Origin of the sequence: Erythrobacter donghaensis, from assembly GCF_002155425.1 — a bacterium.
Lineage (GTDB): Bacteria > Pseudomonadota > Alphaproteobacteria > Sphingomonadales > Sphingomonadaceae > Erythrobacter > Erythrobacter donghaensis.
In genome coordinates, this window is record NZ_MUYG01000007.1 from 1 (window position 1) to 109,563 (window position 109,563).

107 protein-coding genes, 3 tRNA genes and 1 riboswitch (1 of these 111 only partly in view) are annotated in these 109,563 nt (G+C 66.2%); of the genes, 49 read left to right on the plus strand and 61 right to left on the minus strand.

What is annotated here, in order from left to right; all coding sequences use genetic code 11:
- Positions 1–75: 75 nt before the first annotated feature.
- Positions 76–1,452: an IS1182 family transposase gene (locus tag BZF59_RS02915; RefSeq protein ID WP_086606213.1), complete on the minus strand. Its 1,377-nt coding sequence runs from the start codon at positions 1,450–1,452 to the stop codon at positions 76–78.
- A 139-nt stretch (positions 1,453–1,591) separates the two neighbouring features.
- Positions 1,592–1,858 carry a GIY-YIG nuclease family protein gene (locus tag BZF59_RS02920; protein WP_281251633.1) on the minus strand — a complete coding sequence of 89 codons (267 nt, stop codon included), beginning with the start codon at positions 1,856–1,858 and terminating at the stop codon, positions 1,592–1,594.
- 346 nt (positions 1,859–2,204) lie between these two features.
- Between BZF59_RS02920 and BZF59_RS02925 the strand changes: the two genes are divergently transcribed.
- Entirely contained in the window at positions 2,205–2,579 is a 375-nt protein-coding gene (locus BZF59_RS02925; RefSeq protein WP_086606765.1) for a hypothetical protein, read from the plus strand.
- On the opposite strand, the gene purD is transcribed toward BZF59_RS02925, so the two are convergent.
- Complete coding sequence (gene purD / locus BZF59_RS02930) at positions 2,576–3,868, minus strand: phosphoribosylamine--glycine ligase (protein WP_086606766.1); 1,293 nt, start codon at positions 3,866–3,868, stop codon at positions 2,576–2,578. The genes BZF59_RS02925 and purD overlap by 4 nt on opposite strands.
- Between purD and xseA the strand changes: the two genes are divergently transcribed.
- From xseA to BZF59_RS02950, 4 genes are read left to right on the plus strand one after another with little or no spacing between them, the layout of a single operon-like run.
- Complete coding sequence (gene xseA / locus BZF59_RS02935; protein WP_086606767.1) at positions 3,867–5,345, plus strand: exodeoxyribonuclease VII large subunit; 1,479 nt, start codon at positions 3,867–3,869, stop codon at positions 5,343–5,345. The genes purD and xseA overlap by 2 nt on opposite strands.
- 24 nt (positions 5,346–5,369) lie before the next feature.
- Complete coding sequence (locus tag BZF59_RS02940) at positions 5,370–5,573, plus strand: DUF2093 domain-containing protein (protein ID WP_086606768.1); 204 nt, start codon at positions 5,370–5,372, stop codon at positions 5,571–5,573.
- Complete coding sequence (locus tag BZF59_RS02945) at positions 5,566–6,447, plus strand: M23 family metallopeptidase (RefSeq protein ID WP_245805994.1); 882 nt, start codon at positions 5,566–5,568, stop codon at positions 6,445–6,447. The genes BZF59_RS02940 and BZF59_RS02945 overlap by 8 nt, the downstream gene beginning before the upstream one ends.
- Before the next feature lie 37 nt (positions 6,448–6,484).
- The gene (locus BZF59_RS02950) at positions 6,485–7,396 is read left to right on the plus strand and encodes an esterase-like activity of phytase family protein (RefSeq protein WP_086606770.1); all 912 of its coding nucleotides are present in this window, start codon (positions 6,485–6,487) and stop codon (positions 7,394–7,396) included.
- An 85-nt stretch (positions 7,397–7,481) separates the two neighbouring features.
- On the opposite strand, the gene rpmB is transcribed toward BZF59_RS02950, so the two are convergent.
- Positions 7,482–7,769 carry a 50S ribosomal protein L28 gene (gene rpmB, locus BZF59_RS02955; RefSeq protein WP_086606771.1) on the minus strand — a complete coding sequence of 96 codons (288 nt, stop codon included), beginning with the start codon at positions 7,767–7,769 and terminating at the stop codon, positions 7,482–7,484.
- Positions 7,770–8,006: 237 nt separating this feature from the next.
- Between rpmB and BZF59_RS02960 the strand changes: the two genes are divergently transcribed.
- From BZF59_RS02960 to BZF59_RS02985, 6 genes are all read left to right on the plus strand, one after another.
- Positions 8,007–8,249: a hypothetical protein gene (locus BZF59_RS02960; RefSeq protein WP_086606772.1), complete on the plus strand. Its 243-nt coding sequence runs from the start codon at positions 8,007–8,009 to the stop codon at positions 8,247–8,249.
- A 24-nt stretch (positions 8,250–8,273) separates the two neighbouring features.
- A complete protein-coding gene (gene tadA / locus BZF59_RS02965) occupies positions 8,274–8,729 on the plus strand; it encodes a tRNA adenosine(34) deaminase TadA (protein WP_245805995.1) in 456 nt (151 codons plus the stop codon).
- Between the two features lie 186 nt (positions 8,730–8,915).
- Positions 8,916–9,935, plus strand: a complete 1,020-nt coding sequence (locus BZF59_RS02970) for a LacI family DNA-binding transcriptional regulator (protein ID WP_086606773.1) — start codon at positions 8,916–8,918, stop codon at positions 9,933–9,935.
- Positions 9,936–10,025: 90 nt separating this feature from the next.
- The gene (locus BZF59_RS02975; RefSeq protein WP_086606774.1) at positions 10,026–10,658 is read left to right on the plus strand and encodes an RpiB/LacA/LacB family sugar-phosphate isomerase; all 633 of its coding nucleotides are present in this window, start codon (positions 10,026–10,028) and stop codon (positions 10,656–10,658) included.
- 24 nt (positions 10,659–10,682) lie between these two features.
- Positions 10,683–11,438, plus strand: coding sequence for a 2-dehydro-3-deoxy-D-gluconate 5-dehydrogenase KduD (gene kduD, locus BZF59_RS02980; protein ID WP_086606775.1), 756 nt, complete (start codon positions 10,683–10,685; stop codon positions 11,436–11,438).
- A gap of 9 nt (positions 11,439–11,447) precedes the next feature.
- Positions 11,448–12,452, plus strand: a complete 1,005-nt coding sequence (locus tag BZF59_RS02985) for a sugar kinase (protein ID WP_086606776.1) — start codon at positions 11,448–11,450, stop codon at positions 12,450–12,452.
- A 6-nt stretch (positions 12,453–12,458) separates the two neighbouring features.
- On the opposite strand, the gene BZF59_RS02990 is transcribed toward BZF59_RS02985, so the two are convergent.
- The 15 genes from BZF59_RS02990 to BZF59_RS03060 form a co-directional block, all read right to left on the minus strand.
- The gene (locus tag BZF59_RS02990) at positions 12,459–12,872 is read right to left on the minus strand and encodes an SPFH domain-containing protein (protein WP_086606777.1); all 414 of its coding nucleotides are present in this window, start codon (positions 12,870–12,872) and stop codon (positions 12,459–12,461) included.
- 32 nt (positions 12,873–12,904) lie between these two features.
- Positions 12,905–13,615: a ribonuclease T2 family protein gene (locus BZF59_RS02995; protein ID WP_086606778.1), complete on the minus strand. Its 711-nt coding sequence runs from the start codon at positions 13,613–13,615 to the stop codon at positions 12,905–12,907.
- Complete coding sequence (locus tag BZF59_RS03000; protein WP_086606779.1) at positions 13,615–14,049, minus strand: hypothetical protein; 435 nt, start codon at positions 14,047–14,049, stop codon at positions 13,615–13,617. Before BZF59_RS03000 ends, BZF59_RS02995 begins: the two co-directional genes overlap by 1 nt.
- A gap of 131 nt (positions 14,050–14,180) precedes the next feature.
- Positions 14,181–14,627, minus strand: a complete 447-nt coding sequence (locus tag BZF59_RS03005) for a hypothetical protein (protein WP_086606780.1) — start codon at positions 14,625–14,627, stop codon at positions 14,181–14,183.
- Positions 14,624–15,496, minus strand: a complete 873-nt coding sequence (gene nadC, locus BZF59_RS03010; RefSeq protein ID WP_086606781.1) for a carboxylating nicotinate-nucleotide diphosphorylase — start codon at positions 15,494–15,496, stop codon at positions 14,624–14,626. The genes BZF59_RS03005 and nadC overlap by 4 nt, the downstream gene beginning before the upstream one ends.
- A gap of 192 nt (positions 15,497–15,688) precedes the next feature.
- Complete coding sequence (locus BZF59_RS03015; protein WP_086606782.1) at positions 15,689–16,495, minus strand: LytR/AlgR family response regulator transcription factor; 807 nt, start codon at positions 16,493–16,495, stop codon at positions 15,689–15,691.
- Positions 16,492–17,715 carry a sensor histidine kinase gene (locus BZF59_RS03020; RefSeq protein WP_086606783.1) on the minus strand — a complete coding sequence of 408 codons (1,224 nt, stop codon included), beginning with the start codon at positions 17,713–17,715 and terminating at the stop codon, positions 16,492–16,494. Before BZF59_RS03020 ends, BZF59_RS03015 begins: the two co-directional genes overlap by 4 nt.
- Before the next feature lie 86 nt (positions 17,716–17,801).
- Positions 17,802–18,794: a M48 family metalloprotease gene (locus BZF59_RS03025; RefSeq protein WP_245805996.1), complete on the minus strand. Its 993-nt coding sequence runs from the start codon at positions 18,792–18,794 to the stop codon at positions 17,802–17,804.
- Entirely contained in the window at positions 18,794–19,498 is a 705-nt protein-coding gene (locus BZF59_RS03030) for a DsbA family protein (protein ID WP_086606784.1), read from the minus strand. The genes BZF59_RS03025 and BZF59_RS03030 overlap by 1 nt, the downstream gene beginning before the upstream one ends.
- A 41-nt stretch (positions 19,499–19,539) precedes the next feature.
- Positions 19,540–20,907 (minus strand): M48 family metalloprotease, encoded by a 1,368-nt coding sequence (locus tag BZF59_RS03035; protein WP_086606785.1) that lies wholly within the window; start codon positions 20,905–20,907, stop codon positions 19,540–19,542.
- 85 nt (positions 20,908–20,992) lie between these two features.
- Positions 20,993–22,708, minus strand: coding sequence for a PAS domain-containing protein (locus BZF59_RS03040; RefSeq protein WP_086606786.1), 1,716 nt, complete (start codon positions 22,706–22,708; stop codon positions 20,993–20,995).
- Between the two features lie 136 nt (positions 22,709–22,844).
- Complete coding sequence (locus tag BZF59_RS03045; protein WP_086606787.1) at positions 22,845–23,282, minus strand: DUF2141 domain-containing protein; 438 nt, start codon at positions 23,280–23,282, stop codon at positions 22,845–22,847.
- Entirely contained in the window at positions 23,279–24,058 is a 780-nt protein-coding gene (locus BZF59_RS03050; RefSeq protein ID WP_086606788.1) for a sterol desaturase family protein, read from the minus strand. Before BZF59_RS03050 ends, BZF59_RS03045 begins: the two co-directional genes overlap by 4 nt.
- 57 nt (positions 24,059–24,115) lie before the next feature.
- Positions 24,116–24,610 (minus strand): MmcB family DNA repair protein, encoded by a 495-nt coding sequence (locus BZF59_RS03055; protein WP_086606789.1) that lies wholly within the window; start codon positions 24,608–24,610, stop codon positions 24,116–24,118.
- 31 nt (positions 24,611–24,641) lie between these two features.
- Entirely contained in the window at positions 24,642–25,028 is a 387-nt protein-coding gene (locus BZF59_RS03060; RefSeq protein ID WP_086606790.1) for a hypothetical protein, read from the minus strand.
- A 147-nt stretch (positions 25,029–25,175) separates the two neighbouring features.
- Here BZF59_RS03060 and BZF59_RS03065 point away from each other — a divergent pair.
- Positions 25,176–25,252: transfer RNA gene (locus BZF59_RS03065), tRNA-Arg, on the plus strand.
- An 81-nt stretch (positions 25,253–25,333) separates the two neighbouring features.
- The gene (locus BZF59_RS03070; protein ID WP_245805997.1) at positions 25,334–26,500 is read left to right on the plus strand and encodes a type I restriction-modification system subunit M; all 1,167 of its coding nucleotides are present in this window, start codon (positions 25,334–25,336) and stop codon (positions 26,498–26,500) included.
- A gap of 360 nt (positions 26,501–26,860) precedes the next feature.
- Positions 26,861–26,961: riboswitch (SAM-I-IV-variant riboswitch) on the minus strand.
- A 142-nt stretch (positions 26,962–27,103) separates the two neighbouring features.
- Here BZF59_RS03070 and BZF59_RS16170 read toward each other — a convergent pair.
- The 3 genes from BZF59_RS16170 to BZF59_RS03095 all read right to left on the minus strand — a co-directional run bounded on the left by BZF59_RS16170 (position 27,104) and on the right by BZF59_RS03095 (position 32,597).
- Positions 27,104–27,820, minus strand: a complete 717-nt coding sequence (locus BZF59_RS16170) for a hypothetical protein (protein WP_158094262.1) — start codon at positions 27,818–27,820, stop codon at positions 27,104–27,106.
- A gap of 1 nt (position 27,821) precedes the next feature.
- On the minus strand, positions 27,822–31,025 hold the full coding sequence (locus tag BZF59_RS15975; RefSeq protein WP_143738075.1) for an ATP-binding protein: 3,204 nt from the start codon (positions 31,023–31,025) through the stop codon (positions 27,822–27,824).
- A 363-nt stretch (positions 31,026–31,388) separates the two neighbouring features.
- A complete protein-coding gene (locus tag BZF59_RS03095) occupies positions 31,389–32,597 on the minus strand; it encodes a tyrosine-type recombinase/integrase (protein WP_245805998.1) in 1,209 nt (402 codons plus the stop codon).
- Between the two features lie 65 nt (positions 32,598–32,662).
- Here BZF59_RS03095 and BZF59_RS16175 point away from each other — a divergent pair.
- Positions 32,663–32,736 (plus strand) — tRNA-OTHER (locus BZF59_RS16175).
- Between the two features lie 209 nt (positions 32,737–32,945).
- Here the strand turns inward: BZF59_RS16175 and BZF59_RS03100 are convergent.
- From BZF59_RS03100 to BZF59_RS03120, 6 genes are all read right to left on the minus strand, one after another.
- A complete protein-coding gene (locus tag BZF59_RS03100; RefSeq protein WP_086606796.1) occupies positions 32,946–35,672 on the minus strand; it encodes a hypothetical protein in 2,727 nt (908 codons plus the stop codon).
- Between the two features lie 12 nt (positions 35,673–35,684).
- Positions 35,685–36,539: a fimbrial biogenesis chaperone gene (locus BZF59_RS03105; protein ID WP_158094263.1), complete on the minus strand. Its 855-nt coding sequence runs from the start codon at positions 36,537–36,539 to the stop codon at positions 35,685–35,687.
- Positions 36,540–36,606: 67 nt separating this feature from the next.
- A complete protein-coding gene (locus tag BZF59_RS15980; RefSeq protein WP_143738076.1) occupies positions 36,607–37,284 on the minus strand; it encodes a hypothetical protein in 678 nt (225 codons plus the stop codon).
- 61 nt (positions 37,285–37,345) lie between these two features.
- A complete protein-coding gene (locus BZF59_RS03110; protein WP_143738077.1) occupies positions 37,346–38,017 on the minus strand; it encodes a hypothetical protein in 672 nt (223 codons plus the stop codon).
- Positions 38,018–38,120: 103 nt separating this feature from the next.
- Positions 38,121–38,810 carry a hypothetical protein gene (locus tag BZF59_RS15985; protein WP_143738078.1) on the minus strand — a complete coding sequence of 230 codons (690 nt, stop codon included), beginning with the start codon at positions 38,808–38,810 and terminating at the stop codon, positions 38,121–38,123.
- A gap of 14 nt (positions 38,811–38,824) precedes the next feature.
- Positions 38,825–39,250 (minus strand): DUF4402 domain-containing protein, encoded by a 426-nt coding sequence (locus BZF59_RS03120; protein WP_158094264.1) that lies wholly within the window; start codon positions 39,248–39,250, stop codon positions 38,825–38,827.
- 341 nt (positions 39,251–39,591) lie between these two features.
- On the opposite strand from BZF59_RS03120, the gene BZF59_RS03125 reads away from it, so the two are divergent.
- Positions 39,592–40,137 (plus strand): ECF-type sigma factor, encoded by a 546-nt coding sequence (locus BZF59_RS03125; protein ID WP_158094265.1) that lies wholly within the window; start codon positions 39,592–39,594, stop codon positions 40,135–40,137.
- On the opposite strand, the gene BZF59_RS03130 is transcribed toward BZF59_RS03125, so the two are convergent.
- The 5 genes from BZF59_RS03130 to ald form a co-directional block, all read right to left on the minus strand.
- Entirely contained in the window at positions 40,132–42,441 is a 2,310-nt protein-coding gene (locus BZF59_RS03130; RefSeq protein WP_086606802.1) for a serine/threonine-protein kinase, read from the minus strand. The genes BZF59_RS03125 and BZF59_RS03130 overlap by 6 nt on opposite strands.
- 248 nt (positions 42,442–42,689) lie before the next feature.
- Positions 42,690–43,493: a lipid II flippase family protein gene (locus BZF59_RS03135; RefSeq protein WP_086606803.1), complete on the minus strand. Its 804-nt coding sequence runs from the start codon at positions 43,491–43,493 to the stop codon at positions 42,690–42,692.
- 27 nt (positions 43,494–43,520) lie between these two features.
- On the minus strand, positions 43,521–44,294 hold the full coding sequence (locus BZF59_RS03140) for a sulfite exporter TauE/SafE family protein (protein WP_086606804.1): 774 nt from the start codon (positions 44,292–44,294) through the stop codon (positions 43,521–43,523).
- A gap of 308 nt (positions 44,295–44,602) precedes the next feature.
- On the minus strand, positions 44,603–45,043 hold the full coding sequence (locus tag BZF59_RS03145) for an RrF2 family transcriptional regulator (RefSeq protein WP_086606805.1): 441 nt from the start codon (positions 45,041–45,043) through the stop codon (positions 44,603–44,605).
- A gap of 69 nt (positions 45,044–45,112) precedes the next feature.
- Complete coding sequence (gene ald / locus BZF59_RS03150; RefSeq protein WP_086606806.1) at positions 45,113–46,207, minus strand: alanine dehydrogenase; 1,095 nt, start codon at positions 46,205–46,207, stop codon at positions 45,113–45,115.
- A 136-nt stretch (positions 46,208–46,343) separates the two neighbouring features.
- Between ald and BZF59_RS03155 the strand changes: the two genes are divergently transcribed.
- The 3 genes from BZF59_RS03155 (at position 46,344) to BZF59_RS03165 (ending at position 48,945) form a co-directional block, all read left to right on the plus strand.
- Positions 46,344–46,784 carry an Lrp/AsnC family transcriptional regulator gene (locus BZF59_RS03155; protein WP_086606807.1) on the plus strand — a complete coding sequence of 147 codons (441 nt, stop codon included), beginning with the start codon at positions 46,344–46,346 and terminating at the stop codon, positions 46,782–46,784.
- Positions 46,785–46,985: 201 nt separating this feature from the next.
- Positions 46,986–48,020, plus strand: a complete 1,035-nt coding sequence (locus BZF59_RS03160) for a diacylglycerol/lipid kinase family protein (RefSeq protein ID WP_086606808.1) — start codon at positions 46,986–46,988, stop codon at positions 48,018–48,020.
- 10 nt (positions 48,021–48,030) lie between these two features.
- Positions 48,031–48,945: a hypothetical protein gene (locus BZF59_RS03165; RefSeq protein WP_086606809.1), complete on the plus strand. Its 915-nt coding sequence runs from the start codon at positions 48,031–48,033 to the stop codon at positions 48,943–48,945.
- 6 nt (positions 48,946–48,951) lie between these two features.
- Here BZF59_RS03165 and BZF59_RS03170 read toward each other — a convergent pair whose 3' ends face one another.
- Positions 48,952–49,488, minus strand: coding sequence for a DUF2141 domain-containing protein (locus BZF59_RS03170; RefSeq protein ID WP_245805999.1), 537 nt, complete (start codon positions 49,486–49,488; stop codon positions 48,952–48,954).
- Between the two features lie 219 nt (positions 49,489–49,707).
- Here BZF59_RS03170 and rpe point away from each other — a divergent pair, with 219 nt between their 5' ends.
- The 8 genes from rpe (at position 49,708) to BZF59_RS03210 (ending at position 58,415) form a co-directional block, all read left to right on the plus strand.
- Positions 49,708–50,370, plus strand: coding sequence for a ribulose-phosphate 3-epimerase (gene rpe, locus BZF59_RS03175; RefSeq protein ID WP_086606810.1), 663 nt, complete (start codon positions 49,708–49,710; stop codon positions 50,368–50,370).
- Positions 50,370–52,244: a heparinase II/III family protein gene (locus BZF59_RS03180; RefSeq protein WP_086606811.1), complete on the plus strand. Its 1,875-nt coding sequence runs from the start codon at positions 50,370–50,372 to the stop codon at positions 52,242–52,244. The genes rpe and BZF59_RS03180 overlap by 1 nt, the downstream gene beginning before the upstream one ends.
- Before the next feature lie 8 nt (positions 52,245–52,252).
- On the plus strand, positions 52,253–53,854 hold the full coding sequence (purH, locus tag BZF59_RS03185; protein ID WP_086606812.1) for a bifunctional phosphoribosylaminoimidazolecarboxamide formyltransferase/IMP cyclohydrolase: 1,602 nt from the start codon (positions 52,253–52,255) through the stop codon (positions 53,852–53,854).
- Between the two features lie 447 nt (positions 53,855–54,301).
- On the plus strand, positions 54,302–54,487 hold the full coding sequence (locus BZF59_RS03190; RefSeq protein WP_086606813.1) for a hypothetical protein: 186 nt from the start codon (positions 54,302–54,304) through the stop codon (positions 54,485–54,487).
- A gap of 13 nt (positions 54,488–54,500) precedes the next feature.
- Complete coding sequence (msrA, locus tag BZF59_RS03195; protein WP_086606814.1) at positions 54,501–55,181, plus strand: peptide-methionine (S)-S-oxide reductase MsrA; 681 nt, start codon at positions 54,501–54,503, stop codon at positions 55,179–55,181.
- Between the two features lie 56 nt (positions 55,182–55,237).
- Entirely contained in the window at positions 55,238–55,702 is a 465-nt protein-coding gene (locus BZF59_RS03200; RefSeq protein ID WP_086606815.1) for a Fur family transcriptional regulator, read from the plus strand.
- Positions 55,703–55,921: 219 nt separating this feature from the next.
- On the plus strand, positions 55,922–57,853 hold the full coding sequence (dxs, locus tag BZF59_RS03205; protein WP_086606816.1) for a 1-deoxy-D-xylulose-5-phosphate synthase: 1,932 nt from the start codon (positions 55,922–55,924) through the stop codon (positions 57,851–57,853).
- A gap of 4 nt (positions 57,854–57,857) precedes the next feature.
- Positions 57,858–58,415, plus strand: coding sequence for a hypothetical protein (locus BZF59_RS03210; protein WP_086606817.1), 558 nt, complete (start codon positions 57,858–57,860; stop codon positions 58,413–58,415).
- A gap of 9 nt (positions 58,416–58,424) precedes the next feature.
- Here the strand turns inward: BZF59_RS03210 and BZF59_RS03215 are convergent, their stop codons facing one another.
- The gene (locus tag BZF59_RS03215; RefSeq protein WP_086606818.1) at positions 58,425–59,408 is read right to left on the minus strand and encodes an MlaA family lipoprotein; all 984 of its coding nucleotides are present in this window, start codon (positions 59,406–59,408) and stop codon (positions 58,425–58,427) included.
- Positions 59,409–59,564: 156 nt separating this feature from the next.
- Between BZF59_RS03215 and BZF59_RS03220 the strand changes: the two genes are divergently transcribed.
- Together BZF59_RS03220 and BZF59_RS03225 are read left to right on the plus strand one after the other, a co-directional pair.
- The gene (locus BZF59_RS03220; protein ID WP_086606819.1) at positions 59,565–60,362 is read left to right on the plus strand and encodes a crotonase/enoyl-CoA hydratase family protein; all 798 of its coding nucleotides are present in this window, start codon (positions 59,565–59,567) and stop codon (positions 60,360–60,362) included.
- A gap of 4 nt (positions 60,363–60,366) precedes the next feature.
- Positions 60,367–61,161, plus strand: a complete 795-nt coding sequence (locus BZF59_RS03225) for an alpha/beta hydrolase (protein WP_086606820.1) — start codon at positions 60,367–60,369, stop codon at positions 61,159–61,161.
- Here the strand turns inward: BZF59_RS03225 and BZF59_RS03230 are convergent.
- Together BZF59_RS03230 and BZF59_RS03235 are read right to left on the minus strand one after the other, a co-directional pair.
- Positions 61,158–61,832, minus strand: a complete 675-nt coding sequence (locus tag BZF59_RS03230) for an NnrU family protein (protein WP_086606821.1) — start codon at positions 61,830–61,832, stop codon at positions 61,158–61,160. The two genes, BZF59_RS03225 and BZF59_RS03230, sit on opposite strands and share 4 nt — an antisense overlap.
- A 47-nt stretch (positions 61,833–61,879) precedes the next feature.
- Entirely contained in the window at positions 61,880–62,332 is a 453-nt protein-coding gene (locus tag BZF59_RS03235) for a PaaI family thioesterase (protein WP_086606822.1), read from the minus strand.
- 77 nt (positions 62,333–62,409) lie between these two features.
- Between BZF59_RS03235 and BZF59_RS03240 the strand changes: the two genes are divergently transcribed.
- Complete coding sequence (locus BZF59_RS03240) at positions 62,410–62,757, plus strand: winged helix-turn-helix transcriptional regulator (protein ID WP_086606823.1); 348 nt, start codon at positions 62,410–62,412, stop codon at positions 62,755–62,757.
- A gap of 3 nt (positions 62,758–62,760) precedes the next feature.
- Positions 62,761–63,210: a hypothetical protein gene (locus BZF59_RS03245; RefSeq protein ID WP_086606824.1), complete on the plus strand. Its 450-nt coding sequence runs from the start codon at positions 62,761–62,763 to the stop codon at positions 63,208–63,210.
- On the opposite strand, the gene BZF59_RS03250 is transcribed toward BZF59_RS03245, so the two are convergent.
- The 3 genes from BZF59_RS03250 to BZF59_RS03260 form a co-directional block, all read right to left on the minus strand.
- Positions 63,198–64,517, minus strand: a complete 1,320-nt coding sequence (locus BZF59_RS03250; protein WP_086606825.1) for an amidohydrolase family protein — start codon at positions 64,515–64,517, stop codon at positions 63,198–63,200. The genes BZF59_RS03245 and BZF59_RS03250 overlap by 13 nt on opposite strands.
- A complete protein-coding gene (locus BZF59_RS03255) occupies positions 64,514–65,956 on the minus strand; it encodes an amidohydrolase (RefSeq protein ID WP_086606826.1) in 1,443 nt (480 codons plus the stop codon). The genes BZF59_RS03250 and BZF59_RS03255 overlap by 4 nt, the downstream gene beginning before the upstream one ends.
- A 90-nt stretch (positions 65,957–66,046) precedes the next feature.
- On the minus strand, positions 66,047–67,729 hold the full coding sequence (locus BZF59_RS03260) for a peptide MFS transporter (protein WP_086607061.1): 1,683 nt from the start codon (positions 67,727–67,729) through the stop codon (positions 66,047–66,049).
- A 302-nt stretch (positions 67,730–68,031) separates the two neighbouring features.
- Here BZF59_RS03260 and BZF59_RS03265 point away from each other — a divergent pair, with 302 nt between their 5' ends.
- Positions 68,032–68,373: a GntR family transcriptional regulator gene (locus tag BZF59_RS03265; RefSeq protein WP_245806000.1), complete on the plus strand. Its 342-nt coding sequence runs from the start codon at positions 68,032–68,034 to the stop codon at positions 68,371–68,373.
- A gap of 215 nt (positions 68,374–68,588) precedes the next feature.
- Positions 68,589–68,867, plus strand: coding sequence for an integration host factor subunit beta (locus tag BZF59_RS03270; protein ID WP_017664490.1), 279 nt, complete (start codon positions 68,589–68,591; stop codon positions 68,865–68,867).
- Between the two features lie 252 nt (positions 68,868–69,119).
- Here the strand turns inward: BZF59_RS03270 and BZF59_RS03275 are convergent, their stop codons facing one another.
- On the minus strand, positions 69,120–70,760 hold the full coding sequence (locus BZF59_RS03275) for a cation:proton antiporter domain-containing protein (protein WP_086606828.1): 1,641 nt from the start codon (positions 70,758–70,760) through the stop codon (positions 69,120–69,122).
- A gap of 105 nt (positions 70,761–70,865) precedes the next feature.
- Between BZF59_RS03275 and BZF59_RS03280 the strand changes: the two genes are divergently transcribed.
- Both BZF59_RS03280 and BZF59_RS03285 read left to right on the plus strand, forming a co-directional pair.
- Positions 70,866–70,950, plus strand: a tRNA-Leu gene (locus BZF59_RS03280).
- Positions 70,951–71,144: 194 nt separating this feature from the next.
- On the plus strand, positions 71,145–71,822 hold the full coding sequence (locus BZF59_RS03285; RefSeq protein ID WP_086606829.1) for a PilZ domain-containing protein: 678 nt from the start codon (positions 71,145–71,147) through the stop codon (positions 71,820–71,822).
- A gap of 10 nt (positions 71,823–71,832) precedes the next feature.
- Here BZF59_RS03285 and msrB read toward each other — a convergent pair whose 3' ends face one another.
- The 4 genes from msrB to BZF59_RS03305 form a co-directional block, all read right to left on the minus strand.
- Positions 71,833–72,321: a peptide-methionine (R)-S-oxide reductase MsrB gene (msrB, locus tag BZF59_RS03290; RefSeq protein WP_086606830.1), complete on the minus strand. Its 489-nt coding sequence runs from the start codon at positions 72,319–72,321 to the stop codon at positions 71,833–71,835.
- A 68-nt stretch (positions 72,322–72,389) separates the two neighbouring features.
- A complete protein-coding gene (locus tag BZF59_RS03295; protein ID WP_086606831.1) occupies positions 72,390–73,730 on the minus strand; it encodes a cytochrome P450 in 1,341 nt (446 codons plus the stop codon).
- A 114-nt stretch (positions 73,731–73,844) separates the two neighbouring features.
- A complete protein-coding gene (locus tag BZF59_RS03300; protein ID WP_086606832.1) occupies positions 73,845–75,101 on the minus strand; it encodes an ABC transporter permease in 1,257 nt (418 codons plus the stop codon).
- Positions 75,098–76,108 carry an ABC transporter ATP-binding protein gene (locus tag BZF59_RS03305; RefSeq protein ID WP_086606833.1) on the minus strand — a complete coding sequence of 337 codons (1,011 nt, stop codon included), beginning with the start codon at positions 76,106–76,108 and terminating at the stop codon, positions 75,098–75,100. The genes BZF59_RS03300 and BZF59_RS03305 overlap by 4 nt, the downstream gene beginning before the upstream one ends.
- A gap of 46 nt (positions 76,109–76,154) precedes the next feature.
- On the opposite strand from BZF59_RS03305, the gene queG reads away from it, so the two are divergent.
- On the plus strand, positions 76,155–77,210 hold the full coding sequence (gene queG / locus BZF59_RS03310) for a tRNA epoxyqueuosine(34) reductase QueG (RefSeq protein ID WP_086606834.1): 1,056 nt from the start codon (positions 76,155–76,157) through the stop codon (positions 77,208–77,210).
- Here the strand turns inward: queG and BZF59_RS03315 are convergent.
- The 5 genes from BZF59_RS03315 to BZF59_RS03335 form a co-directional block, all read right to left on the minus strand.
- Complete coding sequence (locus BZF59_RS03315) at positions 77,194–78,438, minus strand: NAD(P)/FAD-dependent oxidoreductase (protein ID WP_086606835.1); 1,245 nt, start codon at positions 78,436–78,438, stop codon at positions 77,194–77,196. The genes queG and BZF59_RS03315 overlap by 17 nt on opposite strands.
- Before the next feature lie 102 nt (positions 78,439–78,540).
- Positions 78,541–83,226, minus strand: coding sequence for an NAD-glutamate dehydrogenase domain-containing protein (locus BZF59_RS03320; RefSeq protein WP_086606836.1), 4,686 nt, complete (start codon positions 83,224–83,226; stop codon positions 78,541–78,543).
- 125 nt (positions 83,227–83,351) lie between these two features.
- The gene (locus BZF59_RS03325; RefSeq protein ID WP_086606837.1) at positions 83,352–84,347 is read right to left on the minus strand and encodes an LLM class flavin-dependent oxidoreductase; all 996 of its coding nucleotides are present in this window, start codon (positions 84,345–84,347) and stop codon (positions 83,352–83,354) included.
- A complete protein-coding gene (locus BZF59_RS03330; RefSeq protein ID WP_245806001.1) occupies positions 84,344–85,231 on the minus strand; it encodes a tetratricopeptide repeat protein in 888 nt (295 codons plus the stop codon). Before BZF59_RS03330 ends, BZF59_RS03325 begins: the two co-directional genes overlap by 4 nt.
- 10 nt (positions 85,232–85,241) lie before the next feature.
- Positions 85,242–85,976: an alpha/beta hydrolase gene (locus BZF59_RS03335; protein ID WP_169712042.1), complete on the minus strand. Its 735-nt coding sequence runs from the start codon at positions 85,974–85,976 to the stop codon at positions 85,242–85,244.
- A 95-nt stretch (positions 85,977–86,071) separates the two neighbouring features.
- Here BZF59_RS03335 and BZF59_RS03340 point away from each other — a divergent pair, with 95 nt between their 5' ends.
- On the plus strand, positions 86,072–87,730 hold the full coding sequence (locus tag BZF59_RS03340) for an alkaline phosphatase D family protein (protein ID WP_086606839.1): 1,659 nt from the start codon (positions 86,072–86,074) through the stop codon (positions 87,728–87,730).
- Here the strand turns inward: BZF59_RS03340 and BZF59_RS03345 are convergent.
- From BZF59_RS03345 to BZF59_RS16180, 4 genes are read right to left on the minus strand one after another with little or no spacing between them, the layout of a single operon-like run.
- Complete coding sequence (locus BZF59_RS03345; RefSeq protein ID WP_086606840.1) at positions 87,727–88,590, minus strand: alpha/beta fold hydrolase; 864 nt, start codon at positions 88,588–88,590, stop codon at positions 87,727–87,729. The two genes, BZF59_RS03340 and BZF59_RS03345, sit on opposite strands and share 4 nt — an antisense overlap.
- Entirely contained in the window at positions 88,587–88,790 is a 204-nt protein-coding gene (locus BZF59_RS03350) for a helix-turn-helix transcriptional regulator (RefSeq protein WP_086606841.1), read from the minus strand. The genes BZF59_RS03345 and BZF59_RS03350 overlap by 4 nt, the downstream gene beginning before the upstream one ends.
- Positions 88,787–89,386 carry a hypothetical protein gene (locus BZF59_RS03355; protein ID WP_245806002.1) on the minus strand — a complete coding sequence of 200 codons (600 nt, stop codon included), beginning with the start codon at positions 89,384–89,386 and terminating at the stop codon, positions 88,787–88,789. Before BZF59_RS03355 ends, BZF59_RS03350 begins: the two co-directional genes overlap by 4 nt.
- Positions 89,383–89,559 (minus strand): hypothetical protein, encoded by a 177-nt coding sequence (locus BZF59_RS16180; RefSeq protein ID WP_158094267.1) that lies wholly within the window; start codon positions 89,557–89,559, stop codon positions 89,383–89,385. Before BZF59_RS16180 ends, BZF59_RS03355 begins: the two co-directional genes overlap by 4 nt.
- Positions 89,560–89,907: 348 nt before the next feature.
- Between BZF59_RS16180 and thrS the strand changes: the two genes are divergently transcribed.
- The 3 genes from thrS to BZF59_RS03370 are packed head-to-tail and all read left to right on the plus strand — an operon-like array spanning position 89,908 to position 93,079.
- Positions 89,908–91,911: a threonine--tRNA ligase gene (gene thrS, locus BZF59_RS03360; RefSeq protein WP_086606842.1), complete on the plus strand. Its 2,004-nt coding sequence runs from the start codon at positions 89,908–89,910 to the stop codon at positions 91,909–91,911.
- 3 nt (positions 91,912–91,914) lie between these two features.
- The gene (copM, locus tag BZF59_RS03365; protein WP_086606843.1) at positions 91,915–92,331 is read left to right on the plus strand and encodes a CopM family metallochaperone; all 417 of its coding nucleotides are present in this window, start codon (positions 91,915–91,917) and stop codon (positions 92,329–92,331) included.
- A gap of 4 nt (positions 92,332–92,335) precedes the next feature.
- Entirely contained in the window at positions 92,336–93,079 is a 744-nt protein-coding gene (locus BZF59_RS03370) for a sulfite exporter TauE/SafE family protein (protein ID WP_086606844.1), read from the plus strand.
- A gap of 12 nt (positions 93,080–93,091) precedes the next feature.
- Here the strand turns inward: BZF59_RS03370 and BZF59_RS03375 are convergent, their stop codons facing one another.
- The 3 genes from BZF59_RS03375 to BZF59_RS03380 form a co-directional block, all read right to left on the minus strand.
- Positions 93,092–93,868, minus strand: a complete 777-nt coding sequence (locus BZF59_RS03375) for a DUF1223 domain-containing protein (RefSeq protein ID WP_086606845.1) — start codon at positions 93,866–93,868, stop codon at positions 93,092–93,094.
- Positions 93,869–93,937: 69 nt separating this feature from the next.
- A complete protein-coding gene (locus BZF59_RS16470) occupies positions 93,938–94,072 on the minus strand; it encodes a hypothetical protein (RefSeq protein WP_281251630.1) in 135 nt (44 codons plus the stop codon).
- 35 nt (positions 94,073–94,107) lie between these two features.
- Positions 94,108–95,097, minus strand: coding sequence for an agmatine deiminase family protein (locus BZF59_RS03380; RefSeq protein WP_086607064.1), 990 nt, complete (start codon positions 95,095–95,097; stop codon positions 94,108–94,110).
- A 127-nt stretch (positions 95,098–95,224) separates the two neighbouring features.
- On the opposite strand from BZF59_RS03380, the gene glnE reads away from it, so the two are divergent.
- From glnE to BZF59_RS03420, 8 genes are all read left to right on the plus strand, one after another.
- Positions 95,225–97,987, plus strand: a complete 2,763-nt coding sequence (gene glnE / locus BZF59_RS03385; protein WP_086606846.1) for a bifunctional [glutamate--ammonia ligase]-adenylyl-L-tyrosine phosphorylase/[glutamate--ammonia-ligase] adenylyltransferase — start codon at positions 95,225–95,227, stop codon at positions 97,985–97,987.
- Positions 97,984–98,457, plus strand: a complete 474-nt coding sequence (locus BZF59_RS03390; protein WP_086606847.1) for a peroxiredoxin — start codon at positions 97,984–97,986, stop codon at positions 98,455–98,457. The genes glnE and BZF59_RS03390 overlap by 4 nt, the downstream gene beginning before the upstream one ends.
- A 6-nt stretch (positions 98,458–98,463) precedes the next feature.
- Entirely contained in the window at positions 98,464–99,255 is a 792-nt protein-coding gene (locus BZF59_RS03395) for a ferritin-like domain-containing protein (RefSeq protein ID WP_086606848.1), read from the plus strand.
- Positions 99,256–99,367: 112 nt separating this feature from the next.
- Complete coding sequence (locus BZF59_RS03400) at positions 99,368–100,105, plus strand: M23 family metallopeptidase (RefSeq protein ID WP_086606849.1); 738 nt, start codon at positions 99,368–99,370, stop codon at positions 100,103–100,105.
- A 279-nt stretch (positions 100,106–100,384) separates the two neighbouring features.
- On the plus strand, positions 100,385–101,926 hold the full coding sequence (locus BZF59_RS03405) for an acyl-CoA synthetase (protein ID WP_211277348.1): 1,542 nt from the start codon (positions 100,385–100,387) through the stop codon (positions 101,924–101,926).
- Positions 101,923–103,227 carry a cytochrome P450 gene (locus tag BZF59_RS03410; protein ID WP_245806003.1) on the plus strand — a complete coding sequence of 435 codons (1,305 nt, stop codon included), beginning with the start codon at positions 101,923–101,925 and terminating at the stop codon, positions 103,225–103,227. Before BZF59_RS03405 ends, BZF59_RS03410 begins: the two co-directional genes overlap by 4 nt.
- A gap of 116 nt (positions 103,228–103,343) precedes the next feature.
- Complete coding sequence (locus BZF59_RS03415) at positions 103,344–103,973, plus strand: OB-fold-containig protein (protein WP_086606851.1); 630 nt, start codon at positions 103,344–103,346, stop codon at positions 103,971–103,973.
- Between the two features lie 27 nt (positions 103,974–104,000).
- Positions 104,001–105,794: a flotillin family protein gene (locus BZF59_RS03420; RefSeq protein WP_086606852.1), complete on the plus strand. Its 1,794-nt coding sequence runs from the start codon at positions 104,001–104,003 to the stop codon at positions 105,792–105,794.
- 36 nt (positions 105,795–105,830) lie between these two features.
- On the opposite strand, the gene BZF59_RS03425 is transcribed toward BZF59_RS03420, so the two are convergent.
- Complete coding sequence (locus tag BZF59_RS03425; RefSeq protein ID WP_086606853.1) at positions 105,831–106,709, minus strand: UTP--glucose-1-phosphate uridylyltransferase; 879 nt, start codon at positions 106,707–106,709, stop codon at positions 105,831–105,833.
- Positions 106,710–106,848: 139 nt separating this feature from the next.
- On the opposite strand from BZF59_RS03425, the gene murA reads away from it, so the two are divergent.
- Together murA and BZF59_RS03435 are read left to right on the plus strand one after the other, a co-directional pair.
- Positions 106,849–108,129 (plus strand): UDP-N-acetylglucosamine 1-carboxyvinyltransferase, encoded by a 1,281-nt coding sequence (gene murA / locus BZF59_RS03430; protein WP_086606854.1) that lies wholly within the window; start codon positions 106,849–106,851, stop codon positions 108,127–108,129.
- 61 nt (positions 108,130–108,190) lie between these two features.
- Positions 108,191–108,427 carry a hypothetical protein gene (locus BZF59_RS03435; protein WP_086606855.1) on the plus strand — a complete coding sequence of 79 codons (237 nt, stop codon included), beginning with the start codon at positions 108,191–108,193 and terminating at the stop codon, positions 108,425–108,427.
- Here the strand turns inward: BZF59_RS03435 and BZF59_RS03440 are convergent.
- The 3 genes from BZF59_RS03440 to thiS all read right to left on the minus strand — a co-directional run.
- Positions 108,421–108,663: a ribbon-helix-helix domain-containing protein gene (locus tag BZF59_RS03440; RefSeq protein WP_086606856.1), complete on the minus strand. Its 243-nt coding sequence runs from the start codon at positions 108,661–108,663 to the stop codon at positions 108,421–108,423. The genes BZF59_RS03435 and BZF59_RS03440 overlap by 7 nt on opposite strands.
- Positions 108,664–108,675: 12 nt before the next feature.
- Positions 108,676–109,188 (minus strand): hypothetical protein, encoded by a 513-nt coding sequence (locus tag BZF59_RS03445; protein ID WP_086606857.1) that lies wholly within the window; start codon positions 109,186–109,188, stop codon positions 108,676–108,678.
- Positions 109,189–109,383: 195 nt separating this feature from the next.
- A protein-coding gene (gene thiS, locus BZF59_RS03450) for a sulfur carrier protein ThiS (protein WP_086606858.1) crosses the window boundary here: on the minus strand, positions 109,384–109,563 show its 3' end. It continues 795 nt past the right edge of the window; 180 of the gene's 975 nt are visible here — the last part of the coding sequence; its start codon lies off the right edge, out of view; the stop codon is at positions 109,384–109,386.

Sequence of the window (109,563 nt, forward strand, 5' to 3'; positions counted from 1 at the left end):
GATTGTGTTGAAAAACCCGGCGCTGAGATCGGCGCTGGCGCGAGCCTGAGCGGCGCTCTGAGGCTTCGCCCCCGCTTATGCGGGGGCTGTGGTGGCTGGCATGGGGATCAGCTTGGCCATTTTCCGGAGGTTTTGGGCGGTGGCTGCGAGGAGGAACTCGTCTCTTGCGCCGTTTGGACCTCGCAGGCGCAGGCGATCCATCCTGAGGATGCGCTTGAGGTGCGCGAACAGCATCTCGACCTTCTTGCGCTGGCGGCGCGAGACCAGATAGGCGTCGGTCGTGGCGATATCGCGGGCCAGATCACGGGCGCCCTCGTGGACTGAACGCAGGATCTTGCGCGCTGGTTGGGTCGGGCAACAGCGCGGCTTGAGAGCGCAGGCACTGCAGTCGAGCTTGCTGGCGCGGTAACGCAACATGCCGTTCTCATCGACGAACGGACGTTCCTCGCGATAGACCTTCTGCCTCTGGCGCAGCCGCTTGCCAGCAGGGCAGATATAGCTGTCATCCTCATGGTCGAAGGTGAAGGCCGAACGCTCGAAGGTATCATCGCGGCGGGCAGACTTGTCGAACACAGGGATGTGCGGCTCGATGCCGCGCTCCTCGACCAGCCAGGACAGGTTCCTTGCATCGCCATATCCGGTGTCGCCCACGAGCCGCTCGGGCCAGAGGCCGAAGCGCTCCTGCGTCCGGTCGATCATGCGGCGCTGGGCGGTCACCTCGGCCTGACGGATGGCGGTGGTCGCCTCGACATCGACGATCACTGCGTTCTGGAGATCAATGAGGTAGTTGGTGGCATAGGCGAAGAAGGCACGCTCGCGGCTTGCCGCTGTCCAGCGTGCGGCCGGATCGGCCACCGCCAACTGCTTGGGCGGCACCGGGGTTGCGCCCCCGAAGGCCGCATCGTCGAGCACAGCCAGATACTCGCGAACGGCATGGCTGGTGGCCGGGTCCGGCAAGCCATCGGCCTGATCGACGGCATGCTGGCGGTTCACATCGGCGCGCACGAGGCTGCCATCGACCGCGAACCCTTCACCGCCGACCAGTCCTTCGGCGATGCAGCGCGCCACGGTCGTCTCGAACAGCTGGCGCAGCAGATCACTGTCGCGGAAGCGACCGTGACGGTTCTTCGAGAAGGTCGAGTGGTCGGGCACATCGCCTTCCAGCCCCAGGCGGCAGAACCAGCGATAGGCGAGGTTGACATGCACCTCCTCGCACAGCCGCCGCTCGGACCGGATGCCCATGCAGTAGCCGATGATCAGCATCCGGATCATCAACTCGGGATCAACTGACGGTCGTCCGGTCGAGCTGTAGAAGGGACGCAGATGTTCGCGAATGCCCGACAGGTCGACGAACCGATCGATCGAGCGCAGCAAATGATCCTGCGGAACATGCCGCTCCAGGTTGAAGCTGTAGAACAGGGCCTCCTGCGCCACCGTCCGCTCACCCATCATCCGACCGTCTCCGCTTGTCTGCCAAGACATAGAATCAATACTTTAGCCCGATTGCAAGGAGGAGTTTTTCAACACAATCGGGTGGTTAGGCGACGCTTTGTCTCTTCGTCATCTCAGCGAAAGCTGGGATCGCTGTCGGTCAGTGGATCTGCTCGAAAAGGTCATCCCATTCAGGGTTGCCCGTTTCAATCTGCTCGATCTTCCACGGACGCTTCCATGCCTTCATCGCTTTTTCTCTGGCGATGGCGTCGGCGATCTCGGCGTGAGGCTCCGCATAGACGAGCCGGTCAAGGCCGTAACGACGACAGAAGGTGGAACCCTTGCCGTGCTTGTGTTGCATGATCCGTGCGGGCAGGTCGGCAGTGACGCCGATATACAGTACGCCGCCGCGCTTGCTGGTCATGATGTAGACCCAGCCGCCTGTTGCCGTGAGCTAGCATGAGAGCGAGAGCGATCCCAGCTTTCGCTGGGATGACGATCGTTCGTGCTCGCCAACGTCCGCAACGTGGTCGAAAGCCGAACGGCGGCTTTTTTCCGACAGCGCGGCAAAGCAGCCGTTTCGTTCACGCCTCCCGCGCCGCTTCGCGCCAGCCAATGTCGCGGCGGCGAAAGCCCGAGGGGAAGTCGATCGCGTCAAGCGCGGCATAAGCGCGCGCCTGCGTGAGGCGGTAGCCTGATCGCCCCGCGCGTTGAGCGGTCAGACTTTGCCCCCCGACATTTTTTCACTAAGCCGATCTCGAGGAGAATTCGCGATGAGCTTCCTGCGCCGACTGTTCGGAAGGGACGCGCCTGATGGCGCTGCTCCCGTCGCACCTTCCGAGATCTTCGAAGCGTCGATGAATTTCGATCTGGAGAACGTGCGCCCTTTCCTTGAACGGTTGCGCGACCGGCGCGGGATCGGGTTTGATGTGGACGCGCTTGTCCCGTTTACAAGCGGGACCGAAGTCAATGAAGAGCGGAGAATGGCCCAAACCGCCATTTTCAACGGCAGGGAGGTAAGCCTGCGATACGGCGTCTTCATGGACGATATCGACGCGCCCGATCTCTATTTCTTCGTTCCCAACAAGGCGCTCGTCGCCGCGATCAATGCCGAATGGGAAGACTTTACTGAAGAGCTCGGTATCTAGGCCGACGTGTCAGTCGCGCCTCCACGCTCCCGCGCCACCTCCCGCCAGCCGATGTCGCGGCGGCAGAAGCCGGATGCGAAGTCGATCGCGTCGACCGCGGCGTAGGCCTTGGCCTGCGCCTCGGTGACATTCGCGCCCGTCGCCGTGACGGCGAGCACGCGGCCGCCGTTCGCCACCAGCATGCCGTCTTTCAGCGCCGTCCCGGCGTGGAAGACCTTGGCGCCCTCCGACTCGACATTGTCCAAAGCAATCGCACCGCCCTTTTCGGGGGTGCCGGGATAGCCCTTCGCGGCCATCACCACGGTGAGCGCGGTTGCGTCACGCAGTGACACTTCGGTGCCCGCCAGTTCTCCCTTGGCACAGGCGAGCATCAGCGCGACCAGATCGCTCTGAAGGCGCATCATCAGCACCTGGCACTCCGGGTCGCCGAAGCGGGCGTTGTATTCGATCAGCTTGGGGCCGTCCGCCGTCAGCATCAGCCCGGCGAAGAGCACGCCCTGATAGGGATTGCCCTCTTCGCGCATCGTCCGCACCGTGGGCTCGATGATCTCGGCCATGACGCGGGCCTGCAATTCTGCCGTCAGCACCGGAGCGGGGGAGTATGCGCCCATGCCGCCGGTGTTGGGGCCGGTGTCGCCGTCGCCGACGCGCTTGTGGTCCTGCGCGCTGCCAAAGGGGACAATCGCGGTGCCGTCGGTGAGCGCGAAGAAGCTCGCTTCCTCGCCAGCCATGAACTCCTCGATCACCACCTGCGCGCCCGCGCCGCCAAAGGCCCCGCCGAACATGTCGGCGAGCGTTTCTTCGGCGTCCGCGAGAGTTTCAGCGATCACCACGCCCTTGCCCGCCGCGAGGCCATCGGCCTTGAGCACGTAGGGCGCGGCAAAGCGGGCGAGTGCGGCGCGGGCCTCTTCCAGCGACGACGTGCGCACGTAGCCTGCGGTCGGGATGCCGGCGCGGGCGCAGAGGTCCTTCGTAAAGCCCTTGGAGCCTTCGAGCTGCGCGGCGGCCTGCGAAGGACCGAACACCGGCACGCCCGCCGCCCGCAGCGAATCCGACAACCCATCCACCAGCGGTGCCTCGGGGCCGACGACGACGAGGCCGATTGCCTTGTCAGCGCAGAACGCAATCACCGCGCCGTGATCGGTCACGTCGAGCGCGACACACTCTGCCTCTTCCGCGATGCCGGGATTTCCGGGGGCGGCGTAGAGCTTAGTCAGGCTCGGGGATTGCGCCAGCGACCATGCCAGCGCATGTTCGCGGCCTCCCGAACCCAAAAGCAGGATATTCATGGCCCCTCCGCCGACGAGTGATGATGATGCCGGGCTGGTAGCGCGCGAAAGGCAGGGCGACAACGCCCAGCCGCTGACCATCAGCGAGATTTCCGCGTTGCTGAAGCGCACGGTCGAGGACCGCTTTGGCTATGTGCGCCTGCGCGGCGAGCTTTCGGGCGTGAAGCGCGCCGCATCGGGGCATTTCTACTGCGCCTTGAAGGACGAAGGCGCGGTGATCGACGGGGTGATGTGGAAGGGCAACGCCGCACGCCTCAATTTCCGCGCCGAGGATGGCCTCGAGGTGATCGCCACCGGCAAGCTCACCACCTATCCGGGGCGCTCCAAATACCAGATCGTGATCGACAGCCTCGAACTGGCGGGCGAGGGCGCGCTGCTGGCGCTGCTGGAGAAGACCCGCGCACGGTTGGCGGCGGAGGGCCTCTTCGCGGCGGAGCGCAAGCGCGCCTTGCCGTTCCTGCCGCAGGTGATCGGCGTGGTGACTTCGCCCACCGGGGCGGTGATCCGCGACATTCTCCACCGGCTGGCGGATCGCTTCCCGACGCACGTCATCGTCTGGCCTGTGCTGGTGCAGGGCAATGGCGCGGCGGAGCAGATCGCGGCGGCGGTGCGGGGGTTCTCGGGCCTCGCCGCTGACGGCCCCATCCCCCGCCCCGACCTCGTCATCGTCGCGCGCGGGGGCGGGTCGATCGAGGACCTGTGGAGCTTCAACGAGGAAGCGGTGGTGCGCGCCATCGCGGAATGCTCGATCCCGATCATCAGCGCGGTAGGGCACGAGACCGACACCACGCTCGCCGATTACGCTGCAGACCGTCGCGCGCCCACGCCCACCGCCGCTGCCGAGATGGCGGTGCCGGTGCGCGCCGATCTTGCCTTCACCCTCACCGATCTTGCCGCCCGCCAGCGCCGCGCGGTCTATCGCCCGCTCGAGCTGGGGCGCGAGCGGCTCGAAGCGCGCGCCCGGCTGCTGCCGCGCCCGGAAAACCTGCTGCAACCGCAGGCACAGCGGCTGGACGACCTCGCCGAGCGCCTGCGCCGTGCGCTGGGCGACCGTTCCGCCAAAGGGCGCGAGCGGCTGGCGGGGGTGGCGGCGCGCCTCTCCCCCAGCCTGCTGTCGCGCTCTGCCGCCGAGGCGCAGCGGCGGCTCGAGCGCGCGCGGCTGACCCCGGCGCTGGTCGAGCGGCCCCTGCGGCAAGGCGCCGACCGGCTCGCCGCGCTGACCCGCGTGATGAGCCAGCTGCACCCGGAAAAGCCGCTCGAACGCGGCTATGCCATTGTGCGCGGGGCTGCGGGACAGGCGCTGACCACCCGCGCCGAAGCCGCCAGCGAAGCACGGCTGCTGGTGCAATTCCGCGACGGCACGCTCGCCGCGGTTCCCGCCGATGGCGCACCGCCCCCGCCCCCAACTCCGCCTCCCGCCCCGGCGCGCAAACGCCCTGCGCCGCGCCCGGCGGCACAAGATGATTTGTTCGGTTAGCCACACGGTGCTATCACCCGCCCCATGCTGATGTCCTCCGCCGACAAGACCGCCAAGCTCTATTACGGCCCTTCAAGCTTCCGCATCCTGCGCCCGGGGAGCCACGTGCTCTGCGCTGTGACGGGCGCGCCGATCCCGCTCGCCGAATTGCGCTACTGGAGCGCCGAGCGGCAGGAGGCCTATGCCTCGTGCGAGATTGCCACGCGCCGCCTGCTCGGCCTTGACTAGGGCGGGCGGAATATCGGGCCTGCGCGCGATTGCGGCACTGGTGGCCGCCGCTGTGCTGGGGTGGGCTGCGGCCAGTCCTGCATCGCCCCCCGAAGACGGCGCCTTCCAAGGGCAGAACACGCGCTTCTCATGGTCCGGCGCATTGACGCAGGGCGGCTTCATCCGCGGCCTCGCGCCCGATGGGGCGGTGGCGGTGACGGTGGGCGACACGCCGGTCGACCTGGCCGAGGACGGCAGCTTCTTTGCCGCCTTTGACCGCGATGCGCCTGCCGCAGTGCCGATCAAAGCGCAGCTTGCCAGCGGGCAGCTGCATGGCGAAGCGCTCCCCATCGCCCCGCGCCAATGGCAGATCGAGCGGGTCGCCACGTCCAAGCGCAGCGGCGGCGGCTCGGACGAGGCCTACTGGAAAATCCGCGAGCCCGAATACAATGCCATCAACGCCGCCCGCGCACAGCGCACCGGGGCGAAGGGTTGGCGGCAGGATTTCATCTGGCCGGTGAGGGGGCGCATTTCCGGTCGCTTCGGGCGTCAGCGGATCTACAATGGCGAGCCAGCCGCCTACCATTCTGGAATCGACATCGCGCCGGGCAACGGCGTGCCCTTCGTCGCTCCGGCCGACGGGGTGGTGGTGCTCGCGCGCACCGGCTTTAGTCTCGAAGGCGGGCTCATCATCATCGACCACGGCAGCGGGCTCAACAGCGCCTTCCTCCACGCCTCGCGGATCGTGGTGCGCGAAGGCGAGCCGGTGACGCAGGGCCAGCATATCGGCAATGTCGGCGCGACCGGCCGCGCGACCGGGCCGCATCTGCACTGGAGCCTCAAATGGGGCGATGCGCGGCTCGATCCGCTGCTGTTCACCGGGCCGATGAACTGAGGTGGCAAGACCTCGCAGGCTCCTTGCGGCGCTGGCCGTGGCGCTGCTCTGCGCGCCGGGGACATGGGTGCGCACGCCGTTGCCGAACACCGCGCCGCGCGATGTCGCCGTCACCCGGTTGCAAGGCCCCGGCCTCACGGGAACACCCGGCTGGGACATTGCCGGGGTGTGGGAATATGATGCCGAAAGCCTGATGTTCGGCGGCTATTCGGCGCTGCTGGCGCTGTCCGGCGACCGGCTGCGCGCCTTCACCGACCGCGCTTTTCGCATGACACTGATCGCGCCCGATGAGGACGACCCGCAAGAGCGGATCGACCGCCAGCTGGTCGCGCGCGAGGATGCGAACCACCTGTGGGACATCGAATCCGCCACCCGCGATCCCGCAACCGGGCGCTACTGGTTGGGCTATGAGAACCGCCACACGATCCACCGCTTCACCCGCGAAGGCATCATCGACGGCAAGCGCGACCTCACCGGCGAGGTCGATTGGGGCGACAATGGCGGGGCGGAGGCGATGACACGGCTCGCCGACGGTCGCTTCGTGATCCTGCCCGAAGGCGGGCGCGAGGGCGTGATCTTCGCCTATGACCCGGTCGAGGGCGCGCCGATGCAGCGCTTCGCCTTTCGCAACCCCGCCCCCGGCTTTGCCGCCACAGACATGGCGCAGTTGCCCGATGGCCGGTTGCTGGTGCTGATGCGCGATGTGGTGTGGGCCTGGCCGGCCTTCACCAGCCTGATCGCGATCGGCCCGCCTCCGCAAGCCGGCGGCGTGTTCGCGCCCGAGAAGGTGCTGCAGCTCGATCCCGCGATCCCGCGCGAGAATTACGAAGGCCTCACCCTGCGCCCGCGCGCGGACGGGCGAATCGACGTGTGGCTGATATCGGACGACAACCTGTCGGTGATGCAGCGCACGCTGCTGGTGAAGCTGATCTTCGATCCCGCCGCCTGAACGGGCGCGCGCCACACAAACGAAAAGGCGCCCGGAATGCCGGACGCCCGATCGGTTCGCCAAGGCCCCGCGGGGCCCTGCGGAATTAGGCCGCAGCCTGAGCCTTCACCAGTTCACGCTTCACCTTCAGCGCATTGGTCGAAAGCTTCTCGTCGCTGGTCTTGAGCAGCCAGTTGTCGAGCCCGCCATTGTGCTCCACCGAGCGCAACCCGTGGGTCGACACGCGAAACTTGAAGCTGCGGTCGAGCTTTTCGCTCATCAGCGTGACGTTCTGCAGGTTGGGCAGGAACACGCGCTTGGTCTTGTTGTTGGCGTGGCTCACATTGTGGCCAACCTGGCGGCCCTTGCCGGTCAGTTCGCAGATGCGCGACATGGTGTGTCTCTTCTCGTAAAGTTCGGGTCTAATCCGGGAAAGCGGCGCGCATAACGGGCGAGGGCCGAATCGTCAACCCGCTTGCGCCGATAGCGCGCCCCCGATCGGTTCGCCCTGCAAAAGCCACGGCCTGGCGGCTTGCCGGATGGCGGAGGGAACTTCTCATGCCGCCGGTCGCCTCTCCCCCCAGATCGTGAGGGGGTTGGACCCTGCTTGCGTGCAAACAGGAGAACGAACATGAAGCGTATCATCGCCAGCACTCTCGCCGCAACCTTTGCGCTGGGCCTCGCCGCGTGCGATGTGGACCAGACCAAGGAAGGCGACATGCCCGAAGTGAATGTCGAAGGCGGCGAACTTCCCGAGTATGATGTCGAAACCGCCGATGTCGATGTCGGCACCAAGGAGACGACCGTTACGGTTCCCGATGTCGATGTCACCATGCCCGATGCTGAAGGCACGCCGGCGACCGGCGACGAATAAGCCTGCCTTTCAGGGGCGCGCCGCATGAGCGAGGCGGGATTCCGCAGCTTCATGGGGCGCGCCCTTGCGCTTGCCCGCACCGCAGCTGATGTCGGCGAAGTTCCGATCGGCGCAGTGGTCGTGAAGGATGGCGCCATCATCGCCGAGGCGCACAATGCGCCGCGCACCGATCACGACCCCACCGCCCATGCCGAAATCCTCGCGATTCGCCGCGCCGCGCAGGCGCTGGGCGATGAACGCCTGACAGGCTGCGAGCTGTGGGTGACGCTGGAGCCCTGCGCGATGTGTGCGGGCGCCATTGCCCATGCCCGGATTGCCCGGCTCTATTACGCGGCCAGCGATCCCAAGGGCGGCGCAGTCGAGCACGGCGCGCAGGTGTTCGACCAGCCGCAGACGCTCCATCGCCCCGAAATCTACTCCGGCATCGGCGAGGATGAGGCGGCAGAACTGCTGCGCGCCTTCTTCCGCGAGCGGCGCTGAGGCCGATTGCTCTCTCATTCCCGTGCCCGCGCGCGCCCCTTGCGATGGGGCTTGGCGAAGCGGGGCACCGGTGTCAAAAGCGACGCGCGCGACCCCGCACCCTCGCGGGCCCGCCGCGCATGATGCTTTTGCGGTTTTCATCCTTTCCGGACTCCGCAGCACAGGGGAAGGCCAACAGAACAACCCATGCCCAGTTCCGCAAAGACCCCGACGATCAACGATGTCGCCCGCCTCGCCGGGGTGTCGAAGAAGACTGTCAGCCGCGTCATCAACCGCTCCGCGCTGCTCAGCGACGAGACCCGCAGCCGGGTCGAAGCGGTGATTGCGGAGCTGGGCTATGTCCCCAATCCGCAGGCGCGCGCGCTGGCGCTGCGGCGCAATTTCCTGCTCGGGCTGATCCACGACAACCCCAATGCCCAGACCGTGCTGAACTTTCAGGAAGGCGTCATGGGCGCAATCCGCGACACCGAATTCGCGCTGGCGGTGCGCCCGGTCGATCGCCACTCACCGACGATGATGGACGACATCCGCCGCTTTCTCGAACAGCAGCGGCTCTACGGCGTGCTGATTCTCCCGCCGATCTCGGAGAATGATGCGCTCGCGCAGCTGTGCCGGGAGATGGGCTGCGGCTATGTCCGCATGGGCTCGGCGATGCTGGACGACGGCGATCACATGGTCGCCTCGAACGACCGCGAGATGGTGACGCAGGCGGTCGATCATCTGGTCGAACTCGGCCACCACCGGATCGCGCTGATCGAGGGGCCGACCGGCTTTCGTTCGGCGCTGGAGCGGCGCGAGGGGTTTCTGGCGGCGATGGCGGCGCATGGCCTGCCGGTGCCCGCAGCGGCGCGGGCGCAGGGCACCTACCGCTTCGAGTCCGGGCTGACTGCGGCGGGCACTCTGCTCGACGCCGCCGAGCGGCCCACCGCGATCTTCGCCAGCAATGACGAGATGGCCTCGGGCGCGTTCCACGCCGCGCGCCAGCGAGATTTGCGGGTGCCGGACGATCTTTCGATTATCGGTTTCGACGATTCGCCGATCGCCGCGCATATCTGGCCGCCGATGACCACGGTCGGCTGGCCGGTGCGCGAAATGGGCCGCGCCGCCGCCTTGAAGCTGATTGCGCCCGGCACCCCCGAGGCGCAGGAATCGCGCTTCCTCGCCCGGCTGGTGAAGCGCCAGTCGGTCGCCCCGCCCAAGGGTTGAAACGACAGCGGCCGAAAAGCAGGTTGAAAGCCGCCCCACTTTGGCGCTACACCCCTTCATGACACCGGTTTCCGCAAGCAGGACACAGACATGAAGATCGCGCTCATCACCGAAAACAGCCAGGCCGCCAAGAACCCGATCATCCATGAGGCGCTGACCGCCGTGGCCGAGCCGCTGGGGCATCAGGTGTTCAATTACGGCATGTATTCGGCGGAGGACGCCGCCTCGCTCACCTATGTGATGAATGGGCTGCTGACGGGCATTCTGCTCAACTCCAAGGCCGCCGATTTCGTGGTCACCGGCTGCGGCACCGGCATGGGCTCGATGCTCGCCTGCAACGCCATGCCGGGCGTGTTCTGCGGGCTGGTGATCGACCCGACCGACGCCTTCCTGTTCAGCCAGATCAACGCGGGCAACGCGATCTCGATGCCCTATGCCAAGGGCTTTGGCTGGGCGGCGGAACTGAACCTGCAGGATTGCTACGCCAAGCTGTTCGAAGGCGAGCCGGGCGCGGGCTATCCCAAGGAGCGCGCCGCGATCATGGCGGTCAACCGCGGCAAGCTGGCCGATCTCAAGGCTGCAAGCTGCCACGACATGCTGAGCGTGCTCAAGAACGTCGATCAGGACCTGCTGCGCGCGGCGATCGCAGGCGAGCGGTTCGCGGAATATTTCTATCCCAACTGCCAGGATGACGGCATCGCCGCCTACCTGAAGGCGCTGTAAGCCGCGGACGAGGGGGAGAGACACATGGCGATATCCTTCGACCTCACCGGCAAGCGCGCACTGGTGACCGGGGCCAATACCGGGATCGGGCAGGCGATTGCGGTCGCGCTGGCCGAGGCCGGGGCCGACGTGGCGCTCGCCGGACGCAGCGCGCCCGATGAAACGCTGGCGCTGATCGCACAGGCGGGGCGCAAGGCGGTGGATCTGCGCGCCGACCTGTCCTCGATCGCGCCGGTGGCGGGGCTGGTGGAGGAGGCGGTAGCAGCGCTGGGCGGGCTCGATATCCTCGTCAACAATGCCGGGATCATCCGCCGCAACGACCTTGCAGACTTCACCGAAGAAGACTGGGACGCGGTGGTCGACACCAACCTGAAAACGCTGTTCTTCCTCAGTCAGGCGGCGGCCAAGGTGATGATGGCGCAAGGCGCGGGCAAGATCATCAACATCGCCTCGCTGCTGAGCTTTCAGGGCGGGATCCGCGTGCCGAGCTATGCTGCCGCGAAGTCCGGTGTCGCCGGGCTGACCAAGGCGATGGCGAACGAACTCGCGCCCAAAGGCGTGCAGGTCAACGCCATCGCGCCGGGCTATATCGCCACCAACAACACCGCCGCCTTGCAGGCTGACGCAACGCGCAACCGCCAGATCCTCGAACGTATCCCGACCGGGCGCTGGGGTAGCCCCGAGGACATCGCCGGAGCAGCGGTGTTCCTCGCCAGCGGCGCGTCGGACTATGTCACCGGCCACATCCTCGCGGTCGACGGCGGCTGGCTGGCGCGGTAATCTCCTCCGATGACCGTCACCTGTTTCGGCGAAGTCCTGCTGCGCCTCTCGCCGCCGGGTCGGCAGCTGCTGGTGCAGGCGCAGAACCTCGACATGGTCGTCGGCGGGGCAGAGGCGAACGTCGCTTCGGCCTTGGCGAGCCTCGGGCACGCGGTGCGCTTTGCCGGGGTGTTGCCGGATAATCCCCTGGGCGAGCGGGCGCTTGCCGCGCTGCGCGGGGCGGGGGTAGGCGTGCAGCACATCGCCCGTGCGCGGGGGCGCATGGGGCTCTATTTCCTCGAAGCCGGAGCGGGCGCGCGCGCCTCGGCGATCACTTACGACCGCGCCGGAAGCGCCTTTGCGACCGCCACGCCCGAGGCGATCGACTTCGCGGGCGCGCTGGCGGGCGCACGGCTGCTTCATTGCGGCGGGATCACCCCCGCGCTCGGCCCGCAAGGCGTCGCGCTCGCACGGGCGGCGCAGGATGCGGCCAAGGCGGCGGGCATTCCAATCTGCTTCGACGGCAATTACCGCGCGCAGCTCTGGGCCGCATGGGACAGCGATCCGGCCGTGATCCTGCGCGATCTGGTGGCGGACGCGACGATCCTGATCGGCAACCACCGCGACATCTCGCTGCTGCTGGGCCGCGACTTCTCGGGCGAAGGCCCGGAGCGGCGGCGCGAGGCGGCGGAGGCGGCGTTCGAGGCCTTCCCAAACCTCGAACTGATCGCCTCGACCGCGCGGCATATCGTCACCAGCGACCACCACCGCATCGCCGCACGGGTCGACAGTCGCGGGGGGAACCATCAGACCGAGGACATCGACGTCACCGGCATCGTCGACCGCATCGGCACCGGCGACGCTTTCGCCGCTGGCGTGCTCGACGGCTGGCTGGCTAGCGCGGGGCTCGAGGTGATGGCGCAGCGCGGGCTGGCGCTCGCCGCCTTGAAGCACAGCATCGCAGGCGACATGTGCCCGGTCACCCGCGCAATGCTCGACAGCTTCAGCGCGGGCGCAGGCGACGTTCGCCGCTGAACGCGCCTATTCTCCGTCGCCGCGGCGCCCGGCTTCGAGGATCGGCAGCCCCGCCTCGGTCGGCACATAGATGATCTTGCCCTGCGACTGGCTGAGGTTCTCGATATAGAGATAGCGCAGATAGCCCTCGGGCCCGCCCAGCCCGTCAGCGACGATGCGGTTGGCCTCGGCGACACCCTTGGCGCGCTCGACCTCGGCCTGGGCGAGGAGCTTGGCGCTCTCCAGCTTGGCCTCGGCTTCCAGCGTGGCGATCTGGCGGTTCTGGCGCGCCTGCGCGAGTTCGGCCTCGCCCGCGGTCTCGGCGTTCCAGACCCGCACGGAGTTATAGGCAGCGCAGGAGCCCAGCCCTCCGCCGACCACCACGAGCAGCAGAAAAGCGATACCCAGCACCAGCGACCAGACGGAATTTGCGGCATTCATGAGCTTTGCGACTCCTTACTGAGGTAAACGAATTACAGGCCCCGCCAGATCCGTGCCGGGGCGGCATCCTTGGCGCCCCGGCGCGACGGCGCGCAGGCCGCCGGGCGGAAGCTCTTGGAATAGCACAGGCGGATTTCCTCCAGCCAGCCACGTTCATTGAGCTTCACGCCGATCGCATCCTCGCGCCAACCGGGGTTGGCATCGACAAGCGCGGCGCGGATTCGGCCTGCTGTCAGGCCATCTTCGCGGCTGATGCGGTCGTAATCGGGCAGGCGCAGGCCGCCATAGAGGATGCGGATCACATTCAGATATTGCGCGGGCCGCTGCACCATGCAGCTACCGTGCTTGGCCCATTGGCGAGCGACCAGCCGCTCGGAGGGGAGCAGGCACATCGCGCCGCGCACCTCGGCGGGGGTGAGCGCCGCCTTCGCCTCGCACCACTGCGGCCAGCTTCGCCCGCTCTCGGGCCACAGCCCGTGGACGACGAGCCCGAAGCGGCCGCTGCGCCCGCCGCACTGGAAGGCGTGAGAGCGATCCTCGGCGCGGGGCTTGCAGAACTCGGGGCTCCAACTGAGCGCCATGGTGTAGCCGGTGACCGGCAGGGTGCGGCGCGGCGCATCGGGGGAGACGGCCGGCACGCGCGACACCTGCGGCGCGCGGCACTGATAGGCCTGCGCGTGCAGCGCGCCAGGCGCGGCCAGAAGCAGCGCGGCACCCGCCAGATGAGCCCGGCCCGATCGCATCAGTCGAATGTCGAGGGGTCCATGCCGATTGGCCCGTGTTCGAACCAGGCATTCGCATCGGGCCGGAACAGGCACCACAATGCGGCCAACTGCATCACGGCGGTGACGACCGTGATCGCCGCCTGCACGAATGGCAGATCGATCAGCGCCAGCGGGACGCTGAGCAGGCCGATCAGGGTCAGCACGACCAGAATCCACTTCGCGACCGTGCTGGCGCGGCGAGAGACAAAAAACCACAGCAGCAAAGAGAATCCGAAACCGATCACGATGGAACTGATCAGGAAACCCGCGCCCGTCACGCCGAGTTCAGCCATCGCCGGGTCGGCTTCGATCTGAGCCATAGTGATGTTGTAGGACAAAGCGGTGTTCACGACGCCCAGCGCAAGCGAGCCGAGAAAAATCTGGTCAAATCTGACAATCGAGGCAGGCCGCATGGTGATCCCCTTCCGAACGCGCGCAGCGACAAGCTAACACGCCGGAAAGCCGAGTCTATTCGAAAATCGCCGGAACATCCTCACCCTCCGGCTGACGGGCGAAGCAGTGCGCAGCCTGCGCGGCGATGAGGCTATTCGAAGACCGCAGGATCATCCCTTTTCCTGACCTCGAACCAGCGATTGCTGGCCGGCGTGAACAATATCCCCACGGCAAGCAGACTCAACGCCAGCGACGCCAGCCACGCGGTGTCGATCGCTCCGCCAGCCGCGATCAGGCGGACACCCTCGGGGACGTTGAGCAGCTTGCCAAGCCCCAGAAAGGCAACCATCCAGCGAGCGAAACGCACAGCGGAAAGCCAGACCATCGCCACCGGGATCAGCGCGATCGAAAGGCGCGCGCTCAGTGTCACGATCACCGCATCACGCGACCAATCGAACCCGGGCGCATTGGCACGCAACATCTGCTGGAGCTCCGGGATATCTCCCAGACCGTCCAGAAACGCGATCACCGCAGACGCCAGAAACGCCGAGGCGAAAATGTTGATGCTGAGCGGCCGCGTACGCGAAAGCGCGATCATACCGGCTTGAAATCCAGCCCGATGTCCGCCGCGGGCGCGCTCTGGGTGAGGCGGCCGACCGAGATGTAATCGACCCCGCTCGACGCCTTGGCCGCAATGGTGTCGAGGTTCACGCCCCCGCTCGCCTCGGTCGGCACCCGGCCTGCTACCAGCGCGACCGCCTCGGCAAGGGTCGCGGGGTTCATGTTGTCGAGCAGCAGGTGATGCGCGCCTGCCGCCAGTGCCGGTTCGATCTGGTCGAGCCGATCGACCTCGCAGATGATCCGCGTCACCCCGGCATCGCGCGCGCGGGCGACCGCCTCGCCGACGCTCCCGGCGACCGCGACATGGTTGTCCTTGATCATCGCCGCGTCCCACAGCCCCATGCGGTGATTCTGCGCCCCGCCCATGCGGGTGGCGTATTTTTCGAGGAAGCGAAGGCCCGGGATGGTCTTACGGGTATCTAGCAGGGTGCAGGCCGGGTTGCCATCAGGCCCGCGCATCGCGGTGACATAGGCCTGCGTCATTGTCGCAATACCCGAGAGGTGCTGCACGATGTTCAGCGCGCTACGCTCGGCTGTGAGCAGCGCGCGGGCCTTGCCCTCGATCCGCATCAGGTCGGTGCCCGCAGGCACCTTGTCGCCATCGGCCGCGAGGGCTTCGATGGTGCAGTCGGGGTCGAGCGCGCGGAAGAACGCCTCGGCCAGCGGAAGCCCCGCGACGACGATCGCATCGCGGCTGTCCATGACGCCGGTGAAGCGCGCATCGGCGGGGATCACACTCTCCGAAGTGACATCGCGCCCGCCACCGGGGAGGCCCTCGCCAAGGTCTTCGGCCAGCGTTGAGCGGATGAAGGCGGCGAGGTCGAAGCCGGGGAGGGTGAGGGTCATGCTGGCACTCTAGCCGTTCGCCTCGAGCGAAGTCGAGAGGCCTTGGCACACGGTGTCTCGACTACGCTCGACACGAACGGTGATGGACGCATCGGAGCCAAAGGCTCCGCAAGGGCGACCGCCCGCCCGCAGCGGGCGCGGCTTTGCCGCGCGTCTAGCGAGGACGGGGGCGCGGAGGCGCCCCCGCACACATCAATGCACGAAGCGCGCCACCACGTCCCTGTAGCTGCGGCTCACCTTCACCTCGGCGCCCGAATCCAGCACCAGGAAGCATTCGCCGTTGGTATGCGGCTTCACCTGCCGCACCAGATCGAGGTTGACGATGGTGCTCCGGTGGACGCGCTGGAACTTGCGCGGGTCCAAGCGGCGCTCCAAGTCCTTCATCGTCTCGCGCAGCACCAGCGAATTGTCGCCGGTGGAGATGATCATGTAATCGCCCGCGGCTTCGATATGCTCGATCGTGTCGACCTCGACGCGGAAGATCTGGCCGCGGTCCTTGACGTTGATGAGCTTTTCGAACCGGTCGGCGCTGTCTGCGGTGGGTGCCGTGGTCTCGACGAAATCCGCCGCGCGTTCGGGGGCGATTTCGGCCAGCACGTCGAGCAGCTGCCCGGCATCCTCGGCCGACTTCTTCTCGGCAAGGCGCTGGCGCACGCGCTCGATCGTGTCGGCGAGCTTCTGTTCGTCGACCGGCTTCATCAGGTAGTTGACGGCATTGGCCTCGAAGGCGCGGATCGCGTGTTCTTCATAGGCGGTGACGAAGACGAACAGCGGCGGCTCGATCTCCATCACGCCCTTCACCACGGAAAAACCGTCGAAACCGGGCATCTGAATATCGAGGAACACCAGATCGGGCTTCTCGGTCTTGATCTTGCGGATCGCCTCGCGCCCGTTGGCGCAGGTATCGATGATCTCGACATCGTCGAAGGCTTGCAGCCGCAGTTGCAGGCCCTGAATGGCGAGCTTCTCGTCGTCGACAAGGATGGTTCTGATGGTCATGCGGGGGTTCCGATTGCTTTGGGGGGGGGATTGAGGGGGATGATGTTGTCGCCCCCGATCACACCGGCAGGGGAAGCCGGTGGGACGGGTTCGGCTGCATCGCCCCGGGTGAAGGGGATTTCGATCAGCACGGTGAAGCCGCCCCCAGCTTCCGAACGGGTTTCGAACAGGTGATTCTCGCCATAGGCCTGCGCCAGGCGGTTGCGGATATTGGCAAGCCCCACGCCGGTCGAGACCGGACGGCCCGGCACGGGTGGCTTGCGCAATTCGTCGGGATCGCGCGCGAGGAAGCGCTGCATGTCCTCCACGCCGGGCCCGGTATCCTCGACCGTCAACCGCAGGCGGTCCCCGATCACCCGCGCGGTGAGCGCGATGCGCGCGCCTTCTTCCTGAGGGCTGACGGCATATTTGATCGCGTTTTCGACCAGCGGTTGCAGCAGCATAGCGGGAAGCTGCGCGTCCATTGCTGCATCGTCGATCTCGAAATGGGTGCGCAGGCGCTCCTCGAACCGCATCCGTTCGATATCGAGATAGAGCTGCAGGGTCTCGATCTCCTGCGCGAGACTGACCTGGCTGCCGGGCTCGGCGATCAGGGTGTGTCGCAGGAAGCCCGAGAGGCGCGTGAGCATCGCATTGGCGGGCTCGGTCTGCTTGAGCAGGACCAGCGTGCTGATGGAATTGAGCGTGTTGAACAGGAAATGCGGGTTGAGCTGATAACGCAGCATCGCCAGCTGCGCGGCGGTGGCCTGCGCTTCCAGTCGCTCCAGCCGGTCGGCCTGTTCTTCCACGGTGAGGAAGAAGTTGATCGCGTAATAGAGCGCGCTCCACCCGCCCAGCAGCGTCATCGGCAGATAGAGCAGGCCGATCAGGCGCTGCACGAAGGTGTCGCGGCCTCCCCCGGTGTAGACCCCTTGCACCCAGGCATCGATCGAGGCGTGCAGCAGCACCGCCACGATCAGCACCACCGCCGTCAGCCCCCAGGTCACCAGCGGCTGCTGTCGGATCAGCTGGCGGTAGATCACCGAGAGGATCAGGCTGATCGAAAAGCCGGTGATGGTGGTCACGAGGATCAGCGCCAGCACGGCCAGTTCCTGCTTGTTCGCCAGCGCCGAGACCGCGCGCAGCAGGAATGCCGCACCCCAGCCCGCCAGCTGGAGGTTCCAGAACGCCCGGTTCTTGCTCGCAAAGAACGGCGCCGCCTGGATCTGGAGCACTGCCATAGGCCGAGCGGTCTAGCTCATTTCATCGCAGAGAGCACCGCAAATCGCGCGCGCCGCCTCTGGGGTGACACGGCTCGGCGCAGCGATCACCGGCTTGCGGCGCGGGCGGCGCCTTCGGCAGGATTGATTTCCCGGCGGAACTGCTTGGCCCAGTCGGCCTGCCCCTCGGCGGTCAGCCACGCTTTGACCGCCGGCAATTCGGCGGCCATCGCCTCGGCGCGCTCGTCCCAGCCTTCGTGAGTGCGGCGCAGCTTGAGCCCGGCATCATGCGCCGATCCCCAGCGGGTCATGAAGGTCACCGCCGCCGCCGGATCATAGCCCGCATTGGCGAGCAGCCAGGGCACCAGCCGGTCGGCCTCGCGCTCGATCCGGCGGACATTGCGCGCGCTGCGCCCGTTGCGGTCGAGCCAGGCGTCGTGGCCCAGCACGTTGTGCGCCAGCTCATGCGCGACCAGCGCGGCGAAGACCTCTTCCTCGGGATAGTCGAAGGCCGGAAAGCCCATGCCGATCACCACCCGCGACCCGTCGGCGACAGCCTTGCGGCCCTCGCCCATCAGTTCGAACCGGGTGGCGCAGACCGGCACCGGCTGCACCCGCGCCTCGGCCCCGCCCGCAAAACCGATGGTGATGCCGCCATGTTCGGTCAGCATCGCCTCGACATGGTCATGCGCCTTGACCAGCCGCTGCCAGTCCATCGCGCTGCCGGCGGGCCAAGCATTGGGATCAAAGCGTTCGAGCCGCACCACCTCGCGGTTGCGGGTGAACACCCCGGCGCGCGCGGCGGGCGAACCGCGCGCGGCGGTCTGCACCGCGAAATCGCGCTTCAGCCCCAGCGCCGCGCGGGCGATGGCGGGCGCGCCATAGCTCGCCATGTCCTGCAATTGCAGCCCGATGCTGGGCACCACGCGCGGGCAGTAGGGCGCATTGGCGGCGGCGAGCTGCCAGCCCACATCCTGCAAGCGCTGGTCAGCATCCTGATAGCGCCCGATCGCCGCGCGCTCGGCGGCATAGTCGATCGTCTGCGCCGCAGCGGGCGCGCCCATGAGCGCCAGCAATGCGGCCAGCGCCAGCCGGTGCATCAGCCCGCCTCTGACGCCTTGGCCAGCGCGGCCTTGAGCTTGTCGTAGCCGACCGCCCCGCCGAACGGCGTCTTGCCCGCGACCCAAGCCGGGGTGCCGTTGAAGCCCAGCGCGCGGGCAAAATCGAGGTTGCGGGCGATTTCGGTGGTGACCGCCTGAGACGCGGCATCCTTTTCGGCCTGCGTCATGTCGAGCCCGGCTGCCTTGGCCGCTGCCGTCACGTCGCCGCTGGCGAACATCGCGTCGTGAAACGCGCGGTACTTGCCCTGCATCGCCGCCGCCAGCGCCATGCGCGAGGACACGTCACTGCCTTCGAAGATCGGCCATTCGCGGATCACCACCTTCAGCTCGGGATCTTCGGCGATCAGCCGGTCCACGTCCTTCAGGCTCGCCTCGCAATAGGGGCAATTATAGTCGGTGAACTCCACAAGCACCTTGCTACCGTTCGGATTGCCGAGCACCGCGCCGGGGAAGGGATCGAACACCGCGCTGCCCATCTGTGCCAGTCGCTTGGCCGATTCCTGCGCTTCGTAGGCCTCGGCCATCTGCGGGAGCATGTCGGGATTGGCGAGCAGGAAGGCGCGGGTGCGGTTGTCTGCCAGCCCTGAATAGGACCACACTGCCGCGCCAAGAAAGCCGAACACCAGCGCGAGGAGCGCGGTCAGCAGCGTGGTGCCGAGGGTCGTGGTTTTATCGGATGGCATGCGGATGTTCCGTGAGTGATGGCAGAGCGCGCGCGCCCGTCCTAGCGCCGGTTGCGCGCCCGTTCCAGTTCGGCACGCGCTTCGAGCGCCACGTCCTGTGCGCGGATCCAGTCGGGCGAGCCATAAGGCAGATAGGCTTCTGCCGCCTGCGCATTGGCGAGCGCTTGCGGATATTGCCGGTTCATCACCTGCACCTCGGCGCTGGCCAGCCGCGCGCGCGGGATATCGCCGCGCGCTTCGTAGACCACGCCCAGCTGATACCACGCAAAGGGGTTGTAGCGATCGCGCTGCACCGAGGCGCGCAGCACCTGTTCGGCCTCGGCGAAATAGCTCTTGTCCTCGGTCGCGATCAGCGCGTGACCGAGCATCCCGGCAATCAGCGGGTGCGCGCGGGTGAGATCGGTGGCGCGGCGCAGCGGGGCCAGCGCTTCGAGCGGGCGACCGGATTCGAGCAGCACCTGCCCCTTCAGTTCGAGGAACCACGGATTCTCGGGCTCGGCAGCGAGCAGCGCGTCGGCCTCGGCCAAGGCAAGTTCGACCCGCGCGTCCTTGTGATAGGCATAGGCGCGGGCATAGCGCGCGGGGATGCTGGTGTCGGTGGGCGGATATGCGGCGAGTGTGCGGCGCGGCTCGGCGAGATAGCCGAACAGCTTGGCCTTGGCCCGCACGAAGCGCTCCTGCAGATCGGGATCGGGCGGGTTGTCCCACGCCGGGTCCCTATCGAGCAACCCGCGCAGCACCTGAATGCGGTCCCCGGTCAGCGGGTGGGTGCGGGCATAGGCGGCTTCGTCGGCCTGGCTGTAGCCAGCGCGGATCTCGTTACCGCGCAGCCGTTCGAAGAAGGCGATCATGCCCTTGCCGGTGATCCCCGCGCCCGAGAGGTAGCGCACGCCGGCCAGATCGGTTGCGGCTTCCTGATCGCGGTTGAAGCTGAGGAAGCTGCCCATCGCGGCCTGTTGCCCGGCAGCGATGATCCCCATCGCGCCCTCGCCCGCCCCGGCCAGCGCCGCGCCGACGCCGAGCAGCAGCGACAGGATGGAGATGCCGTTGGCGGCCTTGGACCGCTCGTTGAAGCGCACCACATGGCCTGCGGTGATGTGGCCAAGCTCGTGGGCGAGTACGCCCTGCACTTCGTTGGCGGTCTCGGCGGCGGAGAGCAGCCCGGTGTGGACATAGATCGCCTGCCCGCCCGCGACGAAGGCGTTGATCGAACCGTCGTTGATCAGCACCAGATCGACATTGCCGGGCTCAAGCTCGCTCGCCTCGATCAACGGGGCGGCGAGGTCCTTGAGCAGCTCCTCGGTCTCGGCATCGCGCAGGATCGATTGCGCCGCCGCCGGCCGGGCGGCGAGGAGCAGGCTCGCCAGCAGCGCGAGGCAGAAGGCGAAAAGGTTGAAGCGACCGCGCATGGCGGCACCCTACCGGAACTGCGCCTGAACGCAAAGTGAAGCGGGGCGGGTGGTCTGCTCGCGCGTCAGCCCGACAACAACGGCTTTAACCCACCAGCTTGCGTGCCGCGCGTTCGACCAACGCGATGTCTTCGGGGACTTCCGCGAGGATTTCCGCGCAGCCGATTTCGTCGCGGCGCACCAGCACCAGCGCGAATTCCGGCCCTGCGCCGTCGAGTTCCTCAAGCGTGATCGCCTCCAGCGCGCGCAGCTGCTGGGCCAGCGCTTCGCGCACGGCGGCGGCATCTTCCACTGGCTTGCCCTGCTCTTCGCGGCGCAGACGGCGTTCGGCCTTGACCACGGCCTTCACCCCGCCCTCGACCTCGGCGAGGAAGCCCGCAAGGCCCCCGCGCTTCATGCGCAGGCGGTGGGCGTGACTGAGCACGGCGGCATATTCAGTGAGGCGCGTCTTGTCGTAATCCGGCCCGAACACCAGCTTGACCACCGGAGTCATCGGCGCGCGTTCCTGCACGGTCAGCCCGGCATCGGCGATCAGTTCGGCGTAATCCTCGGGCGAGTCTTTCGCCGCGAGCGAGAAGTCATAGGCGTGGCTGACTGCGGCGTAGAGCGCGGCGCGGCTGCGATCTTCGGTGCTGTCGGCCGCACGGGCGAGCTCGCGCGCCGCGGCGAGGAAATCGTAAAGACCGGCATCGTCCGCCAGATCGGCGACAGCGAAAGCAGTGTCGTCCTGCGCGTCGTCGATCGGCTCTGCGGCGTCGGTGTCGGTTTGGACTTCCGCTTCAACCTCGACGTCCGCTTCGGCTTCAACTTCGACATCGGGCATGACCTCAGGCTCGGGCGCGGCTTCGGCGTCCTCGCCGGTCAGCGCCTGAAGGTCGTATCCGGCCAGATCGATCGCCTTCTTGAGCGGCGCCTCGATATAATCGGCAAGGCTGGCGAAGCTGTATCCGGCCAGGTCGCCCTCGCCTTCGTCCTCGTCATATTCCTCGTCGTCGTCGAGGTTGAACTGGCTGAAATCGGGCAGCAATCCGTCATCGTCGAGCGGAATCGCGTCGGCGTCGAAATCCTCGGCGTAACCCGTAACATCACTCTCCGGCACCGCCTCGTCATCTTCATGCGCGGGGGAATCGGCCCAGTCGGTGACCGGATCGGCGGTGCGGCGCACCGGCTCGTCCTCGAGCTCGAGCTCGGCGCCGAGTTCGAGCGCCTCGTCGATTTCGAGCAGCAGCTCGTCAGCGGTCAGCTGGTCGGCGACTTCCTTCCAGTTGATCACGCCGTAGATGAAGTCGATCGTCTCATCGTCGCTGGAATAGGGCAGCAGGATGCCGCGATAGAGGATCGCGACCCCGGCATGATTGACGAATTCCGCCTCGAACCCGATCGGCGCCTGATTGGCGAGGATCTGCATATAGTGATCGGTGATGCGGCTCAGCAGCGAACGCGGCGGCACGTCCGAAAGGCGCGAGATGCTGACTTCGGCAGAGCATTCGCGCGCCAGCTTTTCGCCGAGATAGCGCACGCCCGGATTTTCGATCCCGTAAGAGAAATCGAGCAGCACCGAATGCGGCCCGAAATCGGGGAGGTCCGCCGGTTCGAGATCCTCGATATTGGGGAACATGCGGTCGCCCAGCAGGCTCGCCCAGTGATTGTAGGCGCGCACCTGCATGCGCCGCTCGTCCTGCCCGATGGCAGAAGGCGGAAGATCGCGCACGGAACCCGCCGCCACGCTGTCGTCCTCGGATGCGTCCCAGACCCGGTCCGGTGTGGAATCGGAGTCAAAGGTGCCGCGCAGAGTGTCCATGGCTGTTATACGCCCCTTCGTGAACCTGTTTCGAGAGGTTCTGGCGTGGTGTGGTAAACATCACGTTAAAGGGGTGCTTGCGGGGGGTGTCGGTTGTGCTGGCCGCGCGAGCAGGCAGCCCGCCAGCGCGACCAACCTACAGGAAATACCGCATCTTGATGGTCAGGCGATTCATGCTGTCGCCGATCGCCATCACCGCATCCTTGAACTTGGGCGGTGCCATGTTGACCGGCGCGTCGCGCGAAAAGCCATAGCCTTCCTTGGGCATCATCCCCATCGCGCGGTCGGCCTTGCCGTTGTCGTTCTCGTCATGCAGCAGCGCGATCGCGTAATTGCCCGGCTTGACCCCGGTGAAGCGAATTTCGAGCTTCTGCGCGGCGGGCACCACCACGCGGTAGGCATTGGGGTCCTTGATGCATTTGGGGAAGATATCGGCCCGCGTCGTAATGCAGGCGCGCACCACGCCCTTGGTCGAGCGGATGTCGGTGACGGTGATCACCACGTCGCCCGCCTGCGCCGGGGCGGCTGCCAGCGCGGTGCCGGCTGCCGCCAGCGCAAGCGCCCCGGCCTTCATCCCGCCTGCGCTGCCGGAGCGCCGTGCCCGGCCTCGGCCACGATCCGCCGCGACAAGCCCTTGTCCGTCCCGCACAGCCGGTCCCACAGCCGGAAATAGAGCCCGAAATTGCATCTGTATTCCTCGTGATGACGTTCGTGATGACTGGCGGTTATCAGCCAGTTCCCCAACGGCGAGTGAACAAGCCAGCGCGGGAACATCTCCCACCCCATGTGATTGGTGACGCCCATGACCGTCGCCACAGTCAGCACCACGCCCAGCATGGCGAGGTGGATCGGCACCAGGAACACCAGCACCGGGATCACGATCGCGCCCGTCACCGCCTCTACCGGGTGAAAGCTCATCGCCGTCCACGCGGTCGGCGGGCGGCTGTCGTGGTGGACGGCGTGGGCGATCCGGAACCACTTGGGCCGGTGCATCCAGCGGTGGCTCCAGTAGAAACAGGTGTCCTGCACGAAAAGGTAGATCAGCACGCTGAGCGGGTGATACCACAGCGGCAGGGCGCTCCAGTCGGCGGTCATCTGCGTCCAGCCGTGGTGGTTCCAGCCCCACAGCACGATCCCCGCGGGCGCGCCGTAAATCCCGGCCGAGAGCAGCGACCAGCGCACCTCGCGCCGGATCTGCGCGGATTTGCCGTCGTAGAGCCCGGGGCGCAGCCGCGCGGTCAGCCAGGCGAACAGCCCGCTGGTGAGCGCATAGCGCAGCGCCACGATCAGCGTGACGGCAAGGCTCACGATCAGCAGTGCAAGCGGAACGGGGGTGTCGGCGGGCAGCATTACGGGGCAGCTATGCCGCAAATCGCCCCCGCGCGACAGGGCAAACTCGGCCCCCCGTTAGGCAAGCGAATCGAGCGCGGTGCATAGCGGATCGACCAGCGCCATGTGCCGCCGCAGCGCCGCTCTGGCGAGATGCTCGACCTGCGTCTTGCGCCGCGCGGCGGCCAGCGGATCGAGCGCGGCGGGGCGCAGGATCTCGGCATCGTAGCCATCGGCCACGATCACACCGCAGGTCTCGGGGCGATAGGCCTCGCTCTCCAGCGGCGCGCGGTCGAGCCCCGGCGGCAGGCCCCAGTAGAACCGGTCGCAATAATCGAGATAATCCGGCCACTTGGCATCGCCCAGCAGATCGGCCCGCGCGACCTTGATCTCGACAATCACGATCAGCCCCTTGGCATCGATCCCCATCAGATCGGCGCGGCGGCCGTTCTTCAGCGGGACTTCCGACAGGCACCAGATATCGTTGCGCGCAAACAGCCGCCCGATCCCGCGCGCGACATCGCTCGCAGTCAGAATTGGCGAATCAGGTGGGGCAAGCGGAGCGCCGGACATGGCGCAGCGTTGGAACGAAAGTGGAACGTCGTCAAGCCTGCGGGTCGAGCACGCTGATCATCGCCGCGCGCGCCGCATGATACTCGCGCCACAGCACCAGCGCAGGCGCCGCCGGGTCCTGCCCGCGCCGCACCAGCATGCCAAGCGCCCCCAGCCCGGTGTCAAGCATTGCCGCGCAATCGGCCACGGTCTGCTCGACCAGCGCGTGCTGCCACGGCGCCGCCCGCGCGATCACTGCGCCAAGCTCCCCGCCGATCTCGACCGGCTCGGGCGCGAGCCGTGCGAGCATCGCGACCGCCGCCGCCTGCCCATGCAAGCTCACCAGCGCCTCGGCCAAAGCCTCGGGCTGAGGCGCGGCGCCGGACGCGGGAGCGGCGGCGTTCTGCGGAAGAATCGTTTCGGGCGGAAGCGTGGCCATGGGCCGAGCCTAGGCGGGCATCCTTGCCGAGAGGTTAAACCCCGCCCCCCGCGCCCTGCGGCCCCGCCCGCACAATTGTGTGGCATCGCGCCCCACCTCTTGCTAAGCGCCGCGCCGCACGCAAGAATGCCGTCGCAAACGGTATCGGCACCCGTAGCTCAGCTGGATAGAGCGCTGCCCTCCGAAGGCAGAGGTCACAGGTTCGAATCCTGTCGGGTGCGCCATAATTTTAAATACTTAGATAATCTCTCGGTCTGCGGTACGGAACGCGTACGGAAAAGCGGGTGTGCGCTACGGCGCTTTCGATGTCGCGTTTAGTGATCTGTCGCGCTATCGTTCAGCCTGCGACTAAATCTTGCCAATCAAGGGGGTTATTTTTGGCGGTCGACCTGAACCAGCTTGTCCATCGATTGTTTCAAACAGCCGAGCAGCTCTGGACAAACACGACTCTCCGTCCTGATCAATACGCACAGCCGGTGTTGGCGTTGATTGCCCTGCGCCAAATGGAGAGCAGGTTCGATATCGTGAGCGAGGAACTTGCCAGAACCTTCACGGGCCGCCTCAAGCCTACTCCCGGCGACTATCAAGGCAGGGGCGCGATCTTCCTGCCCGATCATGCGCGGTTCTCTTATCTTCTCAGCCTGCCCGAAAATGAAAACCTGCCCGAAGCGATTAACGTCGCGATGACGGATATCGCCGAGCAAAACCCCGATCTCGCGGGTGTGCTACCACAAGGCTACGGCTCCCTCCCTGATAGCGTGCTGCGAGAGTTGCTCCGCCTCCTTGCCCCGCTGGAAATCGACGGCGATGCCTACGGCTTGATCTTCGAATACTTCATGGGCGAGTTCGCCGCCAACTACATGCAGAAGGGGGGCGAGTACTTCACCCCCGCCTCGATCGTGAAGCTGATCGTCGAGGTGATCCAGCCCTACCATGGCCGCATCCTCGATCCGGCCTGCGGGTCGGGCGGCATGTTCGTCCAGTCGGCGGACTTCGTGAAGCGCCAGGGGTCCAACCCCAGCCGCGAAATCTCGATCCACGGCATCGAGAAGATGGAGGACACACAGAAGCTCTGCCGCCTTAACCTCGCGGTGCATGGCGTGTCGGGCGACATCCGCGTGGCCAACGCCTACTACGAAGACCCGCACAAGCTGGTCGGCCAGTTCGACTTCGTCATGGCCAACCCGCCCTTCAACCAGTCCGAGGTCGATCGCTCGCGGCTTGTGAACGAGGCAGGCGTGGTCAGCCCGCGCTTCCCGCTCGGCATCCCCAGCACCAACAACGCCAACTACCTGTGGATCGGCATGTTAGCAGCGGCGCTCAACGAGAGCGGACGGGCGGGCTTCGTGATGGCCAACTCAGCGTCGGACGCGAGCGGATCAGAGCGCGAGATGCGCCGCAAACTGGTCGAAAGCGGAATGTCTCCACAGTGCGGGATCGGGCTGATCCGCGCTTCGCGGCAGCCCAATTGAAACAGATTTGGACGGGTTTGAATCGCCAGGGCCAACATCAAGATCAAGTTGCAATTGCGCTTCGGTGTCATCCAAGTCTTCCGGCTTGATCTTGAAGAAGCGCTGCGCCGAATAGAAATCCCTGCCAAAGTCCTTGAAGCCAAGCAGCGCGTGCCCACGGGATCTAGCGGCCCAAAACCGGTCGTAACAGCCGCGACCGTAAGCAGTTGGCCAGCCTTCGGGCCAAAGGCCACCATCTTGCCAGCCTCCCGACCTTCCCAATGGCCTTGCTTAATGCACAGGGCCATGTCGTTGATTTGCGGAGCATCAGACATCGTGTTTCTCCTTCGCGCACAGGAGAGAAGTGTTTCGATGTTGCTGGAAAGCCCGGTTCGTTGCCTTCAGCCACATCCCCTTACGGGAGCCACCTTGCCCGGACTGGCAGGTTGGCGAGGGCAGATCGCCCCCTCTTGATGCACGGAGAAAAAGGCCAAGCGGCAACCGCTATGTCAAACTGATTCAGGAAGATGGTGGTCACTCAGTTTGAAGATCATCGACATGGAAATCTACCATTGTGCCCGAAGCTCACTTTACAAAATTCGTCATTTAAACCCATGCTTTTAGTTATTCATCGATCGCGGGCAAAGCGAGAAGCCGTCGCAATGAGTGCAGCAGCCCTACAACTGCTCGGAGGTTATTTAGATCAGCATGCGCTTCGCAGAATTTCAGTAGGTTGTGCTTTCCGTCCCGTGTCAACTCCCGATGAATAGCATCTTCCCTAGTCTCGGTACGAATGACAGCAGTGGGGTAGTGTTCGACGAAGAGGTCGAAGAGCGCAGCCCCTACCAAATCCTCAAGCTCCCATGAAATCCCTTTGTATACTGAATTCTTCTCTTCAAAGCATCGCTGAACCGTGGATGGATCGAGGTTGCCAGGTAAAGGCATTACTGGCCTGAGACGAAAAAGGTCACGAAACTCGACGATGGACGCGTCCAGGCTCCGGGCACTGCTGACTGCCTGCCTTCCCGCCGCATCGTCATCAAATAGACCTATAAAGCGATAAACGGGTCTGCCAGCGGGGGAAAGACATGCTCCACCAAGGTTTCGAAGGGTCACTAACTCCCGAATTACACCCCTGGTGCCGCCTCTGTCTCGTTCACCAGCAGCGACTATAGCGATGTCGGATAGTATGTCTTTCCTTGTGGCTTGGCGAAACAATCCAGCCGCAAGCATGATCAATGCTACGTCTGATGTACCCTCCAATAGTACGGTACGCGGCTCAAGGTGCCAGCCTTTTGAAAGGCCATAGCGCCTTACGATGTCTTGTTCGGGTGGGATCATTTTACTGGTTCATGGACCCAACCGGTCGCAAGAATGGACCGTTATGACCGAAAGAAACATTTGCTCTAAAAACTTCATTCGCTCGGTGCTGCCTCACGCCAAACTCTTGAGGCCTGTATGGAACGGTGACATTGTCCAATTCGCGAACTTTCGCCATCGCTCGGTGATCGTGTGTATAAGCGGCAATGGCAGTCACGACGCGTGGCTTACCTTCCGTGTCCACCAGCCAGCGAAGATTTGTCGGAACTTGGGCGAAAATGTCGGTCTCGCTCCAGAGCTTCCGCAGTCCCCTAAACTGCTTGTCCGCCTCGATGGCACGCATATTCTGCATCAGGATCAGCGCATACTCTAGTCGCAACTGCGGCGTGAGCCTGAAGTCGGTTGCAACCAAAGCTTCAATTTTCGCAAGCAACTCGGGATAGTTGTGAGGATTGCGCGCTACTGCAACCTGATACCTCAGGCGAGCCACCTGAGGATTTCCATCTCCCAATGGGTTTTCCAACAAGCTACCGATCGAGTGCAATGCTTCTCTCGGCAAATCTTCAATCGCCGTGGGCGCAGCCCCTTCAGATACCTCCACTATCAACAGCCAAGACGCAACCAGTAGTTCCGTAGGTGTTTCGGGATGCTCACGCAGGCTAAACGCCTCATTGGAAGCCATGAGCATGTTGAGTGCGCGTTCCGCCAAATCGACAAGAGCAAATCTGCGCTCCCCGCTGCTGTCATGGCGTATTGCATCGTAGGCGATTTCGAGCGCCTCAACACAGAGCCGCGACCGATCCTCTCGCCTTTCTTCGGCTGCCGACAACAGGCTTTTTACATGGGTCTCTATCACATATGGATTTGAAGGATTTTCCTCGAACGCATGGCGAGTTGCGTTGGCGGCAAATTCGCGCAGCTCGGCCAGTTCATCGTCGCTGGCGCCTTGCTTGGCCCTTACACGAACGAGATCGAAATATGCGTTTGCGAGCGAATTATAAAGATTGATGTCGGCCTCTCGACCCTGAACTGCATTAATCGAACTAAGAGCATAATGAAGGTCTTCTAGAGCACGCCGTAATAGTATCTCTTGTTCATGAGGAGTGACTCCGTATTGCTCCTCGTCGAGCCATGCAACTCGCCGTCGTGAAATTGCGGTATGGTGTCGAAATACTCGACTGCCATTACGCAAAGCTATTGGCATTTTGTCGAGAGCATCCAGAACCTCGCGCCAGAGGTCGGACCAAGTTGAGCGACCGCGGTCGGGATCAATTTTGAAGACTGTCGTAGCGAAATCCTCGCCAAAGGCGAGAAGATCTCTTTCGCCGATCATCGGATTGGAACTGATTTCACTGAGCAGCAGGAAGCGTAGGTGAAGGGGCGAACGCGCGTGACCCAAGCCAAACTCAGTTCTCGCCTGGGGATCATAGAATACAGCATTGAGGAGCAACTGGCCTAAAATGTCATGCGCAAGAGCCCAGAACTTCCTCCCACGATCCGCCAGCCTCACCAGTCCGATCGGCGCAAGATTGGAACGACGGTCATCAAGAAGCAAGTGAACAGGCCATTCGCTCGCACCTTGGAGGATAAGTTCCTCCGGCATCGGTAGTCGCTCTGCACTAAGGGCTGCTATTTGAAGGATCGCTCGTCGAACCTCGGGGGTGTCGGCAGACTTCTTGAAGGCTCGGTAAACCCAATCCTGAATAGATTCAGTATAGTCAAACTGCGCCTGAAGCCAGAAAGACAGTGTAATCCAGAACGCGGCCATTTGTTCGAAGTATCGAACGGAATGCGCCTGCTGAAAATTAACCCACTGCCAATCTGGCTTTTCTTTATTGTAATGCCTCAAAAATCGATTGAGGTGTCGCCCGAGTTCGACCGTATCAGCTTGCTCAAGCATATGGCGAAGTTCAGCGAGTGCACAGAATTTGGACTCGTCAAAATAAGCGAGCTCTCGCTGCATGCCGGTAACTACAAGGACGCAAACGGGTCGTCCGGCCTGCTCGAATTCCTTGATAAATCTCCGAAGCTCGCTGTCTCGGGCCTCCCAATGTATGCGATCGTAGACTAGGAGCCAAGGCGTCTCGTACCTTCGATTATCCTCGCTTGGTGACTCGCCCTCCTGCCGAGCAGTTGCACTAAGTCGTGCCCGGTTGAGGAAGTTCTGAAGTTGTAACGCCTCCGGGACGAACGGCAGAGGCTTGGCAAAGAGGGTGGGGTAGCCTTCGCGGGCAGCCCTGAATGCCAGGCTCCGAGCGAGAGTGGTCCCTCCAGCTCCCGGCTCCGACATGATGTACGCAACCCTATTCTCAGGCGCCCCAACACCGTCCAGTTTCCGCAGGAGACTTCTCAGCTTCACCCAAGGGGTGTCGTTGTTGAACCAAGGGAGCTCTGCGGCGAACGGGCGCCAGTCATCGACCTCACCTCGGAAAAAGGCATTAAAGACTTCCTCAGGCAACGCGGTTTCGTCTACGAAAGATAAGTCACGCTCTAAAATAAGCGAATAGTCTTCTAATATCGGCTTGTCTGGATCATCGATCCCTTCAAGATTTTTTTCCTGAAGATCGCCTAATTCGTCACGCATACGGACGATTAAACGTTCGTCTTGTTGCGCGTCCCTGTAAGATTGAGCGGTCAGCAGAGCAAACTCTTCGGACTGCAGTGCAACGAGCGTTGCCGTTGGAGATCGCCCACTTTCCTCCAGCCAAGCAAGCACCCGTTTTGCCGCGCCTTGATCACCGTCGACAAAGATGAGGTTCGTCCGGAAACCGGCCGACCACAACTCCCTGAGTTCGACCGGGATGTCACCGCCGGAGCCAACTACGACAAGCTGCCTGACATTTGAGCGCCGGAGTTCTTCCTGCATCGTCATGCGGCGCAGGCGATTTTCGAAATCAGGCCGGGCCTCACCTCGGCCAGCCAACAAAAAGACCGGCATTGAGCGTTGCGGCAGGACTATTCGCGACGGGTCTCCGTCAATGACGTGGATAAACCCACGCTTAGCAACGAGTGGGCCTTGGCTTGGCGCTTCAAGTCGAGCGATTAACTCTGAGCGATTGATGTCCAGAAAGACGTGTCGCCACGGTAATTCGATCAACGATTCAAGTATATCATCGCCGATCTCAGAACAGTTACTTCCAATCCACAAGGACACTTCACGATCAGCAAGTCCCGTCAACATGCCCTTAGGCAAAATTGTCGTTTGCACGATGGAATTCAGTGCCAAATTTTTACCCCTCAATCGCTCTCTTACATCAGTGTGGCGGATGAAGCCGATTACGCCTCAATCTTTGCCGTGGCATCGATCGCCTTAACTCCTCAGAAGCGATGCCAGCAGTGATTCAGATTTGCAATCAAGATTGGGTACGCCAACTTATCAAAACCAACGTGACGGAAGTAACAGAGTATGGCCGCGCATCGATCACGACAGCCAATGCTCCATTAGAGATCCCAATGCTCTGACCGGACGGCGAAGCTGCAGAAGGTGCAGCAATGAGGTCAGCACAGCAAAATTTGCCGATGGAAGGGCTCCAAATTGATGATCTTCAAACTGAGTCACCTCCAGGAAGACAGAGCTTACTGGCCGAAGTCACAGAGCGAGCTGAGATAGCGCCGCTACGGCGGCTTCGCTTGCTAGGTGCCCATAGTGGCGCTCGATCATTTCTGCGCTTGTTCCTGAAATCTGCGCAATTGTGAGCAGCGGCAGGCCAGCCTGCACGAGATCGGTGATTGTGCTGTGTCGGAGGGTGTACGCGGTCACTCCCACGGGAAGGTCAGCCGCCTTCGCGGCAGCACCGATTGGCACTTTCCAGCTGTTCTTGTCCCACGGCTTGCCGTTGGTGCGCATGAAAAGCGCGGCGGCTGGCAGCTTGTTTTCTGACTGCGCGGAAAGAAGTGCGGCAGCCTTCTCAGGCACCTGAATACGGCGAAGCTTCCCGGTCTTGTCCTTGCCGATCGTAAGCTCCTTGGTGCGCGTGTCGAAGTCAGCCACGGTCAATGCCGCGATTGCGCCCGGCCTCAAGGGTAGCAGGCACAGGGCCTCAACAAACGGCGCAGCCTCAAGTTCGATCAGATCCAGCAAAGCCCTGCGCTGCGCACGATCGAGGTAGAGCGTCCGTTGGCGATCAGCATTCGGAATGGCGCGCAAGGCTTCCTGCCACGCGGCTTCGGTCTTCGGCGTGCCCGGTGCGATAACCTTGGTCAGTGCGGCCCGAAGCACAGCCATGTCGCGATTTATGGTTGCTGGCGCGCGCTCGCGGATGCGCTTCTCGCCCTTTTTGCGCCGACTGATCTGCGCAGGAGTAGCTTCAAGCCGTGCCCGCCAGTCGATCAAATGCCGCTTCCGCAACTTGTCCAGCCGGACCTTTGCCAGCTGGTCGCCATAGACGTAGCGCTTGAAGCGCCCCTCTGCATCTGGACTGGTTTCCGCATAGACCCGGCAGGCATCGCCGACCGTTTCGAGCTTGGCTTCTGCCACTCCGCCAGTCTCGACCTGCTCGGCGAAGACTTCAGCGTCCTTCTTAGCAGCGGTGAAGCGGTCTTTGCCCGATATGTCGCCGAAGTCCCCGAGCGCCTTGTGTCGATAGGAACCGCTGTCCTCGTCGTAGGCGCGTGCGACCCACGAACCGGCACCTCCGCGTGCAGAGGGGCGAAAGCCGACGAAGCATCCACCCCGTAGCCGGTTCCAGTATGGTTCGCGCCGGGGCTTGAGGCGTTCCCGCTCACCCACTTTGCTAAGGTCACACGCCATGCGCTTGCACTCCGATTTCAGTTTGTACGGAATAGGTACGTAATACATGGTCGAAAATGATCGGACAAGGGCGGACTCTTAGATATTGTTTTCCTGATATATAGGCGTTCGACGTTGTTCGAAGTTGTTCGTTTTACCTGCCCTCCGAAGGCAGAGGTCACAGGTTCGAATCCTGTCGGGTGCGCCAGATTTTCAAGCAATCAGCGTTTCTTTTCAGGGCTTGTCTCCGCTGCAGCCCGGGTGAGAGCCCTCGGCGCCGCACGGTCGAACCCGGAGCGACGTGGTTCCTCGATCCTGATCTAGGTGGCAGACCTGGCGACAGAGCCGACACTTGTGTCACCGGACTACGCCGGAGAGATTGAGCCCTTTGGCGATCCGGATCGTTCCCGCCTCCAACTATTCGATTACCAGCGACGCTTCACGCACTTCGCCCGCGGCAATCTCCATCACTGCCGCGCCCGATCCCGCTGAGACCTCATAGCAGCCCGGTGGCAATCCGAAGAAGAATGCCTTGCCGTCAAACGCCGTCCTCTCGCGCGTGACAGGCGCTTCGGTTCCGCATTTGCGCAGGATCGCGACCATGTTGTCAGCTGGCGAACCGTCGGATCGAAGCACCAAGACCGCGAGTTCCCCGCTTTCGATAACCGGGATATCAAGCTTTACAGGCGCGCCCGGCCGGGTTGTGAAGACATATCCTTCGTCCGCAAGGACGAGATAGGGGTCATCGACATTCTCAAGATCCGGCACCATGGCAAGCTGGCCATCCACGGGCAGATTCTCGACAAGAACTCTGCTTGCGTCGCGGGAAACGAGCCCTCGCGGCATCAGTTCAAAATTGACGTTCTCGACTTCAAGCTCGCCCTCGTCCCACACCCGGTTGCCATTCGTATCGGCGAAGGCGGATGCGACGACAGAGCCGCGATTGGAAAGCGCCTTGCGCCCAAATCGCAGACCCCCGGACAAGGGCGCGCGATCGACCGCAAAGGCAAAGGTCAGAAAACCCCTCCAGCCGCCGGCGCGATCATCATGCCGAAGGTCGGCCCCCACTCGCACGCCGTTCCAGTCGCGGCTTGCTCCAAGCCCCCATTGCCCTCCCCCATCGACCAGATCGCGTTCGCCAAACGCCGTCAGCTGCCAGTCGGCTACGCGATAAGTCACTTCACCCAAAGCGCGGCGCAGCCTCGGGCGCGGTTCCACTTCATAATCGAGACCAGCTCGCAAACGGAAGGGGCCGACGGAGCCGGCCGCCAGCAGCCCCCCCTCGAACTGCCCGGTGCCATTTCGGCCGCCTGCGGATCTTTCGAACAGCCGGTATGACATGCGATTGGAGAGGGAAATACCGGCGATTGCGGCGTGGACCCGCACACTTGCCTGACGGTCGGACTCGCCGGTAACGCGGGTGGAAGAAACCGCGTTCATTCCAACGCCAATCCCGCCAATCCGGCCATTGAGCGCCAGGCGGCTTTGTGACTTGATCCCGAGATTGCCGATGTCGTTGGGCGACCGGCTGAACCCTGACGAATAGCGTTCGTGGCTTGCTGACAGATCAAATGCTCCTAGTGAAAGCCCTCCAAATGCGCGGCCGGCAAGGGCATGACCGTTTTGCATGACGACATCCCCGCCGTAGATCGCACGCCCCGATTGCATGGTGATGCCTGCGCCGAGATTGAAGCTGTCCGGTCCGCCATTTTCCGGGCGACGATAGGCAGCCAGAGCGCTGATGCCGAGATTGCCGGAAATCCCGTAAGACGCGCGCGCCTCGGTGTAGAGGGCTTCGCCAAGTCCAACCCCGCGCCTGTCGGGAAGGCGTATCCCCTCAGGGGTCTGACGGTCCGCTGCCGTGTCGAAGAGACCGCTCGCCGTTCTCCCGTCCAGCAGGGTGCGCCCTTCGCGGAGCATCAGAAGGTTGTAACGCAATGCGCCGGGCTGAACGAGCGAGGAAACGACATCGGTTACGCGGTCGATCGTCTGCTGCTCTCCAGAGGGGCCATAAAGAACAATACGGAAGCGATTGATCCCGAAACGGGTGGGCGTTTCGGGAAAGAAATAACGACCGTCAGCGCCGATGGTCTGGAAATCGAGCAGTTCATCGTCACGATACAGTTCGGCCTGCCAGCCGGGGGGCGCGTCTCCGATCAATTGGGTTGTCGCAAACTCGCCAGCCTGATCAAGCGGTTCGCGTCCGATCCGGAAACCCACGCCAAACGCGCTTTGCTGCAAGAGCGGTGTGGCAGGGGCGGCGATGTCGCCCGCCTCGATCAGACTTGCCCGAAGCGGACCGAGTTGCCGGGCGAGCGGATCACGTCGTTCAAGCGTGAAGCGCGCCGTTGTCTCGCCATTTGTCCCGGCATTCAGCGCCAGAAGCCCGGTCGCCTTCAGGATATCACCCTGCGCCAGAAGCGATCCCTGAAGGGAGACGCCGCCCTGTCGGTTGTCCGCGGAAAGGGCAAGGTTGGTGGTGAGGTGCGGCCAGTCAATCCAGCGGTAGTTCTGCGCGAGTTCGACAAAGCCGGTCGTGTCGATGGCAGTCGCGCCTGATCCGGCCACGCGCTGTCCGGCGCGGCGCGCGGCTTCCTCCGAGGCGAGCAGATAGGGCGGCGCAAGGTTCAGGATCTGGCGCGAACCGTCCCACGTCGGAGACAGCCGAAACCAGTCGTGCAATGCCTTGGTCGAGATATGGGCTTCACCATCGACCAAGATCATCTCCCGGTCTGTCACCGCCCGCACAACGCCGCCGATGTCTGCTGTGCCAGCTGTCAGATCGATGTCGAAGCGCTGCGTTTCGCGCAGAAACCAGCCCGACATCCGGCCATCTTCATCGAGTTCCAGCGCGAAGCCGAGCACGTCCATCAGTGGAGCGAAGGGCACATAAACGGCTCCGTCGCCGGCGATGAACAGCAGCTCGTCAGAGGCAAGAACCTGCCGTTCACGAAGGCGGATTTCGGCAATGCGAAGGTTGAGCCCCTCCCCGGAGCCGATGTCATCGCTGTCGTCCGGCGCATGAACCGATGCGGACGCAGACTGGGGCAGGGCCTCGGCGGCAGGCGGGAATAGCGCCAGAAGCGCGGCCACGCACACCGGCGGGAAGCGCCAGCGCGCGGTTCGGTGCTCTTCCCCCATCATTGCCCACGCCGGTCAGGGCAGTGGATATTCTGCTAGCCTGTCTCCAATGCGGCCGCCGTCGGTTTCTTGATCGAAGACCAGCCGAACCGGCTTTGCGCCGGGCCGCAGGGCCAGGCTGACGGTGCGGGTGTTGGCAGGGGGCAGAACGGCGATGCCGCGCAGAATGCCGACTTCGCTGCCCTGCTCGTCCAGCGCGCGCAGGATGCCGTACTGGCTACGCTGTCCCGTCCGTTCGAGAACGACGATAAGCGCCTCGGGATTGTCCGTTGAGCGGGTCGCCGACCGGATCGACTGGCCCCCTTCGGGCGCGCCGGTGCGCAGCAGAACGGGGATGGAAATTCGCAGGTCGAGATTGGCAGAAACAGAAACCCTGCGCTCGCCGGTTGTCTCCGTCTCCCCCGGTTCTTCAACCTCTTCGGCATTCGCGACGAGCGGGATGGAGGAAAAGCGCAGATGGCTGCGCAGTTCGCCAGCGGGAAGATTGCGCGGAGCGCGGGCAATCACGCGCACCGATTGACGTTCGCCGGGTTGCAGGGTCACCTGTTGCGGCGAGAACCGCAGATAGGGCGCGGCGGACCAGCCGGCTTCCTCGCCCGCTTCGAGCAACCGGTAATTGCCCGCTTCATCAAGGCCCATCTCGATCAGATCGATACGATAGGTGACGGGTTCGCCGCCGGAATTGTAGAGCGTGACCGATTGCCCGCGTCCCCCCGAATCGAGGATGATGCGGGTAGGCGAAATCGCCATCCCGCCAAACGGGGAGGCCGCATCGGCCGGGACGGCATCGAAAGGCAGCGGGCCGTCTTCGGGGAGGTCCTGAGCCATGGCCATTGCAATCGGCACAGCCAGCGCGGCGAGGCCAAGCATCGCTTTATCGAGATAACTCATGGTGCGGTCTTTCTGAGCTGATCATCGCGCTCGGAAGCGGTCATGATCAGTAGGACACTGTCAGAGTGATGGTGGCGATGTTTGTTTGGAACCCAGCGGCAGCAACCTCTGTGACAGTCAATTTTCCTCCAATGGCGACATCGAAGGCACCCGATGTAGAACCAAAAGCTGACCCATCGGGACAAGTGACGACAATCGTGTCGCCGGTCGCCGAAAGCTGTATGACGCGGTTAGGGGCATTTCGCTGAGTGGCTGCTACGTCAACGCTTGCAGACCTTCCTATTGAAAGACCTCCGCTAATGACGTTCGTTTCAACGCTGTTGAGCACTGTCACTGCTACGGAGGGGCTACAAGTTACGGCGAACCGTGCTGGTTGAAATCGTCCCGACTGCTCGCAGTTCGAAGGTGTAGGCAGCACCGAAGAAACCAGATTGCCAGCTGAATTGACCTCTGACACGAATACCTGTGTGGCAATGATCGCCCTGATATCATACACACAAGCGTGCCCGACCTGAATCCCACTAGGGATGTTCACCCTTCCGAAGTCCAGCGCTTCTGTTCCCACAACAGCCAATGGCGGCCGCACTTCCTGAAGAACGGCGGTTACCGGCACTTGTGCACTTTCGCTGACCTGCGCCAAGGCGCCGGTGGCCCAAAACGAAATCACCGCAAAGCTAGCGATACTCAACCGCCGGATTGCAGTTAGTGTTGCCAAACGTTTCATGCTTCCCTCCAGGCAAGATCAGCCAGCCGCCCCGACGATTACAGGCCGGGGCGGCGAGCGATCAGTAGGTTGCGGTCAGCGTGATCGTGCCGGTGCTGGTCGCAGGACTTGCGGCGGTGGCGAGATCAAGAGCCAGCCGGGCGCCGACGAGAATGTCGAGTTCACCTGCCGTGGTGCCCGATGTGAAACCATCGGGGCAGGTCGCGACGATGGTGTTGGATACCGTGGAGTTGACGAAACCATTGTTGGTTGCGCCCTTGTGAAGGGCAGCGATTTTGATCCCGTTCGATTCCACAAGGAACCCGTTATTGAGACCGGTATCCTCGATCACCGCGGTGAATGTTGTCGGTGTCGCGGCGCTGCAACTGACCGCGAAGCGTGCCGGGTCGAAAGAACCGGATGCATCGCAATTCGACGGTGTCGGCAGAACAGAGTCAATTACATTGAAAGAGGTATCGGTTTCATAAACCACCCGCGTCGGACTTCCGTTTGCGGGGACATCATAGACACAGAAGCGCTGGCTGACGACGCCGTTGGGAATATTGAGGCTGCCGAACTCGAGGTCGCTGGTGCCGGTCACCGAAAGCGGGGGTGTGACTTCAAGAAGCTCGGCATTTGCATTGACGGTCGCGCTGTCGCTGACCTGCGCCACGGCGGGCGCAGCCGAGAATGCGAAGAATGCCGCGATGGCACCGAGTATTCCGCTGCGGGTCATGAATGGACGAAAGTTCATTTCACTGTGCTCCTGATTCTGGATCTACGATTGGTTGTGCGAACCCGTCGGTTTTGTGGGCAGAGGGGAGGGAGCTGCGCGCTGCGCAGGCATTGGGCTGTGCCTAGTAGCTGGCCGTAAGGGTGAGCGTCGAAAGGGTGAGATTGCCCTGTGCGATAGCCTCTACGCCGACCGTCAGCCGCCCACCCAACACGACATCGAATTCACCAGCCGTCTGGCCGGTCTCGTTGCCCTCCGGACAAGTCACGGCGAGGGTCTGATCGAATGCGCTTGCGAACCCGCTGCCAGTTTCACCGCGATTCAACGCGACAATATTCTCATCGTTCGACAGCGTGAAAACCACACCAGGCGTGAGGGACAAGGCGGTCTCGTCGAATTCATAAAGCAAAAATGTCGGGGTCGCCGGGTTACAGGAAACCTCAAAGCGTGCGGGCGAAAACGATCCGGAGTTATCGCAATTCGACGGAGTGGGAGGCAAGGAATCGATGACCTGACCATTGCTGATGTCGACTTCCTCAATTGTCATTGTGGCCGAGCCGTTTGCCGCGATATCGTATTGGCAACTACGCGCATCGCGGGATCGATTGGGAATTCTGACTGTTCCGAAATTCAGGGCATTGATGCCTGTCACTGTCAGCGGCAGCGCCGATTCTTCAAGTGTCGCTATCGCATCGACGCTGGCGTTGTCGCTGACTTGCGCCAAAACTGGTGATGCTGACACGGCTGTGATCAGCACAAATGCCAAGGCGGGCTTAAGCAGTGGGATTCCGCGAGCTTCTGCTATCGGTACCATTCGAACAAACTCCCTCAATTGTAGGCGATCTCCAGCCGGATCGATCCGACCGGGCCGGAAAACTGATGGGGGGCCTCGGGCCGCAGTTCGATGACGCCGCCTGCCTTGACGACACTCATTCCGTCGGCGTCGCAGGGGCGCACCTGATAGGCGCTGCCGGGGGCTGCTCCGTCGATCGCCATCGTTTCGGGAGCGGCATCGAAGGCCGCGCCCGCAGGCGCCGCGTCCGTGTAAATCAGCTGAAACTGCACCAGCGAATTTGCAGCACAGGTCAGCGCAAATTCTGCGGGCAAGGCGTCACCGCCCAAGAACTGGCACAGCCCGCCACTGGTCGAACGCTTGGAGTCCGGCCCGAGCACATAGAGACACGAACCGGTGACGGGGATCGCGAGCGTCCCGAAGTCGAGCGGCTGGGCAGCAGCGATCGACAGTGGTTGCATAAAAGTGGCACCGGCCCCGGTTTCGGCCTCCTCGGCCGAGCCGGAAGCCGCACAGGCAAAAGCGCCGGCCCCCAGACACACGGCAGCGATCGGCCGAGGCCAAGTCCGGGCCGGGCCGGGACTGCCGCCGCGCCGCCCGTGTTGCAGGCAGTGTCGCGGGCCGAAAGTGATATTTGATTCCCCCATACGCTACATCACGTAGTCCGGGCAGAAATCCGGCCAGAAAAATGGATCGGGCAAAGATTCCTGGTGCAACGCAGAGGTCGTCGCGCGGACCGAAGGTTTGCGTCACAACGCGCAAGGCATTGATTTGCGACCGGGGCAACCGCTATTCCGGCCCCATGGAGCAAGCGGAACCCGATCGCCCCGAAAACGACGAAGCGCGTGACGCGGTTCTGGCCGACAAGCTGGTTGTCGCCTTCCATGACGAACTGATTGAAATCGCTCGATCACGCCGGAGACGGCACGCCCCTCAGAACACGCTGGTCACTCTGGAAATCCTGCATGAAGCCTATCTCAAGCTGGACAACGGATATGAATTTTCCTCCACGCGCCACTTTCTCGCGGTCGCTTCGATGGCGATGCGTCAGGTCATCGTCGATCAGGCCCGCCAGCGACTAGCCGCGAAACGGCAGGTGCCCGATGAACTGCCCGAGGCCGACGACGGTGACCAGTCCGAGCGGATCGTGGAAATCTCCCTGCTCCTCGACAGGATGGCCGCCGTCAACAAGCGCTGGCGGCAAGTGGTCGATGCGCGTTACTTTGGCGGGATGACCGATCAGGAGGCCGCATTCCTGCTGGCGATTTCGGAACGAACCGTTCGGCGCGAATGGAATGATGCGCGTCGCTGGCTTGCAACCCAGCTCGGCATGGAAAACCTTTCATGATCCCAGAAGGCGCTGCGCCTCTGCGCCGATCCGGTCTCCCGCCGCGCCGCTTTCCTTCGCCAGCGCCGCAGCCTTGCGCAGCATCGCCTTCGCCTCTCGCGGCGTGTTCCGGGCGATAAGCACCTTGGCAAAGCTGAGGTGATACACCGCGCGCAGCAACGCCGGATCGCCCATCGTGCTCAGATAGCGATCCACAGCGCGCAGCTTTTCGCGAGGATCGGCCCCGTTTGATCGGGCCAGCGCCTCCGCCTGACCGAGCAGCACGGCGATGTGCAGGGGCGTGCCCTCCCCCGAATATTCGAGCGCCAGTTTCTCCGCATAGGCAAATTCTTCGAGCGCATCGTCGACCTTGCCTGTCGCAAGCAGCGCCTTGCCATAGTTCGAATGCAACGCGCCGGTTGCGGCAGAGGGGCCGAACAGACGATCCCGCAGTTCGACCGCGCGCGCATATTGCTCGGCGGCGCGGTCAGGCTTGTTCTGGAAGAGATAGACGCTGGCGATGTTGTTGAGGGTGTTTAGGGCATCGAAACCGCTCGAAAGGCCAATCTCGCGCCAGATTGCATCCGCTTTCTGGAAGGCAACCTCGGCTTCATCGAGCCGGTTCATGGCCGCAAGGCTTGTGCCGATGTTGTTGTAGAATGCCCCGGCACGCTGGTTCCGGTCGCCATATTGCCCGATATGTTCGGCCAGCGTCGACTGCAGCAACGCGAGCGCCGCGTCCGGATCTTCACCGCGCAACAATTGTGCTTCGAGCGATCGGCTGTCGAGCAGTCGTGTCGACCATCGCCCCGAATCCCTGCGCCAGAAACGCTGCGCCTCAAGCAGCAGTTCTTCCGCTTCCGCGAACTCGCCTTGCCGAACGAGCGACCGGGCTGCGTTGTACTGCGCCTGTGCGAGGATTTCGGGCTGAATTTCGCCAGAGCGCTCAATGACTTTTCCAAGAGTGACAAGCGCGCCCTTGTCGTCGGAAAGGTTGTATTGCAATTCGCCAAGAGCCTGAAGCAAAGCCGCGAATTCCGATGGCGAGCGATCGAAACGCTCACCCATGGTCTCTGCCGCCGCGGAAATGCCCGATACGGTTGCTCCCCCGCCGGCCTGCAACGTCAGGTCGGACAACAGGAAATAGGCGGACTCGCGGATGACGTCGCTGCGCTGCTCCTCGGCGAGCGCGAGATTCCTGGCATCGACCGCCTCGCGCATCTGCCAGATGCTCACGGACAAAGCGACGGTGAGGGCGATGAACGCGAGCAAGACCGCCGATGTGGCAAGCCAATGCCGCCTCAGGAACAGGCCGGAGCGATAGAGTGAGCCGGTCTCGCGCGCGGACACAGGTTGCTTCGTCTGCCAGTTGATCAGGTCCTCCGCCAGAGCATCGGCCGAAGCGTAGCGTTGCGATGGTTCCGCCTGTGTCGCCTTGCGCAGGATCGCGGTCAGGTCCTTGTCGCCAATTTCCTCCGCCCTGATCGTGACCGAACCACCGGCTTCACGCTCGGGCAGCTTGCCCGCAAGCAAGAGGTGGCCGAGTATCCCGACCTGAAAGATGTCCGTGGCCACTGTCAGCGATCCGCCATCGAGCTGTTCGGGTGCCGCTGTGGCAAGGGTCAGCGCCCGGATCGTGCCTTGCACGCCGTCGGAAGCATGGGACGGCATGAGCACGGCTATGCCGAAATCGATCAGCTTGAGTTGCCCCTCCGTATTGATGAGGACATTGGACGCCTTGATATCCAGATGCAGCACAAGCCGGCCATGGGCATGGGCCAAGGCGCTGCAAAGATCGACCAGCAGCGATGTCCGGGCCTGTCTGTCAGTCGCATTGGCCGTGCACCATTGGTCGATGGGCTGGCCTTCGACATAGTCGATCACCATGAATGCGCGACCATCTTCCGTATCCCCGCCATCGACGATCCGGGCTATGTGCGGATGCTCCAACTGGGCAAGACGTTGACGCTCCTCGGCAAAGTGCGTCCGCAATATCGGGTTGCGCGATGCAAGCAGTTTGAGTGCCGCGAGCTGCCGATAGGTGCCGTCGTCGCGCTCGACGAGCCAGACCTGCCCCATCCCGCCCCGGCCCAGCAGCGATATTCTGCGCCACGGTCCAACGCGTGGCGGGATGTCGAGCAACGCCTCCTCATACGCGGTGCCATCGTCCACCGACACGCCGGTGGCCATGAAGTTCGTGAGGCCCGAGCCCCCCGCTTCCGGCGGCGAATCCGTGGATTGAAGCGGGATGCGAGAATCTCGACCGTTCCCCGCGCTCGGCGAATGCTGTCCCTTTCCAAAAAGACCCAGCCACTTCTTCGCCATTCTTCCACCCCGCGCAAAGCCTACTGGGGAAGTTGCCCGAAGAAACAGGCCGTAAGTGTAGATCGCGCTCTACCCGGAGCGATCCAGCCGCAAGCGAGCCCCCAGACATTCACCGCTCACGCTGACTTCGAACCGTATCGAATCGCGCTGCGTTTTCCAGACGATTCGAACTTCCACGTGGACCCGCCCTTCGCAGTCGCAGGGCGAGGGCAATGGCGGATGCTCGAGACCGATCGTCGTCCCTCGCCTTACAGCCAGCCTGCCGCCCAGGCGATCGCGACGGCGGCGGGGACCAGCAGCGCCTGTGCCAGCAGTGTGCCGGCGAGACGGCTGAGCGAGACCCAGATCATCGCGCGGCGGAAGGTCGCCTCGCTCACGCTGCCGTCGACCACATCGTCGGTCAGCGCCGAGATCTGCGGGTCGATCAGCGCGAACAGCAAGATCGTGGCAAAGCCGTTGACGATCGCGGTCATCTGCGAGGCGGTGACGCGGAATTCGGGGACGAGGTAGCCCGCATAAAGCGAGGCGAGCACGCCCACCGCCAGCAGGCCCTGCGCAGCGGCATTCGCGATCAGCACCGGCCAGCTTACACCGCGCGGTCCCTTGAGCGATCGCAGCGTCTCCGCTTTCGGCAACGCGACCGAATCCCGGATCGTATGCAGCCCCGCCGGTGTGACACTCCGCAGCAGCAGCAGCGTTGTCGAACGCCGGGCCTGAAAGAAGCTGATCCCGGCCGCGAACAGCCGCTGCCCGGTCGGCACCAGCGCGATGCCGAGCGCCACGGCGAGCGCGGCGGACAGCAGCACCAGCCGCAGATCCCACAGCAATGCCTCGCCTCCACTTTCGGCCAGCGCGGTCTCGATCCGCTTGGCGAGAAAGGGGCCGAGAAAGCCGTTCGAGGTGCGGCTGACCAACAGCAGCACGTTGAACAGCGCGAAAGAGAGTGCGATGCGCCCGGTGCGCACTCCCGCGATCCGCGCGGCATAGGCGAGCGCGCCGATCAGGTTGATGACCGCGGTCAGCCCGCAGATCAGAAGCAGTTCGGTGTCCATGGCACGGCGTTCCCGGGTGATGCGCGATCAGATGATCGGCCATGCCTTGTAGATGCTGTAGCTGCTGGTGGCGATCAGCACGATCGCGACAGCCAGCAAGAGCACGCGCGGCCGCACCCGGCTGGCGAGGATCGCGCCGAACGGCGCCGCAACGACGCCGCCGATGATCAGGCCGACCGTGGCCAGCGTGAAGGCGGCAAAGCCGAGCGTGGCGATAAAGGTGATCGAGATCGACAGGGTCAGCAGGAACTCGGCGGAATTGACCGTGCCGATGATCTTCCGCGGATCGCCGCCCTGGATCAGCAGATTGCTCGTCACCACCGGCCCCCATCCGCCCCCGCCTGCCGCATCGAGAAAGCCTCCGACCACGGCCAGCGGGCGGGTGTAGCGCGGATCCTCGAAGCGCGGCTGCGACAGGCGGATCGCCCTCCACAGCAGGTAGAACCCGATCCCCGTCAGATAGATCATCACGAAGGGCCGCGCGGCCGTGGCATCGATGCTCGACAGGACATAGGTCCCCGCCACGCCGCCCAGCACGCCGAAGGGAACCAGCCGCTTGAACAGCCCCCAGTCGACATTGCGGTGCCAGATATGGCTCGCCCCCGATGCGCCGGTGGTGAACAGCTCGACCAGATGGACGCTGGCCGAGGCGGCGGCGGGCGGGATGCCCAGCGCGCTGACCAGCAGGGTCTGGGTGATGACCCCGAAAGCCATGCCCAGCGCGCCGTCGATCATCTGCGCGGCCATGCCGATGGCGATGAAGGGAGCGATGTCGATCAGGAGCGGCACGATATCAGGCATGAGGCAGGTCCTCTCTGCGCAAGAGCAGGGTTAGAACACGTCCGACGAGCGGCTGCGCCGAATGCGGGGTCGGACATCGCGCCCCTCGCCGACAAGCGCCGACGCCTCGGGCAGCAGGCCGCCCGTGGAATAGTGTTTCTCTGCATAGTCCATGGAAGGGCCTTTCGTTGCGCGGAGCCTGTGCGCAGCGACGGAATTAAACTCAAGTGATTTGATTGACAATAGGCTTCGCGCAAGGATTTGCGATGCTGCGCCGAAAGGTGGGCTGTGTGCGCCGGGACGCTGCGACGGCACCGGCGATGGGGCGGTCAGGCGGTGTCTTCGCTGAAGCTCGGTACCGGGGTGATCGGGTCGGAGAGCCGAATGCCGTCAAGGATTTGCGCCGTGCGGTCGCGCACGTCGAGCATCAGCGCGCGGGTGCGGCATTCGCCTTCCGCAAGGCAATTCTTGCACTTCTCATGCGCGTAGCGGCTGGCGCAGGGCACCAGCGCGAGACTGCCGCGCATGTGGCGGATGAGATCGCCGTAAGTGATGTCGACCGGCGCGATCGCCAGCCAGTAGCCCCCGTCGCGCCCGCGCTGCGATTCGATCAGCCCGGCACGGGCCAGTTCGGAGAGGATCACCGTCAGGAATTTGGCCGGGATCTTTTGCGCCTCGGCAATCGCGGCGAGTTGCACCGGGCCCTCGCCATAGTGATCGGCGAGGTGCTGCATCGCGCGCAGGGCGTAGCGGGTCTTCTGGGACAGCATCGCCGATTGTCTATCCGCCCCGTAGGCAATCAGGTCAAGCGCCCGCCGCCCACGCCATCTCGGGGCAGATCAGCCCAGCGGCAGGTCCAGCGCCTCGGCCACGGCCTCGTGCCGGATCGTGCCGCCGGCGACATTGAGCCCTTCGGCCAGATACGGATCTTCCGCCATCGCCGCCTCGGCCCCCATGTTCGCGAGCTTCATCACATAGGGCAGCGTCGCATTGCCGAGCGCGATGGTCGAGGTGCGCGCGACCGCGCCGGGCATGTTGGCGACGCAGTAGTGGATCACCCCGTCGACCGTGAAGACCGGGTCTTCGTGGGTAGTCGCGCGGCTGGTCTCGAAGCAACCGCCCTGGTCGATCGCGATGTCGACGACGACCGTGCCGGGGCGCATCGATGCGATCATCTCGCGCGTCACCAGCTTGGGGGCCGCCGCACCCGGCACCAGCACAGCCCCGATCACCAGATCGGCCGCCGCCACCGCCTCGGCAATCGCGGCCGACTTGGAAAAGGCGGTGCGGATGGTGCCCCCAAAACTCATGTCGAGCTCGGCCAGACGGCGGTGCGAGATGTCGAAGATCGTCACGTCGGCGCGCAGGCCCACGGCCATCTGCGCCGCGTTGACCCCGGCGACCCCGCCGCCGAGGATCACCACCTTGCCCTTTTCGACCCCCGGCACGCCGCCCAGCAGCACGCCGCGCCCGCCCTGGTGCTTTTCGAGATAATGCGCGCCGCACTGGACGCTCATCCGCCCGGCGACTTCGGACATCGGCTTCAACAGCGGCAGCGAGCCATCGGCCGCAGTCACGGTTTCGTAGGCGATGCAGGTCGCGCCCGATGCCATCAGCCCCTCGGCCTGCGGCTTGTCGGCCGCGAGGTGGAGGTAGGTGAACAGCAGATGGTGCGGGCGCAGCATGGCGATTTCAGAGGCCTGCGGCTCCTTGACCTTGACGATCATCTCTGCGGCTTCGAACACAGCCGCCGCATCGGCGAGGATGGTTGCGCCCGCGGCCTCATAGGCGCTGTCGACGAAATCGACCCCGGCCCCGGCCCCGCTCTGCACCATCACCGTATGCCCCGCGCGGGTCAGTTCGGCCACCGCCGCCGGGGTGAGGCCGACGCGGTATTCGTTGTTCTTGATCTCGGTGGGGACGCCGACGCGCATGGGTTCTCTCCTGAAACTTCTGTGCGCGCGAGTGTAACATATGGCCGCCGCACGATCTCGGCGTTGATCATGCACGGCGGGACACGAAGCGGGATAATCTTGCGCTAAATTATGACCAGGTGCAGGTTTCACGCATATGGACCGCATCGACCGGAAAATTCTTGATCTGCTGCGCGAGGACTCGCGGCTTACCGGCGAACAGCTGGGCGAGCGGGTCGGGCTCAGCCCCTCGGCGGCGCATCGGCGGGTGAAGGCGCTGGAGGACAGCGGCGCGATCATCGGCTACCGGGCACGGCTGTCGCGCGCGGCGCGGGGCAATCCCTCGACCGTGTTCGTGGCGGTCACCCTCACCGATCAGCGCCAGGCGACCATGCTCGCGTTCGAGACCGCGCTGGCAAACACCGCGCAGGTGGCCGAGGCCTATCTGATGAGCGGGCAGTCGGACTATCTCATCAAGGTGCTGGTGCCCGACAGCGACAGTTACGAGCGCATCCACCGCGAGATCCTCTCCGCCCTGCCCGGTGTGCAGCGGCTGGTGAGCCAGTTCACGATCCGCACGCTCGAAAGCGGCGAGTAGCTCCGCGCACCGCCGCGCGACCGGCGCGATCATGACAAATTGACGACCAAACAATGACATAGGCTCGTCGCACGCATAGTGGATTTGGTCGCCTGCCCCTTGATTTTCGCCGCCGATAAACGATCTGGCGAGGAGTTCTTGTTACAATTGCGGGACAAGATTGCGGTAGAAAGTTAGTTTTCCGACACGTATAGGACGCGCATGGCCACCCCGATCTATGAATTTGCGCATGTTCCGCGGGTGGACCCGGCGACCAAGACGCGCGCCCGCGCCCGGCGGGTGCGCGATGCGGGGCAGGCGCCCACTGTCGGCGTGATCTACAACCCGCGCAGCCACCGCAATCTCGGCGCGGATTTCGACTGCGGGCTGTGCCCCCATGTCCACATCGCCCAGCCGCGCGAACGCGGGCAATTGCCGCTGGCGCTGACCGAATTCGCCGAGAAGGGCATCGACCTGCTGGTGATCAACGGCGGTGACGGCACGGTGCGTGACGTGCTGACCTGCGGGCAGGCGATCTTCGGCGACGACTGGCCCGCCATCGCGGTGCTCCCCAAGGGCAAGACCAATGCGCTGACGGTCGATCTCGGCATTCCCGACGACTGGACCTTGCAGGACGCGATCGACGCGCTCGACCACGGCAGCCGCGTGTGGCGCCGCCCGATGACGGTCGCCCGTGCCGAAGAGCCGGACTCGCGCGTGGCGGGCTTCATCCTTGGCGCAGGGGCCTTCACCAAGGCAACTCAGGCCGGACAGAGCGCGCACAAGCTGGGCGCGTTCGATTCCATGGTGGTGGCGGTCACGGGCGTGTGGGCGCTGCTGCAATCGCTGTTTGCCGGGCGCGGCAATGCCTGGCGCAAGGGTGCCGGGATGCGCATCGGGCTCGGCGCGGCGGATGCGCCGATGGCGCATAGCGGGCACGGCGATCCGGCGATGCGCCAGCTGCTCTTCGCCTCGACGCTGGAACGGCTCCCAGCCGGGATCAAGCCCTTCGGCGCGCTCAAGAACGGGCTGAAGCTGGTGGCGGTCGATCAGATCTCGCGCCGCACCACCGCGCTCGTCCCGCTAGTGCTGATGGGCAAGCTGCGCGGCTCCCTGCGCGAACGCGGCATCCACCAGCTTGCCGCGACCCAGTTCAGCCTCGACATCGACGATCAGTTCATCCTTGATGGTGAGGCCTTCCCGGCGGGCGAATACCGCATCGAGCAGGGGCCGGAGCTCGCCTTCGTAGCCCCATGAGCGTCGCGCCATGAGCGGTAGCGCCGAGGCGCTGGCCGAACGGATCGCCGCGCGCCTCGCCGCACCCGTCGATCCCGCCGTCGCCGCTTTCGCGCAGGCGCTGGCCGATGCCGCAGGGGCGCGGGCGGTGCTGTTCTACGGATCGAACCTGCGCACCGGATCGCTCGACGGGGTGCTCGATTTCTACGTCTTGCTGCCCGGGACGCGTGAAGCCGCAATCTGGCCGACCGTCTCCTATCACGAGCGAGCGCATGAGGGCACGGTGCTGCGCGCCAAGCTTGCCACCATGTGCCTCGCCACCTTCGCCCGCGCGGCGAGCGGCGAATTGACCGACACCACCATCTGGGCGCGCTTCGTGCAGCCTTCCGCGCTGATCTGGGCCGAGGACGAGGGGGCCCGCGCCGAAGTCGTCGCCGCGATCGCGGCCGCTGCCGTCACCGCCGCGCGCCTCGCCGCCGCCCTGGGCCCGGTCAGCGGCACGGCCGAGGACTATTGGCGCGCGCTGTTCCGCGCGACCTACAGCGCCGAATTCCGGGTCGAGAAGCAGGGGCGCGAGGACGACATTCTCGCCGTCAATGCCGATCATTTTGCCGGGCTGCTGCCGCTGGCGCTGGAGGCGGGCGGAATCCCTCCCGGCCTGCACGGCGCGATCCTCACCCCGCGCCTGATGCCGGCCGAGCGCGCGCGCATCATCGGCTGGTGGAAGCGCCGCCGGCGGATGGGCAAGCCTTTGAACCTGCTGCGCCTCGTCAAGGCCAGCACCACCTTCGAAGGCGCGGCGCGCTATGCCGCGTGGAAGATCGAGCGGCACACCGGAATGCCGGTCAAGCTGACACCGTTCCGCGAGCGCTGGCCGCTGCTGGCCGCGCCGCAGGTGTTGTGGGATCTGAGCCAGCACCGCCGCCGCCAGCGTAGCGGCGGGTAGCCCCGATCACATATACTGGACGCTGATCGTCATCCGGGTGACGCCCTGACCGGCATTGAAGCGCACCTTCTCGACCGAAGGCGGACGCGGAACGAGGCCAAGGATCTTGCGGATCCCCGGATTGTTCGACATCCCCGCCCCGTCCGACAGATCGGACTTGCGGTTGCCATTGACGTCATGGTGCACCGCGATGGCGAAATCGCCCGTGGCGGGCAGCGGCACGCACACGGTCACGCTGCCAGCCTGCGGGCGGGCATCGACGCGCATGACGTAGCGCTTGCTCTCCAGCCAGTCGCTGCTGCGTGCAGGGTAGGCGCGCACGAAGAGGTTGCCCTCGGACGACTTGAGACCCGTCACCGTCACGCGCACCGCCGGGCCCTTGCCCGCGGCGCACTGGCCGGGATCGTTGGCCATGCTGCGCGCATAGGTATAGCTCTGCGCGGCGAGCGGCGCGGCCACCATCGCACCGGCCAGAACCAGGCCGGTGCCGAGCATGGGCCAATCGGGAATGCGGAAAGAGAGCAGGCGGTTGGTCATGGTCATCTCGGGAATAAGAGGTGGGGTGCCGGCGCGCAAGCAGGTGCGCGCTGTCGGTGGCGGAGAGGTGTCTGGCGCGGCTATGGGGCAATCCGCCTGAATTGCGGCTTAATTGACCCGGATAAGGGCGGGAGACGGTGGAAAAGCCCGAGAATGCGCCTTGTCGCCCGATTCGCGCCTCCCGTATGGCTGGCAATGCGTCACAAAAGGGCCCTTACCCGCGCCATGCCAGCTCCGCTGATCTCTCCCTCGATCCTTTCGGCCGATTTCGCGCGGCTGGGCGAGGAAGTGCGCGCTGTCGATGCGGCGGGTGCGGACTGGATCCATATCGACGTGATGGACGGCCATTTCGTGCCCAACATCACCATAGGCCCAGACGTCATCAAGGCGCTGCGCCCGCATACGACGAAGCCCTTCGACGTGCACCTGATGATCGCCCCGGTCGATCCCTACCTTCAGGCCTTTGCCGAGGCAGGGGCGGACATCATCACCGTCCATCCCGAGGCCGGGCCGCACATCCACCGCACGCTGCAGGCGATCAAGGCGCTCGGCAAGAAGGCGGGCGTGGTGATCAACCCCGGCACGCCGGTCGAAGTGCTCGACAATCTGATGGACCTGGCTGACCTGATCCTCGTCATGAGCGTCAACCCCGGTTTCGGCGGGCAGAGCTTCATCCCATCGCAATTGGACAAGATCGCGCGCATCCGCTCGATGATCACCCGCTCGGGCAGGGCGATCCACCTCGAAGTCGATGGCGGCGTGAATGCCGAGACCGCGCGAATGTGTGTGGAGGCCGGGGCCGATGTGCTGGTGGCGGGCTCGGCCACCTTCAAGGGCGGGCCGGATCACTACGCCGCCAATATCGCAGGCCTGAAGGCGGCGCGCTGATGGCGACGCTGCTGCGCTCCCCCGCCGCCGCACGGGCCGAGGCGCTGGTGGAGCGGGTCGCCGACGCGCCGTCACTGACGCTCGCCGAAGGGCAGGAGCCGACTGCCGAGGCGACCGCCGAGATCTCGCCGCCGCAGGAACCGTCGCGCGCGCTGGCGCTGACCGACGTGATCGCGCCGCGCAGCGGGCCGGGCGAGGCGCTGGTCAGGCTCGCCTATCGCATCGGCATCCCCGGTCACGCCATCGCTGCCCCCTTCCGCCGCCCGCAGGCGGTGCGGGTGCTGGCCACCGTGGAGAGCCCCAATCGCGGCGACCGCGCAGCGGGCACGGCTCTGCGCGCCGGGCACTTCCTGATCCACGGGGTGCGCCTGCCGATCGCCAGCTTCGATTTTTCGCTCTCCGCGCACCATGCGCCCGGCGTGGAGCGGGTGGTGCACGGCTTCGGCTGGCTCGCTGATCTTGCCGCCAGCGCCAGCCGCGCCGACGGAGCTGCAGTGGCCGAACGGATCGCGGGCCAGTGGCTCCACGCCCATTCTCAGCCCGGCAAGGGCCCCGCGTGGGAGACCGAGCTTGCAGGTCTCAGGCTGCTGGCATGGCTCATCCACGCCCCGCTGATGCTGGGCGGCAACGACAAGACGCTGAAGTCGCGCCTGCTTGCCGCCATCGCCCAGGCCGCCAGCTGGCTCGACAAGCGCGCACCCAAGGAGCCTGCCGGCTTCGGACAGGTCGCGGCCTTTGCGGGGGTCGTGGCGGCGGGGCTGCTGCTCCCCCACGGCAAGCCGCGGCGGCTGTTCGGCGAGGCGGGGCTGGTCAAGGCGCTGGGCGACATGGTGGGCGAGGATGGCGGCGTGCTGTCGCGCTGCCCCGCCGCGCAATTGGACGCGATCCGGCTGCTGACCGACCTGGTCGCCTGTTACGAGGCCACCGACGTCACGCCGCCCCCGGCGCTTGGCGTTATGCGCGAGCTGCTGGTGCCGCCGCTGTTGGCGCTGCGCCACGGCGACGGCGCGCTGGGCAACTGGCAGGGGCAGGGCGCGATCGGTGCCGACCGGGTCAATGCCGTGATCGAGGCGAGCGGCGTGCGCACCCGCCCGCTCGCGCTCGCCCGGGCGTGGGGCTATCAGCGGATCAAGGCGGGCGACACGCTGCTGCAATTCGACACCGCCCCGCCGCCGCGCGCGAAGCATGCCCGCACCGGCTGCGCCTCCACCCTCGCCTTCGAGCTTTCGGACGGCCCGCAGCGGATCATCGTCAATTGCGGCGGCGCGGCGCTGGCGGGCGGTCAGGTGCCCGCGCGCATCGGACAGGCCCTGCGCGCCACCGCCGCCTTCTCGACGCTGGTGCTCGACAACGCCAATTCCACGGCGGTCCAGCTCCACGGCCAGCTGGGCAAGGGGGTCGAGACGGTAGAGTTCGACCGCCGCCAGATCGCCCGCCCAGGCTTTCGCGAAGCGACCCGGATCGAGGCCGCGCATGATGGCTATGCAGGGCGCTTCGGCCTCACCCACCAGCGCATCCTGACGCTCTCGGGCGACGGCACCGAACTGGCGGGCGAGGATATCCTCGTCCCTGCGGGCAAGAGCGGAAAGCGCGGCAAGATCGGCTTTGCGCTGCGCTTCCACCTCGGGCGCGGGGTCGAGGTGCAGCTGTCGCCCGACAAGCGCGGCGCAAGCCTGCTTTTGCCCGACGGTCGGCTCTGGCAATTCCGGCTCGGCGGGGATAGGGGCGGGGCCGGCGAGATCACCCTGTCTGCCGAGGACAGCCTGTGGGTCGACGGCGACGGCCGACCCCACGCGACCGAGCAGCTGGTGATCGAGGGACTGGCATTGCGCAGCGGGGGGCAATTCTCCTGGCGCTTCAGGAAGACAGGATAGATTCCATCATGGCGGACGGTGTGATCAAGCGGGCGCTGCTCTCAGTGTCCGACAAGAGCGGTTTGGCCGAACTGGGCCGCGAACTGGCCGCAAGAGGCGTCGAGCTGGTGAGCACTGGCGGCACGGCCAAGGCCTTGCGTGATGCGGGGCTGACGGTGAAGGACGTCTCCGACCTCACCGGTTTCCCCGAGATGATGGACGGCCGGGTCAAGACCCTCCACCCCACGGTCCACGGCGGACTGCTGGCGCTGCGCGACAATCCCGAACACGTCGCCGCGATGGAGGCCCACGGAATCGGCGCCATCGACCTCGTTGTGGTCAACCTCTATCCCTTCGAGGCGACCGTGGCGAAGGGTGCAGACCGCGCGGAAGTGATCGAGAATATCGACATCGGCGGGCCTTCGATGGTGCGCTCGGCTGCGAAGAACCATGGCTTCGTGACGATCCTCACCGACCCGGCGGACTACGCCACGCTGGTCGCGGAAATGGAAGCGAATGGCGGCGCGACGACGCAGGCCTTCCGCACGCGGATGGCGGGCAAGGCCTATGCCCGCACCGCGGCCTATGATTCGGCGATCGCCAGCTGGTTCGCCTTCTCGCCCGCTGCTTCGGATGAGCCGACGCTGTTCCCCGAAACCCTGCCGATGGCGCTGAAGCGTGCCGATACGCTGCGCTATGGCGAAAACCCGCACCAGTCGGCGGCGATCTATGTGCCGCAGGTGGCGGGCACCGCGGGCGTGCCGCAGGCAAGCCAGCTGCAGGGCAAGGAGCTCTCTTACAACAACCTCAACGACGCTGATGCCGCGCTGGAACTGGCGGCGGAGTTTGCCGGGCAGGAGCCCGCCGTGGTAATCGTCAAGCACGCCAATCCTTGCGGCGTGGCGCAAGGCGGCTCGCTGCTGACGGCGTGGGAAGCGGCGCTGGCCTGCGATAGCGTCTCGGCCTTCGGCGGGATCGTTGCCGTGAATACCGAGCTCGATGCCGCCACCGCCGAAGCGATCAGCGCGATCTTCACCGAGGTCGTCATCGCGCCCTCGGTCAGCGCCGAAGCGCGCGAGATCTTCGCGAAGAAGAAGAACCTGCGCCTGCTCGAATGCGGCGCACTGCCGAGCCCGCGCCGCGGCGGCCTCGCGCTCAAGACCATCGCCGGGGGCGTGCTGATCCAGTCGCGCGACAATGGGGCGATCAGCGCGGACGATCTCAAGGTCGTCACCAAGCGCGCGCCCACCGACCAGGAATTGAAGGACTGCCTGTTCGCCTGGACGGTCGCCCGCCACGTGAAGTCCAACGCCATCGTCTATGCCAAGGACGGCGCGACCGCCGGGATTGGCGCGGGCCAGATGAACCGCCGCGATTCGGCGCGCATCGCCGCGATCAAGGCGCGTGAAGCCGCCGAGACCCACGGCTGGGCCGCCCCGCGCACCCAAGGCAGCGCGGTCGCCTCGGACGCGTTCTTCCCTTTCGCCGACGGGCTGATCTCCGCCGCCGAAGCAGGCGCGACCGCGGTGATCCAGCCCGGCGGCTCGATCCGCGACGACGAAGTGATCGCCGCCGCCGATGAAGCCGGCCTCGCGATGGTCTTCACCGGGATGCGGCATTTCCGGCACTGATTTGTGCTGCGAGGGCGCATCCGCGCCCTCGTCCTCGGCGCGTTTCGATCCCTGCGGGATCGAGCGCCTGCGGGCGGCCGGTCGGCCTTGCGGCGTTGCCGTTTGTTTTGCGAAGGGGCATCCGCCCCTTCGTCCTCGGCGCGTTTCGATCCTTGCAGGATCGAGCGCCTGCGGCTCGCGCGCGTGCGCTCGCGGCCCTGCGGGCCGATGTGACCCATAGGCTAAGCTATTCGTCTTGTTCCAAGGAGCGGCGCACCTCACCCAAAATTTCGCCGCACGCCGGGAACGCTTCGGCTGACCCGGTGGCGCGACGCAACTTTTTCTCAGCCCTTTCGTAACTATTGCAGGCCCGCGGCTGAATACGGGCCTGCCGACCATGTTCATCCCGCGGCAATTCGGCTGCGGTCAAAAGAACAAGCGGCAACCAAGCAATCACGAGTCAATTCCATGCGCCTCCTCTCCTCCGACCTCTTCCGCCATTTCGGCATCGGCTTCGTGCTCGGTGCGGTGCTGGTGGTTGGCGCGAATGCGGACGACTGGGGCCTGACGGAATCGCCCGCACAGGCGGCGGAGATGTCCTCCCCCGCGCAGCGCGCCGACGCTCCGTCCGCGGAGTTCGTGATCGCGCCGTAAGGACGCCGATTTCATGCATAAAGCCGCTGCTCTCCTCGCCGCCGCCACGCTGGCCCTGTCCGCCTGCGCAGGCCCCGCGCACGCCGAGGAGGTTTTCAACGCCCCCGCCGCCACGCGCGTCGCCAAGGAACAGCCCGGCCTCAAGACCGCGGTTTTCGCCGGTGGCTGCTTCTGGGGCGTCGAGGCGGTGTTCAGCCACACCAAGGGCGTGACCGCTGCGGTGTCCGGCTATCACGGCGGCAATGCCGCAAGCGCCAAATACGACATCGTCTCAAGCGGCGCCAGTGACCACGCGGAAAGCGTGAAGATCACCTACGACCCGTCCATCGTGCGCTATGATCAGCTGCTGCGAATCTTCTTCTCCGTGGTCGCCGATCCCACCCTCAAGAACCGTCAGGGGCCCGACGTGGGCGCGCATTACCGCAGCGCGATCGTGCCGACGAATGCCGAGCAGGCCGCTGTCGCCAAGGCCTATCTCGCCCAGATGGGCACCTCAGGCGTGTGGACAAAGCCGATCGTCACCCGGATCGAGCCCTACAAGGCGTTCTACCCCGCGGAAGGCTATCATCAGAACTTCATGGCGAAGAACCCCAAGCACGGTTACATCGTGCGGTGGGACGCGCCCAAGGTCGCCGCGCTTAAGGTGAAGTTCCCCACGCTCTACCGCGCCGCCTTCCTGCGCGACGCCGGGTAAAACCCCTACGCAGCCGAGGCTGGCACAAGCCGCCCTATCTCATTATATCGCGAGATATGGGACAGCACACGCACAGCCACCACGAACACACCGGCCCCGATCTGGTCGCGGAGGCGGCGCGTGCGCTGGTCGCGGGGGGGGAGCAATGGACCTCGATGCGCGAGGCGGTGTTCGCCGAGCTCGCCCGGCACGAGCGTCCGGTTTCGGCCTATGACATCGCCGACAACCTCTCCGCCGCGCGCGGCAAGCGGGTCGCGCCCAACTCGGTCTATCGCATCCTCGACCTGTTCGTGAGCAACAACCTCGCCATGCGGGTCGAGAGCGCCAACGCCTATCTCGCCAACACCCACCCGGGCTGCGCGCATGACTGCATCTTTCTGGTCTGCGACGAATGCGGCGAGGCTGCCCACGTCGACGACGAAGAGGTCAGCCGCGCCGTCCGCGCCATCGCCGCCGCGCGAAGCTTCAGGGCCGAGCGCCCGGTGCTGGAGATCCGCGGGCTGTGCAAGGCGTGTGCGTAGGCTTCCCTGGCCCGCCAAAGGACGGGCGGCGAGCGCTCGCGCGCGAGCCGCAGGTGCCCGGTAGCGTAGCGGAGGGAACAGCACCGAGGGAAGCGAAGCTGTGTCGCCGCAGGCGGCACACGTGCCTGCGGAGGCGGGCACGCAAATAGGTACGCACGATTTGATCCACCTCAAGCCTTCAATCGACAGGCTCGTTTTCGAAGTGTAAGGCTGGTGGTTATGACACAACCGCCTTACACTCCGCTGCTCGATCAGGTTGACACTCCCCACGATCTGCGCCGCCTCAAGCCTGAACAACTCCGCCAGCTTGCCGACGAATTGCGTGCCGAAATGATCGACGCGGTCAGCGTCTCGGGGGGCCACCTCGGCTCCGGCCTCGGCGTGGTCGAACTAACGGTCGCGATTCACTACGTTTTCAACACGCCCGACGACAAGCTGGTGTGGGACGTGGGCCACCAGTGCTATCCGCACAAGATCATCACCGGGCGACGCGACCGCATCCGCACCTTGCGGCAGGGCGGGGGGCTTTCGGGCTTCACCAAGCGCTCCGAGAGCGAATACGATCCCTTCGGCGCGGCGCACTCCTCGACCTCGATCTCGGCGGCGCTGGGCTTTGCCATCGCCAACAAACTTCAGGGCAAGCCCGGCCGCGGGATTGCGGTGATCGGCGATGGCTCGATGAGCGCGGGCATGGCCTACGAGGCGATGAACAACGCCGCGCAGGCGGGCAACCGGCTGATCGTGATCCTCAACGACAACGACATGTCGATCGCCCCACCGGTGGGAGGCCTCTCGGCCTATCTCGCGCGGATGGTGTCTTCGAGCGAATATCTCGGCATCCGCAGCCTCGCCAGCCGGACGATCCAGAAGATGAGCCGCCGTCTCCACGGTGCGATCGGCAAGGCCGAGGAATTCACCCGCGGCATGGTGACCGGCGGGACGCTGTTCGAGGAACTGGGCTTTTACTACGTCGGCCCGATCGACGGGCACAATCTCGATCACCTGCTCCCGGTGCTGGAGAACGTGCGCGATACCAGCGAAGGCCCGGTGCTGATCCATGTCGTGACCGAAAAGGGCAAGGGCTATGCCCCGGCCGAAAACTCGGCCGACAAGTATCACGGGGTGCCGAAGTTCAACGTCGTCACCGGCGAGAAGGCCAAGAGCGCGCCGAGTGCGCCGGCCTATCAGGACGTGTTCGGCCTGACGCTGGCGAAGCTCGCTGAGACCGATGACCGCATCTGCGCGATCACCGCCGCGATGCCGAGCGGCACCGGGGTCGACAAGTTCGCCAAGGCGCACCCCACGCGCACCTTCGATGTCGGCATCGCCGAACAGCACGCAGTGACCTTCGCCGCGGGCCTCGCGGCCGAGGGCATGCGGCCCTTCGCCGCGATCTACTCCACCTTCCTCCAGCGCGCCTATGATCAGGTGGTGCACGACGTGTGCATCCAGAATCTGCCCGTGCGCTTCGCCATCGACCGCGCGGGGCTGGTCGGCGCGGACGGGGCCACACACGCGGGCAGCTTCGACATCACCTATCTCGCCACCCTGCCAAACATGGTCGTAATGGCCGCCGCCGACGAGGCGGAGCTGGTCCACATGACCTATACCGCCGCCGAGTACGACGCCGGGCCCATCGCCTTCCGCTACCCTCGCGGCAACGGCACCGGGGTGCCTCTGCCCGAGGTTCCGGTGAAGCTCGAAATCGGCAAGGGCCGGTTGGTCCGCGAAGGCTCGAAGGTCGCGATCCTCTCGCTGGGCGCACGTCTGACCGAGGCGCTGAAGGCCGCCGACACGCTGGAGGCCAAGGGGCTCTCCACCACCGTCGCCGACCTGCGCTTCGCCAAGCCATTGGACGAAGAGCTGATCGCCAAGCTGATGCGCAGCCATGAGGTGATCGTCACCGTCGAGGAAGGCGCGATCGGCGGCCTCGGCGCGCACGTGCTGACCTTTGCCAGCGACTCGGGGCTCACGGACAACGGGCTGAAGGTGAGGACGCTGCGCCTGCCCGATACCTTCATCGATCACGATGATCCGATGAAGCAGTATGACGAGGCCGGGCTCAACGCCCCGCAGATTGTCGACACGGTGCTGAAAGCGCTGAAGCACAACAGCGCCGGGATCGAATCGGGCGAAGAGGCGCGTGCCTGAGGCAATGGCGGACAGCGCGCCCGACATTCTCGTGGCGCGCTATTCCGTTCCCAAGCTGCTGGGCTGGGCCATCCTGTCCGGCGCAATGGCAGCGGCGTGCTTTCCCTTCGCCATCGGGGGCTTTGCAAGCCAGGCCACGATCGGGCCGCTCCTCGGTCTGGCCGGAATCGTCGGCCTCGCATTTTTCGGCCTCATCGCCGTGGTCCACACCCTCCGCCTGTTCGACCGGCGCGAACAGGTGATAGTCAGCGCCAAGGGGCTCTACGTCCGCGCGCATGGCGAGAAGGTGATCGGCCTGCGCTCGATCAAGGGGCTGCACCGCGACGCCGGACGGCTCGGGGTGACGCTTTGGAAGCCGTCAAAATACCCGCTCGAGCGCCGCCATCGCCAGTGGATCTGGTGGATCAACGGCAGCCACGCGCGCGAGTTCTTCGGCGATGTCTGGATCTGGACCAACCAGATGGACCGGACGACGCAGGAGATTTTCGACTCGATCCTCGCGCACCGCCCCAAGACCGATTTCGAGCGCGAGATGGAAGAAATCGCCGCCGCTCACCGTTAGGCCCGCGTCCTAGCGCGGCTGCGTGATACCCACCGTTTCGGGGTTGGCGGGCGCTTCAACCGGGGCCGTTTCGCTCGAGGGCGCGGGCGCAGTGGCCTGCTGCTTCTTCAGTTCCTCCAGCTCCGCGAGCCACTCCGCATCCTCTTCCGAAATCGGTTCGCCCTTCAGCTGCGCGATGTCGCGGCGGCGCTGGGCGAGATAGGTTTCGCGGCGCAAGCCATAGGGATCATCGGATTCGCGGATGCTGGCGATTTCTTCGTCGAATTTCAGCCGCTGGTCCAACCCGTTGACCACGAAATAGGTCGCCGCATATTCGGTGCGATTGAAAGGCTTGCCGAAAGCCACCGGCAGCAGCAGCTGATCGAGCGTGCTCCCGGCCAGATCGCGCACGCTGGTCGCCCCCGTGACCGGCAGGTAGAGATAGGGCCCCGGCCCCACCCCATAATAGCCCAGCGTGTTGGCAAAGCCGTTGCGGCGATAGGGCAGATCGGCCTTCTTGCCCGCCACGTCGAACAATCCGCCCACGCCGATGGTCGAATTGATTGTAAACCGCCCCAGCGTCTCGAACGCCTTGCCAACCTTGCCCTGCAACAGGAAGTTCAAGGCATTGCTCGGCTCGCCCAGATTGCGCACCACATTGCCGAGGCCGTCGCGGATGGGCTCGGGCAGGCCGTCGCGATAGGCATAGGCGACCGGCTCGATCACGGCGGAATCGACCGCCTGGGTCAGGCGGTAGCTTTCGGCATTGATCTGTTCGGCGGGATCAGTCTTGGGCGGGCCGTAGTCGCCCTCGACCACGATCTCGTTGATCTCTTCCTCCGGCGGAGCCTCACCCTCGGCGGGCTCACCTTCGGCGGGCGGCGCGCTGTCGTCCTGCGGGCCGGCAGGCGCGTCCTGCGGCGCATCGAGGCTCCACGCGATCGGCACCACCCCGGCAGCGGGCGCGGGCGGAGGCAGCGGTGCGGGCGGGGAAAGCGCCAGCACGGCGCTCATCAAAGGAGGAGAGGTGGCAAGCAGTGTCAGGCTGGGCAATTGGGTTCTCCGCTACACCCCTATCAATAGCAAGGGACACAAGGCCGTAGCCTTGCCCTTGTTCCCGCCCGCCTATACGCAGGCTGAACTGATTATCGAAATAGTGCAAGGCTCCGCATGTCCCTGATCCAAGTGGCCAAGGAAGGCCCCGTCACCATTCTCACGCTCGACCGGGCCGAGACGATGAACCCGCTCGGCGCGCCGGGGGACGGGGATGCGTTTGTCAGTGTCGCTAATGCGATCAACCGCGACATGGAATGCCGGGTGGTAATCCTGACCGGCGCGGGCCGGGCCTTCAGCGCGGGCGGCGATATCAAGGCGATGCGCGACAAGACCGGCACCTTCGGCGGCACCACGCCCGCGATTTCGGACGGGTATCGCGACAATATCCACCTGATGCTGCGCGCGCTCTACGGCATCCGCGTTCCGCTGATCGCGGCGGTGAACGGCCCCGCCATCGGCCTTGGCTGCGATGTCGCCTGCCTCGCCGATATCCGGATCGCCAGCGAAGCCGCGAAGTTCGGTGTGACCTTCCTCAAACTGGGGATCATCCCCGGCGACGGCGGCACCTGGATCCTCCCGCGCGTTATCGGGATGAGCCGCGCGGCGGAACTGTTCTACACCGGCGACGTGATCGACGCCGCCACCGCGAAGGACTGGGGCCTCGTCAGCCGCGTCGTCGCGCCCGATGCCCTGATGGACGAGGCGCGCGCGCTGGCGGGAAAGATCGCCCGGCTCCCGCCGCACTCGCTGCGCCACACCAAGAACCTGCTGCGGCAGGGCCAGCAGGTCAGCTACGACACGGCGCTGGAACTCGCCGCCAACACTCAGGCGATGATGCACACCACTGCCGACCACGCCGAAGGCGTCGCCGCGCTGATTGAGAAGCGCAGCGCGGTATTCACGGGCGAATAGGCGCGTGGCACGGTTCGCGCGGCGGCTCGCTGTCGGGCTGCTGGTCGCCTATCTTGCGGTGCTGGCAGTGCTGTTCGTCGCCCAGCGCAGCCTGATCTACCCCGCTCCGCAGGAACGCCACGCCCCGGCGCCGGGCTTTGCGGAGGTTACGCTGCAAACCGCAGACGGCCTCGCCTTGCAGGCCCATTGGCGCGCGCCGGATGCGGGGCGGCCTGCGATCATGTTCTTTCACGGCAATGGCGGCTCGCTCGCAGGTGCCAGCTTCGAGACGCAGACCTACGCCGAAAGGGGATACGGCGTGCTGCTGGTCGAATATCGCGGCTATGGCGGCAATCCGGGCGCGCCATCGGAAGCGGGGTTCTATCAGGATGGGCGCGCGGCGATGGCCTTTCTCAGCGCTCAGGGGATCGCACCGGGGCAGACCGTGATCGTCGGCCATTCGCTCGGCACCGGCACCGCGACCCAGATGGCACGCGAATTTGCGCCCGCCGCGCTGGTATTGCTCGCGCCCTTCACCTCGCTCCCCGATGCGGCCGCGGAAGCAATGCCCCTCGTCCCCGCAGGTCTGCTGGTGCGTGACCGGTTCGAGAATCTCGCCAAGGTGCCGAACCTGAGGATGCCGGTGCTGATCCTGCACGGCACCGCCGACACGGTGGTGCCTTTTGCGCTGGGAGAGCGCCTAGCCAGGGCCGCGCCCACCGCGACGTTCCGCGCCGTTGAGGGGGCAGAGCACATGATCTCGCACGATGCCGGGCTTCAGGCCGCGCAGGTGGCGTGGTTGAACGGCCTGGGGCTCTAGAGCCACCGCCACACCCCCGCGTCGATCCCCGCCCGCCACAGGTGGAGCCATTGGCCCGCGAGCCACAGGATCGTCCCCGCCAGCAGAGGCACTGCGCCGACGCTGAAAAGCTTGCCCCAGCGCGGCCAGTAGCTGGTCTTGCGCTCCCAAGTGGCCCAGGCTTCGCCCATCAGCGCTTCCTTCTTGGCGTCCTGCAACTTCGCGCCCACCAGCGCGAGGATGCCCATCGCGAGCGCGGTGATCATCGTCCGGGTGCTCCAGAACAGCACCAGGTGCGAGGTCGCCCACAGCCCGATCCCCCACATCATCGGATGCCGGGTGACGCGCAGCGCGCCTTGCGGTGCGGCGCGGGTCTGGGCTTCGGCCATCGGGGTGGGGAGCGCCGGGTTCCCGATGAAGGAACCGGCCAGCAGCACCATCGCGGGCCACGTCAGCGCGGTGGCGATGATCCAGCCGACATTGCCCGAACCCGGCAGATCGGCCGGCGGCGCGGCGACGAAGGCGAAATAGACCCACCCCAGCGTGGCGAAGCTGACGAAGCTGTAGGCGACCTGAAACCCGCCCGCCCCCAAGGCCTTTACCATCGGCGCGCGCAGCGGATGCGACATGGCGAAATGCGTGCCGACAAAGGCGATGTTCGCCGCGATGAGATTGATGATGTCCCCGTCCATAGGTGACAATCTATCACGGCAGAATCGGCCCGCCTAGCGGGCACAGATCAGGGGATGATCCCGGTTGGGACAATGGTGGCCTGCGCCGCCGCGACATGGACCGGAGCCGCACCCTCGGTTTCCGCCCAGACATCGGCGCGCACCACCACCTGCCGCTTGCCCGCCTTGACGACCGTGCCCTTGGCCCGCAGCCGTTCGCCCTTGGCCGGGCGCAGGAAATCGATGGTGTAGCCCCCCGTCACCACATCGCCTGCGACCGAGGCCCCTGCCCAGGCGCAGGCATTGTCCGCCATCAGGCCGACGATCGCGCCATGGGCATAGCCGTGGTGCTGGGTCATCTCGGGCCGCATGACGAGCAGCAATTCGCTCTCCCCCTCCCACACGCGGACCGGCTCGATATCGAGCCAGCTGGAAAAGCCCGACCGGCCGACCGCGACGGTCTTCATGTAGGCGATCGATTCCTCGGGCGAGGCGAAGCGGTCGGGCAAGGGGGCGGTCATGGGCGGGCTCCTTCAAGTCTGCAATCCAGACGTTATGACGCTTGCCTTGGGGGCGCGCAAGTCTGATAATCAGACCGATGAAGACCTATCGCCCCTCGCGCGCACCCTGCCCCGTGGCCCGCGCCGCGCGCCTGCTGGGCGATCGCTGGGTGCTGCTGATCCTGCGCGATGCCTTCCTGGGCGCGGAACGTTTCGAGGAATTCGTCGACCGGCTCGGCATCAACCGCGCCGCACTGACCTCGCGCCTCGCGATCCTGCAAGAGGCGGGACTCCTCCGCCGCGACCCGCCCGAGGGCAAGCGCGCGCGCTACATCCTGACCGACAAGGCCCACGCGCTGGTGCCGGTCTTCACCGAAATGGCCGGATGGAGCAGCGCACACCTGTTCGCCGAGGACGAGGCCCCGGCACGCTGGCCGGCGGGCTGAGCGATGATCACAACCTCAAAGGCCGAGCGCCTGTTCCTGCGCGCGGATGCCATCATGGAACGCCGGGCCAATGGCTTCGCCATGCCGGTGCTCGAACACCTCGCGCTGCGCGGTTATGCTCAGGCCATGCTGGAATTGGCGCGCTGGGACACGCGAAGCGGCGATCCCCGCGCGATCGGCCGGATATGCGACACGCGCAGCCCGGCCGCCCTTATGCGCCTCGCCCATCGGCTCGGTGATATCACCGCCGCACAGAACCTTGCGATGACGCTATTCCACGCAGGCGATCTGGCGGGCTATCGCCACTGGCTGCGCAGAGCCGCGCGCGCCGGCGATGCCGAAGCGGGGGCAGAGCTGCGCCGCTTCGAAGTGCGTCAACCCTTCTCCCTCGCCCGGCGGATCGGGCGCATCCGCCCTCTCCGCCGCAGCGAGCGCCGCGCTTACCAGTCGTAGGCCTTGGGCCGGGCGCTTTCGTCGAGCGTCTTGTAGCGATCGCGCAGGCGGGTCTGGTGGTTGGTGAGATCCTGCGCCACGCCGCCGATGAACACCTGCGTCGGCACGCTGCCGACTTCCAGCGGATCGTCGGTCCAGATCACCACATCGCCCATCGCGCCGGGCTTGAGCACGCCCGCCCTACCGCCCATCCCGCTGATCTCGGCGGGGACGGAGCTGATCGCCGCGAAGGCCTGACCCCATTCCATGCCGGTCGCGCCGGGCATCTTGGTGAGCGCCACGAGATTGCCCGCCACCTGCTGCAAGCGGCGCGGGTCCTGCATCGTCGCGGCGTTGATCGCGACCTTCACGCCCGCTTTGGTCATGCGCCCGGCGTTGGACTGGGTCGCGCCCAATTGCTCGAAGGTCTCGGGCAGGTCGATCAAGCCGTTGGCGATCACCGGCACGCCCGCGGCGGCGATTTCGTCCGCCACCAGCCAACCCTCGGTCGCGCCGACCAGCACCAGATCGAGCCGGGGATAGTCGCTCTTGAGCGCCAGAACGCTGCGGATATCGGCCATGCGGTCAACCGCGACATAGAGCTTCTGCTTGCCCGTCACCACCGGCACCAGCGCTTCGGCATCGAACCGGGAGAGGTAGACCTCGTCATCCTTGCCGATCTCGGTGGTCTCGGGAATGCCGGGCTTGCCGACCAGCGCCTGCGCCTCGCGCAGCGCCGCGCGCAACAGCGCATGGGCCGCGGCGCGGCTGCCGCCCGCGCGGTCCGCCCCGCCTTCGCCGAGGTTGATCATCTGGAAGGCGCGCGCCTGCACCACCGGATTGGCATCGCCATCCAGATCGATGATCGCGCCCTGCCCTGCAAAGATCGAGCCCGTGGGCAGCATCGCCGTCGCCGCGCGGGTGATCCCGGCGGCCTTGTGGACGAGGATGTGCTGCGAGGTCGGGTTGATCGCGGTCGCCGCATCGAGCGCCGCGCTGAACGGCGTCTGGCGCGCGGTGATATCGTTCGATTCGTCCACCGCCGACACATCGGAAAGACCCAGCGTCGTCACCGTGGCGAAGATGCCGGGCGTGACCCAGGCGCCGCCCGCGTCGACCACCACATCGGTGGTGTAGGTCTGGCCGGGCGCCGCGATGCCCGCGAACACCACCTTGCCAGCCTCGACAATCACCGTGCCGCCTTCGATCGGTGCGCTGCCGTCGCCGATCACCAGCTTCGCGTTGGTGACGACCATGTCCTGCGCCAGCGCGGGACTGGCGGCGAGAGCGAGCGCGCTGACCGCGCCGAGGGTAAGGAGCCGCTTCATTTCACATCTCCTTCACCGGGCTGGCCGAGCTCGAAATCGCTGACGGGCCGTGTCTTGGGGTTCATCGCATCGAACATCAGCGCGCCGTCGATCCACACCTTCTCGGGGCGCGAATAGACGCTCAGCGGATCGCCGTTCCACAGCACCACATCGGCCATCTTGCCGGGTTCGAGACTGCCGGTGAGCTTGTCGATCCCCATCGCCTTGGCGGCGTTGAAGGTGATCCACTGGATCACGGTCGCATCGGGAATGTCCATGCCCAGCCGCTGCCCGGCGGCCTGTGCCTTGGCCGCCTCCTGATTGAGGCGCTGGATATCGTTCTGGTCGTCCGAGTGGATCACCACGCAGGCGCCTTCGCGTTGCAGGAAGGCGGCATTTTCGAGGATACCGTCGTAGCTTTCCATCTTGAAGCCGTACCAGTCGGCCCAGATCGCGCTGCACACGTCGTTTTCGCGCAGCAGATCGCCGATCTTGTAAGCCTCGACCGCGTGGTGGAAGGCGGCGACCTTGTAGCCCATCTCCTTGGCCATATCGAGCACCAGCGCCATTTCGTCGGCGCGGTAGCAGTGGTTCTGGATCAGGATTTCGCCCTTGAGCACGCCCACCAGCGTCTCCTTGGCGAGATCGCGCTTGGCCTTCTTGTCGTTGGCATAATCGATCGCTCCGAGCCAGGTTTCGCGGTTGACCGCGAAGTTGCCCATCCGGGTCGAAGGCATCCGCCCGCGGTTGCCGTAGACGCGCTTGGGGTTCTCCCCGCAGGCCATCTTCATCGAATAGGGCGCGCCGGGAAACTTCATCCCCTGCACCGTGCGCGCGGGCACGTTCTTCAAGGTCACCGAGCGCCCGCCCATCAGGTTGGCCGAGCCGGGGAGGATCTGCAGCGCGGTGATCCCGCCATTGGCGAGCGCGCGGCTGAAGCCGGGGTCCTGCGGCCAGACCGAATGTTCGGCCCAGACCTCGGGCGTGGTCGGCGCGGTGGCTTCGTTCCCGTCCGAATGGGCCTCGACACCGGGCGAGGGATAGTCGCCGAGGTGCGAGTGGATGTCGATGATGCCGGGGGTGACGAACTTGCCCGCACCGTCGAACACCGCGATGTCGGCCGGGATCGGGGTGTCGGGGCCGCCGACCGAGACGATCTTGCCGCCGCTCATGAACACGACGCCGCCCTCGATCACGCCGCCCTTGCCGTCATAGACGGTCGCGCCGCGAATCGCGGTGGCGGCATTGGGGAAGGGCTTGTAGGTCGAGGCGAAGACCGGATCGCCCGCCTTGGTGGCGGCGAAGGCCGGGGCCTCGGCGACTTCTTCGTCCTTGTCCTTCTTGCGGCCCTTGTCGCGTTCCTTCGCATCGGCGACCGCGGCGCCCGCGATCAGCGCCAGCGCGCTGACAAGGCTGGCGAACGCGCCCAGACGCGCGCGTGGCTTGATATGTGATGTCATCGAAAACCCTTCCCGTTTCCCGGCTGCAAGATGTGCCGGGAAACGGGGGGCTTGTCCATGCCGTTGGACGACTATCGTGTCCGGTCGCCCTTACTCGGCCGGACGGGTCGCCGGGTGGATTCCGGCTTCCTGATTTTCGAGACCGGCCTGCGCCTGACCTTCGAGATTGTCGCCGACATTGTCGTCGCGCAGGGTGTCGAGGTGCATCAGCTTCTTCACCAGCGGGCTGACGATCACGATCAGCACGCCAATCCCGGTCGCCACCAGACCCATGGTCCAATAGGCTTCCAGCGCACCTTCGCGCGTCATGTTGCCGCCTTCGCCCTCACCCATCAGCGAGCCCATGAAGCCGGCGACGAAATTGCCGCCCGCGGTGCCGAAGAAGAACGCCGCCATCATCAGGCTGGCCATATGGCGCGCCGACAGCCGGTTGATCGCCGACAGGCCGACCGGCGACAGACACAGCTCGCCAGTGGTGGCCAGCAGGTAGAAGATGAACAGGAACAGCACCGGCATCATGCTTTCGCCCGCCGCATTGGTGACGTTGAAGGTCTCCGCCCCCCATACCATCACCACGAAGGCGAGGCCCATCTGCACGATCCCGAGACCCATCTTGGCCGGGGTCGAAGGCTCGATCCCGCGCCGGGCGAGGAACTGCCAGATGCCGACGAAGACCGGGCCGAGCAGGATGATGTAGATCGAGTTGATCGACTGGAAGAAGGTCGTCGGCACGCTGCCGCGATCGACGTGGCGATCGGTGAACAGGTTGAGCGAGCCGCCGGCCTGTTCGAACAGACCCCAGAACAGCGGCATCAGCAGGATCAGGAAGATCATCGCGAACACCCGGTCGCGCGCGTCATTGTCGAGCTTGAAGGCTTCGATCAGCACATAGACCAAGAGGGCAGCGCCCGAAGCGAGCAGAATCCAGCCGACCGTCTCCTGGAACTGGATCAGCACCCAGATCAGCCCCACGCCGGCAAATCCGACCGCATAGAGCAGCCATTCGAGCGGGAGGCCTGCAACTTTCTGCTTGAGCTTGGCGGGCACCGGCGGTTCGCCGTTGCCGCGCAGCAGCGACTTGCCCGCCACGAACACGACGAGGCCCAGCAGCATGCCGACACCGGCAAGCCCGAAGCCCAGCGCCCAGCTGACGGTTTCGCCGAGGAAGGCGGCGATCAGCACGCCGCAGGTCGCGCCGAGGTTAATGCCCATGTAGAAGATGGTGTAGGCGCTGTCGCGGCGGATGTCGGTGCGGCTGTAGAGCTGCCCGACCAGCACCGAGATGTTCGCCTTGAGAAAGCCCGATCCGACGATGATCAGCGCCAGCGCCAGCCAGAACACGTTGAGCGCGGGGTCGTTGCTATAGCCCGATCCGTCGCCCTCGAACGCCATGAAGAAATGGCCCAGCGTCAGCAGCACCGCGCCGAACACCACCGCCTTGCGCTGGCCGAGGTAGCGATCAGCCAGCCAGCCGCCCAGCACCGGGGTCACATAGACCAGCGAGGTGTAAGCCCCGTAGATCAGGTTGGCGCTGCCATCGGAATAGAGCCAGTGCTTGACGAGGTAGAGCGTCAGCAGCGCGCGCATGCCGTAGTAGGAGAACCGCTCCCACATCTCGGCGAAGAACAGCATGTAGAGGCCTTTGGGGTGTCCCAGAACCTCCTCGCCAGGGCGGGTGACGGCCCATGCGCCCCCGATCAGAAAGGCGCCCAGCACAAGAGTGGCTACGGTTGCGGCCCACTCACCGTAACCCCACAGCGAAATATCCATCATGAATTCGATCCCCATCGAATGATTTGGGGGAGGTGCCTCACCACACCACCGCAATGGGAGCGCACCCTAGCGCCTGTTGCGCCCGTGTGAAGCTTTTGTTGCGTGCTTGGGTAACGGAATAGCCGGAGCGCAATAGAGCGGCAGCGAAATGCCTCGGCCCGCCAACGGACGGGCCGCAAGCGCGACCGCGCGCCCGCAGGCGATCCGGCGCGCAGCGACGGAGACTCGCCGAGGACGGACCCGCGGAGGCGGGTCCGCAAACCAATTGACCGCATGGCTGTATTATGGCACTGATGCACCCTATGAACCCCAACGCCAACCGCCCCGTCTATCTCAAGCTGCGTGACCAGATCGCCGCCGCGATCATCGACGGGGTCTATCCGGAAGGCGCGATGCTCCCGTCGGTGCGCGCGCTGGCGGCGGAGCAGGGGGCCAATCCGCTCACCGTCGCCAAGGCCTATCAGCAGTTCCAGAACGACGGGCTGGTCGAAGTGCAGCGCGGTGTCGGCATGTATGTCGTGCGCGGCGCGGCGGAACGGCTGCGCGCTGCCGAGCGTGAGGCCTTCCTGCGGCAGGAATGGCCCGAAATCCGCAGCCGGATGCAGCGGCTTGGCCTCGACCCGGCGGAACTCGCTCTTACGTAGAGGAAATTGCCGCTTACTGACACTAATGCAGGTTGCGCGGCGTGCCGAATTCTGACAATCTGTTCAGGCATCATGTAGTGGGATTGCATCTGCTGCATGTGTGCGATTAATGGGGGCGCCTCACGGGTCGGAGGCGAATTGAACATAACGACGGGGTAACCCGCATTGGGGCGTGATGTGGCGGCGCGACCGTCCATGGACGCTTGGAGATCGCCATGATCAGATCCGAGTTGTTGCAGGAACTGCACAAGGACAATCCCGACCTTCGTGCCGATGAAATCGAGCAGGTCGTGGATATCTTCTTCGACGAAATAGCCCAGCGACTGGCCGAGGGCGGCCGGGTCGAGCTGCGCGGCTTTGGTGCCTTTTCGACCCGTGAGCGCGAAGCGCGCAGCGGTCGCAACCCGCGCACCGGCGAAACGGTCGACGTGCCCGAAAAGCGCGTGCCGTACTTCAAGGCCGGCAAGGAAATCCGCGAGCGCTTGAACAAATGAGTTGCGAGGGCGCATCCGCGCCCTCGTCCTCGGCGAGCCTCAGCCGCTGCGCGTCTGATCGCCTGCGGGCGGCCGGTCGGCCTTGCGGCCCCTGACGGGGCCGGTTGGCAGCGAATTGCTTACACGCAACGTTAAGCGGTAGCTCGGTCGCGTCAGCGACCGCGAGCGCACGCGCGCGAGCCGCAGGTGCTCGATCCTGAAAGGATCGAAACGCACCGAGGACGTCCCCGCGGAGGCGGGGACGCAAACAAATTACGCCGCCAGCCCCGGGATCGGCAGCACCCGTTCGCGGCCCAGTGAGGCGAAGATCAGCTCGGTCAGCCGCTCGGCCCCGCCGCTCGTGCTCATGTCGACCGGCAGCAGGCCCAGCGCCGTCATCTCGCTGGCAGCCTCGGCATCGGGGACGGCGATGATCCGCGCGATCCCCGGCATCCGCTGCTCGGCCAGCGGAGTGAGCTCGCGCGAGGCGTCGGTCGCGCCGGTCGCCACCACCAGCACCTGCCGCCGCTCCACCCCGATCGCATCCCAGCTGCGCGGATCGGCGGGGTTGGCGTTGTGGACGTGGTAGCCATCGGCCAGCGCCATCTGGAAGCGGTCGTGATCGGCATCGATCGCGAGGTAGCCGACATCGCTCGCCGCCAGCGCATCGGCCACCGCGCGGCCTGCCGGGGTCATGCCGATGATCAGCACCGGCGCATCGTCACCCGCCAGCTTGCTGTCGGGCAGGCCCTGCCGCAGCCGCCCGGCGAGCTTGCGCCCAATGTTCGAGATCAGCGGCGTCACCGCGAGGCTGATCGCGATCGCGGTGACCAGTGCCGAGACCAGCCGCGGCTCGGCCAACCCGGCCACCGCGGGCAGAGCGAGCAGCACCAGCGTGAACTCGCTCCCCTGCCCCAGCAGAAAGCCGAGCTGGATCGAGCCCGGCACCGACCAGCGGTTGAGCAGGCCCGCGCCGACGTTGAAGGCGCATTTCAGCACGATCATCGCCAGCGTCAGCCCCGCCACCAGCCCCCAGTCGCGCGCCAGCAGCGCAGGGTCGATCGACAGGCCGACCGAGATGAAGAAGAAACTGAGGAACAGCCCGCGAAAGGCGTCGATCTCGGTCTGCACCAGAATGCGGTAGCGCGAATCCGCCACCGCCATGCCGCCGAGGAACGCGCCCAGCGTCAGCGACAGCCCCGCCATCCCCGTCGCCCACCCGGCGGCAAGCGCGATGAACAGCGCGGTGGCGGTATAGACCTCGGTCGTGCCCGCGCGCGCGATCAGCGCGAACAGCGGCTCGGTGAGGAAGCGGGCGAAGATCACCGCGATGCCGAAAGCGGCGAGCGCCTTGGCCGCGGCAAGACCCAGCGCCGGGGCGAGATCGCCCCCGCTGGCGAGCGCGCCCGCGGTCACCAGCAGCAGGATCGCGGCGATATCCTGAAAGATCAGGATTGATTGCGCCGCGCGGCCCACCGGGCAATCCTCCTGCCCGCGCTCGCGGATCAGGCCGATCACCACCGCGGTGGAGGACAGGCCCAGCCCGAAGCCCGCGATCACGGCAAAGATCGGCGGCAGGCCGAACAGCCACAGCAGCACGGCAAAGCCGCCGCCCGCGATCAGCATTTGCAAGGTGCCGAAGCCGAAGATATTGGCCGCCTCGGACCGGATCCGCCCGAGCGAGAAGTGCAGTCCGAGATTGAACAGCAGGAACATCACCCCCGCCTCGGCCATCGCGGCGACCACCGATCCGCTGAAATCCTGCGCCATGCCCAGGCTCGCCAGCCCCAGCCCCAGCCCGAGATAGCCGACGATCGGATTGAGCCGCAGCGCGCGGCTCGCCAGCGCGGCGCCGATGCCGAGGCCCAGCAGCGTGATCGCCGGCTGGATCGTTTCCACCACTTCGCCTGCCATGCGCGCCCCGCTTGCCCGTTACTGCCAGCTGCGAGATGGGGCATCGCTGTCAGGCTGGCAAGCTCTGGCGCTGATGGGCCATTCTGTGCCAAGGGCGGCAGGGATGCGGGCGTGGCGGAATGGTAGACGCCGGGGACTTAAAATCCCCTGAGCTTTGCTCGTGCGGGTTCGAGTCCCGCCGCCCGTACCAGCAATTCGCAAGCGAGGGGCCCGCACATGGCCCGATGCGTCATTTGACGAAGGCCGATCAGGCCATCGCGGGGGCTGCATTATCATCCCCTTAACGCCTTCTGCCTAATCCTCGGTCGGAGCATGGGACAGGCGCGTCCCGTGCATGTCTCGCCAGTGCCAGGACCAGGGGCTGTCGGGTTGGGACAACAGGACATGGAACCAGCAACGCTTAACCAAGGGCTCGAACCGCCGCCAGAACGACCCGCCGAAATCCTCGGCGACAACCCCGGAGACAGCCCGGGCGCGGAGCAGCGCGCCGCGCCGCGCTTTACCCTGCTGATCCGCGCCGCCAAACTGGTTTCGGCGCAGGGGGAGTTCGTCTGCGTCATCCGCGATGTCTCGGAAACCGGGGTCAGCGTGCGGCTGTTCCATGCCCTGCCGACCTGCAAGGATTATGCCCTGCATATGCCCGCCGGCGCGATCTACGAGATCGGCCGCGTGTGGCAGCGCGACAACGAGGCCGGGTTCACCTTCAACGGCTCGGTCGATGTCGCCAAGCTGGTCAACGAATCGAGCGACTATCCCAAACGCGGCCTGCGCCTTGGCCTGTGCTTCCCGGTGATGGTCCATGGCCTCACGGGCAGTTTCGAAGGGGTGGTGGAGAACCTGTCGCAGCAGGGAGCACGGATCACTTGCGATGCGCTGCTGTCGATCGACCAGAACGTGCGGATCGTGGTGCCGAGCCTGACCGGCAAGCCCCGCGACGTGCGCGCCAAGGTGCGCTGGCGGCGGGATCGGCAATATGGCGTGGTGTTTGACGACACCTTCACGCTCGGCGAATTCGCCCGGCTGGCGGCATTGCTGCAGGCGCCCGCGCTGCTCGAGGGCTGATCCGGCCCGCTCAGGCGGGGACGAACTTCATTGCCACGCCGTTGATGCAGTGGCGCTTGCCAGTGGGCTTGGGGCCATCGTCGAAGATGTGCCCCAGGTGCCCGCCGCAATCGGCGCAGTGCACTTCGGTGCGCGGATAGCCGAGCAGGTAGTCGGTCGAGGTGCCCACGGCGCCCTTGTCGATCGGCTGCCAGAAGCTTGGCCAGCCGGTGCCGCTGTCATACTTATGCGCCGAGGCATAGAGCGCATTGCCGCAGCCCGCGCAGGTGAAGGTGCCCTTGCGCTTTTCCTTGTCGAGCGGCGAGGTGAAGGCGCGCTCCGTGCCCGCCTTGCGCAGCACGTAATACTGGTCTTTCGTCAGCAGCTTGCGCCACTCGGCATCGGTCTTGCCCTTGGGGAAAGACTTGGCCTCGGCCGGAGATTCGCCGCAAGCGCTGATGAACGGCAGCGCGGCACCGATCGCAAGCAGGCGGCGACGGTCGATCAGCGGGGTGGGCATCAGAAAACTCCTTTGGTCCTTGCCCCTATATACGTTCCGCCCCCGCCCGAAGTTTCAGCAAGCCTGCATCAGAAGGTGGTGACTTCCACTTCAAGCTTGCGGAAGCCGTGGACGAAGTTCGCGCGCACCCGCTCGACATCGCCCGCGACATGCACGCGCATCCGGCGCTTGTGCATTTCCTCTAGCAGCACCTTCAATTGCAGCTCGGCCAGCCGCGCGCCGACGCAGCGGTGGATGCCATAGCCGAAGGACAGGTGCCGCCGCGCATTCTCGCGCGTGATGTCGAGCTTGTCGGGGTTGTCGAACACCTCCTCGTCGCGGTTCGCCGAGAGGTACCACAGCACCACCTTGTCGCCCTTCTTGATGGTCTGGCCGAACACCTCGGTATCCTCGGTGCAGGTGCGGCGCATATGGGCAAGCGGGGTCTGGATTCGCAGGCATTCCTGCACCGCATTGGGGATGAGATCGGGGTTTTCCTCGAACAGCTTCCTCTGGTCGGGGAACTTGTCGAGCCCGTGGATGATCCCGCTCATGGTGTTGCGGGTGGTGTCGTTGCCGCCGACGATCAGCAGCACCAGATTGCCCATGAATTCCTCTGGCCGCATCTGGTTCATCGCGGGCGAGTGGAGCATCATCGAGATGAGATCATTGCCCGGCTCTGTGTCCATCGTCCGCTCGATCCACAGCGACTGGAAATAGGCGCCCATTTCCTGAAGGAAGCTCCAGCGGATCTGGTCCATCTCGCGCACCGTGGCGAGTTCGGTATCGCCCGCCCAGTCCGACCACAGGGTCAGCAAGCGGCGATCCTCCCACGGAAAGCCGAACAGGATTGCCAGCATCCCGGTGGTGAGTTCGATCGAGACGGTTTCGACCCAGTCGAACACCTTGCCGCGCGGCAGGCTGTCCAGCAGATCACCGGTGCGCTGGCGGATTTCGGCCTCCATGTCGGTGACCGCCGACGGCGTGAACTTGGGCGCGACGGTGCGGCGCTGGCCGGTGTGCTGCGGGCGGTCCATCGCGATGAACATCGGCAGCTCGCGCGTGTCGATGCCCGAGGCCGCAGCCTCTTCCTCGGTCAGGCGGTTAAGGATGGTGATCCCGCCATATTCCCAGCTGGACGAGAAGGTTTCGGGCAGCGCCTCGATATGCTGGATCGCCTTGTGGCCGACGACCGCCCAATAGGGGCCGAGCGGGCTTTCAGGGATATAGTGCAGCGGCCCGGCGGCGCGCATCTCGGCGAAGATCGGCTGCCAGGTGTCCTCGAAATAGATGTCGGAGCGGCTGACATCCCACGGGTGCGTGTGTTCGAGCCGCTGTTCGGGATGCGCGGCGAAATGCGCCTTCAGGGCATCGTATGCGGTCGGTTCGCGGCGCACCTGAGGGCGCTGCGGCGGGGCGATGGTGGCCATGTCTGTCTCCCGTCAGGCCGCCTCTGGCATGGGCAGCTCTGTCCGAGTCGCATCCTGCCCTAACTGACAGGCTTGTCAATAGTCGGTTGCGAATGGAGACTGATCAGGCGCACCTCAGGCGGCCAGCCGGGCGCCCTTTTTGCTCTTGTCGCGCCCGGCCCCGCCCGACTTCATCACCCGCTTGCGGAACAGCAGCGAGCCGCCCTTGACGATCAGCACCACCGCACCCGCCTGCCAGGCGAGCGCCGCGGCGTGCGTCCAGATCTCTGGCTCCATCGCCGCGCGTGCCAGCATCGCGAAGGGCGAGGACAGCGGGAAGGCGATCGCGGCGAGCTCCAGCGTCGAGCCGGGCTGCTTGATCGTGTAGGCGGCGAGGAAGAACACCATCAGCTGCATCATCGTGACCGGCATCGAGAGCGTCTGCACCTCGCGCACCGAAGCCGCCATCGAACCGATCGTCAGGAACAGCGCGCCCAGCAGCAGATAGGCCATGGCGAAGTAGAGCACGCCCAGCGCCACGAACAGCGGCCAGCCGACCGCCGGTGCGGGAAGGTTGGCGAGATCGAAGCCCGTCACCCGCGTGATCGCATCGCCGCCCAGTGCGAACAGGCCCCATGCGACCGAGCCCCACACCGCGATCCCGACGAAAGACACCGCCAGCATCGCGAAAAGCTTGCCCATGAACACCGCGTCCATCGGGATCGCCGCGGCGAGAATTTCGATGATCTTGTTGGCCTTCTCCTCGACGAGGTTGGAGAGCACCATGCCCGCCAGCAGCATCGTCAGCAGGAACAGCAGCATCTGTGCGATCTGCGCGGTCTGGATGCGGGTGGTGCGTTCCGACGCGGCGCTGGTGGAGACGATCTCGGCATTGACCGGCGGGAAGGTTGCAGGCGCAGCGCTCATCGCTTCGGCGGCGACGAGGCCGATCGGCCCCTGCCAGCGGCGCAGCTGGCCCTCGGTGCCGACCAGCGTCGGCGCGGCCGGGGTGCCGGTGAGGATCGCGGCGTAATTGCCCCGGCGGGCTTCCATGAAGGCGCGCGCGTCGAAGGCGGGATCGCTCTCTGCCTCGGGCACGGGGCGCAGTTGCGGCATGGCACCGCCCAGCTGCGGGGCGAGCCGGTCGCGCGCGGCCATCATCGCGGCGTTGTCAGCAGGGCTGAGCGCGAGGCCGACCTCGATGCTCACCGCCTCGCGCTGCACCTCGCCGCCGATGCTCCCCGCAAGCCCGCCGACGATCACCGGGAACAGCGGGCCGAGCAGGAAGAACAGGAAGGCGCGGGAGAACAGCACCGCGACGAAATCGCGCCGGGCAATCACCCAGGCGGCTTCGAGCGCGGAAAGGCGGGGGCGGAGGGCAGGCGCGCTCATGCGGCGGCTCCTTCGTTGTCGGCTTGCAACTGGCGCGCGGCAGCCTCGCCCGCGATGGCGACGAAGGCATCGTGGAGGCCCGCACGCTCGATCGAGAGCGAGAGAATCCCCGCCTCGCCTTCAATCAGGCCCTTCAGCAGCGGCTCGATCCCGCTTTCGGGGAGCGGGAAGTGGAAGAAATCGCCATTGCGGCGGGTCTCGGGCGGGAGCAGCGCCAGCCACCCGCCTTCGCGCGCTCGGGTCTCGAGCCGCACCTGCGCCGGAATTCTGTCACGCGCCGCTTCGACCGACCCCGCATAGGGCACCTTGCCCCCGGCGATGATGGCGACGCCTTCGCACAGGCGCTCGGCATGGTGGATCACGTGAGTCGAGAAGATCACCGTCACGCCTTCATCGGCCAGCGCTCGGATCATCAGCTCCAGCTTGCCCTGATTGATCGCGTCTAGCCCTGAGAAGGGCTCGTCCAGCACCACAAGCCGGGGCTTGTGCACCAGCGTGCCGAGCAGCTGGACGGTCTGCGCCATGCCCTTGGAGAGCTGGCGGATCTGGCGGTCGGCGGCGTGGCCGAGGCCGTGGCGTTCGAGCAGCTCGACCGCACGTTTGCGGCCTTCCTTGAGCGGAAGACCGCGCAGCGCGCCCATGAAGGCGATTGCCTCGATGCACTTCATCGCGGGGTAAAGCCCGCGCTCTTCAGGGAGATAGCCGATCAGCCGGCCGATATCGTGCGGGCGATCATGCCCGAAAACGCGGCGCACGCCTTCATCCGGGTCGATGATGCCGAGCAGCATCCTGAGCGTCGTGGTCTTGCCCGCGCCATTGGGGCCGAGGATGCCGTAGATCGCGCCTTCGGGCACGGCGATGTCCACGCCGTCCACCGCGCGGGTGCCGTCGAAGCTCTTGACCAGCCCGTGCGCCTCGATGGCGAGGGGGCGTGCATCTCCGGGCACCGCAATGGAGCCCTGCTGCTGATTGCCCGCCGTGTTGTGATCGCTTACCGCCATATCCATGGCATACGCGGTTAGCGGGCAGGATTAAACGGGAGCCTCTCCAGACATGGTTAACACGCCCGCAAGTCTTGCCGAGCGGATCGCCGAGCGGGCGCGCGGCGAGGGCTTCGCGGCGTGCGGCTTCGCCAGCGCGGGGGAGGACCCGCTGCGGTCAGGGCGGCTCGAGCAATGGCTGGGCGAAGGGCACCACGGCAGCATGGAGTGGATGGCGGCGCGGCTAGACCACCGCCGCTCCCCGCAAGGCTTGTGGCCTGCCGCGCGCAGCGTAATCGCGCTCGGCATGAGCTACGCCCCGGCACATGACCCGCTGGCGCTGGAGGGATCGCCCGATCATGCGCGCATCTCGGTCTATGCGCAGGGCCGCGACTATCACGATGTCATCAAAAAGCGCCTGAAGGCGCTCGCCCGCTGGCTGGTGGCCGAGGTGCCGGGGGCGCAGGTCAAGGTCTTCGTCGACACGGCCCCGGTGATGGAAAAGCCGCTGGGCGAGGCGGCGGGGATCGGGTGGCAGGGCAAACACACCAACATGGTGAGCCCCAGCCACGGCAGCTGGCTGTTTCTGGGCGCAATCTACACCACGCTGGACCTGACCCCGGCCGCGCCGCACCGCGACCAGTGCGGCAGCTGCCGCGCGTGCCTCGATGCCTGCCCGACCGACGCCTTCCCCGCGCCCTACCAATTGGATGCGCGGCGCTGCATTTCCTACCTCACCATTGAGCACAAGGGGCCGGTGGCGGAGGACCTGCGCGAAGGCATTGGCAACCGCATCTATGGCTGCGACGATTGCCTCGCAGTGTGCCCGTGGAACAAGTTTGCGAGCGCAGCGCAAGCGATGAAGGAATTCCTCCCCCGCGCCGAACTGGTCGCGCCGCGACTGGAGGAGCTGCTGGCACTTGACGACACGGGGTTCCGGGCGCTTTTCAGCGGCTCGCCGATCAAGCGGATCGGGAGGGATCGGTTTGTGAGAAACTGCCTCTATGCCGCGGGCAACAGCGGCAACGCGGCGCTGATCGCGCAGGTCGTAGCGTTAACCGCCGACCCCGATCCCGTGGTCGCCGATGCGGCGCAATGGGCACTGGGGCGGCTTAGAGCAGGTCCTTGAGCGGCACCTCTGTGTCGGCCAGCAACGCCGGGTCGATCCGGCCAACCCCGCTCTCCAGCAGCTTCCGCCCCTGCACGTAGTCCTTCATCGTCCCCACGCAGTCGAAGGCGATTGGCACCCCGGCTTTCAAGTAAACCACGGTGAACTTGCGCGTCTCAGGGTCGCCGCGCAGCACGGTCTGATCGTAGCCGAGGCTCAGTCCGGCGGTCTGGAGCTTCAAATCATACTGGTTCGACCAGAACCACGGCAGCGCGTGATAGGGCTGCTTGTCGCCCATGATCGCCTTGGCGACGGTGTTCGCCATGTCATGCGCGTTCTGCACCGATTCCAGGCGGATCACCGCGCCATCGGCGAAGTCGTTGGCGTGCGCGGCGCAGTCGCCGATGGCGTAGACATCGTCGAGCGTGGTGCGGCAGCAGAAGTCGACATCGACCCCGTTCGACCCCGCCGCGCCCGCCGCGATCAGCGGGGCGACGGCGGGCACGATGCCGATCCCGGCCACCACCATGTCGCAAGGCACTTCCTCGCCCGTGTCGAGCTTGACGCCGGTGACACGCCCCGCGTCCTCGCCGAGCACCGCCTGCACCCCGGTCTCGAGCCGCACATCGACGCCCTGACGGCGGTGTTCCTCGGCATAGAAGGCCGACAGCTCCTCGCCCGCCACGCGCGCCAGCAGGCGGGGGAGCATTTCGACCAGCACCACCTCGCAGCCGAGCTTGCGCAGCACCGCCGCCGCCTCGAGCCCGATATAGCCGCCGCCGATCACCACCGCGCGCTTCGCCCCGCCCGACAGCGCTTCCATCATCGCGTCGGCATCGGCCTTGTCGCGGACATAAAACACGCCCGGCAGCACTGCGCCCGGCACCGGCAGGCGGCGCGGGTCGCCGCCGCCCGACCAGATCAGCTTGCGATAGGTCACCTCGCCGCCATCCGACAGCGTAAGGCGGTGGTGCAGCGGATCGATTCCCGTCACCGCTGCGCCAAGCCGCAGGTCGATGCCCTTGTCCGCCCAGAAGGCCTCGGGCCGGATCATGATCCGCTCGAAGCCCTTGTCGCCGGCAAGATATTCCTTGGACAGCGGCGGACGTTCGTAGGGCGGAGCCTTGTCGCGCCCGATCATCAGGATCGAGTCATCGTGCCCGTGCTGGCGCAGAGCGATCGCCGCCTGCGCCCCGCCGTGGCCGGTGCCGACGATCACGACGTCTGCATGCTGGGTGGTGGATGCCATGACTTGCTATGCCCCTCCGGCGCTGTGCGGCCTTTGACTTGCCGCAAAATGCCAGGGGGTCAAGCTGGCGGAATGATGGTGCGTGCCTGCGATGCGGTGCGCCTAGCGTTCCAAGAGATTGCGCGCCTGTGCGGCGATCTGGGCGAGCATCGTCGCGCCCACCGGGGGGCGGGCCTGCGCGCGGGCGATCAGTTTGCGAAACTGCGCCACGCCTTCGGCATTGCGCGCCGCCCAATCGGCCACGCTGGCGCGCGGGTCGTCCTTGCCGCCCTTGCGGCGCATCAAGCGGCGCAGAAACTCGATCCGCATCTGCTGGAAATCCCGCGCAAGGCCGGACACCAGCAGCCGCTCCCACACGTCCGACGGGCTCATATAGGCCGCCGTGCCCTGCGCCCAGTCGAGGCCCAGCCGAGTGCCGATATCGGTGAAGGCATGGGTCAAGAGCTTGGCCTCGATCCCGCTGGCGAGCGCGGCTTGCGCCAGGCCCACCGCGCCGTCGAAATCGAACAGGTTGGCGACCCGCGCGGCCAGCGCCTCGGGCGCGCCCTGTGCCATGAAGCTGCGGCGCAGTTCCATCGAACGGGCGCGCGGTTCATCGGTCAGCAGCTCCTCGCGGCCCGCCACCAGCGCGGTGACGTCGCCCTGCAATTCGCCGATCATCGCGCCCGCATCGACCTTGCCTGCAGCGGTGCGCAGCACGTCGGACATGAGATTGCCAACCGCCGCCGCTAGCCGGTCGAGCAGCGCCAACCGCGCCGCTTCGGGGATGGCGGCATGGTCAAGCTCGTGCCAAAGCGGTTCGAGCCCGAACAGGTTCTCCGCCACCACGAAAGCCGCGGCGACTTCGGCCAGGCCCACGCCCTCTTCCTCGGCGAGTTCGAAGGGGTGGACCATGCCGAGCCGGTTGACGATCCGGTTCGACAGACTGGTGGCGATCATCTCGCGCCGCAGCCGGTGGCCGCGGATTTCGGCGGCATAGGCCTTGCGCATCGGCGCGGGGAAGCGCGCCAGCAGCACCGGTTCCAGCACCGCATCATCGGGCAGCGCGCTCGCCTCGATCGCGGATTGCAACGCCAGCTTGGCCGAGGACAGCAGCACCGCCAGCTCGGGCCGGGTCAGGCCCTGCCCGTCGGCGGCGCGGCGGCTCAGCGTCTCGCCATCGGCAAGGCCTTCGGTGCGGCGGTCGAAATCGCTGATGTCTTCCAGCCGCTCTATCAGGCGGACATAGGCCGGCGTTGCCCCCGGCCCGCCGCTTTCCGCAACCGACAGGGCGAGCGCCTGCAAGCGGTTGTCCTCAAGCACCAGCGCAGCGACCTCGTCGGTCATGCTGGCGAGCAGGGTGTTGCGCTTCTTGGCAGAGAGCTTGCCCGAAGCCGTGGCGGCGGCGAGCGCGATCTTGATGTTGACCTCGTTGTCCGAACAATCGACCCCGGCGGAATTGTCGATGAAGTCGGTGTTGATGCGCCCGCCGTTCAGCGAAAAGGCGATGCGCCCCGCCTGCGTGACGCCGAGATTCGCGCCCTCGCCGATCACCTTGGCGCGGACTTCGGTGGCATCGACGCGCAAACCGTCATTGGCCGGATCGCCGACGTCGATATTGCTCTGCTGCGGCGCCTTCACATAGGTGCCGATCCCGCCAAACCACATGAGGTCGACCGGCGCGCGCAGGATCGCGGTGATCAGTGCCTCGGGCTCCAGCTCCTTGTCGGCAATGCCGAGCGCCTCGCGCGCCTGCTTCGACAGCTTGATCACCTTGGCCGAGCGCGGGAAGACCCCGCCGCCCTTGGAGATCAGCGACGCATCGTAATCCTCCCAGCTCGACCGGGGGAGCGCGAACATCCGGGCGCGCTCCTTCCAGCCGGCGGCCGGATCGGGGGTGGGGTCGATGAAGATGTGGCGGTGATCGAAGGCCGCGACCAGCTTCAGCGACTTGGACAGCAGCATCCCGTTGCCGAACACATCGCCCGACATGTCGCCGCAGCCTGCGACGGTGACGGGATCAGTCTGCACGTCCACCCCCATCTCGCGGAAGTGGCGCTGCACGCTCACCCACGCACCGCGCGCGGTGATACCCATCGCCTTGTGGTCGTAGCCATTCGAGCCGCCACTGGCGAAGGCATCGTCGAGCCAGAAGTCGCGCGACTGAGCGATCCCATTGGCAATGTCGGAGAAGGTCGCGGTGCCCTTGTCCGCGGCGACCACGAAATAGGGGTCTTCGCCGTCGAGCACCTCGACGCTGCGCGGATGCACCACCTTGCCGCCAACGATATTGTCGGTGACCGACAGCAGCGTGCGGATGAAAATCTCGTAGGACGCGCGGCCCTCGGCGGCCCAGGCTTCGCGGTCGATCGCGGGGCTGGGAAGCTGCTTGGGATAGAACCCGCCCTTCGCGCCGGTCGGCACAATCACGGCGTTCTTCACGCGCTGCGCCTTCATCAGGCCGAGGATCTCGGTGCGGAAGTCGTCGCGCCGGTCGGACCATCTGAGGCCCCCGCGCGCCACCGCGCCCGAGCGCAGGTGGATGCCCTCGACACGGGGGCTGTAGACGAAGATCTCGCGCCACGGCACCGGCTTGGGCAGGCTCGGCACCAGCGCGGAATCGATCTTGAAGGCGAGCGCCTCGGTGGCGGCAGGCGCAAAGGCGTTGGTGCGCAGCACCGCGCCCAGCACCGCGCGGTAAAGGCGCAGCAGGCGATCATCGTTGATCGCGGTGACCTTGGCCAGCCCGCGGGTGAAGGCGGCTTGCGCCGCGGCCAGCGCCTCGGCCCGGTCCCCCGCGAAGGCCGGATCGTGGCGCGCGGCGAACAGGTCGATCATCGCGCGCGTCACCTGCGGCGCGGCGACCAGCGCATCGACCACGGTGTAGATCGTGTAGCTCACCCCGGTCTGGCGCAGGTAGCGATAGACCGCACGCAGCCAGTTCGCCGCTTGCGGTTCCAGCCCGGCGGCGGGGATCAGGCGGTTGAAGGGATCGTCCTCCGCCGCGCCGTTGAGCACGTCGGCAAGCGCGTCTTCGATCAGCGCAGCACGCTCCAGCAGCGCCCCCGCCTCGCGCCCGGCGGGCACGGTCAGGCGGAATTCGTGGATCGAGCCGAGGCTGGCATCGGTCAGGAAGGTCGGCACTTCGGCGGCGACGCGGAAGCCGAAGTTCTCCAGCGCGGGCACCGCGTCCGACAGCGCCAGCGCGCCCTTCACGACATAGACCTTGAGCCGCAGGCTCTCGGCGTCGTCGCCGTCCAGCCGGTAGAGCCGCACCGCGCGGGTGGTGTCGCCTTCTCCCAGCGCCAGCGTGCGCAGCTTGGCAATATCGCGCGCGGCCTCCTGCGGGCCATAGGTCAGGCGATAGCCCGTCGGGAAGGCCGGGGCATAGCGCGCGGCGAGCGTGGCGGCGCGACCATCGTCTTCGTGATCGGCGAGGTGCGTTTCCACCGCCTCGTTCCAGCCGCGCAGCAGATCGACCAGCCGCGCTTCGATCGCAGCATTGTCGGGCAGCGCCTCGCAGGCGCGCACGTCGATCAGGAAGCGCAGCAGCGCGAGCGAGGAGCTTTCGACCTCGAGGCTCCAGTCGAGCAGCGCTGCGCCCGGCGTCGCCAGCAGCATCGCCTGAATCTGCAGGCGCACATCGGTCGAAAGGTGATCGCGCGGCAGCCAGACGAAGGCGAAGACGTGCCGTTCCAGCGTCGATCGCACCATGATCAGGCGCGGGCGCGGGCGGTCGATCAGCGCCATCTTGGCGGTCACCAGATCGGCGACGCGCGCAGGCTCGAAGGCGGTGAGCAGGTCGTTGGGGAGCGAGGCGAAAGCGTGCACCAGCGCCTTGCCGTTGTGCCCGGCGGGGTCGAAGCCGAGCTGCGCGGCGATGTCGCTCACCATTGCTCGCAGCACCGGCACTTCGCCCGGCCGCGCGTTCAAGGCGGCGCTGGTCCACAATCCGGCATGGATCGAAAGGCCGGTGATTGTGCCGCCCTCGCGCACCGGAACGATGAACAGATCGAGCGGGCTGGCGCGGTGGACGCGGGCGTGGACGTTGGACTTGATCGCCAGCAGCGCACGCGGCGTGCCGGCCTTGTCCTGCGCGTCGAACCAGTCGAAGGCGCGCTGGTAGGAAGCTTCCGCCAGCAATTCCTGCGTCGAAGCGCGGCAGATGCCGAGCCGTTCGGCACTGGTGCCGTCGCGCCGCCGGACGAGATGGCCGAGCTGAGTCAGCATCCCGCCCCCGAGCCAGCCGAGCAGCGCGCCAGCCTCGGCATCGACCTCCCCAGCCGCGTCGGCATCGCGGTTCATCGCAGCTTGCAGCTTGGGCCAATCGCCCACCGCAGCATGGACATCGCCGAGCGTGGTGCCCAGCGCCTCGGTCAGCTCGCGGCGCTGGCGGGCATCGGCGCGCGGGGTCTCGATATAGATCAGCGATTCGCGCGCGCCGCTCCCATTGCCGAGCCCGGTAATCGCGCCACTTGTGTCGCGCTCGACCGGGACGACCGGATGCAGCAGCACGTCGATCCCCAGCCCCTGCGCGGCGATGGTGGCCGCGACCGAATCGACCAGAAAGGGCTGATCGTCGTTGACCAGAGCGATCCGCAGGCGGCGTTCGGAGGTGTCGGATTCGAGTGTCACCAGCGCCTTGCCGGGGTCGCGGGTGGCGGCGGCGGCGAGCAGCCATGCGGCAGCTTCGTCGAGCGCCGCCTTGTCCATCGGCGCATCGCCGGGCAGCAGCGAGGCTTCGAGCGCCGCGCGCAGCGCCTTGATCAGCGCGCGATCTTTCGCGGCGGCATCGGTCTTCGACCCCATATTCGGCTCCTGCTCATCCTGCGTGACCGGCTGTGCGTTTCGCGTAATATTGTTATGCCGGCTTGTTGTTATCGTGTCGTGCCCGGATAGGCTTTTACCCCTGCTCTGCCAAGCGCGATGATACCCTAACTCGCCGGAACACTCTGGCAGGCATCCATCGTCATTTCGAGGCTGCGAATGCGCGCAGCCGGGTCATAGGTCGCGCCGCACAGCAGGATCTCGTCCGCGCCGGTGCGGGCGACGAAAGCCGCGATCTGCTCGCGGACCTGTGCGGGCGTGCCGACCGCGGCGGCCTGCCCGAGATGGGCGAGCATCGCCTGCGCCGGAGCGGGGAGGCTCGCGGTGTAATCAGCGACCGGCGGCGGCAGCTTGCCGGGATTGCCGCTGCGCAGCCGCACGAAGCTCTGCTGCTGGCTGGACGCGAGCAGCCGCGCCTCGGCCTCGGTCTCAGCGGCGAAGACATTCATCGCGACCATCACGTGCGGCTTTGCCAGCGCCTCGGAAGGCTGGAAGTCGCGGCGGTAAACGGCCAGCGCGGCGTCGAGATGATCGGGCGCGAAATGCGCGGCGAAGGCATAGGGCAGACCCAGCCGGGCGGCGAGCTGCGCGCCGAACAGGCTCGACCCCAGCATCCACATCTCCACCCGCGCGCCGAGGCCGGGGGTGGCGTGGATCGGCAGGTCGAGATCGCCGGTCAGCAGAGCGCGCAGTTCGACCACGTCCTGCGGGAAATATTCGGCGGCCTGATGCAGGTTCTTGCGCAGCGCGCGCTGCAATTCCGGCCCCGCCCCCGGCGCGCGGCCCAGCCCGAGGTCGATCCGCCCCGGAAACAGCGCGTCCAGCGTGCCGAACTGCTCGGCGATCTGGAACGGGGTGTGGTTGGGCAGCATGATCCCGCCCGATCCGATGCGGATGCGGCTGGTGGCATTGCCGATATGCGCGAGCACGACCGAAGTCGCCCCGCCCGCAATCCCGTCCATCGCGTGATGCTCCGCCACCCAGAACCGGTCGCACCCGAAGGCCTCGGCGGCGCGGGCGAGATCGGTGGCGGCGGCGAAGGCCTCAGTCAGGGTGCCGCCCTCGCGGACGGGGACGAGGTCGAGCACGGAAAAGCGGGTCATGACGGCGGAGACTCCTCTGCGGGCGCGGGCGCAGTCTCGCCTGCCGGGCCGAGCTGCGCAAGATAGCCCCTGGCGGTCGCGGCGGCGGGATGTTCGGGGGCGAGGTCGATCACCGATTGCCAGCTTTGCCGCGCGGCCTCGTCCCGCCCGCCGAGCACCGCAATGACCCCGGCTTCGAGGCCGATTTCGGGCCCGATCCCCGCCGCACCGGATGAGAGGGTGGCCGCGCGCTCAATCGCGGTCTGCGCTTCGGCGAGCCGGTCGAGCCTGCGGAGCAGCGTCGCCTTGAGCAGCCAGCCCTCGGCGCGTTCGGGCGCGGCGGTGGTTGCGGTGTCGAGCGGGGCAAGCGCCTCCTCGCCGCGCCCCAGCGTCACCAATGCGCGGGCGCGGTCGGTGGCAGCGATGGCTTGCAGCGGCGCCGATCCGGCAGCCTGCGCCTCGGCCTCTGCCAGCCGCAGCAGGCCTTCCGCCCCCGCCGCATCGCCGCCCGCCAGCGCGGCGTTCCCGGCCAGCGCGGCGTAGCGTGCGCGGGTGCGTGCCTCGCCTTCCGGCGTTTCGGCGCGGGCGGCAGCGAAGGCAGCGCGGGCATCGTCCCACAGGCCGAGCTCGCTCGCGGCAAGGCCAAGGCAGTGGTTGGCGAGCACCCGGTCGGTGCCGGTTGTCTCGCTGCGGCGGATCTGCGCGGTCGTGTGCGCGCGGGCAGGATCCTGCTCGAGCTGGTCGAGACAGCTTTCGAGCCACGCGCTGGTGGCGTTCAATTCGGTGTTCGCCGCCTCGGCGCGCGGGGGCCGGTCGCGCACCAGATCGTCCCCCGGCAATCCGCCAGCGAGCGGGTTGGGCCCGACCTGCATCAGCATGGCGAGGATCAGCGAGGGGTTGAGCATGATGCGGGGCCTATCCGTAGAATTCGGCCACGATGGCCTTCAGGGCGGCGATGTCGCTGTCACGCGACAGGCGGTGGTCGCCGTCCTGTATCAGAGTGACCTGAACGTCAGCCGACCCGAGCGCCGCCTTGAGGCGCATGGAAGTCTCCCACGGCACGTCGGCGTCCTGCTTGCCGTGGATCAGCCGCACCGGGCAAGACACTGCGATCCCGCGTTCCAGCCGCAGGTGGCATTCGGCATCGGCGAAGAAGCCGGGGTGCGTGGGCGTGGGTTCGGGGCCATAGGGGTTCGCTTCGAAGATCGTCTCCCCCGCCGCCAGCTTCGCGCGCTGCTCTTCGGAATAGCCCCAGCGGGTGAAATCGGGCGCGGGGGCAATGCCGATCAGCCCGGCGAGACGGTGCTTCAAATGCTCGGCCACCAGCAGCATCAGCCACCCGCCCATCGAGGAGCCGACCAGCAGCACCGGCCCGCTGACGTAGGATGCGACCAGCGCCAGCACCTCGTCACGCCATTTCGACAGCGCGCCCTCGGCAAAGTCGCCGTCCGATTGGCCGCAACCCGAATAGTCGAGCAGCAGGCAGGCGCGGCCCCTGTCCTGCGCTTCGGCGAAGAGCGCGGTGGCCTTGCTGCCGCTCATGTCGCTCATGTAGCCGGGCAGGAAGACGAGGCACGGGCCGGCTCCATGCGTGTAGCGGAAGGCGATGCGGCGGCCATCGTAAAGGGTGTGGTGCAGAATGTCGGTCATGCCCGCTTCCATGCCTTGCGCGGCCCCGCAATGGCAACCATTGTGACACCGCGACTGTCACAGCAGCGCAATGGGAGAGGATTACGCGCGCCGTCATGCACACCACCACCCCTGCGGGCCTGCCCGCATCGCCCGCGCTTACGCGCCGTTCGCTTTTCTCGCTGGCTGGCGCAGGCGCCGCGCTCGCCGCCGCGCCGCTGGCCGCGCGCTCCTTCGGCACGGGCTTCACCCACAATGTCGCGAGCGGGGAGCCTTCGGCGACCAGCGTGCTGCTGTGGACGCGCTGTGTCGGCGAGGCCGAGACCGCGCTGACCTGGGAAGTCAGCGAGAGCGAGGACTTCACCAGGCCCGTCGCCAGTGGCACCATCGCCGCCAGCCCCGCGCGCGACTGGTGCGCCAAGGGCGTCGCCACCGGCCTCGTGCCCGACCGCTGGTATTTCTACCGCTTCGTCGCCCCCAACGGCGCGGTCTCGCCGACCGGCCGCACCCGTACCCTGCCCGAGGGGCCGACGGCGCGCTTCCGCCTCGCCGTGTTCTCCTGCTCGAACTACGGCTTCGGCTGGTTCAACGCCTATGCCCATGCCGCCGAGGCGAACGACGCCGACCTCGCGGTGCATCTGGGCGATTACATCTACGAATATGGCGCGGGCACCTATCCCACCGCGGCGCAGGCCCACCCCGACCGGGTACTGGACCCGTCGACCGAGATCGTCGCGCTGACCGATTACCGCCTGCGCTACGCCACCTACCGCGCCGATCCCGATTGTCAGCGGCTGCATCAGGTGCTCCCGATGATCGCGGTGTGGGACGATCACGAAAGCGCCAACGATTCGTGGAAGGACGGCGCGCAGAACCACCAGAGCGAGACCGAGGGCGACTGGGCCATCCGCAAGGCCGCTGCCAAGCAGGCCTATCGCGAATGGATGCCGGTTTCGGACGATGTCTATGCCGCCTATCAGGTCGGCGATCTGGCGACGCTGCTGCGGCTCGACACGCGGCTGGAGGGGCGCGAGCAGCAGTTCAGTCTCGAAAAGGTTCTGGAGGGCAAGACCGACCCGCAAGCTGCCGCCGTCGCGCTCGATGCCTTCCGCGACGGGGCCTGGGCCAATCCCGATCGCCAGCTGCTCGGTGCCGCGCAGGAGCAATGGCTGGCGGACGCGCTCAAGGCCTCGACCGCCAGCGGCACGCATTGGCAGGTGCTGGTGCAGCAGGTGCTGATCGGCAACCTCAAGAGCCCGCAGTCGCTCGCCAGCCAGCTGGGCGACGGGCTGCCCGATTTCGTCCGCCAGCGCCTCACCGCCGCGGCGATGGCGAGCAAGGCCGGCCTGCCGCTCAATATGGACGCGTGGGACGGCTACCCCGCCGCGCGCGAGCGGGTGTTCACGGCGGCGCTGGCGGCAGACGCCAACCTCGTCGTGCTGGCGGGCGACACGCACAATGGCTGGGGCTTCGACCTCGCGCAGGACGGCACGGCGGTGGGCGTGGAGCTGGGCGTGTGCTCGGTCAGCTCGCCGGGGTTCGAGAGCTACTTGAGCTTCATGCAGCCCGACACGCTGGCGCGCGCGCTGGTGGAGGAGAACCCGCAGCTCCAATGGGCCGACACGGCGCAGCGCGGTTACATGGTGGTCGAACTCACCCCGGCCCGCGCGGTGACGGAGTATCGCTTCAGCGCGGGGGTAAAGCAGCGCTCGGCGAAGCTGGCGGGGACCAAGCGGATCACCAGCGAGAAGGGCTCGGGCAAGCTAGTGGTCTAGCCGCCGAGCCCGGCCCGCAGCGCCTGTTCGAAGGCCTCGGGCTGATCGAACATGATGAAGTGGTAGCTGTCCTCGATAATGGTCAGCGTTACCCCGTCCAGCCCTTGGTAGGCGGCGGTGTAGAGCGGCTCCACCCGGCTGCGCGGCGCATAGGAATTGGCTGCGGCGAGCACGGTGACGGGCGCGGTGATTTCGCCGAGGCGCGGGCGCAGGTCGGTGGTCATCAGGGCTTCGATCGCTCCCGCAAAGGTCGCGCGGTCGCTGGCGAGCGACCAGTCGGCCACGCTCTCCCGATAGGCCGGATCGCGCACCAGCGACTGCACGCCCATCCGCTGGCTGGCGGCGAAAGCGGCATCGTCTTGCGCGGCGATTTGTGCGCGCATCGCTGCGGCCTGCGGCGCGGCAAGCTCGGCGGTGGCGGCGGGATTGAAGATCAGCGGGAAGAACGGCAGCGAATCGACCACCACCACCCGCTCGATCCGACCCGGATGATCGGCCGCGAGCTTAAGGCCGAGGAACCCGCCCATCGAGTGCCCGGCATAGGCGGCGCTCTCAACCTTTGCGCAATCGAGATGGCGGATGATCTCCGCTGCGGTACGCTCGATCAGCGTTGCCGGATCGCCCGTCGGCGCGCGGCCGGCAAAGCCCGCGACGTGGACCAGATGGAGGCGGTAATCCCGCGCGAGGCTCTCCTTCACCCCGTCCCACACGGCGGGGGACGAGCCGAGGCCGGGCACCAGCACCAGATCGGGGCCGGAGCCGGTCACTTCGAACGCGGGACAGGGCGCATCTTCGGCAAGCGCGGCACTCGGCAGCAGCGCGGCAACAAGCGCGGCGATCAGCGGGCGGGCAAACATCATTGGGTGGCTCCGTCTTTCAGGAAAATCGCCTCGATCGGAAGGTCGAACACCTCGGCGATGGTGAAGGCCAGCGGGAGCGAGGGGTCGTAGCGGCCGGTCTCGATCGCGTTGACGCTCTGGCGCGAGACGCCGAGGCGGTCGGCGAGATCCTGCTGGCTCCAGCTGCGTTCGGCGCGCAGCACCTTCAGGCGGTTGTTCATTCGCCGCGCACCTTCATCCACAGCTGCGCGAGGCCGAGGCCGACTGCCCACACCGGCAGCACCCACCATGCCCAGACGTGGGGGACGACTTCGAATGTCTCCAGAAAGCCCCAGAAGATGCCGATGGTCAGCACCATGCCAAGGCTCATGATCGCCGCGCGCACCGTGCGGTAGCGCAGGTATTCATCGGTCTCCTCGACGAGATAGCGGCCCATCGCCCAGATCATGTAAAAGGTGGGAAGCGTCGGGAGCAGGGCCAGGGCGAAGGCCGTCACCCGGTCAACCTCGTAGGCATTCCAGATCGAAATCGCGATTCCGAGCCCCAGGACGTAGCCAAAGGACGAAAACAGCACCCGCCGGTTGTAGCGCATGATCACGGGATTGACGCAGCCAGTCGCCCTGCCGCGCCGCTCGGCGGCCTTCACCAACGGAATGAGCAGCGCCATCGGCAAGATCCTCACGATCAGCCCCGCCGGTCCTTCGAGCGCGAAGCTCGAAAGCGCCGCGCCGCCGAACATGGTGACAACGAACAGCGCGCCCCAGAAAACCGGCCCCCGCCCCAGAACGCCGCCCTTGGTTTCGCTATCGGCGCTCACTGCCAGCAGCTCCGCCCGCAGCCCTTTTCGGAATTGAGCGAGGCCCAGGCTGCGCCGGTCAGGCCCGCGATCACGGCGAAGCTGGCGCCGTCGCTCATCCCAAGTGCCCGCATGACAAACGCCGCTGCGATAATTGCGACGGCCCAGATCAGGGCCTTACCGGTGGTGGTCATCGTAAAGCTTCCTTTCAATTATGGAAAGGACACTTGTCATAGGTCGGCCTGAATGTCAAGCGACCTTTCCATAAAGGACAGGTCGCTTTCCTTTTCGCTGGCGTCACACCGCTAATGACATGGCAAGGCCTTGCGGGTATGCAATCTCCATGGCCAACCTGCTCGCCACCACCCGCACCACCACCACCCGGACTACCCGGGGGCGGGGGCGCGCGCGTTGAGCGAGGCAGCCCGCCGCCCGGATCGGGGCGGCGCGGTGTCCTTCCCGAACCGGCAACTCGCCCAACACCGCTCTTCCGGTGCGATGCCCTTTGTCCTAAGGCGCGCCAAACGAGACGGATTTGAACGATGACCGAACTGCTCAAGATCAGCCTGCCCGATGGCTCGGTGCGCGAAGTGCCCGCCGGTTCGACCCCGGCGGACATCGCCGCCGCGATCGGCCCCGGCCTCGCCAAGGCGGCGCTCGCGGCGCGGGTGAACGGCGAACTGCGCGACCTCAGCCGCCCGTTCGAGGGCGACGCCGAACTCGCGCTGGTCACCAGCCGCGACGAGGCCGATGCGCTCGAACTTGCGCGGCACGATTACGCCCACGTCCTCGCCGAGGCGGTGCAGGCGCTCTACCCCGGCACGCAGATCACCTTCGGCCCGGCGACTGACGACGGCTTCTATTACGACGTGAAGGCCCCCGACACGCGCGAGCCGTTCAGCATGGACGATCTCCCCGCGATCGAGGAGGAGATGCGCCGCATCATCCGCGCCGACAAACCGCTGCGCCGCGAAGTGTGGAGCCGCGAGCAGCTCATCGCCAAGTGGGCGGGTGAGGGCGAGACCTTCAAGGCCGAATGGGCCAAGGAACTGCCCGAGGGCGAGGAGCTGACGGTCTACTGGAGCGGCAACGACTGGCTCGACATGTGCCGCGGCCCGCACCTCCCCTCCACCGGCAAGCTTGATCCCGATGCCTTCAAGCTGATGCGCGTCGCCGGGGCCTACTGGCGCGGCGACCAGAACAATGCGCAGCTCACCCGCATCTACGGCACCGGCTGGCTCAACAAGAAGCAGCTCAACGCCCACCTCACGCGCCTTGAGGAAGCCGCCAAGCGCGACCACCGCAAGCTGGGGCGCGAGATGGACCTGTTCCATCTGCAGGAAGAGGCACACGGGAGCGTCTTCTGGCACCCCAAGGGCTACCGCATCTGGCGCGAGCTGGAGTCCTACATGCGCCGCAAGATGGACGGCGCGGGCTACCGCGAGATCAAGACCCCGCAACTGATGGACGTGCGCCAGTGGACCCAGTCGGGCCACTGGGGGAAGTACGCGCAGAACATGTTCGCCGTCCCCGACATCGTCCCCGATGTGGACGAGGAATCAGGCGTCGCCTCGCCCAAGGTGGCGGATGACGCGGCATGGATGGCGATCAAGCCGATGAACTGCCCGGCGCACGTGATGGTCTTCAAGCAGGGCATCACCTCCTACCGTGATCTGCCGATTCGGCTGGGCGAGATGGGCTGCTGCCACCGCAACGAGCCGCACGGCGCGCTCCACGGGCTGATGCGCGTGCGCCAGTTCACGCAGGACGATGCGCATATCTTCTGCACCGAGAGCCAAGTGGTGCGCGAGGTGCAGGCCTTCCTCGCGCTCGCCGATTCGGTCTATCGCGACTTCGGCTTCACCTATGACATCAAGCTCGCCCTGCGCCCCGAGAAGCGCTTCGGCAGCGAGGCGGACTGGGACAAGGCCGAGCAGGAATTGCGCGATGCTCTGACCGCCAACGGGCTGGAGTGGGAGGAACTCCCCGGCGAAGGCGCGTTCTATGCGCCCAAGCTCGAATGGCACCTCACCGACGCGATCGGGCGCACCTGGCAGGTCGGCACGATCCAGTCGGACCGGGTGCTGCCCGAGCGTCTGGATGCGAACTACATCGGCGAAGATGGCGAGAAGCACCGCCCGGTGATGCTCCACCGCGCGATTTTCGGCTCGTATGAGCGCTTCATCGGCATCCTGATCGAACACTTCGCCGGGCGTCTCCCCGCATGGCTCGCCCCGGTGCAGGCGGTGGTGGCGACCATCGTCTCGGACGCGGACGGTTACGCCCACGAGGTCGAAGCGCAGCTGCGCGCCGCTGGCATCCGAGTCGAAACCGACACCCGCAACGAGAAGATCAACTACAAGGTGCGCGAACACAGCCTCGCCAAGGTCCCGCACCTGCTGGTGGTCGGCAAGCGCGAGGCCGAGGAAGGCACCGTCGCAGTCCGCACGCTGGGCGCCGAGCACCAGAAAGTGATGCCGCTCGCCGATGCCATCGCGATGCTGCGCAGCGAGGGCACCCCGCCCGACCTACGTCCGGAGGCCTGACCCATGATCTCATTCCGTACACTGACCCTCGCCTCTGCCGCAGCCCTGCTGCTCGCCGCCTGTTCGGGGGCAAACGATGCGCCTTCGGGCGATGCCGCGACGACCGATCATGCGGCCATGGGGCACTCCGAGGGCGCGATGGCCGGCAGCGCCACCACAGAGCTGACCGAGGCGCAGGCTGCCTACAAGGCCGTGAACGACGAGATGCACGCCAGCATGGCCAATATTCCGGCCGATCCCGATATCGCCTTTATGCAGGGAATGCTCGCGCACCATCGCGGCGCGGTTGCCATGTCGGAAGTGGCGTTGAAATACGCCAAGGACGAGCAGGCGCGGGATCTGGCAGCGCGCGTGATCGCCGCGCAGACCGAGGAAATCGCCGAAATGGAAGCCTGGCTGGCTGCGCGCGGCGCACCGTAAGCGCGTGGAACTCTTCGCAGGCTTCACCGCGCTTCAGATCGGCGTCGCGCTGGCAGCGGCGCTGGGATCGGCCTTCGTGCGCGGGCTCACCGGGTTCGGCATGGCGATCCTGCTGGTGCCGGTGCTGGCGCTCGCGCTGCCCCCGGTCGAGGCAGTGCTGCTCACCAATGCGCTGGCGCTGATGATCGGCGCGACCGAAATCCGCAGCCTCGTGCGCGACGCGGAAAGGAGCGCCTGGGTGATCGGCGCGCTGGTGGTGGTGACGACGCCGATCGGGCTCTACGCGCTCTCGCTCACCGGCAAGGACGTCGCGCGGCTGGTGATCGCGCTGATCGCGCTCTCGGCCTTCGTGGCGATCCTGCTGCCCAAGCGCGGCGAGGGCGCGCCGGGGCGGCTGGCGACCGGCGGCGTGGGCGTGCTGAGCGGGCTGATGACGGGCTATGCCGGGATGCCGGGGCCGCCGGTGGTGCCGTTCTATGCCGGGCGGACGCTGCCGCGCAGCATTATCAAGGCCTCGATGCAGCTGATCTTCACCATCGCCGCCAGCGCGGGGCTTGCGAGCGCGCTGTGGCTGGGGATTCTGCGCTGGCAGTTGCTGGTCTTCGCGCTGGTGATGCTGCCGATGATCATCGCGGGCAACCGGCTGGGCGCGCGGGTCTCGGGCCGGGTGAGCGATCCGGCGTGGCGCACCACGGTCGGGCTGGTTCTCGGCGGCGCGGCACTCGCGGCCTTCGTGCGGCTGGTTTAGGATAGCCCCCGTTCAGGACAACCAACGCGCGGCGAGCACCCTGCCCCCGTCCGGCTGGCGCAGCACCACGGCGTAGCGATCCGCCTTGGCGACCTTGAGATCCGCCGCTTTCACCGTCACCTGCGCCGCGCCGCCGCGCCAGTCGGCGAGTTTGCGTGTCGAGCGCAGCACGTTGGTGTAGCCAAGCTTGCGCCCGCCATTCTCGCCCCGGCCGATATCGACCTCGACTGTGCGGGTGACGGCGAGCAGCACCAGTTCGGCGGGGGCGGCGGTCTTGCCGGTGAGCGCGACGGCAAAGCCGCCCTCGGCCTGCCGCGCGGCGCGGATCGTCGCCGTGCCCTTGCCGCCATGGTCGCGCACGCCTGCCGAAATGTCGCCGCTACGCGATCCGACCGCGCCGAAGCGGCCATCCACCACGGTCTGCGGCGTATAGACCCCGTTGCGCCCGGCCAGCCCGCGGCGGGCGTAATCCTGCTGGAGAGTCGTATTCTCCTCGCGCCCGAGCGTGTCGGTCCAGCCCAGCCGGTCCCAATAGGTGACCGGCCGCGAGACCACGACAAGGCGCGGATCGCGCGCCAGCTTTGCCGCCAGCGCATCGGCGGGCGGACAGGAGGAGCAGCCCTGACTGGTGAAGAGCTCGACCAGCACCGGTTCGCCCGCCGCAGACTTGGCGGGCGCGGCAGGCGGCGCAGCGGCGCGCGTTGCGGCGGGTGTGTCGAAGGCGAGCGCGGCAGCGCCAACGGCGGCGGCAAGGCCGGTCAGGGCGAAGAAGCTGTGCTTCGGGTTCATGGGGCGCGTCCTCGATGGGTGGTCGAGGACATGTTCGCGCGAGGAGGCCCCGCGGTTACGCGCAAAACGTCAGAACGGCAGCGCCTGCCCGGCGAGGATCAGCGCCGCCGCGCAGCCCATCACGATCGCGCGCCGCGCCAGCTCAAGCGAATCGATGCGAATCGCAGCGGCGAGCGGCAGGGCGAGGGCTTGGGCGCGGGTCATGGCGACGGTTGTCGCCCTAAAACCCTAACGAAAGGTTAAACCCTCGCAGGCAGGCTCGGCATCTGCTGGCTGGCGCAGTGGAACCCGCCCCCGCCCGCCAGCACCGCCTCACCCGGAAGGCCGACGCAATCGCGATCGGGGAACAGCGCGGCGATCGCGGCGACACCCTCGGCATCGTAAGGCGAGCCGAAGGTCGGCACCACCACGAGGTGCGATGTGATCGCGAAGTTCACATAGCTCGCCGGCTCGATCCGGCCATCACGCATCAGCAGCCCCGGCGAGGGGATGCGCACCACCTCGACCCCGGCATCGGCGGCGCGGGCGGCGGCATCCGCATAGATCGCGGCATTGGGATCGTCCTTGCCGGTCGCCTCGGGCACCACCAGCCGGTTGGGCCCGACAAAGCGTGCGAGGTTGTCGACATGGCCGTCGGTGTGATCGTTGATCAGGCCCTCGCCGAGCCACAGCACCCGGGTAAAGCCCAGCTGCGCAGCCAGCTCCGCCGCGATTGCCCCACGGCTCATGTGCGGGTTGCGATTGGGGTTGAGCAGGCATTGCTCGGTCGTCGCCATCAGCCCGGTGCCGTCGCCATCCACCGCCCCACCTTCGAGGATCATCGGCGAATGCGTCACCGCCAGCCCCGCATCGCGGGCGATCGCCTCGCCGATCTCCTGATCGCCCGGCATCAGATATTTCTCGCCCCAGCCGTTGAAGCGAAAGCGGCGGGCGATGCGCGTGGGCCCGTCCACCACCACCAGCGGCCCGGTATCGCGCAGCCAGACATCGCCATAGACGCGCCGTTCGAGCGTCACCTTGCTGCTCACCAGCAGGCGCGCGCGGGCCTCGTTGGCTTCGTCGCGCACGAGCAGGCGCACCTGCTGCCCGCTCTCCGCCACGGCAGAGGCGAAGGCGGCCATCTGCTCCTGTGCAGGTTCGAGCCAGCCGGGCCATTCCTCGGCGAGGTGCGGAAAGCCGATCCACAGCCAGTCCTGCGGGGCCCATTCAGGGGGCATGATCATGGTCATGCGCGCGCCCATCGCAGAGGCTCGCTGCGGGTGCAAGCACGCCCTCATGCAGCGCAGCGATAGGGCATCAAGTACGCCTGAACAGCTCTCTTGCAGCATCGGCCCCGCGCGGCCAGAGAGGCAGGCGATGGGAGAGAACCGCAAGCCTGACTGGGACGACGCGCTCCGCCGCGCCCGCGCCCACGCGCCGTTTCTGGCACGCGCGCTCGATCGCCAGCCGGAACTGGCGGCGATGCTTGCGGCGGGCGAGGGCGCGGCGGCGCTGGAATGGGCACGGGCGCAGGGCGACAATCCCGACCCCGAAGTGGGCCTGCGCCGCGAACGCCTCGCGCTCGCCGCGGCGCTGGCGGTGGGCGATCTCGCCGGAGCCTTCCCGCTCGCGCAGGTGGTGGGGGAGCTGACCGCCTTCGCCGACCGCGCGCTCGACCGCGCGATCCGCACCGCGATCACCGAACGCTGTGATGCCGAGAGCGCCGATGGCTTCATCGCGCTGGCGCTGGGCAAGCAGGGCGCGGGCGAACTCAACTATTCCTCCGACATCGACCCGGTGCTGCTGTTCGACCGCGAGCGCCTGCCGCGCCGCGCCAGCGACGATCCGGGCGAGGCGGCGCAGCGCTATGCGCGGCGGGTGGTGGCGCTGCTCTCAGCCAACACGGCGGAGGGCTATGCGCTGCGGGTCGATCTGCGGCTGCGCCCGGCGAGCGAGATCAACCCGCTGTGCGTGCCGGTGGGCGCGGCGCTGACGCATTATCAGGGGCAGGCGCTGGCGTGGGAACGCGCCGCCTTCACCCGTGCGCGCGCGGCCGCGGGGGACATCGCGGCAGGCGAGGCCTTCCTCGCCCAGATCCGCCCCTTCGTCTGGCGCGCGCAGCTCGATTTCGGCGCGGTCGAGGAAATCCGCGCGCTCACCCAGCGCATTCGCGACAGTCACGGGGGGCCCGCCGCCCCCGGCCCCGGGTTCGACGTGAAGCGCGGGCGCGGGGGAATCCGCGAGATCGAGTTCTACGCGCAGACCCATCAGCTGATTCACGGTGGGCGGGACATTTCGCTCAGGGCGCGCGGCACGCGGGCGGGGCTCGATGCGCTCGCTGCCGGGGGCTGGATCGCGGCGGAGAACGCACGCGTGCTCGGCGAGGCCTATGACCGGCTGCGGCAGATCGAGCACCGCTTGCAGATGGTGAACGACCGTCAGACCCATGCGCTGCCCGACGGCACAGCGCTCGACAATGTCGCACAGCTTGACGGGCTGGCGGACGGCGCGGCGCTGGTCGCGGAGCTGACCGAGCTTACCGCCCGCACCGCCGCCATCTACGACACGCTGATCGGCGCGCGCGCGGCAGCCCCTTCGCCGCCGGTCGCCATGCCCGCGAGCGCGCTGGAACACAATCTCGCCCAATGGGGCTTTGCCGAGCCCGAGGTGCTGGCCGAACGGATCGAGACCTGGCGCGACGGACGCCATGCCGCGATCCGTTCCCCGCAGGCGGTGGCTGCGTGGGACCGGCTCGCGCCCGCGCTGCTCGCGGCGATGGGTCAGTCCGACGATCCGCCGCGCGCGATCACCCGATGGGAACGCATCATCGAAAGCGTGCCGAGCCTCGTGACCACCCTGCGCCTGCTCGACGCGCGGCCCGATCTGATCCAGCGGCTGGTGGCGGCGCTGACGCTCGCCCCGGTGCTGTCGGACGAATTGGCGCGCAAGCCCGAATTGCTCGACACGCTGATCGATCGGCACGCACTCGACCTGCCCGGCGAGGTGCCCGCGATCATCGCGCGGATGCGCGGCGCGGCGATCCGCGACGACTACGAAGCGCTGCTCGACGCGATCCGCATCGTCACCGGGGAGATCCGCTTCGCGCTCGGCATCCAGCTGATCGAGGGGTTGGCCGATCCGCTCGCCATCGCCCGCGCCCTGTCGCGCACCGCAGAGGCCGCGATGCAGCTCGCTACCGAGGCGACCGTGGCGGAATTCGCGACCAAGCACGGGCGCATTGCGGGGAGCGAGCTGCTGATTCTCGGCCTCGGGCGGCTCGGCGGCGGGGCGCTGACCCATGCGAGCGATCTCGATATCGTCTACCTCTTCACCGGCGATTTCGCCGCACAGTCCGACGGGCCGCGGCCGCTGGGGGCGACGACCTATTACAACCGCCTCGCCAGCCGGGTCAGCGCCGCGCTCTCGGTGCCGACCGCGCAAGGCGCGCTTTACGAGGTCGACACAAGGCTCAGGCCACAGGGCAATCAGGGCCCGCTGGCGGTCAGCTGCGAGGCGTTCGGCAAGTATCAGCGCGAGGCGGCGTGGACGTGGGAGCACATGGCCCTCGCCCGGGCGCGCGTGCTCTATGGCTCGCCGCCCGCGCGCGCGCAGCTGGAAGCGGTGCTCGCCGAGGTGCTGCGCGACCCGCGCGAGAAGGCGGCGCTACGCGAGGCGGTGCTGGGGATGCGCGCCGAGATGGCGAAGCACAAGCCCGCCACCGGCCCGGTCGATGCCAAGCTGGCGCGCGGGGGCCTCGTCGATATTGAGTTTCTGGTCCACTACCTCCAACTGAAGGGCGAGACTGCCGACGGTCGCCCGCTCGCCGAAACCGCCCCGGATGCGCTCTCGCCTGATCTCGAACAGGCGCTTGCAGGGCTGGCGGCGGCGGGCCTCGTCCCGGCCGATCTCACCGAACCTCACGCGCTGATGAGCCGGATGCTGGTCGCGGGCCGCCTGCTCGCTCCCGATGGCCGCGAACCCCCGCCCTCAGGCGCCCGCGCGCTGGCGCGGGCCTGCGGGCAGGAAAGCTATGCCGACCTGCTCGAAGCCTTCGCCGCCGCGCGCGTGCGGGTCGCGGAGGTCTGGAAACCAATCCTCGGCACGGACATTCTGGAAACCGAACAGGAGAACCCCGCATGACCACTTTTCCCGGCGTCGGTGACGCCATCCCCGATATCGGACTCGAAACCCCCGAAGGCGGCAGCGTGAAGCCGTCCGACTTCAAGGGCGAGAAGCTGGTGATCTTCTTCTACCCCAAGGACGACACCCCCGGCTGCACCACCGAGAACAAGGATTTCTCCGCACTCAAGGCGGATTTCGAAGCGGCGGGCACCAAGCTGCTCGGGGTGAGCAAGGACCCGGCGAAGAAGCACGCCAAGTTCATCGCCAAGCATGGCCTCACCGCTCCGCTCGCCACCGATGCGGAAGAAGGCGGGTTGTCGGACGCGCTCGGCGTGTGGGCGGAAAAGCAGATGTACGGGAAAGCCTACATGGGCATGGTCCGTTCGACCTATCTGGTCGATGCCGAAGGGAAAATCGCGCGCATCTGGGACAAGGTGAAGGTGAAGGGCCACGCCGAGGAAGTGCTCGAAGCCGCCAAGGCTCTCTAACGCCCCGTGACCACCGTCGCCCGCGCTATCCGCGCCGCACTGCTCACCGCAGACCCGCGCGCCAAGTGCTTCGCCACCCGCAAGGTGGCGCGTGCGTGGCGGCGGGGCGATCTGGCGTGGGAGTTCGATGTCGCGATGCCCGACCGGCCCGCCTGGCCCGCCGCGCCCGAGCTGCTCCCGCCCGGCCAGATGCCCAAGCGTCGCAAGGCCGGGAGCGAGCGCGGGCGGATCGCGCTGTGGCACAGCCTCGCGCATATCGAATTCGTCGCGATCGACTTGGCGCTCGACATGGCCGGGCGCTTCGGGGCGGAGATGGGGGAGGACTTCGTAAGCGATTTCCTCGCCGTCGCTGCGGACGAGGCGATGCATTTCGCCCTGCTGGCGCGGAAGCTCGAATCGCTCGGCAGCCATTACGGCGCGCTGCCGGCGCACGCGGGGCTGTGGGAGGCCGCGCACGCCACCCGACACGATGTCGCCGCGCGGCTCGCCGTGGTGCCGATGGTGCTCGAAGCGCGCGGGCTCGATGTCACCCCGGCGACGCTCGAACGGGTCGCGGCGGCGGGCGACAAACACGGCGCAAAAATTCTCGAAAGGATACTTGACGACGAAATCCGCCACGTCGGGATGGGCACCAAGCACTTTTTGCGATGTGCCGAAATGACGCAAAGTCCACCAGAATCCCTGTGGCAGGACCTCGTGAAACGGCACTTTCATGGGGCAATTAAGCCGCCGTTCAACGACTCAGCCCGTCTTGCAGCCGGTTTGTCGCGCGGATTCTACGCGGAGATTGCGCATTAACGATCTGGCCGGATAACCACCTTCCAGCAAAAGGCGCGCAATCGACGTGCCGGAATTTTCCAACGGTGACAGCCTCGAAAAAGGCGCACCGCAATCGGGAACCGGGTCCAGTATGAAATGTTCCGTGCGCCAGGTGTTGAAAATCGCTTTCACAGCGTGCTCCGCCATTTTCGTTTCCGCCGCCGCACCGGCGTTCGCCAACACCGCGACCAGCAGCAGCACTGCCGCCGCCGATGTCACCGCTCCGCTCAAGGAGGGGGAAACCCCGGTGGTCGACAATGGTGACGCGCGCTTCAAGACGCTGTTCTCCAGCTGGACTCAGATGGAGCGCACCGCGCCCACCCTCGGCACCGGGGATGAAGTTGCCGCCTATTCCTCGCCGGTTCCGGTGACGGGCATTTCGGTGCCCTCGCGCATGCCGCTTGAAGGCGCATCGCTGACCAGCAGCTTCGGGATGCGCACCCACCCGGTGCTCGGCGGCCGCCGCCAGCACACCGGGATCGATCTCGCCGCGCCGACCGGCACCCCGGTCTATGCCACCGCCGACGGCATCGTCGGCCGCGCCGACTGGTATTCGAGCTACGGGCTCTACATCAGCATCAACCATGGCGCCGCGATGGAAACCCGCTACGCCCACCTGTCGCGCCTTGCGGTGGCGGCGGGCGACAACGTCAAGAAGGGCGACCTGATCGGCTATGTCGGATCGACCGGCCGTTCGACCGGCCCGCACCTCCATTACGAAGTTCGCGTGGATGGGCTTGCAGTCAATCCGATTCCGTATATGGTGGAGAGCGAGGCACAGCTGGCTTATGCCCGCGATGCACGGCTCACCGGCCAAGGCGGCGAATGACGCCCGGCTCGTAAGCCAGACGAGATTGCCCGTGCAAACGGGCCGGACATTGGAGAGGGTGTCCGAACATGGGCGGCGGGTTATCCCGCCGCCTTTTTTTGTCTGCCATCCCTGAGGAGCCCCCCGGATAGCGTGGAAGGGTACCCCAAATTCGGTAGCATTTCCCATACTCTTTTCGCTTGCGGGCGTTCCCGCGCCCGCTAGATTTTGTTGCGAGAGAGAGCGTGTCGCCGCGCCCGGATGCCGGGCCGTGCGCCGCATGGGAGAGAGACAATGGCGATGCACCCCACCGCGCACGCCGCGAACCGGCCCGATCACCCGGCGGTGATCATGACCGGCTCGGGCCAGCGCATGACCTATGGCGAGATGGAAGCGGAATCGAACCGCTTCGCGCATCTCTTGCGCGCGCATGGCGTGGGTCAGGGCGATGCCTTCGCAGTGCTGCTGGAAAACCGGATCGAATATTTCACCGTGATCTGGGGCTCGCAGCGCGCGGGCACGATGCTGGTGCCGATCTCCTCGCGCCTGACCGCGCCCGAAGCGGCCTATATTATCCGCGACGCGCAGGCGAAGCTGCTGATCACCAGCGGTTATTTCGCCGGGATGCTCGATGCGATCCGCGCCGAGTGCCCGGGCCTTGCCGTGCTGGTGATGGGGTCGGGCGATACCGAGGATTTCGCCGCCACCCTCGCCGCACAGCCCGCAGAGCCGATCCCCGACCAGCGCGCAGGGATGGTGATGCTCTATTCCTCCGGCACCACGGGACGGCCCAAGGGCATCCGCCCCGCCCCGCCCGAAGACCCCGATCCGCAGGCCACCGTGCCGCTGGTGGGCCTTGCGGTGATGGGCGCCGGGATGCCGGCCGATGGTTCGATGATCTACCTCTCCCCCGCCCCGCTCTACCACGCCGCGCCGATCGGCTGGTGCTCGGTGGTCCACCGACTCGGCGGGACGGTGGTGATGATGGAGAAGTTCGAGCCCGAGGAGGCGCTGAAGGCGATCGAGACCCACAAGGTCACCGACAGCCAGTGGGTGCCCACGCATTTCGTGCGCTTTCTCAAGCTCGATCCGGCGATCCGCACGCGCTACGACCTTTCCAGCCACCAACGCGCGCTCCACGCAGCCGCGCCCTGCCCGGTGCCGATCAAGCGCGAGATGATCGAATGGTGGGGGCCGATCGTGAACGAATACTACGCCGGCAGTGAAAGCATCGGCATGACCATGATCCGCTCGGCCGACTGGCTCACGCACCCCGGCAGCGTGGGCAAGGCGATCTACGGGACGCTCCACATCTGCGGGCCGGAAGGCGGGGAGCTTGGCTCCGATCAGGACGGGCTGATCTATTTCGAGAACGCACTGCTGCCCACCTACCACAACGATCCCGCCAAGACGGCTGAGGCGATGCATCCCAAGGGCTGGATGACGCTGGGCGACATCGGGCATCTCGACAAGGACGGCTTCCTCTACCTCACCGACCGCAAGAGCCACATGATCATCAGCGGGGGCGTGAACATCTACCCGCAGGAGATCGAGAACCTGCTCGTCACCCATCCCAAGGTGATGGACGCCGCGGTGATCGGCGCGCCCTGCCCCGACCTCGGCGAGAAGGTGGTGGCGGTGGTGCAGCCGAAGGACATGGCGCAAGCCGGGCCGGAACTGGAGGCGGAGCTGCGCGAATTCCTCGCGCCGAGCCTCTCCAAGATCAAGATGCCCAAGCTGTTCGACTTCCGCCCCGATCTGCCGCGCGAGGCCAATGGCAAGCTCTACAAGCGCGAACTGCGCGATGAGTATGCGGCCAGGGCGAAGGAAGCCGCCCAGTGACCGGAGGCGTGAGCGCGGAGGCGGTTCTGCCCGGCGACATCGCCCGCCGGGTGATCGATCCGCACGCCTATGCCGAGTGGGACGGGCTGCTCGACACCTTCGATGCGATCCGCGCCGATACGCCGGTGGTCAAGGTGCAGCCCGACACCCCCGGACTGTTCGACCCCTTCTGGCTCGTCACCGCCTATGACGATGTGATGCGCATTTCGAAGGACAATGCCGGTTTCCTCAACAACCCGCGCCCGGTGGTGTTCAGCTTTAACCAGGCGATCGAATTCAGCCGGGCGGCGACCGGATCGAACATGCTGGTCGATTCGCTGGTGGTGTTCGACGCGCCGATCCACCCGAAATACCGCAAGCTGACGCAGGAATGGTTCATGCCGAGGAACCTCGCGCGGCTGGAAGATGAATTGCGCGCGCTGGCGGCGCGGACGGTCGACCGGATGCTGGGCCTCGGCAGCGAGGTCGATTTCGTCAAGGAAGTCTCCGGCCCCTACCCCTTGCGCGTCGTCATGCAGATCCTCGGCGTGCCGCCGGAGGACGAGCCGCGAATGCAGATGCTCACCCAGCAATTGTTCGGCGGTCAGGACAAGGACCTCTCGGGCAGCGGTATGGACAAAATGACCCCCGAACAGGTGGTGCAGATCGTCGCCGGGGCCGTGAAGACCTTCGAGGATTACTTCGCGCAGATCGCTGAGGATCGCCGCCAGAACCCGACCGACGATGTCGCCAGCGTCATCGCCAATGCGCTGGTCGACGGCCAGCCGCTCCCCCCGCGCGACATGGCGGGCTATTACATCATTGTCGCCACCGCGGGGCATGACACCACCTCGGCCAGCACCGCAGGCGCGATGCAGGCGCTCGCGCGCGACCCCGAGCAATATGCCCGCGTGCGCGCTGACCGCTCGCTGCTCCCCGGCATCGTCGAGGAAGCGATCCGCTGGACCTCCCCCGTGCAGCACTTCATGCGCACCGCGGCGGAGGATTGCGAGCTGGGCGGGCAGCAGATCAAGGCGGGCGACTGGCTGATGATCAACTACGTCGCCGCCAATCACGACCCCGCGCAATTCCCCGACCCGCGCCGCTTCGACGCCGCCCGCTCGCCCAACCGACATCTGGCGTTCGGGGCGGGGGCGCACCAGTGCCTCGGCCTGCATCTGGCGCGGCTGGAAATGCGCATCCTGTTCGAAGCGATCCTTGACCGGGTGGCGGCGGTCGAACCGGCGGGAGAGGCCAGCCGCGCCAGCAGCACCTTTGTCGGCGGACTCAAGACGCTTCCTCTCAGAGTCGTCCCAGCCTGATATCGCAGCCGAAAATCGGCATTCGCCGGTCCGATTCCGCTAGGGTTTCGATCCCGTTTGTCCTAGCCTTGGGGCATGGGATTTTCAGTTCGCCTTGATTGCGCGGGGTTGGCCGCATGAGCCTGCTGGAGCCGCACAACCTCCCCTTCCTGATCGCGCTCGGCGTGCTCGGGGTGATCGCGCTGTTGCAAGTCAGCGGCGTCAGCGAAGCCATCGAAGGCGCGACCGAGTTCGATTCGCCTGACGGGCTCGAAATGGGCGGGCTGGGCGATGCTTTGACGACGCTGCTGGGGCTCGGCCGGGTGCCGCTGCTGATCTGGCTGGCGGCGCTGCTGTTCACCTTCGCCGCCGTGGGCGTGATCGGGCAATCGCTGCTGACGAGCCTGATCGGCACGCCGCTGTCTGCCGGATGGGCGACGCTCGCCGCGGGCGGCGCGGCGCTGCCGCTCAACAGCCTCGCCATGCGCCCGCTCGCTGCGGTGATGCCGAAGGACGAGACCACCGCGATCGGGCTCGACGAGCTGCTGCGGCGCGATGGCGAGATCCAGATCGGGATCGCGCGCCCCGGCAGCCCGGCGCGCGCCAAGGTGATCGACATCCACGGCCAGGCCCATTTCGTCATGGTCGAACCGCACGACCAGACGCAGGAATTGCGCGCAGGCGATACCGTCCTGCTCGTCCGCCGCGAGGGAGAGACCTTCTTCGGCGTGCATTACGAAAGCCCGCATCTGGGGCTGGAACATTAAAGGGGAACGCAGATGGCTTTGACCACAATGGGGGCGCTGGCCACCACCGGTGACGCAGGCGGCACCACCGATCTGATTACCTATGCGGTGGTCGGCGGCGGCGGCTTGCTGTTCGTCATCATCTTCTTCGCCTTCCTGATCCGGCTCTACCGCCGCGCTTCGAAGGAAACCGCCTTCGTGCGCACCGGCATGGGCGGCGAGAAGGTAGTGATGAACGGCGGCGCGCTGGTCTTCCCGGTGTTTCACGAGACCATGCCGGTCAACATGAACACGCTGGTGCTGCCGGTGGTGCGCCGCGATACCGAGGCGCTGATCACGCTCGACCGGCTGCGGATCGACGTGAAGGCGGAATTCTACGTCCGCGTCCGTCCCGATGCGACCGCGATCGCGATGGCCGCGCAGACGCTGGGCCAGCGCACGATGCAGCCGGAATTGCTGAAGGATCTGGTCGAAGGCAAATTCGTCGACGCGCTGCGCTCGGTCGCGGCGGGGATGACCATGAACGAGCTACACGAACAGCGCGCCGACTTCGTGCAGAAGGTGCAGCAGGTCTCCTCCAACGATCTGGCGATGAACGGGCTGGAGCTGGAGTCGGTCTCGCTCACCGGGCTCGACCAGACCTCGATCGAGCACTTCAACGCCAACAACGCCTTCGACGCCGAGGGTCTGACCAAGCTGACCGAGCAGATCGAGGCGCGCAAGAAGCTGCGCAACGATATCGAGCAGGACACCCGCGTCGAGATCGAGACCAAGAACCTCGAAGCCAGCAAGAAGAGCTTCGAGATCAGCCGCGATCAGGAATATGCGCGGCTCGAGCAGGAGCGCGAGGTCGAGGTGCGACGCGCCGGGCAGGCGGCGGAAATCGCGCGCGAACAGGCCGAGCGGAACCGCGAGGCCGAAGCCGCGCGGATCGAGGCCAAGAAACAGGTCGATGCCCAGCAGATCGAAGCCGACAGGCTCGTCGAAGAAGCGCGGATCGACCAGCAGCGCGCGCTCGAAATCGCTCGGCAGGAACAGCAGATCGCGGTGCAGAACAAGTCCCGCGAGGAAAGCCAGGCCAAGGCGCAGGCCGATGATGCCCGCGCCAAGGCGGTCGAGGCCGAGGAACGCGTCGCCACCGCGCGCGAAAGCGAAATCGCCGAGCGTCAGAAGAAGATCGAACTGATCGAAGCCGCCAAGCAGGCCGAGCGCGATGCCATCGCGGTCAAGGTGCAGGCCGAGGCGGAGAAAGACGCGGCGACCAACCGCGCGCAGGCGATCAAGTTTGAAGCCCAGGGCGAGGCCGATGCCGAAAAGCTGCGCGCCGAAGCCGCGCGGGTGCGCTTCGAGGTCGAGGCGGCGGGCCAGCGCGCGATCAACGAGGCGGCGAACATCCTCTCGATGGAGCAGATCAGCCTGCAGACCAAGCTGGCGCTGCTGAAGGTGCTGCCCGAGGTCATCCGCGAAAGCGCCAAGCCGATGGAGGCGATCGATTCGATCAAGATCGTGCAGGTCGACGGGCTCACCAATGGCGGGCGCGCGGCGAACGATGGGTCGGGCGGCGGATCCGGCTCGGGCGGCGGCAGCGGCAACCTCGCCAGCGATGCGGTGTCGGCAGCGCTCGCTTACCGCGCACAGGCACCGGTGCTCGACGGGCTGATGAAGGAACTGGGGCTGGACGGCTCCTCGCTCGGCGGGCTGGTCAAGGGCGCAGCGGATGCGGAAGCCGAGGTGCCGCCCGCACCCGCCCCCTCGAAGTCGGCCAAGCCTGCGAAACAGAAGGCCATCGCGCGCGACAATGACACCGCCGAGGAAGCCCCCACGGGCGAAGCGGCGGAATAGCCGAGTGAGAGGGGCGGCGGTGCTGCCCCTCGTCTCCTACTTCAGCAGATTCAGCGCAATCGCGCGCACTTCCTCGCCCATGTCGGGCCGCGCGAGGGCAATCGCCAGCGTCGCTTCGACAAAGCCGACCTTGCTGCCGCAGTCGTAGCGGTTGCCGTCGAAAGTGACCGCGTGGAACGGCTGCTGGCCGATCATCTTGGCCATCGCGTCGGTCAGCTGGATCTCGCCGCCCGCGCCCTTGCCCTGATTCTCCAGCACCCGCATGACCTCGGGCTGGAGGATGTAGCGGCCCGAGACGATTTTATTGGATGGGGCGTCGGCGACAGCGGGCTTTTCGACCAGCCCCTTCACCTCGGTCAGCGCACCGCGTTCCTCGCCGGGGTCGATCACGCCGTAGCTTGAGACCTGCGCCATCGCCACTTCCAGCACCGATATGAGGTTGCCGCCGACCTCGTTATAAGCCTCGACCATCTGCTTCATACAGCCCGTGCCGCCCTCGCGCGCGACCATCAGCTCGTCGGGCAGGAAGATCGCGAAGGGCTCGTCCCCCACGATCGCGCGCGCGCACCAGATCGCGTGGCCGAGGCCGAGCGGCACCTGCTGGCGCACCGCGATCACATCGCCCGGCGTCGCGCGAGTGGGTTCGAGCACATCGAGGCTCTTGCCCCGCTCGGTCATGGTCTGTTCGAGTTCGAAAGCGATGTCGAAATGCTCGACGATGCCGGTCTTGCCGCGCCCGGTGACGAAGATCATCTGCTCGATCCCCGCCTCGCGCGCCTCGTCCACCGCGTATTGAATCAGCGGACGGTCGACCACCGGCAGCAGTTCCTTGGGCACGACCTTGGTCGCGGGCAGGAAGCGCGTGCCGAGACCGGCAACGGGAAAAACGGCTTTGCGGATCGGCTTGGGAGACATTCGGCACCTTCGGTGGCTTCGGTCAATCGTTCTGCGCCCGGGTTCCCGTGCCCCGCGCTCGGCACGAGGTCAATGATTGATCGGCGCAACCCCCGGCGACGTGTTGCGCGGGAAGCACTTTTCGCTAAGGCTGGCGGACATGGACAAGCTCATCATCCGCGGCGGCAACCGCCTTTCCGGCACCATCCCCATTTCCGGCGCGAAGAACGCCGCGCTCACGCTGATCCCTTGCGCGCTCCTGACAGAGGAGCCGCTGACGCTGCGCAACCTGCCGCGGCTGGCGGATATCGACGGGTTCCAGCACCTGATGAACCAGTTCGGCGTCACCACGGTGATTCAGGGCACGCGCCCGGAAGATTTCGGCCGGGTGATGAGCATGGAGGCGACCCGCATCACCTCCACGGTCGCGCCCTATGATCTGGTGCGCAAGATGCGCGCCTCGATCCTCGTGCTCGGCCCGATGCTGGCCCGCGCGGGCGAGGCGACCGTCTCGATGCCCGGCGGCTGCGCGATCGGCAACCGGCCGATTGACCTGCACCTCAAGGCATTGGAAGCCTTCGGTGCGAAGATCGAGCTCGCCGCAGGCTATGTCCGCGCGATCCAGCCCGATGGTGGGATGCCGGGCGGGGATTTCGACTTCCCCGTCGTCAGCGTCGGCGCGACCGAGAACGCGCTGATGGCCGCGGTGCTCGCCAATGGCACTAGCCGGCTGTTCAACGCCGCGCGCGAGCCCGAGATCGTCGACCTGTGCAACATGCTCGTCGCGATGGGGGCGGAGATCGAGGGGATCGGCACCTCCAACCTCACGATCCACGGCGTCAAGCGCCTCCACGGCGCGACCTACCGCGTCATGCCCGACCGGATCGAGGCCGGCTCCTACGCCTGCGCCGCGGCGATCACCGGGGGCGAGGTGCGGCTGGAGGGCGCAAAGGCCGATGACATGATGGCGACCATCCACGCGCTGCAGGCGATCGGCATTCATGTCGAATGGGACGCCAAGAGCGTCACCGTGAAGGCCAATGGCGCGATGAAGGCCACCAACCTCACCACCGCGCCCTACCCCGGCCTTGCCACCGACATGCAGGCGCAGCTGATGGCGCTGCTGTGCAAGGCGGAAGGCGCGAGCGTTCTGAAAGAGACGATCTTCGAGAACCGCTTCATGCACGTGCCCGAACTGGCGCGGATGGGTGCGGACATCACCACCGAAGGGCGCACCGCGATCGTCAAGGGCGCGCAGCACCTCACCGGCGCCGAAGTGATGGCAACCGACCTGCGCGCCTCGATGAGTCTCGTCATCGCCGCCCTGGCCGCCGAGGGCGAGACCACGGTGCGCCGCCTCTACCACCTCGACCGCGGCTACGAGCGGCTGGAGGAGAAACTCCAGCTGGTCGGCGCGGATATCGAACGGGTGGACGATTAGGCAGGGACCTTAAAGCGGGGCCACTGACTTGTTCCGAGGTCAACCACCTCAGGAAACAGTCATGATCTTCAAATTAGCAGCCCTTGGCGCCGCCGGTTACGCCGGTTACCGCTACTTCACCCGCGACACCGGAACGCGCAATGCCGCTTTTGCCCAGGGGCAGGCCGACGACGGTCATCAGACCGTCCGCGATGCCGGGCCGAACGCCATGCGCGATCCCGTGAAGCGCGCATGGACGGAAACCGATCAGGAGCTCGACGAGAGCTTCCCGGCCAGCGATCCGCCCGGCAATTACTGATCCCCCATCTGTCCCACCAGCCACACCCGAATCGCGCTGGCGAGGCCGGGCGGGGTGGGGGACTTGATCCGCTCGGCGTCGATCCGCGCGACGAGGGCGGCCACGGCCAGTCCCTCGCGCGTGGCGGCGGCCTTCAGCATATCCCAGAACAGCGGTTCGAGGCTGATCGAGGTCTGGTGGCCCGCGATGCTGAGCGAGCGCTTGACCGGGGGGTGATAGGGGGAAGGTGTCTCCATCCCTCGTAACTATTAGGCCGCTTCGAAATCGTCCACATATTCGGGCAGGAACACCGGCTCGCGTTCCGACCAGCCGGGCGCGGTGGCGGCGGCTTCGCTCAAGCTTTGCAGCAGGACCTTTCGGCGCTGCGGGGCGATGCTCGGCAGCGCGCTCGCGGCGCAGAAGGCGGCGGGGAGCCAGGGCCGCACCCGCGCGCCCAGCAGGCGTTCGTAGAGGAAGCGGAAGGCCGAGAAGCTCGCCAGCCGCTCCTGCTCCAGATCGAAGGCGGCAATGCGCACCAGCTTGCCGAGGAAGCGCTCGACCTCTTGCGGGGTGCCGTCGACCGGCACGAGACCGCGCAGGGCCTTCAGATCCTGATAGGCGACATATTGGCGGCGGATCGCGGTGTTCTCGCTTTCGGAGCGGCCCCAGCGCCGGAAGGCATCGGTGCGCGCGAGGCCGATATCGAGGCTGCGCTTGATATAGCGCTGCTCGGCAGGGGCGAACCCGGCAAATTCCCGCATCTCGGCAATCGGCATCATCATGGCGCGTGTCTCCTCTGGACAGGGAGAACGTCGCACGACGTGGTTAATTTAAGGTTAGGTGATTTGTCCTCACACGAAGACACGAAGATGGCGGTCAATGCGGCGAAGCCGCGCCCCTGAACGGGACGAGGTACCATTGAAGAGGCCCTCGCGGGCCACAAGCACCACGATCTTCGTGTCTTCGTGTGAAAAAACTCAGATCAACCCCGCCAGCGGGCTGCTGGGATCGGCATACATCCGCCGCGCCATGCGCCCCGCGAGGTAGGCCTCGCGCCCGGCTTCGACCGCGAGTTTCATCGCGCGGGCCATGCGGATCGGGTCTTTCGCTTCGGCGATGGCGGTGTTCATCAGGATGCCGTCGCAGCCCAGCTCCAT

What these genes read in the sequence shown, in the direction of transcription:
- BZF59_RS02915 (WP_086606213.1), bottom strand. Translation starts at nt 1,452, where the DNA reads ATGATGGGTGAGCGGACGGTGGCGCAGGAGGCCCTGTTCTACAGCTTC.
- BZF59_RS02925 (WP_086606765.1), top strand. Translation starts at nt 2,205, where the DNA reads ATGAGCTTCCTGCGCCGACTGTTCGGAAGGGACGCGCCTGATGGCGCT.
- xseA (WP_086606767.1), top strand. Translation starts at nt 3,867, where the DNA reads ATGGCCCCTCCGCCGACGAGTGATGATGATGCCGGGCTGGTAGCGCGC.
- purD (WP_086606766.1), bottom strand. Translation starts at nt 3,868, where the DNA reads ATGAATATCCTGCTTTTGGGTTCGGGAGGCCGCGAACATGCGCTGGCA.
- BZF59_RS02940 (WP_086606768.1), top strand. Translation starts at nt 5,370, where the DNA reads ATGCTGATGTCCTCCGCCGACAAGACCGCCAAGCTCTATTACGGCCCT.
- rpmB (WP_086606771.1), bottom strand. Translation starts at nt 7,769, where the DNA reads ATGTCGCGCATCTGCGAACTGACCGGCAAGGGCCGCCAGGTTGGCCAC.
- BZF59_RS02960 (WP_086606772.1), top strand. Translation starts at nt 8,007, where the DNA reads ATGAAGCGTATCATCGCCAGCACTCTCGCCGCAACCTTTGCGCTGGGC.
- tadA (WP_245805995.1), top strand. Translation starts at nt 8,274, where the DNA reads ATGAGCGAGGCGGGATTCCGCAGCTTCATGGGGCGCGCCCTTGCGCTT.
- BZF59_RS02970 (WP_086606773.1), top strand. Translation starts at nt 8,916, where the DNA reads ATGCCCAGTTCCGCAAAGACCCCGACGATCAACGATGTCGCCCGCCTC.
- BZF59_RS02975 (WP_086606774.1), top strand. Translation starts at nt 10,026, where the DNA reads ATGAAGATCGCGCTCATCACCGAAAACAGCCAGGCCGCCAAGAACCCG.
- kduD (WP_086606775.1), top strand. Translation starts at nt 10,683, where the DNA reads ATGGCGATATCCTTCGACCTCACCGGCAAGCGCGCACTGGTGACCGGG.
- BZF59_RS02985 (WP_086606776.1), top strand. Translation starts at nt 11,448, where the DNA reads ATGACCGTCACCTGTTTCGGCGAAGTCCTGCTGCGCCTCTCGCCGCCG.
- BZF59_RS02990 (WP_086606777.1), bottom strand. Translation starts at nt 12,872, where the DNA reads ATGAATGCCGCAAATTCCGTCTGGTCGCTGGTGCTGGGTATCGCTTTT.
- BZF59_RS02995 (WP_086606778.1), bottom strand. Translation starts at nt 13,615, where the DNA reads ATGCGATCGGGCCGGGCTCATCTGGCGGGTGCCGCGCTGCTTCTGGCC.
- BZF59_RS03000 (WP_086606779.1), bottom strand. Translation starts at nt 14,049, where the DNA reads ATGCGGCCTGCCTCGATTGTCAGATTTGACCAGATTTTTCTCGGCTCG.
- BZF59_RS03005 (WP_086606780.1), bottom strand. Translation starts at nt 14,627, where the DNA reads ATGATCGCGCTTTCGCGTACGCGGCCGCTCAGCATCAACATTTTCGCC.
- nadC (WP_086606781.1), bottom strand. Translation starts at nt 15,496, where the DNA reads ATGACCCTCACCCTCCCCGGCTTCGACCTCGCCGCCTTCATCCGCTCA.
- BZF59_RS03015 (WP_086606782.1), bottom strand. Translation starts at nt 16,495, where the DNA reads ATGACCATCAGAACCATCCTTGTCGACGACGAGAAGCTCGCCATTCAG.
- BZF59_RS03020 (WP_086606783.1), bottom strand. Translation starts at nt 17,715, where the DNA reads ATGGCAGTGCTCCAGATCCAGGCGGCGCCGTTCTTTGCGAGCAAGAAC.
- BZF59_RS03025 (WP_245805996.1), bottom strand. Translation starts at nt 18,794, where the DNA reads ATGCACCGGCTGGCGCTGGCCGCATTGCTGGCGCTCATGGGCGCGCCC.
- BZF59_RS03030 (WP_086606784.1), bottom strand. Translation starts at nt 19,498, where the DNA reads ATGCCATCCGATAAAACCACGACCCTCGGCACCACGCTGCTGACCGCG.
- BZF59_RS03035 (WP_086606785.1), bottom strand. Translation starts at nt 20,907, where the DNA reads ATGCGCGGTCGCTTCAACCTTTTCGCCTTCTGCCTCGCGCTGCTGGCG.
- BZF59_RS03040 (WP_086606786.1), bottom strand. Translation starts at nt 22,708, where the DNA reads ATGGACACTCTGCGCGGCACCTTTGACTCCGATTCCACACCGGACCGG.
- BZF59_RS03045 (WP_086606787.1), bottom strand. Translation starts at nt 23,282, where the DNA reads ATGAAGGCCGGGGCGCTTGCGCTGGCGGCAGCCGGCACCGCGCTGGCA.
- BZF59_RS03050 (WP_086606788.1), bottom strand. Translation starts at nt 24,058, where the DNA reads ATGCTGCCCGCCGACACCCCCGTTCCGCTTGCACTGCTGATCGTGAGC.
- BZF59_RS03055 (WP_086606789.1), bottom strand. Translation starts at nt 24,610, where the DNA reads ATGTCCGGCGCTCCGCTTGCCCCACCTGATTCGCCAATTCTGACTGCG.
- BZF59_RS03060 (WP_086606790.1), bottom strand. Translation starts at nt 25,028, where the DNA reads ATGGCCACGCTTCCGCCCGAAACGATTCTTCCGCAGAACGCCGCCGCT.
- BZF59_RS03070 (WP_245805997.1), top strand. Translation starts at nt 25,334, where the DNA reads ATGTCGCGTTTAGTGATCTGTCGCGCTATCGTTCAGCCTGCGACTAAA.
- BZF59_RS16170 (WP_158094262.1), bottom strand. Translation starts at nt 27,820, where the DNA reads ATGATCCCACCCGAACAAGACATCGTAAGGCGCTATGGCCTTTCAAAA.
- BZF59_RS03095 (WP_245805998.1), bottom strand. Translation starts at nt 32,597, where the DNA reads ATGTATTACGTACCTATTCCGTACAAACTGAAATCGGAGTGCAAGCGC.
- BZF59_RS03100 (WP_086606796.1), bottom strand. Translation starts at nt 35,672, where the DNA reads ATGATGGGGGAAGAGCACCGAACCGCGCGCTGGCGCTTCCCGCCGGTG.
- BZF59_RS03105 (WP_158094263.1), bottom strand. Translation starts at nt 36,539, where the DNA reads ATGCTTGGCCTCGCCGCGCTGGCTGTGCCGATTGCAATGGCCATGGCT.
- BZF59_RS15980 (WP_143738076.1), bottom strand. Translation starts at nt 37,284, where the DNA reads ATGAAACGTTTGGCAACACTAACTGCAATCCGGCGGTTGAGTATCGCT.
- BZF59_RS03110 (WP_143738077.1), bottom strand. Translation starts at nt 38,017, where the DNA reads ATGAACTTTCGTCCATTCATGACCCGCAGCGGAATACTCGGTGCCATC.
- BZF59_RS15985 (WP_143738078.1), bottom strand. Translation starts at nt 38,810, where the DNA reads ATGGTACCGATAGCAGAAGCTCGCGGAATCCCACTGCTTAAGCCCGCC.
- BZF59_RS03120 (WP_158094264.1), bottom strand. Translation starts at nt 39,250, where the DNA reads ATGCAACCACTGTCGATCGCTGCTGCCCAGCCGCTCGACTTCGGGACG.
- BZF59_RS03125 (WP_158094265.1), top strand. Translation starts at nt 39,592, where the DNA reads ATGGAGCAAGCGGAACCCGATCGCCCCGAAAACGACGAAGCGCGTGAC.
- BZF59_RS03130 (WP_086606802.1), bottom strand. Translation starts at nt 42,441, where the DNA reads ATGGCGAAGAAGTGGCTGGGTCTTTTTGGAAAGGGACAGCATTCGCCG.
- BZF59_RS03135 (WP_086606803.1), bottom strand. Translation starts at nt 43,493, where the DNA reads ATGGACACCGAACTGCTTCTGATCTGCGGGCTGACCGCGGTCATCAAC.
- BZF59_RS03140 (WP_086606804.1), bottom strand. Translation starts at nt 44,294, where the DNA reads ATGCCTGATATCGTGCCGCTCCTGATCGACATCGCTCCCTTCATCGCC.
- BZF59_RS03145 (WP_086606805.1), bottom strand. Translation starts at nt 45,043, where the DNA reads ATGCTGTCCCAGAAGACCCGCTACGCCCTGCGCGCGATGCAGCACCTC.
- ald (WP_086606806.1), bottom strand. Translation starts at nt 46,207, where the DNA reads ATGCGCGTCGGCGTCCCCACCGAGATCAAGAACAACGAATACCGCGTC.
- BZF59_RS03155 (WP_086606807.1), top strand. Translation starts at nt 46,344, where the DNA reads ATGGACCGCATCGACCGGAAAATTCTTGATCTGCTGCGCGAGGACTCG.
- BZF59_RS03160 (WP_086606808.1), top strand. Translation starts at nt 46,986, where the DNA reads ATGGCCACCCCGATCTATGAATTTGCGCATGTTCCGCGGGTGGACCCG.
- BZF59_RS03165 (WP_086606809.1), top strand. Translation starts at nt 48,031, where the DNA reads ATGAGCGGTAGCGCCGAGGCGCTGGCCGAACGGATCGCCGCGCGCCTC.
- BZF59_RS03170 (WP_245805999.1), bottom strand. Translation starts at nt 49,488, where the DNA reads ATGACCATGACCAACCGCCTGCTCTCTTTCCGCATTCCCGATTGGCCC.
- rpe (WP_086606810.1), top strand. Translation starts at nt 49,708, where the DNA reads ATGCCAGCTCCGCTGATCTCTCCCTCGATCCTTTCGGCCGATTTCGCG.
- BZF59_RS03180 (WP_086606811.1), top strand. Translation starts at nt 50,370, where the DNA reads ATGGCGACGCTGCTGCGCTCCCCCGCCGCCGCACGGGCCGAGGCGCTG.
- purH (WP_086606812.1), top strand. Translation starts at nt 52,253, where the DNA reads ATGGCGGACGGTGTGATCAAGCGGGCGCTGCTCTCAGTGTCCGACAAG.
- BZF59_RS03190 (WP_086606813.1), top strand. Translation starts at nt 54,302, where the DNA reads ATGCGCCTCCTCTCCTCCGACCTCTTCCGCCATTTCGGCATCGGCTTC.
- msrA (WP_086606814.1), top strand. Translation starts at nt 54,501, where the DNA reads ATGCATAAAGCCGCTGCTCTCCTCGCCGCCGCCACGCTGGCCCTGTCC.
- BZF59_RS03200 (WP_086606815.1), top strand. Translation starts at nt 55,238, where the DNA reads ATGGGACAGCACACGCACAGCCACCACGAACACACCGGCCCCGATCTG.
- dxs (WP_086606816.1), top strand. Translation starts at nt 55,922, where the DNA reads ATGACACAACCGCCTTACACTCCGCTGCTCGATCAGGTTGACACTCCC.
- BZF59_RS03210 (WP_086606817.1), top strand. Translation starts at nt 57,858, where the DNA reads ATGGCGGACAGCGCGCCCGACATTCTCGTGGCGCGCTATTCCGTTCCC.
- BZF59_RS03215 (WP_086606818.1), bottom strand. Translation starts at nt 59,408, where the DNA reads ATGAGCGCCGTGCTGGCGCTTTCCCCGCCCGCACCGCTGCCTCCGCCC.
- BZF59_RS03220 (WP_086606819.1), top strand. Translation starts at nt 59,565, where the DNA reads ATGTCCCTGATCCAAGTGGCCAAGGAAGGCCCCGTCACCATTCTCACG.
- BZF59_RS03230 (WP_086606821.1), bottom strand. Translation starts at nt 61,832, where the DNA reads ATGGACGGGGACATCATCAATCTCATCGCGGCGAACATCGCCTTTGTC.
- BZF59_RS03235 (WP_086606822.1), bottom strand. Translation starts at nt 62,332, where the DNA reads ATGACCGCCCCCTTGCCCGACCGCTTCGCCTCGCCCGAGGAATCGATC.
- BZF59_RS03240 (WP_086606823.1), top strand. Translation starts at nt 62,410, where the DNA reads ATGAAGACCTATCGCCCCTCGCGCGCACCCTGCCCCGTGGCCCGCGCC.
- BZF59_RS03245 (WP_086606824.1), top strand. Translation starts at nt 62,761, where the DNA reads ATGATCACAACCTCAAAGGCCGAGCGCCTGTTCCTGCGCGCGGATGCC.
- BZF59_RS03250 (WP_086606825.1), bottom strand. Translation starts at nt 64,517, where the DNA reads ATGAAGCGGCTCCTTACCCTCGGCGCGGTCAGCGCGCTCGCTCTCGCC.
- BZF59_RS03255 (WP_086606826.1), bottom strand. Translation starts at nt 65,956, where the DNA reads ATGACATCACATATCAAGCCACGCGCGCGTCTGGGCGCGTTCGCCAGC.
- BZF59_RS03260 (WP_086607061.1), bottom strand. Translation starts at nt 67,729, where the DNA reads ATGATGGATATTTCGCTGTGGGGTTACGGTGAGTGGGCCGCAACCGTA.
- BZF59_RS03265 (WP_245806000.1), top strand. Translation starts at nt 68,032, where the DNA reads ATGAACCCCAACGCCAACCGCCCCGTCTATCTCAAGCTGCGTGACCAG.
- BZF59_RS03270 (WP_017664490.1), top strand. Translation starts at nt 68,589, where the DNA reads ATGATCAGATCCGAGTTGTTGCAGGAACTGCACAAGGACAATCCCGAC.
- BZF59_RS03275 (WP_086606828.1), bottom strand. Translation starts at nt 70,760, where the DNA reads ATGGCAGGCGAAGTGGTGGAAACGATCCAGCCGGCGATCACGCTGCTG.
- BZF59_RS03285 (WP_086606829.1), top strand. Translation starts at nt 71,145, where the DNA reads ATGGAACCAGCAACGCTTAACCAAGGGCTCGAACCGCCGCCAGAACGA.
- msrB (WP_086606830.1), bottom strand. Translation starts at nt 72,321, where the DNA reads ATGCCCACCCCGCTGATCGACCGTCGCCGCCTGCTTGCGATCGGTGCC.
- BZF59_RS03295 (WP_086606831.1), bottom strand. Translation starts at nt 73,730, where the DNA reads ATGGCCACCATCGCCCCGCCGCAGCGCCCTCAGGTGCGCCGCGAACCG.
- BZF59_RS03300 (WP_086606832.1), bottom strand. Translation starts at nt 75,101, where the DNA reads ATGAGCGCGCCTGCCCTCCGCCCCCGCCTTTCCGCGCTCGAAGCCGCC.
- BZF59_RS03305 (WP_086606833.1), bottom strand. Translation starts at nt 76,108, where the DNA reads ATGGATATGGCGGTAAGCGATCACAACACGGCGGGCAATCAGCAGCAG.
- queG (WP_086606834.1), top strand. Translation starts at nt 76,155, where the DNA reads ATGGTTAACACGCCCGCAAGTCTTGCCGAGCGGATCGCCGAGCGGGCG.
- BZF59_RS03315 (WP_086606835.1), bottom strand. Translation starts at nt 78,438, where the DNA reads ATGGCATCCACCACCCAGCATGCAGACGTCGTGATCGTCGGCACCGGC.
- BZF59_RS03320 (WP_086606836.1), bottom strand. Translation starts at nt 83,226, where the DNA reads ATGGGGTCGAAGACCGATGCCGCCGCGAAAGATCGCGCGCTGATCAAG.
- BZF59_RS03325 (WP_086606837.1), bottom strand. Translation starts at nt 84,347, where the DNA reads ATGACCCGCTTTTCCGTGCTCGACCTCGTCCCCGTCCGCGAGGGCGGC.
- BZF59_RS03330 (WP_245806001.1), bottom strand. Translation starts at nt 85,231, where the DNA reads ATGCTCAACCCCTCGCTGATCCTCGCCATGCTGATGCAGGTCGGGCCC.
- BZF59_RS03335 (WP_169712042.1), bottom strand. Translation starts at nt 85,976, where the DNA reads ATGACCGACATTCTGCACCACACCCTTTACGATGGCCGCCGCATCGCC.
- BZF59_RS03340 (WP_086606839.1), top strand. Translation starts at nt 86,072, where the DNA reads ATGCACACCACCACCCCTGCGGGCCTGCCCGCATCGCCCGCGCTTACG.
- BZF59_RS03345 (WP_086606840.1), bottom strand. Translation starts at nt 88,590, where the DNA reads ATGATGTTTGCCCGCCCGCTGATCGCCGCGCTTGTTGCCGCGCTGCTG.
- BZF59_RS03350 (WP_086606841.1), bottom strand. Translation starts at nt 88,790, where the DNA reads ATGAACAACCGCCTGAAGGTGCTGCGCGCCGAACGCAGCTGGAGCCAG.
- BZF59_RS16180 (WP_158094267.1), bottom strand. Translation starts at nt 89,559, where the DNA reads ATGACCACCACCGGTAAGGCCCTGATCTGGGCCGTCGCAATTATCGCA.
- thrS (WP_086606842.1), top strand. Translation starts at nt 89,908, where the DNA reads ATGACCGAACTGCTCAAGATCAGCCTGCCCGATGGCTCGGTGCGCGAA.
- copM (WP_086606843.1), top strand. Translation starts at nt 91,915, where the DNA reads ATGATCTCATTCCGTACACTGACCCTCGCCTCTGCCGCAGCCCTGCTG.
- BZF59_RS03375 (WP_086606845.1), bottom strand. Translation starts at nt 93,868, where the DNA reads ATGAACCCGAAGCACAGCTTCTTCGCCCTGACCGGCCTTGCCGCCGCC.
- BZF59_RS16470 (WP_281251630.1), bottom strand. Translation starts at nt 94,072, where the DNA reads ATGACCCGCGCCCAAGCCCTCGCCCTGCCGCTCGCCGCTGCGATTCGC.
- BZF59_RS03380 (WP_086607064.1), bottom strand. Translation starts at nt 95,097, where the DNA reads ATGACCATGATCATGCCCCCTGAATGGGCCCCGCAGGACTGGCTGTGG.
- glnE (WP_086606846.1), top strand. Translation starts at nt 95,225, where the DNA reads ATGGGAGAGAACCGCAAGCCTGACTGGGACGACGCGCTCCGCCGCGCC.
- BZF59_RS03390 (WP_086606847.1), top strand. Translation starts at nt 97,984, where the DNA reads ATGACCACTTTTCCCGGCGTCGGTGACGCCATCCCCGATATCGGACTC.
- BZF59_RS03400 (WP_086606849.1), top strand. Translation starts at nt 99,368, where the DNA reads ATGAAATGTTCCGTGCGCCAGGTGTTGAAAATCGCTTTCACAGCGTGC.
- BZF59_RS03405 (WP_211277348.1), top strand. Translation starts at nt 100,385, where the DNA reads ATGCACCCCACCGCGCACGCCGCGAACCGGCCCGATCACCCGGCGGTG.
- BZF59_RS03415 (WP_086606851.1), top strand. Translation starts at nt 103,344, where the DNA reads ATGAGCCTGCTGGAGCCGCACAACCTCCCCTTCCTGATCGCGCTCGGC.
- BZF59_RS03420 (WP_086606852.1), top strand. Translation starts at nt 104,001, where the DNA reads ATGGGGGCGCTGGCCACCACCGGTGACGCAGGCGGCACCACCGATCTG.
- BZF59_RS03425 (WP_086606853.1), bottom strand. Translation starts at nt 106,709, where the DNA reads ATGTCTCCCAAGCCGATCCGCAAAGCCGTTTTTCCCGTTGCCGGTCTC.
- murA (WP_086606854.1), top strand. Translation starts at nt 106,849, where the DNA reads ATGGACAAGCTCATCATCCGCGGCGGCAACCGCCTTTCCGGCACCATC.
- BZF59_RS03435 (WP_086606855.1), top strand. Translation starts at nt 108,191, where the DNA reads ATGATCTTCAAATTAGCAGCCCTTGGCGCCGCCGGTTACGCCGGTTAC.
- BZF59_RS03440 (WP_086606856.1), bottom strand. Translation starts at nt 108,663, where the DNA reads ATGGAGACACCTTCCCCCTATCACCCCCCGGTCAAGCGCTCGCTCAGC.
- BZF59_RS03445 (WP_086606857.1), bottom strand. Translation starts at nt 109,188, where the DNA reads ATGATGATGCCGATTGCCGAGATGCGGGAATTTGCCGGGTTCGCCCCT.